This is a genomic window from Methylopila sp. Yamaguchi, assembly GCF_002897035.1.
Lineage (GTDB): Bacteria > Pseudomonadota > Alphaproteobacteria > Rhizobiales > Methylopilaceae > Methylopila.
In genome coordinates this window covers 1-94,176 of record NZ_BAUX01000017.1, presented here as the reverse complement: position 1 = coordinate 94,176, position 94,176 = coordinate 1, and the positions used below count along the sequence as shown (strand labels likewise).

91 protein-coding genes, 2 tRNA genes, 3 pseudogenes and 2 riboswitches are annotated in these 94,176 nt (G+C 67.9%); of the genes and pseudogenes, 37 read left to right on the top strand and 59 right to left on the bottom strand.

Annotated features, from left to right (window positions below; genetic code table 11):
• From METY_RS21315 to METY_RS17590, 6 genes and pseudogenes are all read left to right on the top strand, one after another.
• A pseudogene (locus METY_RS21315) lies at positions 1–768 on the top strand (hypothetical protein); the annotation flags it as partial.
• Positions 769–865: 97 nt separating this feature from the next.
• Positions 866–1,564 carry a flagellar type III secretion system pore protein FliP gene (fliP, locus tag METY_RS17610; protein ID WP_444849101.1) on the top strand — a complete coding sequence of 233 codons (699 nt, stop codon included), beginning with the start codon at positions 866–868 and terminating at the stop codon, positions 1,562–1,564.
• 283 nt (positions 1,565–1,847) lie between these two features.
• On the top strand, positions 1,848–2,279 hold the full coding sequence (locus METY_RS17605; protein WP_103122690.1) for a hypothetical protein: 432 nt from the start codon (positions 1,848–1,850) through the stop codon (positions 2,277–2,279).
• Positions 2,276–3,217, top strand: coding sequence for a tonB-system energizer ExbB (exbB, locus tag METY_RS17600; protein ID WP_103122689.1), 942 nt, complete (start codon positions 2,276–2,278; stop codon positions 3,215–3,217). The genes METY_RS17605 and exbB overlap by 4 nt, the downstream gene beginning before the upstream one ends.
• A gap of 6 nt (positions 3,218–3,223) precedes the next feature.
• Positions 3,224–3,661, top strand: coding sequence for a TonB system transport protein ExbD (gene exbD, locus METY_RS17595; protein WP_103122688.1), 438 nt, complete (start codon positions 3,224–3,226; stop codon positions 3,659–3,661).
• Positions 3,648–4,550, top strand: a complete 903-nt coding sequence (locus tag METY_RS17590; protein WP_103122687.1) for a TonB family protein — start codon at positions 3,648–3,650, stop codon at positions 4,548–4,550. The genes exbD and METY_RS17590 overlap by 14 nt, the downstream gene beginning before the upstream one ends.
• Before the next feature lie 4 nt (positions 4,551–4,554).
• On the opposite strand, the gene hisE is transcribed toward METY_RS17590, so the two are convergent.
• The gene (gene hisE, locus METY_RS17585; RefSeq protein WP_103122686.1) at positions 4,555–4,905 is read right to left on the bottom strand and encodes a phosphoribosyl-ATP diphosphatase; all 351 of its coding nucleotides are present in this window, start codon (positions 4,903–4,905) and stop codon (positions 4,555–4,557) included.
• A gap of 166 nt (positions 4,906–5,071) precedes the next feature.
• On the opposite strand from hisE, the gene METY_RS17580 reads away from it, so the two are divergent.
• The gene (locus METY_RS17580; protein WP_103122685.1) at positions 5,072–6,403 is read left to right on the top strand and encodes a hemolysin family protein; all 1,332 of its coding nucleotides are present in this window, start codon (positions 5,072–5,074) and stop codon (positions 6,401–6,403) included.
• A 37-nt stretch (positions 6,404–6,440) separates the two neighbouring features.
• The gene (locus METY_RS17575) at positions 6,441–7,865 is read left to right on the top strand and encodes a pyridoxal phosphate-dependent decarboxylase family protein (RefSeq protein WP_103122684.1); all 1,425 of its coding nucleotides are present in this window, start codon (positions 6,441–6,443) and stop codon (positions 7,863–7,865) included.
• Between the two features lie 255 nt (positions 7,866–8,120).
• Here the strand turns inward: METY_RS17575 and METY_RS17570 are convergent, their stop codons facing one another.
• The 7 genes from METY_RS17570 to METY_RS17540 form a co-directional block, all read right to left on the bottom strand.
• A complete protein-coding gene (locus METY_RS17570; RefSeq protein ID WP_103122683.1) occupies positions 8,121–8,522 on the bottom strand; it encodes a F0F1 ATP synthase subunit epsilon in 402 nt (133 codons plus the stop codon).
• Positions 8,523–8,543: 21 nt separating this feature from the next.
• Positions 8,544–8,792: a hypothetical protein gene (locus METY_RS17565; RefSeq protein WP_103122682.1), complete on the bottom strand. Its 249-nt coding sequence runs from the start codon at positions 8,790–8,792 to the stop codon at positions 8,544–8,546.
• Positions 8,793–8,890: 98 nt separating this feature from the next.
• A complete protein-coding gene (gene atpD / locus METY_RS17560) occupies positions 8,891–10,309 on the bottom strand; it encodes a F0F1 ATP synthase subunit beta (protein WP_103122681.1) in 1,419 nt (472 codons plus the stop codon).
• Between the two features lie 25 nt (positions 10,310–10,334).
• Entirely contained in the window at positions 10,335–11,219 is an 885-nt protein-coding gene (locus METY_RS17555; RefSeq protein ID WP_103122680.1) for a F0F1 ATP synthase subunit gamma, read from the bottom strand.
• Between the two features lie 30 nt (positions 11,220–11,249).
• Positions 11,250–12,779, bottom strand: a complete 1,530-nt coding sequence (gene atpA, locus METY_RS17550; RefSeq protein WP_103122679.1) for a F0F1 ATP synthase subunit alpha — start codon at positions 12,777–12,779, stop codon at positions 11,250–11,252.
• Complete coding sequence (locus METY_RS17545) at positions 12,779–13,339, bottom strand: F0F1 ATP synthase subunit delta (protein WP_103122678.1); 561 nt, start codon at positions 13,337–13,339, stop codon at positions 12,779–12,781. The genes atpA and METY_RS17545 overlap by 1 nt, the downstream gene beginning before the upstream one ends.
• 291 nt (positions 13,340–13,630) lie before the next feature.
• Entirely contained in the window at positions 13,631–15,802 is a 2,172-nt protein-coding gene (locus METY_RS17540) for a primosomal protein N' (protein WP_103122677.1), read from the bottom strand.
• A 191-nt stretch (positions 15,803–15,993) separates the two neighbouring features.
• Here METY_RS17540 and fsa point away from each other — a divergent pair, with 191 nt between their 5' ends.
• The 6 genes from fsa (at position 15,994) to METY_RS17510 (ending at position 22,946) form a co-directional block, all read left to right on the top strand.
• Positions 15,994–16,650, top strand: a complete 657-nt coding sequence (gene fsa, locus METY_RS17535) for a fructose-6-phosphate aldolase (RefSeq protein ID WP_103122676.1) — start codon at positions 15,994–15,996, stop codon at positions 16,648–16,650.
• Positions 16,651–17,052: 402 nt separating this feature from the next.
• A complete protein-coding gene (locus METY_RS17530) occupies positions 17,053–18,543 on the top strand; it encodes a flagellin N-terminal helical domain-containing protein (RefSeq protein WP_103122675.1) in 1,491 nt (496 codons plus the stop codon).
• Positions 18,544–18,756: 213 nt separating this feature from the next.
• Entirely contained in the window at positions 18,757–20,247 is a 1,491-nt protein-coding gene (locus METY_RS17525) for a flagellin N-terminal helical domain-containing protein (RefSeq protein WP_103122674.1), read from the top strand.
• Positions 20,248–20,570: 323 nt separating this feature from the next.
• Positions 20,571–22,106 carry a flagellin N-terminal helical domain-containing protein gene (locus METY_RS17520; protein WP_103122673.1) on the top strand — a complete coding sequence of 512 codons (1,536 nt, stop codon included), beginning with the start codon at positions 20,571–20,573 and terminating at the stop codon, positions 22,104–22,106.
• A gap of 104 nt (positions 22,107–22,210) precedes the next feature.
• Positions 22,211–22,645: a flagellar biosynthesis repressor FlbT gene (locus METY_RS17515; protein ID WP_020187674.1), complete on the top strand. Its 435-nt coding sequence runs from the start codon at positions 22,211–22,213 to the stop codon at positions 22,643–22,645.
• Positions 22,617–22,946 (top strand): flagellar biosynthesis regulator FlaF, encoded by a 330-nt coding sequence (locus METY_RS17510; protein ID WP_244593720.1) that lies wholly within the window; start codon positions 22,617–22,619, stop codon positions 22,944–22,946. The genes METY_RS17515 and METY_RS17510 overlap by 29 nt, the downstream gene beginning before the upstream one ends.
• 140 nt (positions 22,947–23,086) lie before the next feature.
• Here the strand turns inward: METY_RS17510 and METY_RS17505 are convergent, their stop codons facing one another.
• From METY_RS17505 to METY_RS17490, 4 genes are all read right to left on the bottom strand, one after another.
• The gene (locus METY_RS17505; RefSeq protein ID WP_103122671.1) at positions 23,087–23,392 is read right to left on the bottom strand and encodes a hypothetical protein; all 306 of its coding nucleotides are present in this window, start codon (positions 23,390–23,392) and stop codon (positions 23,087–23,089) included.
• A 134-nt stretch (positions 23,393–23,526) separates the two neighbouring features.
• A complete protein-coding gene (locus METY_RS17500) occupies positions 23,527–24,009 on the bottom strand; it encodes a hypothetical protein (RefSeq protein WP_103122670.1) in 483 nt (160 codons plus the stop codon).
• A gap of 5 nt (positions 24,010–24,014) precedes the next feature.
• Entirely contained in the window at positions 24,015–24,329 is a 315-nt protein-coding gene (locus METY_RS17495) for a rod-binding protein (RefSeq protein ID WP_103122669.1), read from the bottom strand.
• On the bottom strand, positions 24,329–25,576 hold the full coding sequence (locus METY_RS17490) for a flagellar basal body P-ring protein FlgI (RefSeq protein ID WP_244593719.1): 1,248 nt from the start codon (positions 25,574–25,576) through the stop codon (positions 24,329–24,331). The genes METY_RS17495 and METY_RS17490 overlap by 1 nt, the downstream gene beginning before the upstream one ends.
• A 45-nt stretch (positions 25,577–25,621) precedes the next feature.
• On the opposite strand from METY_RS17490, the gene METY_RS21140 reads away from it, so the two are divergent.
• The 4 genes from METY_RS21140 to METY_RS17470 all read left to right on the top strand — a co-directional run bounded on the left by METY_RS21140 (position 25,622) and on the right by METY_RS17470 (position 28,990).
• On the top strand, positions 25,622–26,230 hold the full coding sequence (locus tag METY_RS21140) for a flagellar assembly protein FliX (protein ID WP_103122668.1): 609 nt from the start codon (positions 25,622–25,624) through the stop codon (positions 26,228–26,230).
• Positions 26,231–26,395: 165 nt separating this feature from the next.
• On the top strand, positions 26,396–26,812 hold the full coding sequence (gene dksA, locus METY_RS17480; RefSeq protein WP_020187667.1) for an RNA polymerase-binding protein DksA: 417 nt from the start codon (positions 26,396–26,398) through the stop codon (positions 26,810–26,812).
• A 182-nt stretch (positions 26,813–26,994) separates the two neighbouring features.
• Positions 26,995–27,255 carry a hypothetical protein gene (locus METY_RS17475; protein ID WP_103122667.1) on the top strand — a complete coding sequence of 87 codons (261 nt, stop codon included), beginning with the start codon at positions 26,995–26,997 and terminating at the stop codon, positions 27,253–27,255.
• Between the two features lie 52 nt (positions 27,256–27,307).
• Positions 27,308–28,990: a thiamine pyrophosphate-binding protein gene (locus tag METY_RS17470; protein WP_103122666.1), complete on the top strand. Its 1,683-nt coding sequence runs from the start codon at positions 27,308–27,310 to the stop codon at positions 28,988–28,990.
• 9 nt (positions 28,991–28,999) lie between these two features.
• On the opposite strand, the gene METY_RS17465 is transcribed toward METY_RS17470, so the two are convergent.
• The 5 genes from METY_RS17465 to METY_RS17445 form a co-directional block, all read right to left on the bottom strand.
• Positions 29,000–29,998: a sugar-binding transcriptional regulator gene (locus METY_RS17465; RefSeq protein WP_103122665.1), complete on the bottom strand. Its 999-nt coding sequence runs from the start codon at positions 29,996–29,998 to the stop codon at positions 29,000–29,002.
• Between the two features lie 118 nt (positions 29,999–30,116).
• On the bottom strand, positions 30,117–30,878 hold the full coding sequence (locus METY_RS17460) for a pyrimidine 5'-nucleotidase (protein ID WP_103122664.1): 762 nt from the start codon (positions 30,876–30,878) through the stop codon (positions 30,117–30,119).
• 124 nt (positions 30,879–31,002) lie between these two features.
• The gene (locus METY_RS17455) at positions 31,003–31,335 is read right to left on the bottom strand and encodes a hypothetical protein (protein ID WP_103122663.1); all 333 of its coding nucleotides are present in this window, start codon (positions 31,333–31,335) and stop codon (positions 31,003–31,005) included.
• Positions 31,332–32,225 (bottom strand): acetylglutamate kinase, encoded by an 894-nt coding sequence (gene argB, locus METY_RS17450; protein WP_103122662.1) that lies wholly within the window; start codon positions 32,223–32,225, stop codon positions 31,332–31,334. Before argB ends, METY_RS17455 begins: the two co-directional genes overlap by 4 nt.
• A gap of 133 nt (positions 32,226–32,358) precedes the next feature.
• Positions 32,359–34,476: a putative bifunctional diguanylate cyclase/phosphodiesterase gene (locus tag METY_RS17445; RefSeq protein WP_244593718.1), complete on the bottom strand. Its 2,118-nt coding sequence runs from the start codon at positions 34,474–34,476 to the stop codon at positions 32,359–32,361.
• Between the two features lie 212 nt (positions 34,477–34,688).
• On the opposite strand from METY_RS17445, the gene galE reads away from it, so the two are divergent.
• Positions 34,689–35,708: a UDP-glucose 4-epimerase GalE gene (gene galE, locus METY_RS17440; RefSeq protein WP_103122660.1), complete on the top strand. Its 1,020-nt coding sequence runs from the start codon at positions 34,689–34,691 to the stop codon at positions 35,706–35,708.
• Positions 35,709–35,789: 81 nt separating this feature from the next.
• Here the strand turns inward: galE and METY_RS21270 are convergent, their stop codons facing one another.
• The 4 genes from METY_RS21270 to METY_RS17430 all read right to left on the bottom strand — a co-directional run bounded on the left by METY_RS21270 (position 35,790) and on the right by METY_RS17430 (position 38,089).
• Positions 35,790–35,951 (bottom strand): Thivi_2564 family membrane protein, encoded by a 162-nt coding sequence (locus tag METY_RS21270; protein ID WP_020187658.1) that lies wholly within the window; start codon positions 35,949–35,951, stop codon positions 35,790–35,792.
• A gap of 193 nt (positions 35,952–36,144) precedes the next feature.
• On the bottom strand, positions 36,145–36,306 hold the full coding sequence (locus METY_RS21135) for a hypothetical protein (RefSeq protein WP_160147384.1): 162 nt from the start codon (positions 36,304–36,306) through the stop codon (positions 36,145–36,147).
• Between the two features lie 140 nt (positions 36,307–36,446).
• Complete coding sequence (locus METY_RS17435) at positions 36,447–37,712, bottom strand: RNA polymerase sigma factor (protein ID WP_103122659.1); 1,266 nt, start codon at positions 37,710–37,712, stop codon at positions 36,447–36,449.
• Positions 37,709–38,089, bottom strand: a complete 381-nt coding sequence (locus tag METY_RS17430; protein WP_103122658.1) for a YciI family protein — start codon at positions 38,087–38,089, stop codon at positions 37,709–37,711. The genes METY_RS17435 and METY_RS17430 overlap by 4 nt, the downstream gene beginning before the upstream one ends.
• A 76-nt stretch (positions 38,090–38,165) precedes the next feature.
• Between METY_RS17430 and METY_RS17425 the strand changes: the two are divergent.
• From METY_RS17425 to METY_RS17415, 3 genes and pseudogenes are all read left to right on the top strand, one after another.
• Positions 38,166–38,498: pseudogene (locus tag METY_RS17425) on the top strand (EamA family transporter); the annotation flags it as partial.
• Between the two features lie 137 nt (positions 38,499–38,635).
• Positions 38,636–41,731, top strand: coding sequence for a S8 family serine peptidase (locus METY_RS17420; RefSeq protein ID WP_103122657.1), 3,096 nt, complete (start codon positions 38,636–38,638; stop codon positions 41,729–41,731).
• A gap of 100 nt (positions 41,732–41,831) precedes the next feature.
• A tRNA-Ser gene (locus METY_RS17415) sits at positions 41,832–41,921 on the top strand.
• Positions 41,922–42,169: 248 nt separating this feature from the next.
• Here the strand turns inward: METY_RS17415 and kdpA are convergent.
• From kdpA to METY_RS17390, 5 genes are all read right to left on the bottom strand, one after another.
• The gene (gene kdpA, locus METY_RS17410; RefSeq protein WP_103122656.1) at positions 42,170–43,879 is read right to left on the bottom strand and encodes a potassium-transporting ATPase subunit KdpA; all 1,710 of its coding nucleotides are present in this window, start codon (positions 43,877–43,879) and stop codon (positions 42,170–42,172) included.
• 401 nt (positions 43,880–44,280) lie between these two features.
• Positions 44,281–45,711 (bottom strand): sensor histidine kinase, encoded by a 1,431-nt coding sequence (locus METY_RS17405; RefSeq protein ID WP_103122655.1) that lies wholly within the window; start codon positions 45,709–45,711, stop codon positions 44,281–44,283.
• Positions 45,708–46,448, bottom strand: coding sequence for a response regulator (locus METY_RS17400; RefSeq protein ID WP_103122654.1), 741 nt, complete (start codon positions 46,446–46,448; stop codon positions 45,708–45,710). Before METY_RS17400 ends, METY_RS17405 begins: the two co-directional genes overlap by 4 nt.
• An 88-nt stretch (positions 46,449–46,536) precedes the next feature.
• Positions 46,537–47,451, bottom strand: a complete 915-nt coding sequence (locus tag METY_RS17395) for an SDR family oxidoreductase (RefSeq protein ID WP_103122653.1) — start codon at positions 47,449–47,451, stop codon at positions 46,537–46,539.
• 1,219 nt (positions 47,452–48,670) lie between these two features.
• Entirely contained in the window at positions 48,671–48,853 is a 183-nt protein-coding gene (locus METY_RS17390) for a hypothetical protein (RefSeq protein WP_103122652.1), read from the bottom strand.
• A 284-nt stretch (positions 48,854–49,137) separates the two neighbouring features.
• Here METY_RS17390 and METY_RS17385 point away from each other — a divergent pair, with 284 nt between their 5' ends.
• Both METY_RS17385 and METY_RS17380 read left to right on the top strand, forming a co-directional pair.
• Positions 49,138–50,151 carry a DMT family transporter gene (locus tag METY_RS17385; RefSeq protein ID WP_103122651.1) on the top strand — a complete coding sequence of 338 codons (1,014 nt, stop codon included), beginning with the start codon at positions 49,138–49,140 and terminating at the stop codon, positions 50,149–50,151.
• 66 nt (positions 50,152–50,217) lie between these two features.
• Complete coding sequence (locus METY_RS17380; protein ID WP_103122650.1) at positions 50,218–51,063, top strand: MOSC domain-containing protein; 846 nt, start codon at positions 50,218–50,220, stop codon at positions 51,061–51,063.
• A 36-nt stretch (positions 51,064–51,099) separates the two neighbouring features.
• Here the strand turns inward: METY_RS17380 and METY_RS17375 are convergent, their stop codons facing one another.
• The 4 genes from METY_RS17375 to METY_RS17360 are packed head-to-tail and all read right to left on the bottom strand — an operon-like array spanning position 51,100 to position 54,587.
• Positions 51,100–52,377: a TRAP transporter large permease gene (locus tag METY_RS17375; protein WP_103122649.1), complete on the bottom strand. Its 1,278-nt coding sequence runs from the start codon at positions 52,375–52,377 to the stop codon at positions 51,100–51,102.
• A complete protein-coding gene (locus METY_RS17370) occupies positions 52,374–52,916 on the bottom strand; it encodes a TRAP transporter small permease (RefSeq protein ID WP_103122648.1) in 543 nt (180 codons plus the stop codon). Before METY_RS17370 ends, METY_RS17375 begins: the two co-directional genes overlap by 4 nt.
• Positions 52,909–53,580 (bottom strand): cyclase family protein, encoded by a 672-nt coding sequence (locus METY_RS17365; RefSeq protein WP_103122647.1) that lies wholly within the window; start codon positions 53,578–53,580, stop codon positions 52,909–52,911. The genes METY_RS17370 and METY_RS17365 overlap by 8 nt, the downstream gene beginning before the upstream one ends.
• A 5-nt stretch (positions 53,581–53,585) precedes the next feature.
• The gene (locus METY_RS17360; protein WP_103122646.1) at positions 53,586–54,587 is read right to left on the bottom strand and encodes a TRAP transporter substrate-binding protein; all 1,002 of its coding nucleotides are present in this window, start codon (positions 54,585–54,587) and stop codon (positions 53,586–53,588) included.
• A 581-nt stretch (positions 54,588–55,168) separates the two neighbouring features.
• Between METY_RS17360 and METY_RS17355 the strand changes: the two genes are divergently transcribed.
• A tRNA-Arg gene (locus METY_RS17355) sits at positions 55,169–55,245 on the top strand.
• Between the two features lie 947 nt (positions 55,246–56,192).
• Positions 56,193–56,828, top strand: a complete 636-nt coding sequence (locus tag METY_RS21310) for a DUF6161 domain-containing protein (RefSeq protein ID WP_146035754.1) — start codon at positions 56,193–56,195, stop codon at positions 56,826–56,828.
• A 65-nt stretch (positions 56,829–56,893) separates the two neighbouring features.
• Here METY_RS21310 and METY_RS17350 read toward each other — a convergent pair whose 3' ends face one another.
• The 11 genes from METY_RS17350 to METY_RS17300 form a co-directional block, all read right to left on the bottom strand.
• Positions 56,894–57,436, bottom strand: coding sequence for a helix-turn-helix domain-containing protein (locus METY_RS17350; protein WP_103122645.1), 543 nt, complete (start codon positions 57,434–57,436; stop codon positions 56,894–56,896).
• Entirely contained in the window at positions 57,433–57,765 is a 333-nt protein-coding gene (locus tag METY_RS17345) for a hypothetical protein (RefSeq protein WP_146035752.1), read from the bottom strand. The genes METY_RS17350 and METY_RS17345 overlap by 4 nt, the downstream gene beginning before the upstream one ends.
• Positions 57,766–58,003: 238 nt before the next feature.
• Entirely contained in the window at positions 58,004–58,417 is a 414-nt protein-coding gene (locus tag METY_RS17340; protein ID WP_103122643.1) for a hypothetical protein, read from the bottom strand.
• A gap of 1 nt (position 58,418) precedes the next feature.
• Complete coding sequence (locus METY_RS17335) at positions 58,419–60,263, bottom strand: tape measure protein (protein WP_146035751.1); 1,845 nt, start codon at positions 60,261–60,263, stop codon at positions 58,419–58,421.
• Positions 60,260–60,820, bottom strand: coding sequence for a hypothetical protein (locus tag METY_RS17330; protein WP_146035750.1), 561 nt, complete (start codon positions 60,818–60,820; stop codon positions 60,260–60,262). The genes METY_RS17335 and METY_RS17330 overlap by 4 nt, the downstream gene beginning before the upstream one ends.
• A 52-nt stretch (positions 60,821–60,872) precedes the next feature.
• The gene (locus METY_RS20915; RefSeq protein WP_146035749.1) at positions 60,873–61,421 is read right to left on the bottom strand and encodes a hypothetical protein; all 549 of its coding nucleotides are present in this window, start codon (positions 61,419–61,421) and stop codon (positions 60,873–60,875) included.
• Between the two features lie 521 nt (positions 61,422–61,942).
• On the bottom strand, positions 61,943–62,488 hold the full coding sequence (locus METY_RS17320) for a hypothetical protein (protein WP_103122639.1): 546 nt from the start codon (positions 62,486–62,488) through the stop codon (positions 61,943–61,945).
• Positions 62,488–62,862: a hypothetical protein gene (locus METY_RS17315; protein ID WP_103122638.1), complete on the bottom strand. Its 375-nt coding sequence runs from the start codon at positions 62,860–62,862 to the stop codon at positions 62,488–62,490. The genes METY_RS17320 and METY_RS17315 overlap by 1 nt, the downstream gene beginning before the upstream one ends.
• 841 nt (positions 62,863–63,703) lie before the next feature.
• Positions 63,704–65,194: a hypothetical protein gene (locus METY_RS17310; protein WP_103122637.1), complete on the bottom strand. Its 1,491-nt coding sequence runs from the start codon at positions 65,192–65,194 to the stop codon at positions 63,704–63,706.
• 324 nt (positions 65,195–65,518) lie between these two features.
• Positions 65,519–65,737, bottom strand: a complete 219-nt coding sequence (locus METY_RS21790) for an excisionase family DNA-binding protein (RefSeq protein ID WP_444849100.1) — start codon at positions 65,735–65,737, stop codon at positions 65,519–65,521.
• 186 nt (positions 65,738–65,923) lie between these two features.
• On the bottom strand, positions 65,924–66,598 hold the full coding sequence (locus METY_RS17300; RefSeq protein ID WP_103122635.1) for a hypothetical protein: 675 nt from the start codon (positions 66,596–66,598) through the stop codon (positions 65,924–65,926).
• Between the two features lie 878 nt (positions 66,599–67,476).
• Between METY_RS17300 and METY_RS17295 the strand changes: the two genes are divergently transcribed.
• Complete coding sequence (locus tag METY_RS17295; protein ID WP_103122634.1) at positions 67,477–68,490, top strand: pentapeptide repeat-containing protein; 1,014 nt, start codon at positions 67,477–67,479, stop codon at positions 68,488–68,490.
• A 163-nt stretch (positions 68,491–68,653) separates the two neighbouring features.
• On the opposite strand, the gene METY_RS17290 is transcribed toward METY_RS17295, so the two are convergent.
• From METY_RS17290 to METY_RS17270, 4 genes are all read right to left on the bottom strand, one after another.
• Positions 68,654–69,889, bottom strand: coding sequence for a tyrosine-type recombinase/integrase (locus tag METY_RS17290; RefSeq protein WP_103122633.1), 1,236 nt, complete (start codon positions 69,887–69,889; stop codon positions 68,654–68,656).
• A 734-nt stretch (positions 69,890–70,623) separates the two neighbouring features.
• Positions 70,624–71,628, bottom strand: coding sequence for an Hsp33 family molecular chaperone (locus METY_RS17280; RefSeq protein WP_103122632.1), 1,005 nt, complete (start codon positions 71,626–71,628; stop codon positions 70,624–70,626).
• A 74-nt stretch (positions 71,629–71,702) separates the two neighbouring features.
• Positions 71,703–72,632 (bottom strand): ornithine carbamoyltransferase, encoded by a 930-nt coding sequence (argF, locus tag METY_RS17275; protein WP_103122631.1) that lies wholly within the window; start codon positions 72,630–72,632, stop codon positions 71,703–71,705.
• Positions 72,629–73,852, bottom strand: coding sequence for an aspartate aminotransferase family protein (locus METY_RS17270; protein ID WP_103122630.1), 1,224 nt, complete (start codon positions 73,850–73,852; stop codon positions 72,629–72,631). Before METY_RS17270 ends, argF begins: the two co-directional genes overlap by 4 nt.
• A gap of 428 nt (positions 73,853–74,280) precedes the next feature.
• Here METY_RS17270 and METY_RS17265 point away from each other — a divergent pair, with 428 nt between their 5' ends.
• The gene (locus METY_RS17265; RefSeq protein ID WP_103122629.1) at positions 74,281–74,853 is read left to right on the top strand and encodes a GcrA family cell cycle regulator; all 573 of its coding nucleotides are present in this window, start codon (positions 74,281–74,283) and stop codon (positions 74,851–74,853) included.
• 75 nt (positions 74,854–74,928) lie between these two features.
• Here the strand turns inward: METY_RS17265 and METY_RS17260 are convergent, their stop codons facing one another.
• On the bottom strand, positions 74,929–76,128 hold the full coding sequence (locus METY_RS17260) for an O-succinylhomoserine sulfhydrylase (protein ID WP_103122628.1): 1,200 nt from the start codon (positions 76,126–76,128) through the stop codon (positions 74,929–74,931).
• A gap of 56 nt (positions 76,129–76,184) precedes the next feature.
• Positions 76,185–76,264, bottom strand: a riboswitch (SAM riboswitch).
• A 92-nt stretch (positions 76,265–76,356) separates the two neighbouring features.
• Between METY_RS17260 and METY_RS17255 the strand changes: the two genes are divergently transcribed.
• Positions 76,357–77,457: a 2'-deoxycytidine 5'-triphosphate deaminase gene (locus tag METY_RS17255; protein WP_103122627.1), complete on the top strand. Its 1,101-nt coding sequence runs from the start codon at positions 76,357–76,359 to the stop codon at positions 77,455–77,457.
• 26 nt (positions 77,458–77,483) lie between these two features.
• Here the strand turns inward: METY_RS17255 and METY_RS17250 are convergent, their stop codons facing one another.
• A complete protein-coding gene (locus METY_RS17250; RefSeq protein ID WP_103122626.1) occupies positions 77,484–78,122 on the bottom strand; it encodes a thioredoxin domain-containing protein in 639 nt (212 codons plus the stop codon).
• A 233-nt stretch (positions 78,123–78,355) separates the two neighbouring features.
• On the opposite strand from METY_RS17250, the gene METY_RS17245 reads away from it, so the two are divergent.
• Complete coding sequence (locus METY_RS17245) at positions 78,356–78,898, top strand: TIGR00645 family protein (RefSeq protein ID WP_103122625.1); 543 nt, start codon at positions 78,356–78,358, stop codon at positions 78,896–78,898.
• Positions 78,899–79,001: 103 nt separating this feature from the next.
• The gene (locus METY_RS17240; protein ID WP_103122624.1) at positions 79,002–79,502 is read left to right on the top strand and encodes a hypothetical protein; all 501 of its coding nucleotides are present in this window, start codon (positions 79,002–79,004) and stop codon (positions 79,500–79,502) included.
• 12 nt (positions 79,503–79,514) lie between these two features.
• On the opposite strand, the gene bluB is transcribed toward METY_RS17240, so the two are convergent.
• The 8 genes from bluB to METY_RS17200 all read right to left on the bottom strand — a co-directional run bounded on the left by bluB (position 79,515) and on the right by METY_RS17200 (position 87,383).
• Positions 79,515–80,246, bottom strand: coding sequence for a 5,6-dimethylbenzimidazole synthase (bluB, locus tag METY_RS17235; RefSeq protein WP_103122623.1), 732 nt, complete (start codon positions 80,244–80,246; stop codon positions 79,515–79,517).
• A gap of 51 nt (positions 80,247–80,297) precedes the next feature.
• Positions 80,298–80,481: riboswitch (cobalamin riboswitch) on the bottom strand.
• A 135-nt stretch (positions 80,482–80,616) separates the two neighbouring features.
• Entirely contained in the window at positions 80,617–81,429 is an 813-nt protein-coding gene (locus tag METY_RS17230) for a heme-binding protein (RefSeq protein ID WP_244593721.1), read from the bottom strand.
• 338 nt (positions 81,430–81,767) lie between these two features.
• A complete protein-coding gene (gene denD, locus METY_RS17225; RefSeq protein WP_103122622.1) occupies positions 81,768–82,745 on the bottom strand; it encodes a D-erythronate dehydrogenase in 978 nt (325 codons plus the stop codon).
• 30 nt (positions 82,746–82,775) lie between these two features.
• Complete coding sequence (locus METY_RS17220) at positions 82,776–83,522, bottom strand: SDR family oxidoreductase (protein WP_103122621.1); 747 nt, start codon at positions 83,520–83,522, stop codon at positions 82,776–82,778.
• Positions 83,523–83,535: 13 nt separating this feature from the next.
• The gene (locus METY_RS17215) at positions 83,536–84,237 is read right to left on the bottom strand and encodes a GNAT family N-acetyltransferase (protein ID WP_103122620.1); all 702 of its coding nucleotides are present in this window, start codon (positions 84,235–84,237) and stop codon (positions 83,536–83,538) included.
• A 48-nt stretch (positions 84,238–84,285) separates the two neighbouring features.
• Entirely contained in the window at positions 84,286–86,160 is a 1,875-nt protein-coding gene (locus METY_RS17210; RefSeq protein WP_244593716.1) for an IlvD/Edd family dehydratase, read from the bottom strand.
• A gap of 249 nt (positions 86,161–86,409) precedes the next feature.
• Positions 86,410–86,757 carry a hypothetical protein gene (locus METY_RS17205; RefSeq protein WP_103122619.1) on the bottom strand — a complete coding sequence of 116 codons (348 nt, stop codon included), beginning with the start codon at positions 86,755–86,757 and terminating at the stop codon, positions 86,410–86,412.
• A 53-nt stretch (positions 86,758–86,810) separates the two neighbouring features.
• A complete protein-coding gene (locus METY_RS17200) occupies positions 86,811–87,383 on the bottom strand; it encodes a type 1 glutamine amidotransferase domain-containing protein (protein WP_103122618.1) in 573 nt (190 codons plus the stop codon).
• Between the two features lie 134 nt (positions 87,384–87,517).
• On the opposite strand from METY_RS17200, the gene METY_RS17195 reads away from it, so the two are divergent.
• Together METY_RS17195 and METY_RS17190 are read left to right on the top strand one after the other, a co-directional pair.
• The gene (locus METY_RS17195; RefSeq protein WP_103122617.1) at positions 87,518–88,708 is read left to right on the top strand and encodes a pyridoxal phosphate-dependent aminotransferase; all 1,191 of its coding nucleotides are present in this window, start codon (positions 87,518–87,520) and stop codon (positions 88,706–88,708) included.
• An 84-nt stretch (positions 88,709–88,792) separates the two neighbouring features.
• A complete protein-coding gene (locus METY_RS17190) occupies positions 88,793–89,416 on the top strand; it encodes a hypothetical protein (protein WP_146035748.1) in 624 nt (207 codons plus the stop codon).
• Positions 89,417–89,490: 74 nt separating this feature from the next.
• Here METY_RS17190 and METY_RS17185 read toward each other — a convergent pair whose 3' ends face one another.
• The 3 genes from METY_RS17185 to eda all read right to left on the bottom strand — a co-directional run bounded on the left by METY_RS17185 (position 89,491) and on the right by eda (position 91,724).
• Positions 89,491–89,787, bottom strand: a complete 297-nt coding sequence (locus METY_RS17185; protein ID WP_103122615.1) for a DUF2934 domain-containing protein — start codon at positions 89,785–89,787, stop codon at positions 89,491–89,493.
• A 358-nt stretch (positions 89,788–90,145) separates the two neighbouring features.
• Complete coding sequence (locus METY_RS17180) at positions 90,146–90,994, bottom strand: tellurite resistance TerB family protein (protein WP_103122614.1); 849 nt, start codon at positions 90,992–90,994, stop codon at positions 90,146–90,148.
• A 79-nt stretch (positions 90,995–91,073) separates the two neighbouring features.
• Complete coding sequence (gene eda, locus METY_RS17175) at positions 91,074–91,724, bottom strand: bifunctional 4-hydroxy-2-oxoglutarate aldolase/2-dehydro-3-deoxy-phosphogluconate aldolase (protein WP_200819724.1); 651 nt, start codon at positions 91,722–91,724, stop codon at positions 91,074–91,076.
• Between the two features lie 160 nt (positions 91,725–91,884).
• Here eda and METY_RS17170 point away from each other — a divergent pair, with 160 nt between their 5' ends.
• The 3 genes from METY_RS17170 to METY_RS21630 are packed head-to-tail and all read left to right on the top strand — an operon-like array spanning position 91,885 to position 93,777.
• The gene (locus tag METY_RS17170) at positions 91,885–92,751 is read left to right on the top strand and encodes a LysR substrate-binding domain-containing protein (RefSeq protein WP_244593715.1); all 867 of its coding nucleotides are present in this window, start codon (positions 91,885–91,887) and stop codon (positions 92,749–92,751) included.
• Between the two features lie 7 nt (positions 92,752–92,758).
• Positions 92,759–93,658, top strand: coding sequence for an ROK family protein (locus METY_RS17165; protein WP_103122611.1), 900 nt, complete (start codon positions 92,759–92,761; stop codon positions 93,656–93,658).
• Positions 93,655–93,777 carry a hypothetical protein gene (locus METY_RS21630; RefSeq protein WP_255401000.1) on the top strand — a complete coding sequence of 41 codons (123 nt, stop codon included), beginning with the start codon at positions 93,655–93,657 and terminating at the stop codon, positions 93,775–93,777. The genes METY_RS17165 and METY_RS21630 overlap by 4 nt, the downstream gene beginning before the upstream one ends.
• A gap of 1 nt (position 93,778) precedes the next feature.
• Here the strand turns inward: METY_RS21630 and METY_RS21125 are convergent, their stop codons facing one another.
• Positions 93,779–93,922 (bottom strand): hypothetical protein, encoded by a 144-nt coding sequence (locus tag METY_RS21125; protein ID WP_160147381.1) that lies wholly within the window; start codon positions 93,920–93,922, stop codon positions 93,779–93,781.
• A 111-nt stretch (positions 93,923–94,033) separates the two neighbouring features.
• Between METY_RS21125 and METY_RS21485 the strand changes: the two are divergent.
• Positions 94,034–94,176 (top strand): annotated as a pseudogene (locus tag METY_RS21485) (N-acetylglucosamine kinase); the annotation flags it as partial.

Genomic DNA, 94,176 nt, shown 5'->3' with positions numbered 1-94,176 from the left:
GCTCGTCCAGCCGATGCCCCGAAGGGCGACGCTCCGAAGTCCGAGCCGGTCGCCCCGACCAAGCCCGTCGCCCCCGAGCCGGCCAGGCCGCAGGCGGTTCCGACCCCGGTAGCCGTCAAGTCCGCGGCGCCCCAACCCGCCGCGCCCCAGCCGGCCGCGCCCGCGCCCGCGGGCCCCCAGCCTGTGGCCCCCGCCCCGGTTCGCCCAGCGCCGCAGCCGATCGCATCGGGACCTGCGTCGCGCGAAGCCCGGTCCAGCGAGCTCGCGGATCGGCTCGCCGCGGCGCTCAAGCGTCCCGTGACTCCTGTCGCCGCTCCGGTGGCGCCCGCGCCGGCCGTCGCCGCGGCGCCCGCGCCTGCGAGCGCGCCAGCTCCTGCCGCAGCGACGCCGAACGGCGGCGAAGAACTCTCCGGCCGGGAAGCGCGGATCGCCGCCCGGCTCGCGGCCCGCGCCTCCAAGGAGGAGGCCGCCGGCGGCGAGGCGCCGGAGCCCAAGATCGACCAGCCCCGCGCCGGCGCCGCGCCGGAGGTCACCCTGACCCCCGCGCCGAAGCCCGCGGCGGCCGCCGTGGTCGAGGCCCCGACGCCCGAGCCGGCGAAGCCGTTCCCGGGCGCCATGGGCCAGGCCCCGACGCTGACCGTGAAGCCGGACGCGCGGCCCGCCCCGGCCGCGTCGAAGCCCGCCAAGGACGAAGACCCGCTTGCGGCGCTCGAGGCGGAGATGGCGAGCCTGCTCGGCCGCGACCTCGGCGCGAAGCCCAAGTCCTGACGCCGGCGGCGACGCCCGTGCCGCTCCACGGCCGACGCCGATGATCCCGCCCGCCGCGGCGCGGCGCCTTGGCCGCGCGGGGGCGATCGCCGCTGCGCTGACGATCCTCGCCGCGGGGCCCGCGGCGGCGCAGGCGATCACGCTCGATCTCGGCCAGGGCGGCGGCGTCAGCGAGCGCGCGCTTCAGCTCGTCGCCCTCATCACGGTCCTCAGCCTCGCGCCGTCGATCCTGGTGATGGTGACCTGCTTCACCCGCATCGTCGTCGTGCTGTCGCTGCTGCGCACGGCGATCGGCACGCAGACCGCGCCCCCCAACACGGTGGTGACGGCGCTCGCGCTGTTCCTCACCGCTTTCGTCATGGCCCCCACGTTCCAGACCGCCTACGATCAGGCGGTCGTGCCGCGCCTCGCCGGCCAGATCGACGACGCCACGGCCTTCCAGCGCGGGGTCGCGCCGTTCCGCACCTTCATGCTGGCGCACGTCCGCGAGAAGGACCTGAGGCTGTTCCAGGACCTGTCGCGCGAGCCCGCGCCGGAGGGGCCCGAGGCGGTTTCCCTGCGGGTGCTGATCCCGGCCTTCATGATCTCGGAATTGCGGCGCGCCTTCGAGATCGGCTTCCTGCTGTTCGTTCCCTTCCTTGTGATCGACCTCGTGGTCGCCTCGGTGCTCATGTCGATGGGCATGATGATGCTGCCGCCAGCGATCGTCTCGCTGCCGTTCAAGTTGATCTTCTTCGTGCTGGTCGACGGCTGGAGCCTGGTCGCGGGCAGTCTGGTCCAGAGCTACGGCGGCTAGCGTCAGTCCGGCGGCCAAGAGGGACGTCCAACGCGATGTCCCCGAAGACGCGGCCAGTTTAACAGGGCGCTTCGTCGCCAAGGCGTGTACCGGCCGGCCGAGTGCACGGTATCCCGATGAGTCCGCCCTCAGGAGCGCGATCGTCGACGACATAAGTCGAATGGCCGGCCTTTCCCTGAAATTGGAACAGTTATCAATTGATGCGGCCTGTCTTGAAGTGGCCGCGCGCTCGGCTTATTCCGCCAGACGTCGCAGTCATTAAGCATCTTGGGGAGGTCAGACGTTGTCGCTGATCGATTTTGGGCGCGCCGCGTCCCTTCGGACGGTCGTGGGCGTCGCGGCGACCCTCGGCGTCGCGCTCCCCGCCGCCGCCGCGCCCACAGTGTCGGTCGAGCTCAACCGGCTCGAGCCGCGCGAGACGGCCTGTCGCGTCTCCCTGGTGATCAAGAACGAGGCCGAGAAGGCGCTGGACAGCCTCAAGCTCGATCTCGTGTTCTTTGACAAGCAGGGCGTGATCGCCCGCCGCCTCGCGGTGGAGGCCGGTCCGCTGCGCGCGACGAAGACCAGCGTAAAGCTGTTCGAGGCGACCGATCTGGGCTGCGACGCCGTCGGGCGCGTGCTGCTGAACGACGTCACCGCCTGCAGCGGAGAGGCGGACTGCCTCGGCCTGATCGCGACCTCCTCCAAGGTCAAGGACGTGGAGTTCGGCAAGTGAGAGGCCTGACCGCGCTCGTCGCGGCGCTCGCCCTGACGGCGGCGCTCGCTCCGGCCGCAGCCTTCGCGCAGCAGGCGCAGCCGACCCAGACCCAGACCCAGACGCTGCCCCCCGCCGACGAGGTTCAGGCCGTCGATCCCGGCCAGCCCACGCCCGCGCCGCGCCCAGCCGCGCCCGCGACCGAGGCCGCGGCCCCCGGACAGGGCGTTCCCCCCGGGACGTCGGCGGTGAACCCTTCGACCATCCCGCATGATCTGTCGCCGATCGGCATGTTCCTCGCCGCCGACTGGGTGGTGAAGGGCGTCATGATCGGCCTCGCCTTCGCCTCGGTGGTCACTTGGACGGTGTGGCTCGCGAAGTCGCTCGAGGTCTTCGCGGCCGGACGGCGCGTGAAGAGCGGCCTCGAGGCGCTGGCGAACGCCCGCTCGCTGGAGGACGCGCGCCGCGCGCTCGACAACCGGCGCGGCTCGGTCGCCTCGTTCGTGGCGGCCGCCGACGCGGAGCTCGCCCATTCCGCCGACGCCCTCACGCCCGACGGCGTCAAGGAGCGCGTCGCGTCGCATCTCTCCCGGCTCGAGGCCCAGGCCGGCCGGAGGCTCGCGATCGGCACCGGCGTGCTCGCGACCATCGGCTCCACCGCGCCCTTCGTCGGCCTGTTCGGCACGGTGTGGGGCATCATGAACTCGTTCATCGGCATCTCGAACGCGCAGACCACGAACCTCGCGGTCGTCGCGCCCGGCATCGCCGAGGCGCTGCTCGCGACCGCGATCGGCCTCGTGGCGGCGATCCCGGCGGTGATGATCTACAACGTCTTCGCCCGCGCGATCTCCGCCCACCGCGCGCTGCTCGCGGACGCCTCCGCCGCCGTGATGCGGCTCTTGAGCCGCGATCTCGACCGCGCGGCGATCCACTCCCGCCTGCGGGCGGCGGCGGAGTAGCGCCTCATGGCCGCGAAGCTCGACCACGGCTCCGGCGACGATCTCGCCGAAAACAGCGAGATCAACGTCACGCCGTTCATCGACGTGATGCTGGTGCTGCTGATCATCTTCATGGTGGCCGCGCCGCTCGCGACCGTCGACGTCGGCGTCGACCTCCCGGCCTCGACGGCCAAGCCGCAGCCCCGACCGGACAAGCCGGTCTATCTCACCGTGAAGTCGGACCTTTCGCTCGCGATCGGCAACGAGACCGTGCCGCCGGGCGCGCTCGGCGACGCTCTGGCGCGCGCGACCAACGGCGACCATGAGCAGCGCGTGTTCCTCCGCGCCGACAAGACCGTCCCCTATGGCGAATTGACCAACGTCATGAACGACATGCGCAAGGCGGGCTACCTCAAGATCGCCCTGGTCGCGCTGGAAAGCGTCGGGGGCGATGGCGGGCGCTGAGGCGCTGACGCTCACGGCCGCGTACGACCGGCCGGGCGTCGCGCGCTGGGCTCTCGCGGGCGTCGCCGTGCTCGCGGTCCACGCCGCCGCGGGCCTGCTTCTGCGCGACGCGGAGCCGCCCGCGGGCTTCCAGGCCCCGCCCGCGATCGAGATGGATCTGGTTCCGCCGCCCGCCGGCGCGACCAATCCTGAGGTCGCCGCCCAGATGACCGACTCCGAGACGCCGGAGACGGTCAACGAGGCGCAGGAGACCGAAGAGCTTCCGGAGATGACCGCGGAGGAGACGACCACGCCTCCCGATCCCGAGGCCGTCACCGCCGAGGACGAGCCCGAACCTGTTCAGGAGCTGACCGAGCCGCAGGAGCTCGCGGAGACCCGGCCGGACGTGACGCCGGCGGTCGCGCTGCCGCCGGAGGAGACGGTGACCGCGCGGGAGGAGAGGCCCGAGCCGAAGGTGGTCCGCAAGCCCGCCCCGGCGAAGAAGAAGCCGGAGCCCGTCGAACGGCCGGTGCGGGAGGCCCGCAAACCGCCGGCCGCGCCGCCGCCGCAGACCGCGGGCGGCGCGCGCGGCGTGGCGAGCACCAGCGGCGCCGCTGCGAGCGCCGCAGCCTCGAGCTACGCGCGTCAGGTGGCCGCGCTGCTCGCGGCCTCGAAGCGCTACCCGCCGAGCCTGATCGCGCAGAAAGTCGCGGGTCGCGGGCAGGTGACGTTCACGCTGAACCGCAGCGGCTCGGTCGTGAGCGCTTCCGTCACCTCGAGCGCCGGCCACCAGCTGCTGGACGCGGAGCTTCAGGCGATGGTGCGGCGCGCCAACTTCCCGCCGATGCCGGCCGACATGCCCGGCGCGTCAAAGCGCTTCACGATCCCAGTCTCGTTCTCGGTCCGCTGACCGATCAGCCGCGGGAGGCGCGTTTCGGCCGGGGGCGGAGCGCGTCCTTCGGCACCTTCTGGGCGATGCCGTAGAGCCGCTCGCGGCGGTCCATCTCGGCGTAGACGTCCTCGGGGTCCACGCCGACCGCGGTCCAGAGCACCACGAGGTTGTAGAGCAGGTCGGCGCTCTCGCGCACCACCGCCTCCCGCTGCCCGGCGGCGGCCTCGATCGCGACCTCGGCCGCCTCCTCGACGACCTTCTTCGCCATCTTCGGGACGCCTTCGCGGTAGAGCTTTCCCGTGCGCGTGCCGGCGTCGCGGCCGTCGCGGACGGCGCAGACTGCGGCGTGAAGGCGGGCGATCGAATCAGGCATGCCAGAATCATCGCCGGAACCCGCACGGGTGTGAAGCGGTCACGATCGCGTCGGCGGCCCCGGCGCGATCACGCCGCGGCCTCCCTGCTCATGACGGCGGGGCCCCGACGCTCTATACTCCGCGCCGACAGACGGACGCCTCGTCCGCCAAGCGCCCGGACCCTTCATGCCAATCCTTGAAATCGTCGTTCTCGTGGGCCTCGTCCTCCTGAACGGCTTCTTCGCAATGTCGGAACTCGCGGTTGTGTCCGCCCGGCGTCCCCGCCTGAAGATGATGGCCGACCAGGGAAGCGCCGGCGCGGCGCGGGCGCTGATCCTCTCCGAGGATCCCGGCAGTTTCCTCTCCTCCGTCCAGATCGGCATCACGCTGATCGCGATCCTCACCGGCGTGGTCGGCGAGGCCGCGCTCGCAGACCCGCTCGCCGTCTTCCTGGAGGCCGCGACCCCGCTCGACACCTACGCGCGGCCCATCGCGACCGGCCTCGTGGTGTTCGGCATCGGCTACGCCTCTCTGATCTTCGGCGAGCTGGTGCCCAAGCGCATCGCGCTCGCAGACCCGGAATCCATCGCCGCGATCTGCTCCGGGCCGCTCCGCATCCTGGCGCTCGTCGGCAAGCCCTTCGTCATAGCGCTCGGCGCGAGCTCGAGCCTCGTGCTCAGGTTGCTCGGCGTGAAGGAGCAGGACGGCAGCAACGTGACCGAGGAGGAGGTCCGCAGCGTGATCGCCGAGGGCGTCGCCGCGGGTTCGATCGAGCCGGTGGAGAAGCGCATGATCGAAGGCGTGCTCGGCCTCGCCGACCGCCCCGTGCGCTCGATCATGACGCCCCGCCGCGACGTGTTCTGGGTGGACCTGTCGGACGATCTCGAAACCATCAAGAAAGAGCTGTCCGAGAGCCCGTTCTCCCGCCTCGTGGTGGGCAAGGACGGCTCGATCGACGACCCCGTCGGCATCCTGCACAAGAAGGACGTGCTGTCGAAGCTGCTCGCGGGCGGCGCGTTCGAGGTCGCCTCCGAGGTGCGCAACCCGCTCTACGTGCCCGAGGGCGCCTCCGCGCTCAGCCTGCTCGAGCTGTTCAAGACGCAGCCTTCGTCGACCGCCTTCGTGGTGGACGAGTTCGGCGGCTTCGAGGGCATCGTCACGTCGCACGACGTGCTCGGGGCGATCGCGGGCGTGCTGCCCGAGGAGCACGAGACCGCCGAGGACAAGGACATCCGCCGCCGCGAGGACGGCACCTACATGGTCGACGGTCGCGCCTCGCTCGACTCGGTGATGGACACCTTCGCCTTCAACATCCCCGCGGACAGCCAGGGCGAGTTCCACACGGCCGCCGGCCTCGTGATCGCCGAGCTCGGCCGCATTCCGGTCGAGGGCGACACCATCGACATCGGCGCCTGGACGATCGAAGTGGTCGACATGGACGGACCCCGCGTCGACAAGCTGATGTTCCGCGCCCGCCAGACCGAAGCCGGAGCCGCGCCCGCCGGCGCCGGGATCTGATCCCGCGCGCCCGTGAGGCCTTGAAGGGGCCGGTGTGATGTTCGACCGCCCTTCCCCATTCCGCCTGGACCCCCGCACGCTGTCGGCGGCCTTCAACGGCGTCGTCGCCGACGTTCTCGCCCGCGCGGCCGGCCGCGCGTCGGAGCCGGTCGCAAGCGCCGGCTCCCTCGAGGCGCTGGAGCGGCTCGTCACGGGCGGGGTCCCGGCCGCCGGCCGCCCGCTCGGGGAGGTCGCCGACGAGCTGCGGAACGTCGTGCTCGCGGCCCGCGCCCGCACCGACCACCCCCGCTTCTTCGCCTTCGTGCCGAGCCCGGTCTCGCCCGTCGCCTGGCTCGCCGACGCGCTGACCTCGGCGCACAACCCCCATCTCGGCGCGAGCCGGCAGGCCGAAGGCCCCGCCGCGGTGGAACGCGCGCTGATCCGATGGCTCGCCCAGGCTCTGGGCCTTCCCGAAGGCGCCGGCGGGTTGTTCGTCTCCGGCGGCTCCATGGCGAACCTCGCCGCCGTCGTCGCGGCCCGCGACGCCAAGCTTGCGCCTCAGGCGCGCGGCGACGGCGTGGCCTATGTCTCGACGGAATCCCACGTCTCGGTCGCGCGCGCGCTCCGCATCGCCGGCCTGCTCGATCGCCAGATCCGCGTGACGCCGGTCGACGCGGCGCTCCGGATGGACCCGCACGCGCTCGCGGCACAGATCGCCGCCGATCGCGCGGCGGGGCTCAGGCCCTTCCTGCTGGTCGCGACCGCGGGCTCCACCAACGTCGGCGCGGTCGATCCCCTGTCCGCCCTCGCCGAGATCGCCGCGTGCGACGACCTCTGGCTCCATGTCGACGGCGCCTACGGCGCGTCGATCGCGCTGAGCCCCGCCAAGCGCGGGCTGCTGGCGGGCATCGAGCGCGCCGACAGCGTGGCCTGGGACGCGCACAAGTGGCTGTTCCAGACGTATGGGACGGGGATGCTGCTGGCGCGCGATCCCTCCCGGCTCGCCGCGAGCTTCGGCGTGGAGGCGGCCTATCTCGACGACGCCGGATCCGACGGACCCGACTTCTGGGACCTCGGGCCGGAGCTGACGCGGCCGGCGCGAGCGCTCAAGCTCTGGCTGACGCTGCAGGTCATGGGACTCGAGGCGGTCGGCGCCGCGATCGAGCATGGGTTCCGGCTGGCCGAGGCGGCCGAACGGGCGGCGCGCGCTACGCCTGGCTGGGAGATCGCGACCCCGGCGCAGCTCGGCGTCGTCACCTTTCGCTACGCTCCCGAGGGGCTGCCGCCCGCCGCCGCAGAGAAGGCCATGAGAGGGGCGGCCGACCTTCTGCTCGCCGAGGGCTTCGCTGCGGTGGGCGCCACCCGCGTCAATGGACGGCCCGCGCTCCGGATCTGCGCGCTTCATCCAGAGGCGACCGAAGCCGACATCGTTGAAACCATCGCCAGGCTGGACGCCCACGCGCGAATGATAGCGGGGATGTGAGGCGCGCCCTCCAACGCGGCAGTTTCGTGCAGGCGGATCGAGCGCGTGTCGCGGCCTTGAGCCAGGACCAGACGCCCTCTCCGGCTCGTGAGGGGTTGCCCATCGCGCGGCGCCTCATGTCGAGGCTCGGCGCTTCTGGGTCGCGGCTCAAGGCCCGGACACGGCCGACCTCGTGATGGACGCCGGCGTCGCCCCGCGAAACGAAAACGGCCGGGACTAAGCCCGGCCGTCCGATCTCAGGTCAATGCGACGCTCTCAGAAGTAGACCGCCTTGGTCTCCCGCAGGCGCACGAGCCGCAGCTCCGCCTTTAGCTTGTCGTCGTCGGTGGAGGCGTCCTCGAGGTCTTCCTCGGCGTCCCTGATCAGTTCGTCGATGCGGTCGACGCCCATCTCGGCCAGCGGGGTCGCCTCGTCCGCGAGGATCGTCAGACCCTTGGCGTTGACGTCGGCGAAGCCGCCCTTGACGAACAGCTTCTCCGGCTCGCCGCCTTCGGTCTTGTAGACCTTCACGACGCCCGGCTTCAGCGTGGTCATGAACGGCGCGTGGTGCGCCATCACGCCGAACTCGCCTTCGGAGCCCGGCACGACCACATGCTGGACCTCTTCCGAGACCAGCAGCTTCTCAGGCGACACGAGCTCGAAGGGGAAGCTGTCCATTGTTACGTTCTCTCTCGTCCGTCACCCTCGGCGACGGTCGGCCATGAAGCCGACGCCGAACCCGAGAAGCGCGCCGATCAGGGCGCACACGCCCACATGCTGCGCCTGGCCGGTGGTGAGCGTCTTGTCGCCCGGCGCGGCGGCCTGATCGCCCTGCACCTCGACCTTGAGGCCGAGGAAGCTGACCTCGGCCGCCTGGGGCCGGGTCAACCAGCCGGCGAGACCGCCGACTGCGAGACCGATCAGGAGAAATAGTACCTTGCTGTTCATCGAACTCTACCCCGGAGCGCTGCGCCACGCGCGCGTCGCCGTCGTTATAGGGTCCGATCCGGCGCCGGGCAGAGACCGGCGCCGTCGACGTCAGACGATTACGCGCCTTCGGCCAGCTTCTTGGCCTTCTCGATCGCCTCCTCGATGGTGCCGACCATGTAGAAGGCGGCCTCGGGGAGGTTGTCGTGCTTGCCTTCGACGAGCTCCTTGAAGCCCTTGATGGTGTCCTTCAGGTCCACGAACTTGCCAGGGAAGCCGGTGAACACCTCGGCGACGTGGAACGGCTGGGACAGGAAGCGCTCGATCTTGCGGGCGCGCGAGACCGTCAGCTTGTCCTCTTCCGACAGCTCGTCCATGCCCAGGATCGCGATGATGTCCTGGAGCGACTTGTAGCGCTGCAGCGTCTCCTGGACGCGGCGGGCGGTGGAGTAGTGCTCCTCGCCGATGACCTGCGCAGAGAGAATGCGCGAGGTCGAGTCGAGCGGGTCGACCGCCGGGTAGATGCCCTTCTCGGCGATCGAGCGGTTCAGAACCGTCGTCGCGTCGAGGTGGGCGAAGGAGGCGGCGGGCGCCGGGTCGGTCAGGTCGTCGGCGGGCACGTAGATCGCCTGCACCGAGGTGATCGAGCCCTTGGTCGTGGTCGTGATGCGCTCCTGCAGCGCGCCCATATCGGTCGCGAGCGTCGGCTGGTAGCCCACGGCCGAGGGAATGCGGCCGAGCAGCGCCGACACTTCCGAACCCGCCTGCGTGAAGCGGAAGATGTTGTCGACGAAGAACAGCACGTCCTGGCCCTGGTCGCGGAAGTGCTCAGCGATGGTCAGGCCCGAAAGCGCGACGCGGGCGCGGGCGCCGGGCGGCTCGTTCATCTGGCCGAACACCAGGGCGCACTTCGAGCCCTCGCCGCCGCCGTGCTTGTTCACGCCGGACTCGATGAACTCGTGGTAGAGGTCGTTGCCCTCGCGGGTGCGCTCGCCGACGCCGGCGAACACGGAGTAGCCGCCGTGCGCCTTCGCGACGTTGTTGATCAGCTCCTGGATCAGCACGGTCTTGCCGACGCCCGCGCCGCCGAACAGGCCGACCTTGCCGCCCTTGGCGTAAGGCGCGAGCAGGTCGACGACCTTGATGCCGGTGACGAGCACTTCCGTCTCCGTCGCCTGCTCGGCGTAGGAGGGGGCCGGCGCGTGGATCGGGCGGGTGCCTTCGGACGCGACCGGGCCGGCCTCGTCGATCGGCTCGCCGATGACGTTCAGGATGCGGCCGAGCGTGCCGGCGCCGACCGGCACCGCGATCGGCTGGCCGGTGTCGGAGACGTCCTGCCCGCGAACCAGACCTTCGGTCGAGTCCATCGCGATCGTGCGGACCGTGGACTCGCCGAGGTGCTGAGCGACCTCAAGCACGAGGCGGGCGCCGTTGTTGCTCGTCTCCAGAGAGTTCAGGATCTCCGGCAGGTGTCCGTCGAACTTGACGTCGACGACGGCGCCGATGACCTGGGTGATGCGGCCGACATGTGCGGTCATAGGGATGGTCCTCGTCGGATAATCGTCAAAGCGCTTCGGCGCCGGAGATGATCTCGATCAGCTCCTTGGTGATCTGCGCCTGGCGGGTCCGGTTGTAGGTCAGCGTCAGCTTCTTGATCATCTCGCCCGCGTTGCGGGTCGCGTTGTCCATCGCGGACATGCGCGCGCCCTGCTCCGAGGCGGCGTTCTCCAGAAGCCCCTTGAAGATCTGGATCGCCACGTTCTTCGGCAGAAGCTCGTCGAGGATCTCCTCCTCGGACGGCTCGTACTCGTAGAGCGCGCCGCCGGAGGCGTCCTCGCCCGCGACCGGTTCCGGGATTTCCACCGGAATCAGCTGCTGAGCGGTCGGGATCTGCGAGATCACCGAGCGGAAGCGCGAGAAGAACAACGTGGCGACGTCGAACTCGCCGGCCTGGTAGAGATCCAGCACCTTCGCGGCGACGCCTTCGGCGGACCCGAAGGACGGCGCCTTGTTGGCCGGAAACTCAATCTTTTCGCGGATCAGGCCGCCGTAGTTCCGGCGCAGCAGCTCCGCGCCCTTCTTGCCGACGCAGAGGAACTGAACCTCCTTGCCCTCGGCGATCAGCTTCTCGGCGTGGAGGCGCGCGAGGCGCACGATCGAACCGTTGAAGCCGCCGCAGAGGCCGCGTTCGGCGGTCGCCACGATCAGCAGGTGGCGCTTGTCCGACCCCGTGCCGGACAGCAGCAGCGGCGCGTCCGGCGCGTTGGTCAGGCTGGCGCCGAGATTGGCGAGCACGCGCTCCATCCGCTCCGCATAGGGACGCGCCGCCTCGGCCGCCATCTGGGCGCGACGGAGCTTCGCCGCCGCGACCATCTGCATGGCCTTGGTGATCTTCTGCGTCGCCTTAACGGAGGCGATGCGGTTTCTTAGATCCTTGAGGCTCGCCATGACGTGGCCCGGACTCCCCTGACCGAGCGCTTACGAGAACGAGGCCGTGAACGCGTCGAGCGCGCTCTTGACCTTCTCGGTCGTCTCCTTGGACATCTCCTTGGAGGTGCGGATCGTCTCGAGGATGTCCTTGTGCTTGCCCTCGAACAGCTCGAGCAGCTTGGTCTCGTAGCTGCGCACCTTGTCGAGCGGCAGCTTGTCCAGGTAGCCGTTGGTGCCGGCGTAGATCACCACCACCTGCTGCTCCACGCGCAGCGGCGAGAACTGCGGCTGCTTGAGGAGCTCGGTGAGGCGGGCGCCGCGGTTCAGCAGGCGCTGGGTCGAGGCGTCGAGGTCGGAGCCGAACTGCGCGAAGGCGGCCATCTCGCGGTACTGCGCGAGCTCGCCCTTAATCTTGCCGGCCACCTGCTTCATGGCCTTGATCTGGGCCGAGGAGCCGACGCGCGACACCGAGATGCCGACGTTCACCGCCGGGCGGATGCCCTGGTAGAACAGGTCGGACTCCAGGAAGATCTGGCCGTCGGTGATCGAGATCACGTTGGTCGGGATGTAGGCCGACACGTCGTTCGCCTGCGTCTCGATGACGGGCAGCGCGGTCAGCGAACCGGCGCCGTTGTCGTCGTTGAGCTTCGCGGCGCGCTCGAGCAGGCGCGAGTGGAGATAGAACACGTCGCCCGGATAGGCTTCGCGGCCGGGCGGACGGCGCAGCAGCAGCGACATCTGGCGGTAGGCCACCGCCTGCTTCGACAGATCGTCATAGACGATCAGCGCATGCATGCCGTTGTCGCGGAAATACTCGCCCATGGCGCAGCCGGCGAAGGGCGCCAGGAACTGCATCGGGGCCGGGTCGGAGGCGGTCGCGGCGATGATGATCGAGTACTCGAGGGCGCCCTGCTCCTCGAGCACCTTCACGAACTGCGCGACGGTGGAGCGCTTCTGGCCGACCGCGACGTAGACGCAGTAGAGCTTCTGCTTCTCGTCGCCCGAGGCGTTGATCGGCTTCTGGTTCAGGATGGCGTCGAGCGCGACGGCGGTCTTGCCGGTCTGGCGGTCGCCGATGATCAGCTCGCGCTGGCCGCGGCCGACGGGGATCAGCGCGTCGATCGACTTGATGCCGGTCTGCATCGGCTCGTGCACGGACTTGCGCGGGATGATGCCCGGCGCCTTCACGTCCACGCGGGAGCGCTTCTCGGCGACGATCGGGCCCTTGCCGTCGATCGGGTTGCCCAGCGCGTCGACGACGCGGCCGAGCAGGCCCTTGCCGACGGGAACGTCCACGATCGCGCCGGTGCGCTTGACGGTGTCGCCCTCGGAGATGCCGCGGTCGGTGCCGAACACGACGACGCCGACGTTGTCCTCTTCGAGGTTGAGCGCCATGCCGCGCACGCCGCCCGGGAACTCGACCATCTCGCCGTACTGGACGTTGTCGAGGCCGTAGACGCGGGCGATGCCGTCTCCGATCGAGAGAACCTGTCCGACTTCCGAGACCTCGGCCTCCTGGCCGAAGTTCTTGATCTGATCCTTCAGGATCGCGGAAATCTCGGCGGCGCGAATGTCCATCAGCCGACCTCTTTCATCGCAAGTTTAATGGCGTTGAGCTTGGTTCTAAGCGACGCGTCGACCATGCGGCTGCCGAGCCGCACGATGATGCCGCCGAGGATCTTGGGATCGATCTTGACGTCGTAATCGACCGTCTTGCCGGTCACGTCGGCCAGCGCCTGGGTGAGCGCGGCGCGGTGGCCGTCCGACAGCGGCTCCGCGACCGTGACCTCGGCGCTGATCGCGCCCTTCGAGGTCGCGACGAGCGCCTTGTACCCGTGGATCATGCTTTCGATCGCGAACAGGCGGCGGTTGCGGGCCACGAGCTTCACGAAATTGTAGGTGAGGCTGGCGACGCCGACCTTGTCGAGCACCGCCGCGATCGCCTTCTCCTGCTCGTCGGCCGAGAAGGCCGGGCTCTTGATCAGGCGACGCAGATCGTCGCTCTCCGCGATCAGAGCCGACAAAGTCTCGAGGTCCGCCGCGATGGCGTCGACCTGTCCCGCCTCGACGGCGAGATCGAACAGGGCGGACGCGTAGCGTCCCGCCATTCCGGACACGATGGTGTCTTTACCTGCCACCGAGCGCACTCTCGCTGGTTGGAGCCTAGGGCTGAAACCGGAGCGAGCGCTCCGCAACCTCCCGGAAATGCCGACCTTGACGGTCAGACTTGAACCATGTCGCGGGACCGAGGGCCTCGCGAGACGGCGGTTGACTAACATGCCTCCTCCAAGCGCGCAACATCATGGCGCACTTGTGGCGGAGCTCACAAAAACCCCATCGCGCCAAGAACATAGCAATGGGCCTCCGGCCCCTTCGCCTTGGCGAGGACCGTCGACACGATGTCACACCGTCGCAGCGGTCGCGGGGCGTCAGACGAAGCTCTGGGGATCGACGTCGACCGCGACCCGAACGCCGCCCCGGGGCGGGCCTGCGGCGGCGAGCCAGGCGCGGAGATAGGCTGGGACGTCGACCTCCCGGCCGGCCTGCACCAGGAGGCGCATGCGATGCCGGCCGCGGACCATCGCAAGCGGCGCCTCGGCTGGCCCAAGCACCCGGACTCCCTCGGCTTTGGGGGCCGCGCGGGCGAGGACGCGGGCGTGCGCCTCGGCGGTCTCGCGGGTCGTCCCTGAGACGATGAGGGCGGCGAGCCGGCCGAAGGGCGGCATGGCGGCCGCCTGGCGCGCCGCCGTCTCCGCGCGGTAGAACCCCTCGCGGTCGGCGGCGACGAGCGCCTTGATCACGGGGTGCCCGGGCTCGTGAGTCTGCAGCAGCGCGCGGCCGGGGCGATCGCCGCGGCCCGCCCGGCCGGCGACCTGCTCAAGGATCTGGAACGTGCGTTCGCCCGCTCGCGGGTCGGCCGCGCCCAGCGCGAAATCGGCGTCGACCGCGCCCACAAGGGTGAGATTCGGAAAATTGTGGCCCTTGGTCACCATCTGCGTGCCCACCACGATGTCCACGTCGCCCCGGGCGATGGCCTCGAGTTCGGCGCGCAGCGCCTCGCCCCCCGCGATCAGGTCGCTCGACAGGATCGCGATCCGGGCCTCGGGAAACCGCGCCTGGGCCTCGTCGCGGATGCGCTCGACCCCTGGGCCGCAGGCGACCAGCGCGTCGGCGGTTCCGCAGGAGGGGCAGGATCGGGGCGTCGGGCCGGTGTGGCCGCAATGGTGGCAGACGAGCCGCGCCTGGAACCGATGCTCGACGAGCCAGGCCGAGCAGTTCGGGCACTTCATGCGGTGGCCGCAGGCGCGGCAGAGCGTCAGCGGCGCATAGCCCCGCCGATTGAGAAACAGCAGCGTCTGTTCGCCGGCCGCGAGCGTCTGGGTCATCGCGGAGACCAGCTTCGGCGCGAGCCACTGGCCGCGCGGCGGGCCGGCCGTCCGCATGTCGATCGCCTCGATCCGCGGCAGGGCGCGCCCGCCGAAGCGGTCGGGCAGCGCCAGCCTGGCGTAGCGGCCGCGTTCGGCGTTGACGCGGCTCTCAAGCGACGGAGTCGCTGAGGCGAGCACCACGGCCGCCTGTTCGAAGCGCCCGCGCAGCACCGCCATGTCGCGCGCGTTGTAGAAGACGCCCTCCTCCTGCTTGTAGGAGGCGTCGTGCTCTTCATCCACCACGATGAGGCCGAGGTCGCCGAAGGGAAGGAAGAGCCCCGAGCGCGCCGCCACCACCACCCGGATGTCGCCGGAGGCGACGCCGCGCCGCACGGCGGCCCGCCGCTTGTCGCCTACGCTCGCGTGCCAGACGGCGGGGCGCGCGCCGAAGCGGGCCGCGAAGCGGTCGAGCAGCGCCCCGGTCAGCGCGATCTCCGGCGCCATCACCAGCGCCTGCCGGCCGGCCTTGAGCGCGGCCGCGACCGCCTCGAGATAGACCTCCGTCTTCCCCGACCCGGTCACCCCATCGATGAGCGCCACGTGGAACCGACGGGCCCCGGCGAGCGCCGCAAGGGCGTTGGCGGCGGCCGCCTGCGCCTCGGAGAGCGGCGGTCCCGGCTGGTGGGGGTCGGGCTGGGGCGGACGCGGGGGCGGCGGCAGCGGCGCCGCCTCCAGCGCGCCGTCGGCGATGAGCCCGTCGACGACCGAGACCGAGACGCCCGCGGCCTCCGCGAGTTCGGCCTTCGCGCGGACGCAGCCGTCCGCGGCGACGGCGAGCGCCTTGTCGCGGGCGGGCGTGCGACGGGACGCAGCCTGACCCGTGGCGCGGACGCCGATCTTCGGCTTCGGCTCGGCCGCGCCGAGATCCAGTCCGCGGAGCGCCATGCGCAGCACCTGGCCACGCGGCGCGAGCGTGTACTCCGCGATCCAGTCGACGAAGCGCCGCATCGCCTCCGGCACCGGCGGGGCGTCGACGACGCCCTCCAGCGTCTTCAGCCGCGCGGAGTCGACCTGCGGCGGCGCGCCGTCCCAGACGACGCCGAGCTCCAGCCGGCGACCGAGGGGCGCGATCACCAGAGCGCCCGGACCGACCGTCACGCCGTCCGGCACGGCGTAGGTCAGCGCCCGGTCGAGCCCGACCGGCAGCAGAACCTCGACGGTGGCGGGGACGATGTCGGAAATGAGCGGGGCCTCGGGCGATGGGGACGCCCTCTTCTCCCCCTGGCGCGCACGCCGTCAAGCGCCGGGACCCCCGCCGGGCGGGCGGGAGGGTCCCGCAGCTTCGCCTTGCAACGGCGCCGGGGGAGCCCACTTCCCATTCAGGGGCGCGTCGGCGCCCAACGCACTCGAAGAGGCCATTCTCTATGAAATTTTTCGTCGACACCGCGGACGTGAATGAGATCCGCGAGCTCGCCGCGACCGGTCTTCTGGACGGCGTGACGACGAACCCGTCTCTGATGCTCAAGGCGAACCGCCCGATGAAGGAGGTGATCGCCGAGATTTGCGAGATCGTCGAAGGGCCGGTTTCGGCCGAGGTCGCCGCCCTCGACTACGACGGCATGCTGCGCGAAGGGCGCATTCTCGCGAAGATCGCCGACAACGTCACGGTCAAGGTCCCGCTGACTTTGGACGGCTTGAAGGTCTGCCGCACGCTCGCGGACGAGGGCACGATGGTCAACGTCACGCTCTGCTTCAGCGCCGTGCAGGCCCTGCTCGCGGCGAAGGCGGGCGCGACCTTCATTTCGCCCTTCGTCGGCCGTCTCGACGACACCGGGATCGACGGCATGGAGCTGATCCAGGACATCCGGACGATCTTCGACAACTATCCGGAGTTCGGCACGGAGATCCTCGCGGCCTCGCTCCGCAACAGCAACCACGTGAAGTTCGCCGCGCTGGCGGGGGCCGACGTGGCCACGATCCCGCCGGCGGTCATCAAGGGGCTGGTGAAGCACCCGCTGACCGACAAGGGGCTCGACCAGTTCGTCGCGGACTGGTCCCAGACCGGCCAGACCATCGAGTAACGGCGTCCGCTCTCTCCGTAACGCGCAAGACCTCGCAAGGCCCGCCTCCCCGGCGGGCCTTTTTGCGTGGCCGACCTGTCCACGCGGCGTCGACCCTTCAAACTCAGGGCGGCCCCCCCAACCGGCGGCTTCGTTCGCACCCCGTTAAGGCTACCTCCACGTTAACCATAGGTCTTGCAACGCGCCGTGGTTAACGCTCGTAAATCATGAATCTCCGGAAACCATCCGAGGTAATCGTCTTCAGGCGGATTCACATATTCTCGTAACCATCCAATTTGATTCATGGCGTTGCTTCGCAAGGTCTCCGGTCGAATTAACTTCCGATTAGGCGGCCGAGCCCGAGGGTCCCGATGCGCTTCAGGACGAGGCGTATCCCGCAGTCTCCTAGGACAGGAGCCTTACATGTCTGACGTCACGCTCAATTCGGCCGTCCGGTCGAACCTCCGCACCCTTCAGTCCACCACGGACCTGATGGCCCAGACGGAGGAGCGCCTCTCGACCGGCAAGAAGGTCAACTCGGCCCTCGACAACCCGACGAGCTTCTTCACCGCCCAGTCGCTCGACCGCCGCGCCGGCGATCTCGGCACCCTGCTCGACAACGTGTCGTCGTCGGTCCAGACCATCGAAGCCGCGGACAACGGCATTTCGGCGATCTCCGACCTCGTCAACCAGATGAAGTCCACCGCCCGTTCGGCCCAGCAGTCGGACTCGGCGATCGCCTCCAAGGCGAGCTTCACCTCGACCGCCATCTCCGGCGCGACCTCCGCCAACCTGCTCGGCGACGGCGCTGAAGTCACCGGCACCGCCGACCTCTCCGCCTACACCGCCGTGGCCGGCGACGCCGGCAACCTGGTGCTGAACGGCGAGACCATCGCCGTGGCGACCGGCGACGAAGGCACGGACGTGGTCGACGCCATCAACGCCAAGACCGCCGACACCGGCGTCACCGCCAAGCTCGGCGACGACGGCAAGCTGCAGCTCTCGGCCAAGCCCGGCGAGACGATCGAAGTCGGCGCCAGCTCGACCGCTGCGACCCTGACCGCGCTCGGCCTCTCCACCGGCACGACCAACTCCGAGTCCGGCCTGACCGGCAAGACGCTGGAAGTCACCGTCGGCGACGGCACGAAGAAGACGGTCACCTTCGGCAACGGCGACGGCGAAGTCAGCTCGCTCGACGAACTGAACAAGTCGCTCGCCGACGCGAACGCCAAGGCGTCGCTCACCAGCGACGGCAAGCTGACGATCGAGACCACCAACGCCTACGCGTCGGCGGACCTCGAGATCGGCGGCACGGCGGTCAGCACCGACGGCTCGGCCGCGACCGGCGAAGTGTTCGACCTCGCCTCCACCGCCGCCGCCACCGCCTCGGCGGTGATCGACGACGACGGCAAGTCGGTTCGCCAGGACTACGTCAACGACTACAACGACCTGAAGTCGCAGATCGCGGAGCTCGCCAAGGACGCCAGCTACAACGGCGTCAACCTGCTCAGCGGCGACGACCTGTCGGTGACCTTCAACGAGGACGGCTCGTCCAAGCTGGAGATCGGCGGCGTCGACATCATGGAGAAGATCGGCCTGAGCGACATCTCGATCGACGACTTCCTGGACTCGTCCAAGATCGACGACGTGATCGACACTCTGGGTTCGGCTCTCGACAACCTCGACAGCCTGTCCTCGCGCCTGGGCTCGCAGCTCTCGGTGGTCGAGACCCGCGAGTCCTTCACCAAGGACATGATCGGCACCCTCGAGGACGGCTCCTACGCCCTCACCGGCGCCGACACCAACGAGGAGGCGGCGAACCTGGCGACCCTGCAGACCCGCCAGTCGCTCATCACCTCCTCGCTCTCGATCTCCACCAGCCAGGAACAGAACGTCCTCCAGCTGCTGCGCTGATCGACCCTTCCTGACCGACCGACCAGCGGCGGGAGCTCCGGCTCCCGCCGCGTTCGGCGTTGGCGAAACCATTCCGTAACCATGACTTTTGAAATCCGGCGGGGGCCGGAGGAGGCCAGTTAACTTTAACCCCCGCTTAAGCGCCGACGGCCGATTTTCCGGGTGCGCCTCAGGACGAGGCCAATCGAAGTCTCCCAGAACAGGAGCCCTGAAATGTCCGACGTCACGCTCAATTCGGCCGTCCGGTCGAACCTCCGCACCCTCCAGTCCACCACCGACCTGATGGCTCGGACCGAGGAGCGCCTCTCGACCGGCAAGAAGGTCAACTCGGCCCTCGACAACCCCTCGAGCTTCTTCACCGCCCAGTCGCTCGACCGCCGCGCGGGCGACCTTTCCAATCTGCTCGACAGCGTCGCGTCGTCGGTCCAGACCATCGAAGCCGCGGACAACGGCATCTCGGCGATCTCCGATCTCGTCACGCAGATGAAGTCGACCGCCCGTTCGGCCCAGCAGTCGGACTCGGCGATCGCCTCCAAGGCGAGCTTCACCTCGACCGCCATCTCCGGCGCGACCTCCGCCAACCTGCTCGGCGACGGCGCCGAAGTCACCGGCACCGCCGACCTCTCGGCCTACACCGCCGTCGCCGGCGACGCCGGCAACCTGGTGCTCAACGGCGAGACCATCGCGGTCGCCACCGGCGACACCGGCGCGGACATCGTCGACGCCATCAACGCCAAGACCGCCGACACCGGCGTCACCGCCAAGCTCGGCGACGACGGCAAGCTGCAGCTCTCGGCCAAGGCCGGCGAGACGATCGAAGTCGGCGCGGGCTCGACCGCCGCGACCCTGACCGCGCTCGGCCTCTCCACCGGCACGACCAACTCCGAGTCCGGCCTCACCGGCAAGACGCTGGAGGTCACCGTCGGCGACGGCACGAAGGCGACGATCACCTTCGGCAACGGCGACGGCGAGGTCAGCTCGCTCGAGGAGCTCAACAAGGCGCTCGCGGACTCCAACGCCAAGGCCTCGCTCACCAGCGACGGCAAGCTGACGATCGAGACGACCAACGCCTACGGCTCGGCCGACCTCAAGATCGGCGGCACGGCGGTCAGCACCGACGGCTCGGCCGCGACCGGCGAAGTGTTCGACCTCGCCTCCTCGACCGCGACCACCGCCGAGGCCGTCCTCGACGACGACGGCAAGTCCACCCGCCAGGACTACGTCAACGACTACAACGACCTGAAGACCCAGATCGCTGAGCTCGCCAAGGACGCCAGCTACAACGGCGTCAACCTGCTGAACGGCGACGACCTGTCGGTGACCTTCAACGAGGACGGCTCGTCCAAGCTGGAGATCGGCGGCGTGGACATCATGGACGTGCTCTCGCTCGACGACATCGACATCGAGAACTTCCTCGACTCCTCGAAGATCGAAAAGGTCGTCGGCAAACTGAACGACGCGCTCAACTCGCTCGACAGCCTGTCCTCGCGGCTCGGTTCGCAGCTGTCGGTGGTCGAGACCCGCGAGTCCTTCACCAAGGACATGATCGGCACCCTCGAGGACGGCTCCTACGCCCTCACCGGCGCCGACACCAACGAGGAGGCGGCGAACCTGGCGACCCTGCAGACGCGCCAGTCGCTCATCACCTCCTCGCTCTCGATCTCCACCAGCCAGGAACAGAACGTCCTCCAGCTGATCCAGTAATCGCGACTGGTCTTCACGGAAGGCCCGGCGGCGGGAGCTTCGGCTCCCGCCGTTTTCGGCGTTTCCAGCGGCTGATTCGGGAGAGGTCCCCGCCGACGCGAAGCGGTCGCAATTCTTTAACGACGTGAACCGCCGCGGAGCGACGCTCGAACCGTGGCGGTCCGCAAGCCATTGATTCAGCTACATTTCGGAGCCTGGCGCGGCAGAGCGCGGGATCGACGCGACGTGTTTAGCAGGCCGTTAACCTTAACTCCTGATTAAGGTTAACGGACTATGTTCACCGTCAAACGCCTTGTGCGACGCGTCGTTCCTGGAGCCTCCCGATGGCCGACATCGCTCTTAACTCCGCAGTCCGGTCCAATCTGCGCACGATGCAGTCGACGACCGAACTGCTCAATCGCACCGAAGAACGCCTCTCGACGGGCAAGAAGGTCAATTCGGCCCTCGACAACCCTTCGAGCTTCTTCACCGCGAAGTCGCTGGAGAGACGCTCCGGCGATCTCGGCACCCTGCTCGACAACGTGTCGAACTCGGTCCAGACGCTGGAAGCGGCGGACAACGGCATCAAGGGCATCAGCGACATCCTGGAGTCACTGAAGTCCACGGCGCGCTCCGCCCAGCAGTCGGAACTCGCGGTCGACACCAAGGCCCAGCTGAAGTCGGTGGTGATGAGCGGGCTGCAGGGCGACAACCTGCTCTCGAACGACACGACGACGGCGGCGGTCGCGACGACCCTCGCCGGCGTCGAGGCGACGGACGCCACCCACTCCGGCGGCGCGCTCACGGTCAACGGGGCCACGGTCAACATCTCGGCCAACGACACGGCGGCGCAGGTCAAGACCAAGATCGACTCGCTCAACATCACCGGCCTCAGCGTCACCGACAACGCCGGCGTGCTGGAGTTCGAACTCGAGAGCGGCGACGACATCAACATCGGCGGCAGCTCGACGCTGCTCGACTCGCTCGGCCTCATCGCCGACGGCGACACCGATACGACCGTCTCGTCCACCAACGGCACGCTCGCCACCACGACCTCCGGCGCGAGCGCGCTGAAGGACACCACCCTCACCTTCTCCGACAAGTACGGGGCGCTGAAGACGGTCACCTTCGCCTCGTCGAAGGGCCCGAACAACGTCGACACCATCGACGAGCTCAACAGCTGGCTGAAGACCAACGACGTCCAGCTTCAGGCTTCGGTCGACAACGAGGGCGACGCGAACGCCCAGCTGGTGTTCGAGACCACCAACGCGATCGCGAACGACGTGCCGAAGGTCGCGACCGGCTCCGCCGTCGGCGCCGCCGCGGCCTTCGCCTCGGGCGCCTTCTCGGCTCCCGTGCTCGATCAGAGCGCCGCGGAAGTGCGCTCCAACTACGCCGACGACTACAACGCCGCGCTGGAGGAAATCCTCAAGCTCGCCCAGGATTCGGACTACAACGGCGTCAACCTGCTCAACGGCGACGACCTCGACATCGTCTTCAACGAGAACGGAACCTCGACGCTCGAGGTCAAGGGCGTGGAATTCAGCGCAGCTGGGCTCGGCCTCGACAGCATCAGCGCCGAGGACTTCTACGACTCGGATTCGATCAACAAGGTGATCGACCGGATCGAGGCCGCGATGCAGACGGTCGAGGACCAGTCCGCCAAGTTCGGCTCGCAGCTGCAGATCGTGCAGACCCGCGAAGATTTCACCAAGAGCATGATCGGCACCCTCGAAGACGGCGCGCTGGCGCTGACGGGCGCCGACACGAACGAGGAAGCGGCGAACCTGGCGACCCTGCAGACCCGCCAGTCGCTCATCGTCTCCTCGCTGTCGATTTCGACCCAGCAGGAATCCGCGGTTCTCCAGCTGCTGCAGTAAGCGCGGCGCGGGCTCGGAGACGAAGCGGCGGGACCTCTGGTTCCGCCGCTCGTCGTTTAGGGCCCCGTCGTTTGACGAGAGCTTCGCTTGGACGAGAGGTTGCCATGACGCTGAAAGTCGAACTGAAGCCCGGCGAGCGGATCGTTATCGGCCGCTCGGTCGTCACCAACGGCGCGGCGCGCACCCAGCTCCTGATCGATGGCTCCGATCCCGTGTTGAGGGAGCGCGACATCCTGAAGGAAAAGGACGCCGATACGCCGGCGAAGCGCATCTACTACGCGGTCCAGATGATGTATCTGTCCGGGTCAATCGACAAAGTCGCCAAGATCTACACGACACTTACGCGGGACGCCGTGCGCGCGGCGCCGAGCATGCTTCCGATCGTCGACCGCATCAATAACCACGTTTTAACGGGATCGCTTTACAAAGCTTTCCGTGAGGCGCGGAACTTGGTCGCGCATGAAAAGGGAATCTTCGAGCATGCAGAACGGCGCGCAGGCGTACGCTCGGATGGCGCAGAGGACGGCGAACCCGCGTGAGCGCGACGCGCAGCTTCTTCTGAGGGCCGCCGCCCGTTTTACCGCCGTTCAGAACACCGAGCCGTTCGACCGCAAGGCGGCGCGTGAGGCGGCGACGTTCAACCGGAAACTCTGGACGATCTTCCTGAGCAGCGTGATGCGGGCGGAAAACCCGCTCGACGCCGAGACCAAGGCCAACCTGCGGCGGATCGCGCTGTTCTCGCTGAATCGGTCGTCGCGGATCGAGATCAATCCGGAGGCCGCGGGCATGACCGCCCTCATCTCGATCAACCGCAACGTCGCCGAAGGCCTCAAGAACTGAGGTCGCCATCGGAGGAAACCGACGCACGATTCCCCGCGACCGCGGCGCCGCACGGCGCGGCGAAGCGTGGGCGTCGTTCCACGACAAGCCTGAGGAACTGCGCGACCGTCAGCGTGAAGGAATCGTCGGCCGGCCCTGCGTCAGGCCAGGCGCTGGACGCTCGGATCGGACCGCGGGGCGTCGATCCCGTCGATGTAGGCGCGCAGCTTGAGGCGCGCCTCGTCCGGGGTCTGGCGCACGGTGACGCCGCTCGTCACGTCGATCATGCGGTAGATCAGGCTGCCGGTCTCGTAGTCGAGCTCGATGCGTCGTTCGCTCGCGAGCTCCGGAGAGGCCGCCGACGGCGTCGGAGAGGGATTGGGCTGAGATTCCCGTTCCGCCGTCTCCATGACGGGCGCCGCGCGGGTCACGGCGGACGGGTTCAGCGTACCGATTGCGGCATCCATCGCGTCCTCCCTGCTCCGAATGCGCGGACGAACTGACCGCGTGTTCAGAGTCATAGCGGACGGCGCGTTAAGGCCGCGTTAGGAGGTTGGGTTAACGCGGGAGCCCGCGAGCCGTTAAAACTTCGCTTAAAAACTCAGCTTCGCCGCGACAAAGTCATTGGGGCGGCGGCCGCCGGACGGCCATAGGCGCCACCGCGCGCGTCGTAGGTCGTGGGCGCGTTTCGAGCCGCGAGTTCCTGCGCGACTCCGCGCATCAGGTTCTCGGCGACCGACCGCGCGACGCCGAGAACCGCGAGGTTCTCGTCCAGCGCCTGGCGGAAGGCGAGGTGAAGCGCCTCGGCCTCCTCCAGAACCTCCGCGGGCTGCGCCGCGACCGAATCCGCGCTCGCCCTCACGGCGCCCACGTCCATGACGTAGCGGCTCGACAGCTCGCCCTTCCGCGCCTCGAGGGCGCTCGCGGCGACATACTTGCCGGCCTTCAGCAGAGAGGTCTCCTCGACGATCACCGCCGTAAGGCGCGCCACCGTCTGCGACATCCGGGCGAGCCGATCCGCGGCCTCCTCGATGGTGAGCTGCGGCTTGGCGACGGCTGGTACGGAGCGGCGGCGAGACAGCATCGGCGTCAGGACCCTTGCTGGAGGGACAGGAGTTCGGAGCGGACCTGGGCGGCGATGCCCACCCCGCCGGACGCGGCGATGTTCCGGCCGTATTGGTCCGCGAGCATGGAGCGGTAGGCGTCCGTTCCCGCGCCGCCGCCGAGCGGCCCCTCGTCACCGACGTCGGTGAACATGGCCTGCATCATCTGGGTGAGGAACACGGCCTCGAAATCCTGGGCCGCGGCGTCCAGCTTCGAGACCGCCTTGGCCTGCGGATGCGCGGCGTAGACGGTATGCGCGGCAGAGGCCGAAGCTCCGGCGGCGGGCGCGGCGGCGGTCATCACATCACCTCGATTTCGGCCTGCAGGGCGCCCGCGGCCTTGATGGCCTGAAGGATCGCGATCAGGTCGCGGGGGCCGACGCCGATGGCGTTGAGCCCGTCGACCAGCTGCCTGAGGTTCACGCCTTCGCGCAGCACCGCGAGCCGGCGGTTGGCGTCGGTGTCGACGGACACCGTCGTCCGGGGCGTCACCACGGTCTCGCCGTTCGAGAACGGCTCCGGCTGGCTCGCGACCGGATCCTCGGTGATGGTCACGGTGAGGTTGCCCTGCGCCACCGCGACGGTGGAGACGCGAACGTCCTGGCCCATCACGATGATCCCCGAGCGTTCGTCGATGACGATCTTGGCGAGCTGGTCCGGCTCGACCCGGAGCTGCTCCACTTCGGTCAGCAGCTGGATAATCTTGCCGTGATAGGCCTTGGGGACGTTCAAGGCGACGGTGGCGGGATCGATCGGCTCGGCGACGTTGGGGCCGATGAAGGAGTTGATCGCCGAGGCGATGCGCCGGCCGGTGGTGAGGTCGGGATTGCGCAGGGCGAGCCGGATCGTCGTCTGGTTCGCCAGCGTGAAGGGGATCTCGCGCTCGATCAGGCCGCCGTTCGAGATGCGGCCCGTCGTGGGCACCCCGCGCACCACCTGCGCCGCCTCGCCCTGCGCGTTGAAGCCGATGACCGCGACCGACCCCTGCGCGACCGAGTAGACCTCGCCGTCGGCGCCCATCAGCGGCGTGACGATGAGCGTGCCGCCCTGGAGGCTGGTGGCGTCGCCGAGCGCGGAGACCGTGACGTCGATGCGGGTGCCCTGCGTGCCGAAGGCCGGCAGGTTGGCGGTGACCATGACGGCCGCGACATTCTTGGTGCGCAGCGTGGCGCCCCGGGTGTTGACGCCGAGCCGCTCCAGCATCGACTGCAGGCTCTGCTTGGTGAAGGGCGCAGCGTTGAGACTGTCGCCGGTCCCGTTCAGGCCGACCACGAGCCCGTAGCCCACGAGCTGGTTCTCGCGCACGCCTTCGACGTCGGTCAGGTCCTTGATGCGGGAGGTTGCGCCCCCGCGCCCGCCGATGTCGACCGAGGGATTGACGCGGGGCTCGGCGCCCTTGGCCGTCTCGGCGCGCGCGATCCGCTCCGCCCGCACGCCGCGGACCGCCACGCCCTCGGCCGGGTCCGCGGCCAGCGCCGGCGCGAGCGGCGTCAGCCCCATGGCAAGTGCGGCGAGGAGAGCGGTGAACGAACGGGCGGAACGGGGCATCGCGGCGGTGGACCCTGACGGGGGACGGTCTTCCTGCCGCTTGCCATGCGAGGACCATGCCGCCGTTGGAACGTCCTGAAGATCTTGGAGATCGCGGGGCGGCGGGGCCGGTGTCCTCCGGTTCGACCCGGCAAGAAGCAGCCTCCGCCCGGCAGTTTTTGCCGCCCGGTTAACCCCTGGTTAAGCATAATTCGTCACGGTCGCTCAGGGCCGGGCGAGATCCGGACGCTGAGGCGGGCGACGATGCGGGTCGATGGTCTGGGGCGGGCGACGGCGTCGCCGATGAGCGGTCAGCGGGCGCCGGCTGCGGGCGGCGCGTTCCGCCTGCCCGACGCCCAGGGCGGCGAAGCCGCGCGGGCGGCCGCGCCCCTTCGCGCCGCGCCCTCGCTCGACGCCCTCATCGCGCTCCAAGAGTTGATCGAGACGCCGACCGAGCGGCGCAGGAAGGCCGTGAAGCGCGGCCGAAGTCTGCTCGACTCGCTGGACGAGCTGAAGCTCGCCCTCCTCGACGGCCGCCTCGACGACCGGACGCTCGCCATGATGGCCACGCGGCTGGACGGCGGGCGAGAGCGCACCGGCGACCCGGACCTCGACGAGACGCTCGCCGCCATCGACCTGCGCGCGCAGGTCGAACTCGCCAAACGGCGGAGCTGAACGGCGCAGTTTGTGCATGATCCAATGTCAGGGTTTTTCCGTACTTTGGAAAACCTGTTTGATATCAGGTACTTCCCGGAAAATTCCGTGATTGTGGTCGGGTTGTCGGATGGCTATATTCCGCGCCATCGGGACCCTGCGAGCGGCAACGCCAGAGGCTGATCAATGAGCGTCGATTTGGCAACCGACTACCGGCCGTCCGAGGACGAGCCGTTCATGAACGACCGGCAGCGCGTTTACTTCCGGAACAAGCTGCTGGACTGGAAAGAAGAGATCCTGCGCGAGAGCCGCGAGACCCTCGAGCACCTGCAGGACGAGAACCAGAACCACCCCGACATCGTCGACCGCGCGTCGTCGGAGACCGATCGCGCGATCGAGCTTCGCGCGCGCGACCGCCAGCGCAAGCTGATCGCCAAGATCGACGCCGCGCTCGAGCGGATCGACGACCGTTCCTATGGCTATTGCGAGGAGACCGGCGAGCCGATCTCTCTCCGCCGTCTCGAAGCGCGCCCGATCGCGACGCTGTCGATCGAGGCCCAGGAGCGGCACGAGCGCCGGGAGAAGGTCTACCGCGACGACTGACCGGCAGCCGCCGGGGGGAACGTCAGAAAGGCTCCGGCGTCGCGCCGGAGCCTTTTTTCATGGGCGTCCGCAGCCGGCATGTCGCCAGGAGTTAACTCGGCGTTCACCATCCCGCACGGTTTTGCGCAACCGATATGCGGCGTCCGCGTTCGGATTACGGAAACATCCGAGATGGGGGTCGCATGAACGCCGAGCTGCCGCCACACGTCGTCGAAGAGCTCGCGGAACGGCTTTTCGCGCGCGATCATCCGATCCGCAGCTGGCGCCCGCGGGACGCCCTCGCCGCCTCCGCTGCGGTGCCGGATTGCGCGGCGTCGCCGATCGAACTCGATCTCTACCGTGCGTTCGCCGCGCATCGATCCATGATGCCGCAAGGAGACGGCGCGCCCGGCTCGGTGGCGCCCCGTCGTTCCCGGACGACGTCGTCCAGCGAAAACGGCTAAAACAACCTCCGATGAGTCGCGTCCTTCGACGCGGCGGTTCAGGGGCCAGCCGATGCTTGCGTCCGCACAGCCGCGCACCGGCGCGCAAATCCTCGTCGACGCGCTGCGCGCGAACGGGCTGACCACCGCCTTCGGGGTCCCTGGCGAAAGCTATCTCGCCGTGCTTGAGGCCATGCGGGCCACCGGCGCCTTCGACTTCATCACCTGCCGGCAGGAAGGCGGCGCCGCCATGATGGCGGACGCGGCCGGACGGCTCACGGGCAAACCCGGCGTCTGCTTCGTGACGCGGGGACCCGGAGCGACCAACGCCGCCAGCGGCCTACATGTCGCCATGCAGGACTCGACGCCGCTGTTGCTGTTCGTGGGCCAAGTCGAGCGCGGATTCCGCGGCCGCGAGGCGTTTCAGGAGCTCGACTACCGCGAGACCTTCGCCGGCCTCGCAAAATGGACGGTGGAGATCGACGACCCCGCCCGGATCCCCGAGCTGGTCGCCCGCGCGATCCGCGTCGCGACCCAAGGGCGTCCCGGGCCCGTTGTGATCGCGCTGCCGGAGGACATGCTGACGGAGACCGCCACGGTTACCGACGCGGCCGCCGTCGCGCCCGCCGAGACGTGGCCCGGCCTCGCGGACATGGCGCAACTCCAGAAGCTGCTTTGGGCGGCGAAGCGCCCGATCGCGCTGGTGGGCGGAGGGCGCTGGTCGGCCAAGGCGGTGCAGAGCCTTGCCCGCTTCGCGGAGCGCTTCAAGCTGCCGGTGTCCGTCACCTTCCGGCGACAGATGCTGTTTCCGGCCGATCACTCCTCCTATGCGGGCGAATTGGGGATTGGGCCGAATCCGGCCCTGCTCGCGCGGGTGATGGAGGCGGACCTTGTGCTGCTCATCGGCGGGCGCCTCGGCGAGATGCCGAGCCAGGGGTACACCGCGCTTGAGGTCCCCTCGCCTCGGCAAACGCTCGTGCATGTGCACGCTGACCCGCTGGAGCTCGGCCGCGTCTACCAGCCCGCCCTTGCGATCAACGCCTCGCCCAACGCCTTCGCCGCGGCGCTCGAAGGCGTCCAGCCGCCGAACCGCATCGCCTGGGAGGACGACACGCCGCGGGCCCACGCCGACTACCTCGCGTGGTCGGAGGCGGCCGCCGCACATCCCGGCGCCGTCCAGATGAACGAGGTGGTGCAGGCGCTGCGATCCCTGCCGGCGGACGCGGTGATCTGCAACGGCGCAGGCAACTACGCCACCTGGGTGCACCGCTTCCACCGGTTCCGCGCCTTCGGCTCCCAGGCGGCGCCGACGTCCGGTTCGATGGGCTACGGCGTACCGGGGGCCATCGCGGCGAAGCGTCTCTTCCCCGAGCGGGAAGTCGTCGCCTTCGCAGGCGACGGCTGTTTTCTGATGACAGGCCAGGAGCTTGCGACCGCGGCCCAATACGGGCTGGCGATCGTCGTGGTGGTCGTCGACAACGGCCAGTACGGCACGATCCGCATGCATCAGGAGCGCGAGTACCCCGGCATGCCGTTCGGCACGGCGCTGGAGAATCCCGACTTCGCGGCCCTCGCCCGGGCTTACGGGGCGGCCGGCTTCACCGTCTCCGAGCGCGGCGCCTTCGCCGCGGCCTTCGCCGCGGCGCGGACCGCCGGCCGGCCGGCCTTGATCCACGTGAAGCTCGACCCCGAGGCGATCTCGCCGACCACCACGCTCAGCGCCATCCGGGCGAAGGCGCTGGCGGCGCGGGGATGACCCGAGCGGTCATCCCGCCTCGGCGAGCAGACCCCGTGCGACCGTCTCGTCCGTGACGAGGTGGCGGAACACGCCGCCCCGGAGGGCGGCCAGCACGGACTCGATCTTTGAGCGGCCGGCGGCGATCCCCACGGTGTTCAGCCCGCGGAAGGTCTCGCCGGACACGCCCACCCGGCGGCGGTTGACGTCGCAGTCCACGAAGCGCCCGTCCCGGTCGAAGAACAGGCCGGCGAAGGAGCCGACCGCGCCGTTCGCCCGGCAGTCCTCCAGCTCGTCGATCGTCACGAGCTTCTGCGCCACAAGGAAGGAGCTCGGCGTCGCTTCGGTGACGCCGCTCATGGCGAGGTCGGCGGAGCGGGCGAGGTCGAGCGACGTCCGCACCGTGCGCTGCGCCATCAGCACCTCGCGGTCCGCCATGGTGTCGGCGAGATAGGGAGCCGGAATGAAGTAGCCTTCCCCGCCGGTGCGCTCGGCGATGCGGTGGACGACCTCGTAGGGGTTGGACGCCGCCTTGCGGGTCAGGGATCCCATCACCGACACGAAGCGCGCGCGCGGCGCCCGGGCGCCGCGGTAGGCATGGGCGACGGCGGCCATGGTCGTGCCCCAGGACAGCGCGAACACGCCGTCCGGCTTCTGCGCCACGCCCCGCGCCAGCGTCTCGGCGGCGGCGATGGCGACGAAGCGCTTGTCGATCTCGGACTCCCCGCCCTCCCCCGCGGCCGGAACGACCCGGCACGAATCGAGCTTGTAGGCGTGGCACATCCGGTTCTCGAGCTCGATGAGCTCGATCGAGGGATGGACGATGCGCACGTCCACCACACCCTCGCTGCGGGCGGCGGCGATCAGCCGGTTGACCTTCACGCGCGAAAGCCCCAGCCGGTCGGCGATCTCGCTCTGGTTCATCTCCCCGACGAAGTACAGCCAAGCCGCACGGACCATCGCTTCGGTCTCGGCCGCACGCGCGCTCGGCGCGTCGTCCACGACCTCGAAGTCGGTAGGCGTTTCCATCGTCGCGAGGGGCTCCCCAGGGCGGCGGCGCTTCTGTCGGCGCCGGAGCGTCAAGATGACGAGACGCGCCCCTCCCCGCAAGCTGCGGCGTGATCGACCAAAGCCTGACGCGCGCGAACTATTCGGCGGCTACGAGAGCGAGCGCGGACAGGAAGCCGGTCAGATCGTCCGTCACGTGGTCCACGTGCGGGCCGCCGCGGTCGTCGTCCGCCGCCGTCAGCCGCTCCCCGAGGTCCGGCTCTCCCGCCTTGGGGGTGACCAGCACCGTCCGCATGCCGAGCGCATGCGGCGCGACGAGGTTCTTGGACAGGTCCTCGAACATCGCCGCCCGGGTGGGCTCCACGCCGTGCAGGTCCAGGAACGTCTGATAGGCGGACTGGTCCGGCTTCGGCACGAAGCTCGCTGCGGCGATGTCGAACACGTCGTCGAACAGCTCGAGCAGGCCGAGTTTGGCCGCGACGTTCTCGGCGTGGCGCCGCGAGCCGTTGGTCAGGACGAAGCGCCGGCCGGGAAGCCGCGCGATCGCGGCCGCAAGGTCGGGCGCCGGCGTCAGCACCGAATGGTCGATGTCGTGCACGAAGGCCAGGAAGGCGTGCGGATCGAGCGCGTCCTCCGTCATCAGGCCGCGCAGCGTCGTGCCGTAGGTGCGGTAGTAGTATTTCTGAAGCGCGCGCGCCGACAGGCCATCGATGCCGTAGCGGCCGGCGATGAAGGCGGTCATCTTAGCGTCGATCAGCGAAAACAGCCCTGCGGAGGCGGGGTAGAGCGTGTTGTCGAGATCGAACACCCAGGTGTCGACGTGGTCGAAGCCCTTGGCTTCGGCGACGACCGCATGCGCCGCGAGGCGGCCTAAAGCGGCGGGATCGGGCAGGTCGTTCATGCGAGCGAGCGCGTCATTCAGGGGACGTCCATGATGAGATCGAGCGCGCAGCATGGCGCTCGTTTATGAACGATTTTACGTGGGCCCGGCTCGCGGCTTTTCCAAGGCTGCGCCGCGCCGGCGCTCAACCGAAGGTCGCGAACGCCACGCCAAGCGCGTAGGCCACGGGCGAGGCCTCGCTGAAGACTGCAAGAACGGCGAACGACAGCGCGATCCAAAGGATCGCGAGCAGCCGGGGGCCCTGCTGCACATAGACCGCGGCGACAAGAAGGTTGACCACCGCCAAGAGATGCACCGGGACGCCGGTCCAGAGCGTCGGCGCCAGGAAGATCGCCACTCCGGTGAGGCCCACGGCCATGGCGAACTCGGCCGCGGAGCGTCGCTTGGGGGCGCCCGGCGCGGGCTTCGGCTCCGCCTTCTTCTTCTGCGCCTTGCGGAAATCGACGACGTTGCTCACCGCGTGATCAGCGTGCCGGCGCCGCCTGGCGTCAGAAGCTCCATGAGCACGGCGTGCGGGGTCTTGCCGTCGAGGATGACGACGCCCTCGACGCCACGCTCGACGGCGTAGATGCAGGTCTCGACCTTAGGGATCATGCCGCCTGACACGGTGCCGTCGGCGATCAGCCGGCGGGCTTCCTCGACCGACAGCTGCTGGATCAGATTCTTATCGCGGTCGAGCACTCCCGGAACGTCGGTCAGCATCAGGAGGCGCTTGGCGCCGACGGCCCCCGCGATCGCGCCGGCGAAGGTGTCGGCGTTGACGTTGTAGGTCTCACGGCCGTCGGCCGAGCCCGCAACCGGGGCGACGACCGGGATGAAGTCCGAGGTGATCGCCCAGTCGAGCACGGTGCGGTCGACCTCGGCCGGCTCGCCGACGAAGCCGAAGTCGACGACCTCCTCCTGGCCGGTCTCCGGGTTGATCAGGCTGCGGCTGACCTTGCGGGCGAACACCATTCCCCCGTCCTTGCCCGACAGCCCGATGGCGCGCCCGCCTTCGGCGTTGATCGAGGCCACGATGTTCTTGTTGATTGCGCCGGCGAGGATCATCTCCACGATCTCGACCGTCGCCTGGTCGGTGACGCGCAGCCCGGCCTTAAACTCGCTCTTGATGCCGAGCCGGTCGAGCATGCGCCCGATCTGCGGTCCGCCGCCGTGCACCACCACAGGATTGATGCCGACCTCTTTCAGGATCGCGACGTCCTGCGCGAACCAGCGAGCGGCGTCGGAGTCGCCCATCGCGTTGCCCCCGTACTTCACGACCACCGTCGCCGCGTCGTAGCGCTGCATATAGGGGAGCGCCTCGACCAGGATCCGGGCGGTGTCGTGGGGAGCGTTCGGGGCGGTCATGATGCGTTGCGTCCTCGCGGTCCGAAGATGGCGTTCGGCCCGCGCCTTCTAGACGCTTCGGCGTGTCGGCTCAATGACGCATGCGCGCGGACGCATGCGCGCGCGGCGACGGGACGACCGCCCCCTTGCGCGCCTACGACGCGGCGGGCTGCGCGAAGCCGGGTGACGGCGGAATGACGGCGCGGGCGGCCGCGTGCCTCCCCCAAGGCTGAGCCTGCGCCTCGGCCACGACAGCGCGGAGCTGCGCTCCCAGGCGGTTCGCGTACCAAGCTTCGAACGCATCGCCGGGCATCGGCCGGCCGAACAGGTAGCCCTGCCCGAACGTGCACCCGCCCGCGGTCACGAACGCGCGTTGCTCCTCGGTCTCCACGCCTTCCGCCACCGTCTCGACGTCCAGGTTCCGGGCGAGGCCCAGCACCGCCTCCACCACGACCCGGGCGCCCGGCGTCACCAGGGCGTCGCGGACGAAGCTGCGGTCGATCTTCAGCACGTCGAACGGCAGTTGGGTCAGCGCGGCGAAGTTCGAATAGCCGGTGCCGAAGTCGTCGATCGCGATCCGCACCCCTGCGCTCCTGAGCGGCGCCAGCTCCCGGGCGGCGTGGGACGGATCGGCCATGGCTGCGCTTTCGGTGATCTCGAGCTCGATACGGCTGGGATCGGCGCCCGCCTCCCGGATGATCTGGAGAGCCGCCTCCGAAAACCTCGGATTGCGGAACTGCAGCGGCGACACATTGACCGCGACGCGGATCGGGATCCCCATGCTCGCCCACGCCGCCGCCTGCCGGCTGGCCTGGGCCAGCACGAAGCGGCCGAGCGGCTCGACCAGACCGGTCTCCTCCGCCACGGGCACGAACTCGCCGGGCGCGATCAGGCCGCGCAGAGGATGGCGCCACCGCACCAAGGCCTCGGCCCCGATCACGCGGCCGCCGCCAAGCGCGAGCTGCGGCTGGTAATGCACTTCGAGCTCGTCCTCCGCCAGCGCCCGCCGCAGCTCCTGCTCGATCCGGAGGCGTGAGTACGCGCGGTCGTTCAGCTCCGCGCCCGCGATCCGGACGGCGGGGCCGCGCGCGAGCCGGGCCGCGGCGAGCGCCGCGCCGGCCGAACGCATCAAGGCTTCGGCGCGGTCGCCGTGCTGGGGCGCGAAGGCGACGCCGATCGCGGGCGACAGCCCGATCCGATGCTCGTCGAGCCGCAGCGGCCCCTCGAACGCCGCGAGCGTCAGCCTGGCGAGCTCCTCCGCGGCGGCTTCGCCGGCGCCATGGGCGAGCAGGGCGAACTGCGCTTCCCCGATGCGGGCGACGGAGACTGCAAGATCGTCGCCGAGCGCATGGATTGCGCGGGCGCGGCGGGTCCACTCGGCTGCGGCCTCCCGCACGCGGTCGGCGGCGCCATGGACGGCCGCATCGGCGCCGGCCGGTCCGAGGCCGGTCGTGACCCGCTCGAGGCCGCCCACTTCGATCTTAAGCAGCGCGACGCCCTGCCCCACCTGCAGCGCCTCGGACAGCCGACGGTTGAGCCCGTCGCGGTTCATCAGGCGCGTGAGCGGATCGTCGAACGCGGCGCGCCGGAGCGCGGCCGCATTGCGGAACATCTCGCGCGTCATGGTCGAATGCGCTCGGGCGAGATCGCCGATCTCGTCGCGGCGGAGCGCCGCGCGGTCGACCTCGAGGCTTGCGCCGTCGACGCGGCTGATCGCCTGGGCCAGACCGCGCAGCGGGCTGAGCGTGCGTCGAACGACGAGCGCGAAGGCGGGAAGGCCGACGAGGAGCACGGCAAGCGCCGCGATCAGTCCGCGGGACGCGGCGGACGCGGCCGAGGCGTCGGCGGCCGCCAGCGACACGCCGACGCGGAGGGTCGCCTCTCCCCCGCCGCTGAGCGCCACAGTCTTGGCGGCGTGGGCCGCGCCATCGGCCAGGGTGATCGCCGCAGGCCCGTCGCCGCTGGTTTCGGCCAAGACGTCGCGAGCCACCGCGGGCGGCTGCGCGGCAGGCGCCAGGGCGACGACGACGTCGCCTCCGCGCGCGTCGAGCGTGACGTAGAGGGCCTGCGGCCGGGCGGAGAGCGCTTTCAGGACGTCGTGGACCTCATCCCCGCGGCCGAGCGCCTCGGCGGCGGCCTGCACGTCGCCGGCGAGCTCCGCGACCATCCGATCTGCGGCGTCGCGACGGCTTTCGAACGCTGTGAAGGCCACCACGGCTCCGGCGAGCGCGACGAGGAGCAGCCCCGTCAGCGCCGTGAGCCGCGCAGCCAAGCCGTTTCGCCATCCGCCGCGTTGCGCGTCGCCCGTCTTGACCACCGGATTTCCTCATGCGGCTGCGCCGAAGACATGGCCTAGCGCAAACAGAGTGAATCCTTGGTTAGCCAGATGTCCCGGAACGAGACTGTTTGCGCTTCACCTCGCGGTAAGGCGCAGGCGCCTAGGATCATGAGCGCGGGACGAGCCTCGCGCCTGAAGGACAGGGCATGACCGTTCTTGTGACCGGAGGAGCCGGGTACATCGGCTCCCACATGGTGCTGGCGCTGCGCGATCGGGGCGAGCCCGTGGTGGTGCTGGACGACCTTTCCACGGGGGCCCGGCACGCCGTGCCGGCCGAGGTGCCGCTGGTCGTCGGCGACGTCGGCGACGAGGCGCTGGTGCTTCGGACGCTCGCCAAGCACCGGATCGACGCCGTCGCGCATTTCGCGGCGAAGATCGTCGTGCCGGACTCGGTCCGCGATCCCCTCGGGACCTACGGCGCGAACACCGAAAAGACGCGCCGGCTGCTGAGCGCGATGGTCGTCGGCGGCGTCAGCCGCTTCATCTTCTCATCGACCGCGGCGGTCTACGGCCTCCTGCCCCCGACGCCGACGCGGGAGGACGCTCCGCTCGTTCCCGCGTCGCCCTATGGCGCGTCGAAGATGATGTCGGAAAGAATTCTCCAGGACGCCGCGGCGGCGCATGGGCTGCGCTACGTCGTCCTGCGATACTTCAACGTAGCCGGGGCCGACCCGCAGATGCGCACGGGGCAGCGCGCGCCGGGAGCCACCAACCTGATCACCCTCGCCGTCCGCGCGGCCCTCGGCGTGACGGACGGCCTCGACATCCTCGGCGTCGACCTTCCGACGCCCGACGGAACCGGCGTGCGCGACTACATCCACGTCTCGGATCTCGCCGACGCGCATGTGGCGGCTTTGGACCACCTTCGGAACGACGGCGGCAGCCTGACGCTGAACTGCGGCTACGGCGGCGGTTTTTCGGTCCGCGAGGTGATCGCGGCCGTGAAACGCGTGAGCGGACGAGACTTCCCGGTACGCGAAAAGGCCCGCCGAGAGGGCGACCCCTTCGTCTCGGTCGCGGACGCCCGGCGCATTCGCCAGACGCTCCACTGGACGCCGCGGCATGACGACCTGGACACGATCGTCGCGCATGCTTTCGGCTGGGAGCGTCTGCATGGCCCCTTTAGCGCCGACGCCGCGGCGAGAGGACGCCGCCGGGCATCGTAGCGCCGCGTTCCAGGTCGAACGCCAAAACGAAAACGGCCGGGTCAAACCCGGCCGTTCGTCATTCCGATCGTCGTTCAGCTCTCAGAAGACCGCCAGGTACTTCAGCAGCGAAATGATGCCGATGATGATCACGATGATCCGGATGATCTGCTTCGCCCGACCGTCGATCGGCAGCATTCCGACGAGATAAAGCACCAGGAAGATCACCAGGACGGTGATCAGAATGCCGATCAAGGGAGTCATGTTTCGCAGTCCTTTCCGGGTAAGCCACGCAGGCGACGCGGCGAAGCGTCGGCCCGCTTCGGGTTTTCGCGCCGTCGTGCTGTGAAAACGCACGATGGTGTGACTGGTTCCGGAATCATGTCCTCAAGACGGCGAAAAAAAGCGCCGGGCGTGGAGCCCGGCGCTTCGGCAGTCCCAGCGTGAGCGATCCGGCTCAGAGGCCGAAGGGCTCCTGCGTGTTGGTGCGGACCTGCGCCGCATGCAGCTCGTCGAAGAAGGCGGAGATCTCCAGACGGATGCGAGCGAAGATCCGGCCGAAGAACGAGCCGGCGTCGATCGAGGCGGACGAGGCGGATGCGAGGGTGGACGTGGACATGGTGAGGTCCTTTCGGAGATGGGCGTGAAGCGCGGCGCTTCGTTGACGCTGATTTGGCATGTGGCATGCCAGACTTCTACGCCTTTCGTCGCACACCAGTCCTGCGTCCAATGCATCCCGAGTTAAGAGTTTCTACGAAGCTATGCGCCCGCCGCTTCGGTGAGCCGGTCGAGATGCGCGCGGATGTGGGCCGCCTCCGCGGCGGTGCCCGCGAGGGCGATGGCGCGGCCGAAGGCCTCGCGCGCGTCCGCCGTCCGTCCCAGGCGCATCAGCAGCCCGCCCCTCAACCCATGGAAATGGAAGTAGCCGTCGAGCCTCGCGGCGAGCGGCTCGATCATCGCAAGCGCCTGCTCGGCGCCGGCGACCTTCCAGGTCGCCACAGCCCGGTTCAACGTGACGACCGGCGAGGGCTGCATGATCTCGAGCGTCGCGTACAGCGCGTCGATGCCGCTCCAGTCCGTCTGCTCAGGCCGAGCGGCGCGGGCGTGCAGACCGGCGATCGCCGCCTGCACCTGATAAGGGCCCGGCCGGCGATGGCGGATCGCCTTGTCGATCAGCGCTAGCCCCTCGGCGATCATCGGGCGGTTCCAGCGGCTGCGGTCCTGGTCCTCGAGCAGCACCACCGCGCCGTCCGCATCGAACCGGCTCGCCGCGCGGGCGTGCTGCAGCAGCATGAGCGCCGTAAGCCCCATGATCTCGGGCTCGGTCGGAAACAGCCGGAGCAGGATCCGCGTCAGCCGGATCGCTTCGTCGGCGAGCTTCGCGCGCTCGTCCGCCTCCGTTCCCTGGGCCGAGTAGCCTTCGTTGAAGACGAGGTAGAGCATGGCGGCGACCGCCGCGAGGCGCTCCGCCCGCTCCACCGCGCCGGGGACTTCAAACGGCACGCCGGCGCGGGCGATCTTCGCCTTGGCGCGGGTGATCCGCTGCTCCATCGCGCTCTCGCCCACGAGGAAGGCGCGGGCGATCTGCCGGACCGAGAGCCCGGAGACGATCCGCAGCGCGAGCGCGATCTGCTGCGTCGACGGCAGGTCGGGATGGCAGCAGACGAACAGCAGCCGCAGGACGTCGTCGCGGTAGTTCGCGCCGTCGATCCGCTCCGCCGCAGCCGCTTCGGCGTCCTCGCGGTCCGACAGCGCGTCCTCGTCCGAAAGCTCCTGCTCCCGGGAGCGCTTGCGCACGGCGTCGACCGCGACGTTTCGGCCGACGAAGATCAGCCACGCCGCGGGATCGCGCGGCGGCCCGTTGTCCGGCCAATGCTTCAAGGCCTTGAGGCAGGCCTCCTGGAAGGCCTCTTCCGCGAGGTCGAGATCGCGAAACCGTCGGAGCAGCGCCGCGACCGCCTGCGGACGGGCGGCGGCGAGCGCCGCGCCGATCCAGTCGCCGGAGGCCATGGCGCCGCCGCTCATCCGCCCGCGGGCTCCGCGCGTCCCGGCAGGAACAGGCCGATCGGCCTGAGCTCGTAGGCGCCGCCGGGGTTGGCCTTAGCCAGCGCCTTCGCGGTGTCGAGCGCTTCGTCGAGATCGGCGCAGTCGACGACATAGAAGCCGAGCAATTGCTCCTTTGTCTCCGCGAAGGGGCCGTCGATCACCAACGGCGGATCCTGGTCCTTGCGCAGAGTGGTCGCCGCGGTCGTCGGCAGCAGCCGCGCCGCGGGCCCCAGCCGGCCTTTCGCCTTCAGGTCGTCGTGCACGACCGCAAGCCTCGCCATGACGGCGTCGTCTTCTTCCTGCGACCAGGCGCACACCACGTCTTCGCGGTGGTAGCAAAGGATGGCGTACAGCATCGGCGTCCTCCGTCGTCTGCAAGGACGGACGACTATGCCTCGGCCCGACACGCGTGGCGACCAACCGCCGATCAATCCCGGCGCGTCGCCCCTCAGCCTCGCAGCGAAGCCGCGGTGGGACACATCGGCTCTGGCCTGGGCGGCGCTCGCCTATGTCTCGCTGTTCAGCACGCGGATCGGCTTCGTGTTCGTGCACCGCGGACTGGTCCAAGGCGGGATCGCGGCGCTGGGCCAGCTTCAGCTGCTGCAACCCTTCGTGGAGCTTGCGCTCGCCGGCGGCTTGCTGGGCGAGCCGGTGAGCCCCGCGATGGTCGCGGTCACGCTCGGCGTGGTCGGCTGCGTCGCCGGAGCGCGACGCTTCGCCGGCAAAACCGGGAGCGCCCTGGCTTCCGCGCCGCGATCGTCCTGATCCGTCCGGGAGCGTGGCCCTCCGGCCACGCCGCGCCGTCAACCTCCGTCTGATGCGTACTTTCCTGTATTTCGCAAAGCGCGCGCACACGACAATCGTTCGACAACTTACCTCCGTCTCGAAGGACGCGCCGCGCCTTGGCCGAAACCCAGTTTCCCCTCCCCACCGACGATCTCTTCGACGATCAGTGGCATCTTCATGCGCCGAATGAAGGCTACGATCTGAACGTCCTCGGCGCGTGGAGCGACTACACCGGCGCCGGCGTCGCCGTTTGGGTGTTCGACGATGGTTTCGACACACAGCACTGCGATCTCAAGCCGAACTATGATCGGACGCTGGACTACGATTATCTTCAGCGCGACGGAGACGCCTCGCCCGGCTACGCCGAGGATGCGCACGGCACCGCCGTGATGGGATTGATCGGCGCTGCGCGCAACGGATCGGGCGCAGTCGGCGTCGCCTACGACGCGACCCTCGTCGGGCTCCGAGGCTATTCGGATTCGCCGTCGAGTTCCGACACCATCTACGACTACGTCGCCAATCTCTCCAAAGGGCTCGCCGACGCCGCTTCGAAGGGCGCGGACGTGCTGAACATCAGCAACGGTTACGCCGCGTACTTCGACATCAAGGACGCGGCCGGCAACCGCTTTGGCGACGCGATCGTCGCAGCGGCCGCCCGTGCCGTGGAAACCGGCCGCGACGGCCTCGGCCTGAACATCGTCAAGGCCGCCGGGAATTACGGCGACCTTCTATTCAACACCGGCATGACCGCGGTCGAAAACGATCCCCACATGATCGTCGTGGGGGCGGTCGAGCGGAGCGGCGACGTGTCGTCCTACACGACCCGGGGCGCGAATCTGCTCGTGTCGGCCTTCGGAACCTGGGGCGAGGTCGTCACCACCGACCGAACGGGGGCCGCCGGGTACGGCAGCTCCGACTCCTTTTCCGCCTTCGCCGGCACCTCCGCCGCCGCGCCGATGGTCAGCGGCGTCGTCGCGCTGATGCTGGAGGCGAACCCGCTGCTCGGCTGGCGGGACGTGCAGGACATCCTGGCCTACTCCGCGCGACATGTCGGCGGCGCGGTGGGCGGCGCGATGATGGGAGCCGAAACCTCCCGTTGGACGCAGAACGGAGGCTCCCACTGGAACGGCGGCGGGCTGCACCATTCGAACGATTATGGCTTCGGCCTCGTGGACGCGACGGCCGCCGCGCGTCTGGCCGAGCACTGGACGACGGCCGCCGCTGCGGAGACGTCGGCGAACGACACGGTCCTGGATCAGGCGGTGCGCTCGAACGCTTGGATCAACCTGACCGGCGGCGCCAACACGACGGTTTCGACCAGCATCAACGCGGACCTAACGATCGACTACTCCCAGGTGACGCTTTCCTTCGATCGCTACGCCTTGGCGAACGCCCAGAACCTGCGCGTCACGCTGGTCTCGCCCGACGGCGTCCGCAGCGTTCTGCATTCCGGCGCCCTCGATCCCGCCTACCTCCCGCCCGAATGGACGTTCACGACCCAGGCGTTCCGTGGGGACGAGGTTCAGGGCTCCTGGAAAGTCGTGATCCAGAACGCGGGCTCCGCCACCACCTATTTCGCGGTGACGGACGTCGACATCCGTCACGTCGGCGCGACCGGCGCGACGGAGAGTTTCCGTGACACCTATGTCTTCACCGACGAACTCAGCGACTTCGTGACCACCGCGGGTCGCTCGCTGGTCGACAAGGACGGCGGGATCGACACCCTGAACGCCGCTGCGGTGACCTCGAACTCGACGCTTGACCTCACCTTCGGCGGCCGCTCGACGATCGATGGGGTGGTGGTCGTCACGAAAGCGGACATCGAGAACGCCATCGGCGGCGACGGCGACGACACGCTGATCGGCAACGCGCTCGACAATGTGCTGATCGGCGGCCGGGGCGACGACGTCTATGTGGTCGACAGCGCGCGGGATCAGGTGCGGGAAAAGGCCGGTGAGGGCGTCGATCTCGTGCGCGCTTCGGTGAGCCTGCGCCTCGGCGAGCACGTCGAGGATCTGACGCTCACCGGCGCCGGCGCGCTCGTGGGCTACGGCAACGACGCGGCGAATGCTCTGACGGGCAACGAGGGGGCGAACCGTCTCGAGGGCCTAGGCGGGAACGACACGCTGGACGGGGGCGGCGGAAAGGACCTGCTGATCGGCGGTGCCGGGGACGACGTCTATCTCCTTGCCGAGGCGGGCGACGTCGTTCGGGAAGCGGTCGGCGGCGGAACGGATTTGGTTGTGGCCTCGGTGTCCGCGACGCTCGGGGCGAACGTCGAAAACCTGACGCTTGTCGGATCCGGCGCCCTCGCCGGCGTCGGCAACGAGGTCGCGAACGTCCTGACCGGCGGCGACGGCGCGAACCGTCTCGACGGGCGGGGCGGCGCGGACGTCATGGCCGGCGGGCGGGGCGATGACGTCTACGTCGTCGATAGCGCGCTCGACCAGGTGCGGGAGACCGCCGGCGCAGGCGTCGACACGATCCAGACCTCGGTGTCGCTGACGCTCGCCGCCAACGTCGAGAACCTTGTGATCACCGGAACGGAGGGCCTGGCCGGGACCGGCAACGCCCTCGCGAACACGCTCATCGGCAACGCCGCGGCGAACCGGCTCGACGGCGGCGCGGGCGCTGACATCATATCGGGAGGCTTAGGCGACGACGTCTATGTCGTCGACAACACCCTGGATCAGGTGAGGGAGTCCGCCGGCGCCGGCTTCGACACGGTCGAGACGTCGCGCTCGATCACGCTCGCCGCCAACGTCGAGATGCTGGTCTTCACGGGCTCGGCGAACCTGTCGGGCGTCGGGAATGCGGTGGGCAACGTCATCGTGGGCAACGCCGGCGCGAATCTGATCGAGGGCCGCGGCGGGTCGGACACGCTGACCGGCGGAAGCGGCGCGGACATCTTCCTGTTCTCCGACCGACCGAACGGCGTATCGATCGACCTCGTGACCGACTTCGACGTCATTGCGGACACCCTGCGCCTCGACGATGCGGCGTTCGCCGGTCTCGCGCTGGGGCGGCTCGCGACCGCGGCCTTCGCGCTCGGGACCGAGGCCGCCGACGCCGTGGACCGCATCCTGTACGATCCGACTGCAGGCGGGCTGTACTTCGACCGCGACGGCAGCGCCGCGACCTACGCGGCCGTCCAGTTCGCCACGCTCAGCTCCGGCCTCGACCTAACTTGGCGGGACATCGTGGTGGTGTGAACCGTCGCGCCGCCGCCTTCCGCACGATCAGACGCGAAGCGCATCTTGTGCCGGTGCGCCGCCCCGTGTAAGGAGCGCGGATCGACGCTCGCCGATACGCGGAGAGGTGCCAGAGTGGTCGATTGGGACGGTCTCGAAAACCGTTGTGCGGGCAACCGTACCGTGGGTTCGAATCCCACCCTCTCCGCCACGTACCCGCAGCGCTGAAGTAAGACGTCATCGGGCGGGCGCGCATGGCGCGGATGGCGCCCGCGAGGGGGTCTTGCCGGGCGGTTCTCGGGTTCTGACGCGAATGGCGTCGATCTGTTGCCCCGAGGCGCTTGGCGAAGGTTGGCTCGGCGAGAGCTCTCAGCTTGACGGAGAGCCGCCGCGGTTCTCAGGCCGAACCATGGACAAGCGGGCCTTTAGCCCCAGGCTCAAGGCCCGGGGCGGCAACGGTCAGAAAGTCGTCCCAGCCGCCGTCGCGAAGGCGTCGGCGATCGGGCCGAGCGTCAGGGCCGGGAAGTAGGTGAGCCCGCCCACGATCACGATCACGCCCACCAGCAGCCCGACGAACAGGGGCCCATGGGTCGGGAAGGTGCCCGCCGAGACCGGGACGACCGGCTTGCGGGCGAGCGAGCCTGCGACTGCGAGCATCGGCACGATCAGCGCGAAACGCCCGATCATCATCCCCGCGGCGAGCAGGATGTTCCAGAACGGCGCGTTGGCGGTGAGGCCCGAGAAGGCCGAGCCGTTGTTGGCCGCGGCGGAGGTCGTCGCGTAGAGCATCTCCGAGAAGCCGTGCGGGCCGCTCTCCTGCAGCCCCGCGAGGCCGAGCGGGCTGACGGCCGCGACCGCGAGCCCGATCAGCGTCGCCGCCGGCGAGCAGAGCAGCGCCAGCATGGTGAGCTTCACCTCCCGGGATTCGATCTTCTTGCCGACGTACTCCGGCGTCCGCCCAACCATGAGCCCGGCGACGAACACCGCAACCACGGCGAAAAGCAGAACGCCGTAGAGCCCGGCGCCGACGCCGCCGACGATCACCTCGCCCAGCTGCATGTTGATCATCGGGATCAGCCCGCCGATCGCCGAGAAACTGTCGTGCATGGCGTTGACCGCGCCGCAGGAGGCCGCCGTCGTCACCACCGCGAACAGCGCCGAGAGCGCGAGCCCGAAGCGGACCTCCTTGCCCTCCATGTTGCCGCCGGCGGCGTCGAGACCCAACGCCGCGTGGATCGGATTGGCGCCCGCTTCCGCCCAATAGACGAGCGCGACGCCGACGAGGAACAGCGCGCCCATCGCGCCGAAGATCGCCCAGCCCTGGCGCTCGTCCCCCACCATGCGGCCGAAGACGTTGGTCAGGGCGGCCCCGATCGCGAAGATCGAGATCATCTGGATGAGGTTGGCGAGCGCCGAGGGGTTTTCGAAGGGATGGGCGGAGTTGGCGTTGAAGAAGCCGCCGCCGTTGGTGCCGAGCATCTTGATCGCGAGTTGGCTTGCGACCGGTCCGAGCGCGATCGTCTGGTCGGCGCCCTCGAGCGTCTTGGCGTTGACGTAAGGCTCGAGCGTCTGAGGGACGCCGAGCGTGACATAGACCAGCGCGAGCAGAACGCAGGCCGGCAGCAGGACGTAGAGAACCGACCGCGTGAGGTCGGCCCAGAAGTTGCCGAGGCCAGCGGCGGACCGACGCGCGAAGCCCCGCACGAGCGCAACGGCGACCGCCATGCCGGTCGCCGCCGAAACGAAGTTCTGCACGGTCAGCGCCCACATCTGGGAGCCGTAGGACAGCGTCGCCTCGCCGCCATAAGACTGCCAGTTCGTGTTGGTCACGAACGAGATCGCTGTGTTCAACGCGAGGTCGGGGGCTGCGCCGGGAAACCCTTGCGGGTTGAGCGGCAAGACGCCCTGAAGCCGCAGGAGCCCATAGACCGCGACAAAGCCGGCGAGGTTGAAGGCGAGCATCGCGAGCGCATAGGACGTCCAGCCTTGTTCGGCCTCGGGCCGGACGCCCGCAAGGCGGTAGAGGGCGCGCTCCACCGGCGCGAGGACCGGGTGGAGAAACGTGCGTTCATCGGAGTAGAGCCGGGTCAAAAAGCCGCCGAGGGGGCGCGTAAGCGCAAGCACGAGCGCGCAGAACACCGCGATCTGCAGCCATCCGTTGAGGGTCATGAATGTCGTCCGGAAAAGAAGAGCGCTCAGAACCGCTCGGGCCGCAACAGCGCTGCGACGAAAACGGCGGCCGAGGCGAGCGCGGCGGCGCCGCCGAGAGCGGCGTCCAGGAGGGGGAGACCGAGCAGGGTCATGCGCGCGCCATCCGCTCACACGCGACGGCACAGGCCGCAAGGGCTCGGACGGGGCCGGAGCCGGCCGCCAGCATCAGGATGTTCGCCATGTTCCAAAGCTCCGCGGCGACTGTCGCCGCGTGACGACCATGAAGCCGGAGCGCGTTGGGAGTTGAGAGGGCGCGCCGCCGCTGCGCGTTAAAGCGGCGTTGGGACGCCAGGCTTCGGCATGAGACCGCCTCGCAAAGCGCCGCGAGCGGGCGCCTCGGCCGCTGCCGCGAAAGCCGGCTACCCCGCGGTCTGATCGGCGCTTTCGAACGAAGGCCGCAGACCGGCGTGATCCGTGGCCGACCTCGGCTCTCGAACGGCCGCGACCGCGCGCTTGGCGGCCGGCGCGGGCAGATCGAGGCGAACGAGCAGTCCGCGCGGCTTTCCGTCCAGCAGCGTCATCGCTCCCCCGTGGCCGCTGACGACCTCCTGGACGATCGACAGTCCGAGGCCGAACCCGCTCTGCGCGTTCGACGCGCGACTGGCGTCGCCCTTGAAGAACGGCTCGACGACCTTCGCCCGCAACTCAGCCGGGATGCCCGGGCCGTCGTCCGCCACCTCGATGCGGACGCCGCCCTCGGCCATGGGCTCGAGGCGCACCGTGACGACCTCGCCGAACTTGACGCCGTTGTCGACGAGGTTGGTCACGGCGCGTATCAGGACTTGCGGCTTGCAGTCGAAAGCCAGTTTGTTTGGCCCGGCGTAAGTCACCGGCAGATCGGCGTTCGCGAAATCATGGCAGACCGTCTGGAGCAGGCTCGGCAAGTCGACGCGCTGCGTCGTCTCCGTGGCCACATCCCTGTGCAGGTAGGTCAGCGTCTCCTGGATCATCGCGTCGATCCGGCTGATGTCGGTCAGCATCGCGTCCCGCAGGCTCGCATCGGTCGATCGTTCGGCGCGCATGCGAAGGCGGGTCAGCGGCGTCCTGAGATCATGGCTGATCGCCCGCACCATGCGTGTGCGGCCGTCGATCATCTCCCGGATGCGGGCGCGCATGTCGTTGAGCGAACGCGCCAGCGCCCTGATTTCGCGCGGGCCTCCCTCCTCGAACGGCCGCTCGGGGCCCTCGTCGGGTTTGAGGGCCAGCGCTTCACGGGCGAAGTTCGTAAGCGGCGCGATGATCACGGCTCCCGCGTAAAGGGACACGAGCAGCATCGGCAGGACGACCACAAGCACTTTCGGAAGGAACAGCAGGCGCTCGGGGTGAAGCCACGGGAGCGACGGCCGGACCGCCGGCGCGAACGCCAGGACGTCGCCGTGCGCGAGAGGCACGACGATGACGTCCGCCGTCCCCCCCGCCGTGGTCCGCCGCCGAACTTCGGCGCCGAGGGACGAGGCGAGTTCGCCCCGGATTTCGCCGATGTCGCAGTCCGAGGTGTGGATCGGCGTAAGCTCCGCCTGCGCCGTTCTGGACGACAACCTCTCAACCCCGAGGCCCGTCCGGCTCGTCGCGGCCATGACCGCGTCCGCGGCCTGCGGCGAGCCTGCCGCCTCGAGCTGGGAGATGACGACCTGGATCTTGATCGCCATACGGCTCTTGTAAGGCGTCTTGTTCTCGCTGCTGTAGATGAGGCTCGCCGCAACCACTACGGCGAGGATCGGCAACGCCGTTAGGACGATGATCTGCCGACGGATCGACCCGCAGAGAAACAGTGATCGCCAAGAGCTCATGACGCGTCGACCATTGGCGTGAAGAGGTAACCGCCGAGCCGCACGGTCTTGATGTAGCTTGGATCCTTCGGGTTCGGCTCGATCTTCTGGCGGATGCGGCTGACGTGGACGTCGACGCTGCGCTCGACGGGGCCGGCGACGCCTGCGTGAGTGAGCGCCAGAAGCTGCTCGCGGGTCAGCACCTGCCCGGCGTTGAGGCAGAGCGCGACGAGCAGGTCGAACTCCGCGGTCGTCATGAACACGTGCGATCCCTCGGGGTCCACCAGCGTGCGGGCGACCGGATCGATCCGCCATCCCGCGAACGTCATGACGTCGGCCCGTCCCGGGCGTTCCGACCCATAGGAGGCGCGCCGCAGCAGGCCTTTGATACGGGCGAGCAGCTCGCGGGTGTTGAACGGCTTGGTGACGTAGTCGTCAGCGCCGAATTCGAGTCCCACGATGCGATCGACGTCGGACGCCACCGCCGTCAGCATGATGATGGGGGTGCGCCCGTCGGCCCGCAGCCGCCGGCAGATGCTGAAGCCATCCTCGCCCGGCAGCATGACGTCCAGCACGACAAGGTCGAAGGACTGACGCCGGAGCAGACGGTCCATCTCCGCCCCGGACTTCGCGGCCACCGCGGCGTAGCCGTTCTGGGACAGGGTCTCGGCCAGCATGTCCGCGATGTCGCGATCGTCCTCGACCAGAAGGATCGAGGCCGGAAGGTCCTGGGCGCAGGTCTGCGTCTGCGTGTTCATCGCGCGCCTTTGCGAGGGGGCAATTCCGAAGCGTCTCACGCTCGCCGCGGAGCTGTCACGCCGGGAGATGTTTTGTTTTGTGAACCGGCTACCCGAAGGTCGCGCCGGTCATCGCCTCGGAGTATCGCCACAGGCGGGCGGCGGCGGTCTCGTCCAGCGCTTGCGGCGGGGCTTTGGCCTCCGCCGGAGGCCCCCGCGTCTCGCCCAACCGGCTTGGTCCGTAGTAGCCGCCCGGTTTGGCCTCCGGCGAGGTCGCCGCGAACAAGGTCGGCAGCGCCCCTTGGGCCGCGGGTTGGAACAGGAACCAGAGCGCGGACCGAAGGGCGCCAACGCCGCTCCACCGGCCGGGCGCGTTGTGCAGGAGAGCCGTGCGCGAGATTCCCGGATGCGCCGCGATGCTGGCGACGCCCCATCCCCCGGCCGCGCTGCGCCGTTGCAGCTCGAATGCGAACATCAGACACGCGAGCTTCGACTGGCTGTAGGCGGGCATGGGCCTATAGCCCTTCTCGGCGTTCAGGTCGTCGAAGTCGATGGCGCCGCGACGCGCGGCCACGCTCGACAGCGTCACGACGCGCGCCTCGTTCCCCTCCCGCAGGAGCGGCATGAGACTGCGCGTCAGCGCGAAGTGCGCGAGATAGTTCGTGCCTAGCTGCAGCTCGAAACCATCCTTGGTGGTCGCACGGCGCGGAGGCGTCATCACGCCGGCGTTGTTGACCAGAAGATCGAGGCTTCTCTTTTGGGCGCGCAGACGCTCGCCGAGCGCCCGAACGGAGTTCAGCTCGGCGAGATCCACCTGCTCGAACCGCACGTCCGTCGACCCCAGCTCACGTTGAATGCTTCCGACCGCCGCGGCGCCCTTCTGACGATCCCGGCCCGCGATGATGACCTCCCCGCCCGCGCGGGCCAAAGCGAGCGCGGTCTGGTAACCGAGCCCGCCTGTCCCGGTCACGATCGCCGAACGGCCTTTCTGCGAGGGAATGTCCGAGGCCGACCAGCTCTTCATCGTTCATCTCGATCCGCGGGGATCCCGGCAGGAGCACGCTGCGGACAGGCGAACCATGAGGCGGTCACGGTCTGTGTCGTCGCCATGCGCCTGGGGCTGACGTAGAAGGAGCGACAAGCAGACGCCGTCGCTCAGGAAGAACAAACCTTAAGGCCTCACAGCATTGCGTTTGATGTCGTGATGTTAAGATTTGTTTCGGCGCGTGGCGCGAGCGGAAGCAATCACGCTGAGCGTCGCAGTCCGGCGTCGAAGCTCGGGGCTCCGGCCATGGTGCGAAGCCCGAGCAAGCCTTCGCGCGCACGGGAGCCCCGGCGGCGATCGTTGCGGGCTTAACATCTCTTCACAACTCTTAATCCAACCCCGCCGACGGATGCTTCATTCTTCGGATTGAAGAAGGACGACGCTGCGTCTTGCGGCTCCCGGGCCGCCGATTTGGAGAAACAGGAACGCACATGCGCCTCGCTCGAGCCACCCCGCCCTGCGCCGACGCGTTGGTTCGAACCCTTCTGTTCGGGGCGTCGCTGTCGGCGGCGTCGGGGATGACCGGGGATCGCACCTCCGCGATTGGCCGCACACATCAGCCGCGGGCGGAGCGGGTCGGCCAGGAGCGTCGGGCGTGAAGTCCCCCATGACCGGCAGGGCGAAGCCAAAACGGCTCCGGTGGCTGTGGCTGCTCATGCTGCCCCTGCCGTCGGCCGTAGGTTACGCCGAGAGCGGCGACCCCTTGAGGACGATGAGCCACATCTCAAACCGCATCGCAAAAGGCGATCGTCTCTTGGTCGCCCCTCCCCCGGACGCGGCGCTCTGCGCGCATGGTCAGCGCATGGCAGGGCCCGTTCGGTGTGCGGCTCTCCACGAAGCTTACTGAAATCGGATCAGGGAGGAGCCCCCCGTCCCGCCGATCCGAGAGGCGGTCGCCAGACGTCCCCCTAGGCGACCACCACAGCCACCGAACGCGCGTCGTGAAAGCGACCGCTTCGGTGGCTGCATACTTACATCTCCTGCCCACGGCGCGGCGGCGCCCGGATTCTGCCGAGGGATTGGGACCAAGCGCTCCCGCAGCGGCGGATGCTGGCTCAACTGACCCCGAACCAAACAAAAAGCCGCCCAAAGGCGGCTGTTGACATCCATAGCTCCGGAACTGGCTCAAGCCGATCGCGGCGCCGCGGCAGGAGACGACCGCGATCGGCGGCCTTCTCCATGCCGAACGATGCGGCGATCAGGCGGCCGAGGCGGCCGAGGCGGCCTTGGCCTTATCGCGCTCTTCGCGCTTGGCCGCAACGCGGGTCGCGCGGGCGGCTTCGCGGTCCGCGGCCTTCTTCTCCGTGTTCAGCTTCACGCGCTCGGCGCGCTTGGCGTCGCGTTTCGCGGCCTTTTCGTCGATCTTCGCAGCTTCAGTCATGCTCGACTCCTGTTGAGCGTGGGGGGACCCACGCAATATGGATCCGCGCTTCATTTTGTCAAATTATTTTACATTTTCTGCTTTTTGCGAATACCCGCATACCATGGACCGCGATCCGCCGGCCGCAGGAGAGTGAAGAAATCCTGAAAGCCGGTCTGCGCTTTGCGCACGTCTGACGCGCGTGGGCGCTCGATCATCTTTCCCCCGCGGCGCCGGCTCCTCTGGTAAATCTTGGCGTCCGTCGTTCCTGCGCAAGTCCGCCCACCGCACGCACTCCGAGTCCCATGAGCCCCCCGCCGTCCATCGCCTCGGCCGAAGCCGCCGAGCCGACGCCTGTCGCCGCGCCCCGCATCGCGCTTCCGCTTCCCTCCACCGACAACGCGTCGCTCGCGATCGGGCTGGTCGTGGCGGCAACGGCGTGCTTCTCGGCGGGCGACGTGGCGGCCAAGATGCTGGCCGCCACGCTTCCGGCGGTCCAGGTCACGTGGATGCGCTACACGGTGTTCGCGACCATGGTGGTGGTCGCCGCGCTGATGATCAGCGGGCCCGGGACGCTTCGGCCGAAGAGCGTCAAGCTGCAGCTCCTGCGCGGGGTCGCCACTTCGAGCTCGGCGCTGTTCTTCATTCTCGGACTGAAGAGCCTCGACGTCGCCCAGGCGACGGCGATCCACTACATGTCGCCGATCTTCATCACCGCGCTGTCGATCCCGCTTCTGGGCGAACGCGTCGGAGCGCATCGCTGGGCCGCGGCGGGCCTCGGCTTCGCGGGCGTGCTGATCGTGATGCGCCCGTTCGGGGCGGCGTTCACGCTCGCGGCGCTGCTGCCGGCCGCTGGCGCGATGGCCTGGGCTCTGGGCGCCGTCGTCACGCGCAAGATGGCGTCGGACCGGCCGGAGACCACGCTCGCCTGGTCGGCGCTCGTCGGCCTCGCGATTCTGAGCATCCTGGTCCCCTTCGCCTGGCGCATGCCGACGGCGCACGAGGCGGGCATCGCCGTCGCCATGGGCGTCTGCTCCACCGCGGGCCACGGTTTGCTGGTGGTCGCGTTGCGCCGCGCCGCAGCCTCCGCGCTGGCGCCGTTCTCCTACGTGCAGATCCTGTTCGCCGTCGCGATGAGCTTCGCCGTGTTCGGGCGCATGCCCGACCTTTGGACGATCGCGGGCGGCGCCGTCATCGCGGCGAGCGGCGTCTACGTCGCCCACCGCGAGCGGGTGTCCGCCCGGGCGCCCCGCGTGTCGTCGCGCTTCGCCGACGATCCGCATGTGGTCGCGGAGGCCGTCGCCGCCCCGCCGCGCTGACGGCGAACTGGGCGTCAGCAGGGCACGGATCTTGCGTGCGGCCAAGGCCTTACAGGAGATCGGCTGATGCTCGCAGGTCAGGTTTCGGCGCTTTGGCGCTATCCCGTGAAATCCCTCCTCGGGATCAGCGTCGCCGAGGCGCCGCTCACGGCGGCGGGCCTGCTCAACGATAGGGCCTACGCCGTGATCGACGTCGAGACCGGCAAGATCGCGAGCGCCAAGCGGCCGCAGCTCTGGCGCAAGATGCTTGAGCTTTCCGCCGCCGCGGACGCGGACGGTGGCTATGGCGTTCGCTTTCCCGAGGGCGGCGTGGTTGCGCTGGACGATCCGGCGTTGGACGCCCGGCTGAGCGCCTTCCTTGGCCGCGAGGTGCGGCTCACCGCTCAGGCCGCAGCGACCGACGCCCTCGACCGCGCCGTGCCGGAGGAGGTCCTGGACGCCGGCGAAGGCGCCGAGGTGCAGTCGACCCACCTCGTCCTGGCGCAGGCTTCGCCTGAAGGCGGGTTCTTCGACTACGCGCCGTTCCACGTGGTCACGCGCGCGAGCCTCGACGCGGTGAGCCGCGCGCTCGGCGACGACACCATCCTCGCCCAACGCTACAGGGCGAACATCGTGCTCGACATGCCCGGCGCCGAGCCCTTCGCGGAGAACGGCTGGATCGGCCGCGAGCTGAGGATCGGGCCGGACGTGACGTTGACGATCATCGGCGCGACCCCGCGCTGCGCCGTTCCAATGCTTGCCCACGGCGACCTGCCGCGCGCGCCCGGCGCCCTGACCAAGCTGGTGGAGATGAACCGCATCGAGCTGCCGGAGTTCGGGCCGGGCCTCTACCCCTGCCTCGGCGCCTTCGCGACCCTGACGTCCGCGGGCGTCGCCGCCGTGAACGACGCCGTCGAGCTCTCCGACGCCTGACGCGACGCGGAAGGGCTCAAGGCCCTCCGCGCGACGTCAGTACAGCATCCGCGCGGGAACGATCACGAGCGCCGGGAACAGCGTGAGGACGACCAGCACGATCAGCTGCGCGATCAGGAACGGCCACACGCCCTTGATCGCCAGCGCGAGCGGCACCTTGCCGACCGCCGACACCACGTTGAGCACCGTGCCGACCGGCGGGGTGATGAGGCCGATCGCGTTGTTCATCACGAACAGGACGCCGAAGTAGACCGGATCGATGCCCGCCTGCTTGACGATCGGCATCAGCACCGGCGTCAGGATCAGGATTGTCGGAATGAAGTCGAGCGCGGTGCCGACGATCACGACCAGCAGCATGATCACGGCCATCAGAATGACCTTGTCGTGCTTGAACGGGTCGAGCATCGCGGAGACTTCGGCCGGGATGTTGGCGATCGCGATCAGGTAAGCCGAGACCGAGGCCGCTGCGACGAGGAACATGACCGCGGCCGAGGTGCGGACCGCCATCAGCATGGCCTCGTAGAGCTTCGGCAGGGTCAGCTCGCGGTAGACGAAGGCGCCCACGAGCACGGCGTAGACCGCTGCGACGACCGCGGCTTCGGTCGGCGTGAACACGCCGCCCTTGAGGCCTCCGATGATGATGATCGGCAGCCCGAGCGCCAGCGCCGCGTCGAGGAGGGCGCGCCCTGCCTCGCCCCAGCTCTTGCGCTCCATCGGCTGAACCTTGTCGCGCTGCGAAACAACCCACCAGGCGACAGCGAGAGACAGGCCCAACAGGAGGCCCGGCACGATGCCGGTGAGGAACAGCCGGGTGATGGACACGCCGCCGATGACGCCGAACACGATGTAGCCGATCGAGGGCGACAGCACCGGCGCGATGATGCCGCCCGAGGCGATCAGTCCGGAGGAGCGGCCGACGTCGTAGCCCGCCTGCCGCATCACCGGCAGCAGCATCGAGGCGAGGGCCGCGGTGTCCGCGACCGCGGAGCCCGACATGCTGGCGAGCAGGATTGCGGTGAAGATCGCGACATAGCCGAGGCCGCCGCGCAGATGGCCGACGAGCGTGAGGCCGAGCGTGACCAGCCGCTTCGACAGGCCGCCGGCGTTCATGGCCTCGCCCGCGAGGAGGAAGAACGGGACGGCGAGCAGCGGGAAGCTGTCCGCACCATTGACCATCTGCAGCGCGATCAACTGCCAGTCGAGCGCGCCCAGGTGCCACATCAGGGCGCCGGCCGTGACGATCAGCGCGAAGGCGATCGGCATGCCCATGAAGATCGCGCCGAGCAGCACAAGCGAGAAGATGGCGACGGTCACGAGACGCCCTCAGCGACGTTGGGCTCGATCGCCTCGCCATGCGGACCCGAGCGGATCAGGTCGACGAGGTCGGCGAGGATGAGCAGCGACAGGCCGACGCCCGCGACCAGCGCGCTGGCGTAGACCCAGCCGGTGGGGAGCTCGGAGACGGGAAGCAGGTTCTCGGCGTTCAGCAGCGCTTGGTCGTAGGCGCCCACCGCGAGCACCACGCAGCAGCCGAGCGACAGCACGTCGGCGACGATGCGGCAGAGCCAACGGCCGACCTTCGGCAGCGGCGCGAGGAACATGTCGACGCCCAGATGGCCCTTCTGGCGCATCACCACGACGGAGCCAAGGAAGATCAGCCACACGAACAGGACGCGCGAGACCTCTTCGGCGACCGTGATGCCGCTGTCGAAGCCGTAGCGCAGCACCACGTTGCCGAAGACGAGGACGATCATCACGCCGAGGATGGCGACGAGCAGCGCCTCGAGGCCGCGGAAGCCGAGGTCGACCAAACGCCCGAGCCCGCTCCGCGCCGGCGAGGAAGGTTCAGACATCGAGGCCCTCGATGGCGTAGGCGCGGGCCGGCGCGCCGTCCGCGTTGGGGATCAGCAGCGGGGCGGCGCTGAGCAGCACGCGCGGCGCGCGGATCTCGGCGGTGTTAACGAGGTATTCGATCAGGGTGACGCCGCTCCGAAGCAGCACGTCGTGGGTGACGTGCTGGTCGTTCGGCACGGCTTCGCCCTTCAGCAGCAGGCGGATCGGGTAGTCCTGCGGAAAGTCGAACGCGACCGCGCTGGGCCGCCGCTCCCAGAGCCAGTCCGCGGCCTCGCGGGTGAGCCAGGGCGCCTCGGTCCAGAACGCGGGCGTCGTATAGTCCCGCCGCGCGGCCCACTGCGTCGCCAGCAGCAGGATCTCGCCCTCCGGCCCGCCGGGGTCGGCGGCGGCCAGCGCGTCCGGCCCGATCGGTTCGTTCGCCGGCGCCGACGACAGGTCGAACACCCGGCAGGGCCCGACGACGCGCTCGAGCGGCGTGGCCTCGATGGTCGGGCCGCCCGCCACGAAATGCGCCTGCGCGTCCACATGGGTGAAGCCGTGGCAGGTGGTGGCGATGCGGGTGACGCGGAACTGGTCGCCCGCGGCGAGGTCTCCTTTCACGGAGACCTCGGGAGACCAGCGGAAATGGGTCTCCATGGGCATGCTGAGATCGACGAGGCGCATCGGGCTCAGCTCGCGGCCGAGGTGATCTTGTCGACGAGCTCGGGCCCGAACTTCGCGACGTATTCCGCCTTCACCGCATCCGCCACCAGCGCCCGGAACGCGCCCACGTCGATGTCTTCGACCACCTTCATGCCGTCGTTCTTCAGCTCGGCCACCGCGACCTTCTCGCCCTCGACATTCATCTGGCGCTGAACGACGGCGGCCTCCCTGGCGGCGGAGACGAGCGCCGCGCGCAGATCTTCGGAGAGACCGTCGAACTTCGTCTTGTTCATCACCAACGGGGCGGTGGTGAAGGCGTGGCGGGTGAGCGACAGGTGCTTCTGCACCTCGAAGAACTTGGCGTTCAGGATCAGCGTGACCGGGTTCTCCTGCCCGTCGATCGAGCCCATCTCGAGCGCGGTGAACAGCTCGGTGAAGGCCATCGGCGTCGGCACGGCGCCCAGCAACCGGAAGGCCTGGATGTGCGCCGGGTTCGGCGTCGTGCGGATTTTCAGGCCCTTCACGTCGGCGGGCGTCTTCACGGCCCGGCGGTTGTTGGTGAGGTTGCGCCAGCCGACCTCCCAGGTGGAGAGCGCCTTCAGGTTCGAGCCCGAGAGGCCCTCGCGCAGGTCGTCGCCGATCGGTCCGTCCAGCACCGCGGCCACATGGGCGCGGTCGTTGAAGAGGTACGGCAGGTCGAGCACGTTCAGCTTGGGCGCGAGGCCGGTGAAGAACGGGTTGCCGGTGAGGCAGATGTCGAGCGTGCCGCCCCGAACGCTCGCGATCATCGTCGGATCGTTGCCGAGCGCGCCGTTGGCGTAGACCTCGACAACGATGCGGCCGCCGGTCTTCTCCTTCACCAGCTCCGCGAAGCGCAGCCCGCCTTTGTGGAAGGCGTCGACCTCCGGGTGCGGATGGCCGAAGCGCAGCTTGAGCGGCGCCTGCGCGCGGGCCCGTGAGCCGGCCGCGACGAAGGCGGTCGCGGCGACGCCGCCGGCGATGACGGCGCGGCGGGAGAGAGCGGTCATGAGCAGTCCTCCTGATGGCCGCCCGGCTGCAGGTGGGACGCGCCAGCGCGCGCCAGGGGAGCGGCTGCGTTCCGCGCCCGGCGGCGTCGGCGGCGATTGTCGCGATGAGGAGGCGTCCGCCTGTTCTGGCGGGGCGCCCGTCCTGATGTTGCGTTTCCCAGCCGCGAGCGATCTTCGTGTCGTCGTCAGCCGCCATATACTGCATGCAGCATGCGGCGTAATGCAACAGGGATCTTACGCGTTCGTGTGGGCCGCAGAAGCGCTCGGCTGAGCGATTTTCGGCTCCCCACCTTCCAGCAGCCTCGGCCCACGGCGTTTCAACGTCAGTCTGAGCGCGTGGTCTTCCGCGCCGAGCTCTGAACGAAGGCGACGCTCCGCTGCCGCGCCGTCTGGGCCCCGCGGCCCTTCCCCGGCTGACCTCCAGTCTTGAAGGGCCGCATGCATCTGTCGGCGAGCTAGCGGACTCAACCCAGGCCATCGAACACCGTCCCGCGGCGCTCGCGCGCGGCGACGTCGAACGGCAATGCGCTCACCCCGATTGCCCCGCGCGTCGCGATCGGCTAGTTTCCGCGCCGGCTCAGGCACCCGTAGCTCAGCTGGATAGAGCGCTGCCCTCCGAAGGCAGAGGTCAGAGGTTCGAATCCTCTCGGGTGCGCCAGCATTTTCAAGCACTTAGCCCTAGAAGTTGGCAGCCTGAGACGCCGCGCGGAAGCGCTACGGAAGCGATGCGCGTCAACCCATGCTCATCGAAATCAATGATCCGCGCGCGATAGGGCGACCTTGGGTGAGACATCAGCGCCGCGCCTTCGATGGACGCGGCAAAGTCGGTCTCTACCGAAGCTCGCTGCCCGAGTTGAGAGAATCAAGAGTGCCCGCCGCCGGGAATTGCGTAGGCGACATGGAAGGCAACTCCGCGGTCCCGCTAACGCGCCTCCGGTTCCCGGCGGGGGCAGCCCAAAGCGCTACTAAATTTCAGGGCTCCCCATAAGGCCTTTCGACGGGCTGCTCGCAGTTGCATGATCTGCACCGAACGAGGTGCACCTAGCAGAATCACGCCCACCCCCTTCAATGAGAAAATGGTTAGCAGCAATGACTCCAAATCTTAATGGGAGACCGAGCATTGAAGCAATTCAACGAGTCATGTCATTAATCTCTTTAGATTTTCCATCAGGTGTAAGGCGCTCCGACTCAACGGAGCTTTTCGCGCTCTGTAAACAACAATCAGATCGCTGGTCTATTCTACTTGATTTCATAAAACATGGAGAGTTTAGAGATTATATTGAATCTTTGCTTCCACTAAAGTGGCAGGATTACTCAACTAATGGAATAATGCCGCTTCCATTTGTAACGAGGGAGTTAACATCGGAAGATAGCCCATCCCTGAATCCGCTATCTTATTGGATCTCGGCAATTATCGCGTATAAGATTAGACTCTTTCGAAATGACGACAGAATACTATCTTCTGAGCTCAATTCATCTCAGGAAGCTTTTATTTCGTCTGTGGACGTCATATCTACATTTCACGAATTCCAAACTTCGTATAATAAATCACATGCCGATCTAATAGATAGACTCGACCTAGCAGTCGGGCGACTGAGTGACGAAGTGGAACAATCGAGAGAAGCCGCGGGCCGCTATCGCTCTGACGTTACCCATCAAATCAAGTCTACTGAACATCTAATTGATTCGAAATTGGATGCTTTGAATAAGAAGGTTGATGTCACAATTTCCGAGTCAAATGCGTTAATTGATCAGAAATTAACTGCGATGGCCGAAGCGTATAACGAGCGCGCGCGACTGCTACCTACATTATCGCACTGGGAATCCAAGATCGTTCAACATCGGAATCGCGCCCGCGGAAGCTTTATCGCATTCCTTGCAATCACTTTAATCCTTTCAGTTGCCATTATACTTATACTACAATCTCCGCCGCCTTCGTTATTGGAACTATCTAAAAGCTCAAACTTTTCTTCATCCATCCTAATCGTTAGCCCAATTTTATTAGCTGCATGGGTCCTCCGGCTCATCAGCCGTTCATACATAAGCAATCAGAATCTTGAAGAAGACGCCCAATATCGGAAGTCTGTCGCAGACACCTATCTTGGACTGATCGCAGAAGGCGCAATTGATGGAAATGAACGCGTTGTGGCGCTTCACGCGATCTTTCGCCCGGCGCCGGGGCAGCCAGCCGACGTCGAACTCGCACCTCCGTCTGTAGTTGAGTTACTGAAGCGGCCGTAGAGAGAGACACGGTTAAGGCTGCTCCGAGCTATGTTGGCGCAGCCTGGGGCATTTCTCGCCAGAGATCAGCCTGACGGTTTGATCCGTAGCTGGAGGCCGAGTGTCTTTAGGGTGCTGGCTAGCGCCCTTAGATCGACACCGCCGCAGTTCACTCGCAACCGGGGAATCGTCCTGATGCCCGCGGGGTCCGAGGCTTGCGACACGTCGCAGATAGCTTGGACGAGCAGCCCGGCGTCGCCCTCTTCAAACACTGCCTCGAGGTAAGCGGCACGCTGCGCGGGGGTTCGGAGGTGCTCGGCGACATTCCACGGGCGCGTCTTCGCCAGCAACCGAGGCGAGACGCTCTGCGTCGAGGCCGGCACAAAAGGCCGCCGGGATGCCGCGGGGGCCGCCTTGTGTTGCGAGGCCGGCTCCGGCTCGCCTCGGGTCTTGCGTCGGCGGCCCTCGTCGACGAACGCCTCGATGTCAGTGGGGTCGTAGAGGACGGTTCCGCCCATTTTGATGTAGCGCGGGCCGGTGCCCTTCGTCCGCCAGCGCTCAAGGGTGGTCGTCGAACGCCGAAGGACCCGCGCCACCTCATAGGTCGTGAGGTACTGGATCGAGCTCATAGGTGCATGCCGCGGCTTGCTGCCACAGCGTCGACCACCTCGACGCATGGAAGGGAAGACGGGACTTCGCGCGCCCCTACTGCGGGCGCCAGCAGGGCGCGCATCGTCGCACTATGCGGCCGACCGCCATGCTCTTCAGCGAGCACCCGCTCTTCGTGAGCGAACGCCCGTGCCATCGTCTCACCTGCTGACGTCGTCGCGCGGGTCAGCGCAATCCGATTGTAGAGCGTGGAAAACCGCTCAAGCGCGATTTCCACCGTTTCGTCGCTCGTAGCGGGGTCGTCCGCGACTTCGCGCCATAGAACGAGCTCCATGAGAAGCATGGCCATAGGGTCCGCCGGGTGTCCGCCGGCAGATTTGGCGGCAAACTCGTCTTGCATATCTGTTGGTCTCCGATATCGGAGATCAATTCAGCGCATGGAATTATGCATTGGTCAAACGTTGACAAACCAACAATGCGTATTTGCATTTTGTAAACGCTGTGACTACTACACTACGTCGCCGATATTCATAGATTATCGATTACGATGAGGAATAAATACTTATAGTGACGACACCATAGAGCGCTTAGTTCATGATCTCAGCGTAGAGCCCGGCTCCATAGCGGGCCGAGGTGAGGCGCTCAAGCTCCTGCAGCTTCCGTTCGTCGGCGTCGTCGGTGAAGTTCGCAAACCCAAGAATGACCTGTCCGACACGCGACTCGAAAACGCTTCCCGTGGCGATGAGGATGAAGGGCCTGCCCGCGTCCAACCCGGTGAGCACGTCGTCGCGCGTGGCGTTCAGCGCCACCCGTCCGCGAAACCGGCGACCACCGGCGCGGATCGCCGCCCGTATCTGAAGCGCGACGCTTTCCGTCAGGCCGGGCAGGTCGACGCGGGTCACCCCGATCACGACGGGGTCGACCAACAAAAGGACCGGAGCGCCACTGAAGGCGAGCGCTCGCTCGACGGCCGTCGCGAGGCAGTCGCTGTCATCTTCCACGTCAGTCCCCGAGCTTCGATTGCACTTCGGCGCGCTGGCGCGCCTCGATCGCCGCGAGGTACCCGCGGACCTGGCCCATGACGGCCTCAAGCTGCGACCAATTCACCACGACTGTGGTGGTCGCCTGCGCGTCCACGGTGACGTTGTTCGATTGGTTCACCACCGGGGGCACGTCGACAGCCTGCACGCTCGGCGGCGGCGGCGTGTAGGTCGGGGCGACGGAGGGCGGCGCCCACCCCGCACTCTCCTGCGGCTGGCGCCTGTCCCGCATGGCGTCGCTCGGCGAGTAGTGCGGGACGTCCGCCCGCGCGCCCCACGGCCTCGCCACAGCCTCGGCGCGGCTCCACGCGCCCTCTTCGGGCGTGGCCGGCTTCTCGGCCGACCCCGTGCCGGCCCACGAGAAAAGCGACGTGATGCCAGTCGCGACGGCCCCGATGCCGCCGGCGAGCTTGTCCGTGAGCCCGTCGATGAGGCCGGCGACCTTGTCGATACCGAGCGCGAGCTTGTCCGTGAGCCAATCGATAAAGTCGGCGATCTTCCCGAGCGGCGCGAGCGCGCCTTGCACCTTCGGCGGGAGCATCTCCCAGATTTTGGCGAGCGCCTCAGACTTACGCGCCATGAGCCCGATGACGCCGCCGGCGATGATGAGCGTCGCCAGGCCCGCCGGAGTGAATAGGACAGCGCCGGCGACGCTTCCGATCGCGCCCGCAAGCGACGTGAGCGACGCGATGAGGGGGCCGAAGGTGATGGCGCCGAGCGTCGTGAGCCCTGCGACGACCGAGCCTGTGGGACCGAGGAGTTCGGCGAGCCAGGCCGCGAAGCTGATGACCTGGCCGAGCACATGCAGCCCGCTCGCAAGACCCTCCCAAGCCGCGGACCAGTCAACCGCGCGTACCCATTCCTCGGCAGTCTTCATGCCTGCGACGAGGCTGTCTGAAATCCGGGCGCCAACGGCGGCGATCTGGCCAGACGCAGCGAGGCCGTTGACGTAGTCGAGGAGAGCGCCGAGGCGGCTTTTGACGTGATCGAACGAACCCGCTTCGCCAATGGTGAGCATGAAGCGCGCCCATTGATCCTTCAGATTACCGATCATGCCACCGAACGTCTTGGACCGTTTGTCCATCGCACCAGCGAACTGACGGTTCCAAATGCCGGAGATCACGGCTTCGATCTGCGCACGCGAATTTTTCTTCGCGTAGGCGGTCATTTGCTTGCCGTTCTCGTTCCAGTTGTACGTGATCTTATTGCCCACGGTCGACGCCGTGATGCCGAACCCCTTCAGACGTTCATTCTCGCCGGTGACGGCGTCCGCGAGCGCCTCGACGGCCTGTTCGAGCGGTTTGCCCATCGCCGCGGCGGCCTCGCCGGCGGACCTGAGCGCCCCGCTCATCGGCTGAAAACCGTAGGACGTGAGCTTGACGAACCCGTCCGTCACCTCGCCGGTTTCGTACGGGGTCTTGGCCGCGAAGTCGGAGACCCACGCCATCGCGTCCTTCGCCTTCGTGGACGACTTGAGGATGGTCTCGAGGATCGCGCCGTACTTCTCAAACTCCATGTTTGTGGTGAGGAGCGACCGCGCGCCGAACCCCGCCGCGAGGCCCCCGACAGCGGCGAGCGGCGCGATGATGCCGCGCGCCACCGATCCGACGTCGCCGAGCCTTCGACCAAGGTTGACGACCGAGCCCGTCAGGCGGTCGACGCCGGCGGCGCGGCCGAGGTCGCCGATGGCCTGGCCGATGCGGCGCACGGGCGCCGTAAGCCGGTCGATGCGGCGCTGGATGGCGGCGATCGGGGCCGTGATGCGGTCGACGACCGAAAGAACGACTTTGGCTTCGGTCGAGCTCATCGCGAGCCGCCGAGAGCCGCGCGCCATCTGTCACGATTGACTGCCGACTGGGCGGCCCCGGAAGACGTCGTTCGAATTTCGCCAACGGCTTCGTCTCGCGCCGCGAGTTCGCTCATGACCTCCCGGCCCAGATCATGAGCCGAAACTCGTCTGGCCAACTGATCGTTGAGGTCGAGCTTTACCCCTTGCTTAGCCGCAAGTTTGACGATGCCCGCAACCTTCATGATGCGCTCAATTGAGGCAAGCGCAGCGGGGAGAGAGATACCGCTGGTCATGAGGCCCGCGGCATCAACCGTAACGCCAAGCGCTTCGGCCTCCTTAGCGGCTGTGCTGATGGCGAGGCATCGCTCCGTCTCGGCGCGTTTCTCACGTGCGGTTTCGACCGCTAGGCGTTCCTGCTCCGCCCGCGCCTGGCGCCGGCGCTTCAATGCGGCCTTCTCTGCATCTCGCTGCATATGAACCGGAAGGTGCGCAACCTCCGCGCTGGAAGCGGCGATATCCCCGCGTTCGATCCCAAAGAGGTCGCGTCCCGCCTGGCGCATTTTTGCACGGCTCATGTCGGCGTCCTTTTCGGAAGTGTGCGCCCACGACGCAGGAGAGCAACGCCGGTCACCGCACCGGCTCGCCGGCATCCATCGGGAGCGGCTCGTCGGCCATCTCCGTCATGTGCTCGCGCATCGCGACCTCAAGCGCCACGACGAGCGCGACCTCGTTAACGCCAAGTTCGGCGGCGAGCCCTGGCCCCCGACGGCTGGCGAAATTGAGGAGTCCTATTTTGATCTTTGTGTTCCACTCGCGAACGAAGCGCTTGGCATCTTCCTTTGAGATGGCCGAGCCGCGCTCAAGCTCCAGAGCCACTTCGGCCCGCTCGGCCTCCGCCGCGGTTCGCGCCGTTTGCGCGAGGATGAGATTGAGCTTCGCGTCGGCGAGGTCGCCAACTGGAGCCGCCGGCATTGGGTTGCGACCGGCGCCGGATGTGCTCGCCCGCCGAACGTCGAAGCGATGGCGCACGTTCGCTCGTATCCAGCTGTTGGCGGCTTCTACGTCGATGCGACCGTCCGGCGTTACCGGCATGCCCCGCTTGATGAGTTGCGAAACACGAGCGCGACCGACATCGAGATGTTTCGCGAAATCGGACTTTGTCAGAACCGCAGACATAACATCGCCTTAAGGTTGCATTTTTTCGTACTGGGATTGCTCATTTCTGAACGTTCTAGAGTATTCGCTTCTGACGCCCGCCGAGGACTATGAGTTTCGCTGACTTTTGCCGTGCTACGGCTAGAAAAGCCATGCGCGGCCGCGTTCCCCGCAGTACCCCACCCCGACCGGAGGACCCATATCGTTCATTTTCTCGGGATTCATCCGGCTGAGATGCATCTCGCGCCCCCCCCGATTTACTTGAGATACTTTGACACCCGCCGCCAAACCCGCGGGGCGCAGGCTGGCAGCGGGTGTCGCGTCGGGATCGGCTAGCCGTCCCGCCGTTCATGCGAGCCCGCCGCGTGGGCTCCATTCGTGTGCCGGCCACGGCCAGGCTCAGCGCTCGTTCGGCTGAGCGCAGAGCGCCAAACGGAGACCTTCGCAGGGTTGGGGGTCTGGGCAGGTTGTTGCACCCCCGTCCAGCGACGCAGCACGCATCCGTGCAGCCACGACGGCCGCCTTGATCTCCGACCCCGCTTTCACGAGACGGCCTCCTCGAGGTCCTCATCAAAGGCGAGAAGCCACCGGGGATCAGCGTAGGCACGGCGTTCCACATGCCCGCCCTGGCGCTCAAGCTCACGGGCAAGCGCTTCCTCCTGGCGACTAAGTTCGTTCATGCGGGCCACAGTCGCCGCTAGCGCGGCCTCGCGCTCGTCGAGGCTCATCGGCTTACCCCGGCTCTCGTATTCAGCGTTCGCCAGCGCAAGCAGCCGGGAGCGGACCGAGGGCCGCCCGAGCCAGATGACGGCAGTCGCAAGCGGGTTTTGCTTGCCGGCGAACGCAAGGCCAAGATCGTCCATCGGATTGCCGACCGGCCCGACGAGGCTTTCGAAGCGCGCGAACTCCGAAATGGCCCTCTCGGCTGCGTCGAGCCGCCTATCAACGCGGACCTCGACCTCGTTTGGGGAAACCGGCGCCGACTCGATCTGCGCGACCTTCGCCTGCTCGGTTTCGATCTCGCTTCGGATTGTCACGAGGTCGGCGCGGAGGTCTCGGGCCTCGATATGAGTAGGTCGGCGGGCCATCAGATCGATTCCTCCTGGAGGTCGGCGGGTAATTCGACTCGCAGGCTGCGGGCGTATTCCAGCGCGCGGTTAGCGATGGAACTCACGTGAGCTCGCCGCTCGCTCAGCCGATTGACGTCGTCGGCCGCGCGCGCGGCGCGCTGGACCGCAGCACGGACGGCATTCTCCACTCGGTCCTCGGTGCGCTCGATGACATCATCGCGGGGTCGCGATCTCATCGCGTGTCGCGCCGCGTTGTGGCGCTCAAGCTCAAGCCGGGCATCGGCCAGCTCGTTACGGCGCTGCCGAAGCGTTTCGGACGCCTGGCGGGCCGCAGCGTTCATGTCGTTGCGATCAGAGATCAGCTTTCGAAGGCGTTCGATATCGATGTTCATGGCCTCTCCTCACTACGAGGACCATGACAGAGACAAATTCGCGGAACAATGCCCGATAATTCTACGCGAACAATTTCCGTAGAAGATCAGTCGTGTTGAGAGGCGCAAGTTATGATCTTTGCAAGCTCTCTCGCCTTGGGAATTTTGTGTCCTTCTTGGAGCAGGCACCACATTCCGTGCACGGGCGTTCCTGGCATCGGTTCGCGCTTGGCGCGGCGAGCTCGATCAGCGACGGCAGCTAGTTCCAAGCCACGCGCGTGAGGGCTCTTGAGGTGCGAACAGTACGCGCCCGCGATGCGGCGCAGCGCCTCGTCGCGCGCGGCGATCTTGTGAGATTGCCCAGGAGGCCGGCCGCGTCGTGGCGGCATTGGCAGGTCCGCCGGAGGAGCCGCAAATGCGCCGGAGGCGAGCGCCTCGACCACACGACCGGCGATTATGGCCGCGCCAGGCGCGAGGTGCTCGGCGGCGCGTCTGAGGAAAGCGCTTAGTTCGTCGGCGGGTGGCAGAGTGCCCGACGTCGGCAGGGTACGATGCTCCAACTTCACCTTCCGTCCTTCGTCCGTGACAAGCGGCAGCCCCGAAGGGACATCCGCCTGTTCCGCTTGTTCCGATCCTGTTCCGCTTTCTGTTCCGCCTAACTCTTTATCTCCGTTATGTTTTTTAGAAAGAATAGTGAGTGGAACGGTTGGAACGTGATTGATAGCCCCATGACGCGAGCAAGGATCTTCGTCGTTAGACATCGGGGCAGGTTTGAAATGGGTTCTATGATTCACGTTCCGCCCGTTCCAGATGCGGATTTATGAGCGGAATTAGTGAGATAAGCGGCACAATCGCGGAACGGCTACGGCACAAGCGGAACGGAGATGAAGCGACTCTTGTGATTGGCGAACCGGACGGTGCGGTCAGGTTTTTGAGCGTTCGGCACACTGAGAAGAACGCTTTGCCAGGTCGAGGCCCATGCCGAGCCCCTGAAATGCTCGGCCACTCCACTCATGGAGGTCGAGACGAGCAGACACCGGCCCCCGTGCTCGTCGACAATCTTGAAGCCACGAAGCGCAAGAGCGCGTTCTGCGCCGGACGGAAGCCCCTCCATGCCCGCGGCGACCTCCGAAATGGTGGTCTCGGCGGAGCTACTAATCGGAACGCGCCGCGTCAGGAGGTATTGCAGAGCAAGTTCGGCGTCGGTCGGCGGTTGGGCTCCGTGCGCGATCGCGCCAAGCCAAGCCTTCACCACCTGTCGGGCCTCCCTGGCCGTCACCCGCTGTTCGGAGCCGAGGCTCCACCATCCCGCTGCGAGCGTGCCCAGAGTGTCGCCAACGCGCGGCTCGTGGCCCGCCTCGCCGAGAGCATCTGCGAAGGTGCGAGCAGAAAAGCTCATGACCCGCGCAAGTCGGATTGAGCGCCACAACAAAGCTTGTCCAAACCCGCTATCGATCAGCCGCTCGCAGGCTTCGCGTGAATCGGCAGCGGCCTTGCCGCGCGGAGCCTCACGCAACGGCAGCACGACGAAACGCGACCGGTCCGCAGGCTCGGTAAGGGCGGGCGAGATGCTGGCAAAGGCGAAGGCGGATTTCACTGACGTCGTGCGCGCGCGGCCGTGTACCGAACCCTTCGCGACCTGACCGGACGATGAATAAGCTGACCTGGTTTGCTCCACGATCCGCCCGACACGTTCAGCGGAACGCTCGTCGCGCACTTCGCTTTCATCAACGAGAACCGGAAATGAGTCGCCATCGAGAAGCTGCCGGATGCCCGCCTCGGTGCTTGCCCCCTCAACGAAAATGGCACATGGACCGAGCAATTTCGCCATGAGCTTCAAGACTGCCGTCTTGCCCGAGCCGCGTTCTCCTATGATCCAAACGTGAGGACGCCGGTCCAAGGCGCCGGCGATCATCGCCATAGCTATCCATCCAGCGAGCAGCTTCGCGGCATGCTCGTTACGCCACCGCCAACCGCCGAGAACGGCGACCAGGTCTTCGAAGTTGTGACGGTCCTTAGGGCATTCGACCAGCGCAACGCGCGGTCGAGGCACGTACAATTGCGCGCTACCGGGAAGATCGAGCCCCCGCTTTTCGACGCCGTCGACAATCAGCCGGTCGCCGGCATGGAAGACGATGTGTTGACCGTCCGTCGTCGCGCCCCGGCCGAGGGCGCGCGCAGGATCAAATATACCGGCACGGAGACACGCCCTGGTGAAAGCGTTCGTCGCAGCCGCCCAGTCGACGCCGCCCTCCTTCCCCGACTTCGCCGGAAACTCCATTTGCCACCATTGCAGAGGCGCGAGCCGCACAAAGTAGGCCAGGCGCAACGCGGCCGGGGACAGGGATACCATATCCGGCACCTCCCGCGGCTGCGCGAAGTAGGTCGGACCGTCGACTCCAAGGCACCGGAAGTGTGGCGCGCCGAAGTCTGCAAGATGGTTCTCAGAGGGACGATCAAACGCAGTGAGCTTTCCGACCTTATCACCCCTGGAATCTTGATCACCGCGAGCATTCGCGCTAATTATCGTCGCATCGGACATTTGGGTTGGCACCAAAGTGTTCGGACCGATGCCGCAGCCCGAAGGGGTTGTTGTCGAACGGAAGTCGTGAGCCGCTCGATATGACAAGAGATCAACCGCCCGGTTCGCCGCCGGGCGGTTTTTCTTTAGCGAAGTTCACCGGCCCCGCTCGGCGCGACGCGCGGCGGCAGCGCTCACCGCCTCGCCAGCTTTGCGCCGAGCGAAGGCGTCCACCGCGCTTTCGGGGACTGACCGCGTCCGCCCGATCTGCACGACCGGGAGGTCTCCGTTCGCAAAGAGGCGCGCGACGGTTCGCGCGGAGGTGCCCAGACGAAGAGCAATTTCTTCGCGGCGCAGAAAACGATCAACATTCATTTGATACCTCACCGTTTCGCGAGTATCTGCATGGATGCCAGCACGTGCCAACGCCGGAAGCCGAACCATCTTTATTCTGATCTGCGTAAATATACATGAAGCGCATACTGAATAATCGGATGACCAGCCGTAGAGCCGCATTCTAAGATGGAGTTCACTCCGGAGCTCTGTGGGACGGCGATCCCGTCACCACAGCGAGCCATATTGGGCCGCGTGGTGCAGGGCATCCGCGGCGGTCTCCAGACGGCGCGCCCACCCGGTGCGGCCAGGTCCACGCTTCCGCGCGTGGCGGCGCATGACCTCGCCGACTAGATCGCGCAGCGCCCCCTTACGCTCGCCCGCCGATGGAAAGTCGTTGAGCCGCTCGCACAACGCCATCTGGAACACCGGAGAGCGTACGTAGCGGTCGAGGATGCCGCGAAGGACGCGCACCTCTCGGCTCGTGAGAGCCGAGAGCGCCTTTTGCCGAAGCCATGCGGCTTGGTGCCGACACCAAAAGCCGTCTTCGATCAGCGAGTCGTGTGGAAGCTGGAGCTCTTGCTCGATACTGGAGGGGATTTCACCCGGTGCGTGCCAGCGGATTTGATACTCTTGCCGCGGCACAAGGCGGCAGTCGGAAAGACGGCTGAACGTGGCGCGATCGAACCCGTGCTGATGCAGCCGCCCGCAATACGGGCAGCGCAATACGCCTATGACGACACCGCTCTCGAACCATCGCAAATAGCCATCTGCGATCTTGATATTCGTCGACCGCGTCGCTTGAAAAGAGCGGGCAATGCCGTCGAGCTCATAAGGAGTGAGGCTACGATCATAAACCCGCTCGCGGGGATGCTCAGGCGGCAGGCGCCAAATCCCGGTCATTGGGGCCGTTCGCGACGGGCGCTGCGGTCCGCTTCATTTGGGCGCGCGGGAGTGCTACCCGCGAGTGAATTCGCGTGCATGGTGTCCTACAAATTGTGCTGGGATGCGACTCAGCGGAGTCATGTCACCAAGACAGAACCGGCCCCTTCTCCAGTCTTTTGCGATCAGACTGAGGTCGAGCTTGCGATGTAAGCGCGGAGTGATCCAGCCCGATACAATATACGATGACCGTACTTTTCATATTTTGGACCCTTACTCGACACACATCTAATTTTGGCGAGGGTGCTTACAGCGAGGGGAACACCCATCGCCTCGCAGAATTGAGAAGCTTGCGAAGGTGACAGGGGCGTTTCATCTGGAAGCGTCGATGCCCGCTGATAACGGCTTGCCGCTTCCACAAAATCGCCGACGCTCGTTGCCGGGGTTGAATTTGGCGCTTCGCCCATGACCGTTCCGCACCTCAGATTTGAAAACGTTGGAGCGAAATTACCGGTCGGCAAAAATGCCGGCAACGCCGGTTTCAGGACAACTACGGATGTATTGCGTGTTTTGTGCAGCACTGAACGCCGTTCGGGCCTGAGGTCATCTCGAAGGCTTCAGGCCTATATGCGTTGCTGAGCGGTGTCAGCGCCGGGTTGTCGACAGCCGGTCGGAAGTCCGGGCGAGGAGCGTACACGGCTCTATGGAGCGCGCATCGACGCGGGCTGACAAAGTCCGTGCCGCTTTGGAAGCTGCGAGATCAGTCTCTACGCGGAAAATCGCGGCGGGGCAGAGGTGAGGCTTTGCGCAGATGGAACTCCCGCGTGCTTTACCGCTTGCACGCGGACCGGCAAATCGTAAAATACGTCTATGCCAAATAGCCCATTGGAACGCTAATAATGCGCGAATTCATTAGCGAATTTATTCGATTCGACTGGATTGAATACAAAAGATGGAGCCCTAATACCAAATCCATTATCGGATCATCAATTTTCTTATTTATACTATTAATTGCATTTTTGTGTATCGTAACGATATTGGTGATGGGATTTTCCTCGATATTCGGAGCCACCACTTTCAATGGAGAGGCAAATAGGAATTTTATTCTTGCTGTTGCTGCGTTATTTGGAGCGCCTTTTCTTGTTTGGCGCACAATAGTTGCACAAACTCAAGCAAATGCCGCCCTCAAGCAGGCCGAAGCATCCCTCAATCAAGCGATTGCTGCATCGGACCAAGCCAAAACCGCTGCTGAGCAGGCAAGAATTGCTTTCAACGTCTCAAGCGCAACCGCGTTTACCAAGGCTGTCGAGTTACTTGGATCATATCGCCAAGTTTCAGAATATAACGAAAACGACTCGCTGGTAGTATTACATGAGCCAAATCTAGAGGCGCGTATTGGTGGAGTATTTGCTTTAGAGAAAATAATTAGAGATAACGAAGCAGATGCGCGAGCAGCAACCGAGACACTCGCAGCATTTTGCAGACAACATATGAAGAAAAGACCTGTATTACAAATTCCTCGACCGTCATCACAAGATTGTGACACGGCATTGCAGGTTCTAGGCCGCCGCCGTATTCCCAACCCTGGGGAAAGTGATTCATTTGTCGTCGAGCTTTCCGGAATAGACTTACGATCATACGAAATTAGCGATCTGACATTTGACCGTATTATTTTTAGTGACTCTATCTTTGGAGGGCGCGACCAAGCCGACGACTGCCGTTTTCTTAATTGCATCTTCTCGGGATGCACATTTAGAGATGCGCAGTTCGAAGATTGTGACTTCAGGGGTTCGACGGTGGTTTCATGCAAATTTGAAAATACCCGGTTCATCAATTGCTTAGGACCAAAAGGCGAAACACTCGTCGATGATCCGGAAATACCAGAAAACGAGTATCAATCGACGCTCGTATAAATCTTTTATTATATAACGCCAGAGATGAACTATTCTCATCATGGTAAGATTCATGGATCGGGTGTTTCGCTAAAGCCATGGCGTACACATGCGCAATCTCGAAGGCGCGGTGGACACGCGCGGGAAGTTCCGTGACCGCCTCGCATGCTTGGCTTTAGCTTGCCTATACGCCCGCCATCTGCCGCTGTACTTCGCCGGCCACCTTGTCAGCGGCCGCAAGAAGAACGGCGTCTAGGTGGTGGATGTATTTATCGGTGACCGTACCGCCAGCTTGGCCAAGCAACGCGGCGATCGTCGGCCGTGAGAACTGAAGGTCGCCAGCGATCGACGCCAGCGTATGGCGCATCACGTGGGACGTAACGCCAGATAAGCCAGCGCGCTCCGTAAGCCGCTTCACGCCGCCTGGTAGCCCGCCATAAGGACCTTCGCCCCCTCGGGCGGCTGGCAGCACGAAGATCGCACCAGACTCACGCCTGACGCCCTCTAGGACGCGAATGGCCGGTCGGCCGAGCGGGCGGACCGACGCGCCCTCCTTACTGTCGTGGAGCCGCAGGCATTGGCCTGCTATGTCCACCTCCGACCACTTCAGCCGTTCGATTTCCTGCAGCCGGCAACCCGTGAAGGCAAATAGCCGGGTGCCGGCGATAGCCTGCCAGCCCTCGCCTTCCGCCTCAGCGGCGTCGAGCGCCTTGCCCAATGCCCGCAGCTCTTCCGGCGTCAGCCTTCGGCTGCGCTTGCCGTCAGCCGGACGACGCACGCCCGTCGCAGGGTTGATCTCGATAACGCCAACCGACACGGCGTAGCTGAGGATACCGCCCAAAAGGCCGGCCGTCCTCGTAGCTGCCCCCCTCCCTCCTTCAACGACGGCTTTACCCCGGAGGCCGGTTTTCTCGACGGTCGCCGTCTTGCCGGCGATCACGTCGTGAATGAAGCGCGCGACGTCGGCGCGGGTGATCTCTTTCACAAGCTTGCGACCGAGCAGGGGCTTAATGTGCCGCTCAATCCGTCCTCGATCCGTGTCGAGCGTGCTCGCCTTCTTCGGAAGCCCGCGCTTGCCGAGGATCATGCCCTTCCCGCATGCCCTGGTGTAGTCGTCGCACAACTCAGCCATTGTTATTGAGCTGCGGCGCGTGGCCCGCTCCTCGGCTGGATCGCCGCCCTTGGCGACGTCGCCTAGGTGCCCACGGGCGAGCTTCCGGGCTTCCTCCGCCGTAATGACGCCGTGCGCCCCGAGCGCAATCCGCCTTGTACGTCCGGCGGCGCGGTACTGCACGACATAGCCCTTCCGCCCCGACGCGAAGACGCGGACGCCGAAACCGGGAAGCTCATCGCACCATATGAAGAAATCCGACGCGCGCGGCTCGGCGTTGTCGACCACTCGTTTCGTCAGCTTCGCCATCGATCCAACCTTCTTCCGCGGAAGCGCTACGGAAGCAGATGGCGGTAATCCGCGTCAATGTCGTGGACGCCTTAGAAACCAAAGGGAAAGCGATATCCGTTGATCGATGAGGGATTTCATAGGACTCAGAAACTGAGCCGAACATGGAGTAATGTGCCAAGCGCTGCCCTCCGAAGGCAGAGGTCAGAGGTTCGAATCCTCTCGGGTGCGCCAAAAACTCCCCAAGGACTGCAGAAAACTTATGCACGCGGCACGGTTGCGGCGCCGGCCGGGGCTACACAGCCCTTTCACATCGGCGCGAGCCGCGCGAAGCCTGGGACTCGCCGTCGCGCCGCCGGTTGCGCCGCGGCCGGTTGTCCGAAGACGCTTAGGTCAAGTACGAGCCTTGCAGCAGCTCGCGGCCTGCCAGGCCAGCGAAGCTGGCGCTGCTCATGGGCGACGGGTGAACGCCTCCAGACGTCGACTGGATCACCCATGAGTGTTCGACGGGCCCATCGTCCTGTCGAGGCGAGTGCTCCGCGATGGACGCTCGCCCGTCTTCCGCTCGGCGGCCAAAGCGCCGCCTGAGTTTGCTTCCAGACCCCGGCCCGCCGGAGGTCGATCCCAGCGTCGCCGCGCAACCCGCCATCGGGCGGGATCGGTCCGCGCAGCAAGACCCAACGCGGCGGAGTGGAGGCTGAGAAAGGGGCGAACTTCGGCGCGATCGATAAAACGCGCGGATCGCCGGGCGACGTTCAGTCCGCCGCGGCCTCGTCGGCCGCTTCCCGGTCGATGGACGCCACCTCGGCGGCGTCAAAGCCGTATCTGGTGGAGCAGAAGTCGCAGGTGACCTCGATCGCTCCGGCGTCGGTGAGCATGTCGCGGCGCTCCTCGGGCGAGAAGCTCTTCAGCATCCCGCGCACCCGCTCGTGGGAGCAGCGGCAGGCCTCCCGCACCGCGCGGCTGTCGAAAACGCGGATCTCGCGCTCGTTGAACAGGCGGATCAGCAGGCGCTCGGGCGCAAGCGTCGGGTCGATCAGTTCGTGGTCCTCGACGGTCGCGACGAGCGTCTCCGCCTCGACCCACGCGTCGTCGACCGGTGTCTCGTCGACCGCCGCGCCCTCCGGCGCGTCGCCGGGGGCGAGGTCGGGCGTGCGCATGCGCTCGGGCGCTTCCGGCAGGAACTGCACCAGCAGCCCGCCGGCGCGCCAGGAGTGCCGGGCGCCGGTCTCGAAGCTCTCGGCGACCGCGAGCCGCACCTTGGTCGGGATCTGCTCGGACTGCGCGAAGTAGGTGTGGGCGGCGTCCTCGAGCGAGCCGCCCTCCAGCGCCACGACGCCCTGGTAGCGCGACGCTTCAGAGCCCGTGTCGATGGTCAGGGCCATATGGCCGTGGCCGAGCAGCGCGCCGGCCGACGCCCCGTTCGTCGCCGCGAGGCGATCGGCGTCGAAGCGGGCGCAGGCGCGCACCTTGTCGGGCGCCTCGAAGTCGACCACGAGCATGCCGACCGGTCCATCGGACCGGGTCTGCAGCTGAAATCGGCCTTCGAGCTTGAGCGATGAGCCGAGCAGGACCGTCAGGGCGACGGCCTCGCCGACGAGCTTCGACACCGGCGGCGGATAGGCGTGGCGCTCCAGCACACGATCGATCGCGGGGCCCAGACGCACCACGCGGCCGCGCACGTCGAGTTCCTCGATCTGAAACGGCAGGATGCGGTCGTCGCCGTCCTCGCGGAGGGCGGAGGGAGATATGTCGTTCATGGCCGCCTACTTAGGGAGAGAGAGCGCCGGGCGGAAGAGCGCCCGCCGCATGGCCGCCGGACGAACCCGCCGCCTCAGGCGCCGACCGCGCCGAAGCACCAGGCGAGAACGCCCTTCTGCGCATGGAGACGGTTCTCCGCCTCGTCGAACACCACCGACTGCGGGCCGTCGATCACGGCGTCGGTGACCTCCTCGCCACGGTGCGCCGGCAGGCAGTGCATGAAGATCGCGTCCGGCGCCGCGAGGCCCATCAGCCGCTCGTTCACCTGATAAGGCCGAAGCAGGTTGTGGCGACGCTCACCGTCCCCATCGCCCATGGAGACCCAGCTGTCGGTGATCACCGCGTCGGCGTCGGCGACAGCTTCCTCCGGATCCGCGCCGAGCCGCAGGTCCGCGCCCTCGCGATTGGCCCAGGCGACCATGTCCGCGCACGGGGCAAGCTCCGGCGGGGTGGCGACGTTGATGCGGAAGTCGAAACGCGCGGCGGCGTGAATCCAGGAGGCGAGCACGTTGTTGCTGTCGCCTGTCCAGGCCACGGTCCGTCCCCGGATCGGCCCCTTGCGCTCCTCGAAGGTGAGGAGGTCCGCCATCACCTGGCAGGGGTGCGAGACCTTGGTCAGGCCGTTGATCACCGGCACCGTGGCGTATTTCGCGAGCTCCAGCAGCGCGTCGTGCTTGAGCATGCGGATCATGATCGCGTCGACGAAGCGGGACAGCACCCGGGCGGTGTCGGCGATCGCTTCGCGCTCGCCGAGCTCGATCTCCTTGCCGGAGACCATGATGCTTTCGCCGCCGAGATCGCGGATGCCCACGTCGAACGACATCCGGGTGCGCAGGGAGGGCTGCTCGAACACCATGGCGACGACCTTGCCGGCGAGCGGCTTGTCGGCGTCGGCCGCGGGCGTGCGGCGCCGGCCCTTCATCGCGCGTCCGGCGTCGAGAATGGCCCGCAGCTCGGGCCCCGAAAGGTCGGCCAGGTCGAGGAAGTGGTTGGGCGTCGTCATTCGGCGGCTCCCCGCGCAAGCGCGAGTCCCATCTCCCGTTCGATGCGGCTGAGGGCGCGGTCGACCATCCCGATCGCCTCGCCGATTTCGGCCTCGGTGACGATCAGCGGCGGCAGCAGGCGCACGACGTTGTCGCCCGCGCCGACGCTCAGCAGCCGCTCGCTGCGGAAGGCGGCTGCGACCTCGCCGTTCGGAATCGCGCAGCGCAGACCCGTGAGCAGCCCCTCGCCACGCACTTCGGTGACGAGCGACCGGTGGGCGTCGACGACGCCCGCGAGGCGCTGCCGCAGCAGAAGGCCCATCTGGCGTACGTGTTCCAGGAAGTCCGGCGCCAGCACCACGTCGAGCACGGCGTTGCCGACCGCCATGGCGAGCGGGTTGCCGCCGAAGGTCGAGCCGTGCACGCCCGCCGTCATGCCGTCCGCCGCCGCCCACGTGGCGAGGCAGGCGCCGAGCGGGAACCCGCCGCCGATGCCCTTGGCGATGGCCATCACGTCGGGCGTCACGCCCGCCATTTCGTGCGCGAACAAGCGGCCGGTGCGGCCGACGCCGGTCTGGACCTCGTCGAACACCAGCAGCAGCCCGGTCCGGTCGCAGATCTCGCGCAGGGCGCGCAGGAAGGACGGCGGCACGAGACGGACGCCGCCCTCGCCCTGCAGGGGCTCGATCAGGATGCCCGCGGTCTCGGGCGTGATCGCAGCCTCGACGGCCGCCAGGTCGCCAAACGGGACTTGGTCAAAGCCTTCGACCTTGGGGCCGAAGCCCTCGATGTACTTGGCCTGTCCGCCGGCCGCGATCGTGGCGAGCGTGCGGCCATGGAAGGCGCCCTCGAAGGTGATCAGCCGATAGCGCTCGGGTTGGCCGTTGGCGTGGAAGTGCTTGCGCGCGAGCTTGATCGACGCCTCGAGCGCCTCGGCGCCCGAGTTGGCGAAGAACACGACGTCGGCGAAGCTTGCGTCGACCAGCCGCTGGGCGAGCCGCTCGCCCTCCGGGATCCGGTAGAGGTTGGAGACGTGCCAGAGCTTCCGGGCCTGCGTCGTCAGCGCCTCCACAAGATGCGGATGCGCATGGCCGAGCGAATTGACCGCGACGCCTGCGGCGAAGTCGAGGTAACGCGTTCCGTCGGCGGTCTCCAGCCAGCAGCCTTCGCCTCGCTCGAAGGCGAGGTCCGCGCGCGCGAAAACGGGCAGGAGCGGAGAGGGAGACGGGGCGGGGGACACGGGATCGGCCGTCCTTGGGCGGTTCGGCGGCCGCTGAAATCGTCGCGGACCGCGCTCCGGGCGTCGGAAAAAAGAAAAGAGCCGCCCAGCCGAGCGGCCCTTCTCCACGATGGGCCGCATGATAGGCGCCGAGGGCCCGCTGTCAATCCGCGCGCGTATGACGCTCTCGGCCCCGCGGCGCCAGAGGCGCCTGTGCGCAAGCAGTGGATAAACGAAAATACGGGAGTTGGGGAAAACCCCAGTGTTGCAGATCGGACTCTTTACGCTGAGTCGCCGGCTATCGTAGTTTAGATTTCATTAACGCGACGACATTTCGTGGCGACGAGATCCCAGGCGAGTAGGACGGCGGCGACGCCCGAGCGCGCGATAAGCGCGTAACGGCGAAGGCTTCCGGATTCCGCCTGAGACGAAGAGCTTTGGAGGATCCAATGCAGTGGACCGACGAGCGGGTCGAGCTTCTGAAGAAGCTTTGGGCCGACGGCCTCAGCGCAAGCCAGATCGCGGCGGAACTTGGCGGCGTGACCCGTAACGCGGTCATCGGCAAAGTCCACCGCCTCGGCCTCTCGGGCCGCGCCAAGGCGGCCCCGACCGCCGTCGCCCGCATCCGCAAGCCCGTCGCCGCGCCGACGCGCCCGGCGGCGGCCTCGGGCGCCGGCGGCGTCTCCCGCCCGCAGCAGCAGCCGGTCTACGCCTCCCGCGGAAACGCCGCCCTGGCGGCGGCCCCCGTGATGGAGGCGCGCCACGTCCCGGCTCCGGCGCCCCGGCCGGTCGCGATGCAACTCGTCGAGACGACGCCGTTCGCCTGCGAGAGCGTGACGATCATGGAGCTCAAGGAAAACATGTGCCGCTGGCCGCTCGGCGATCCGAGCCAGGCGGAATTCCGGTTCTGCGGCGGCCGTTCGACCCCCGGACACGCCTACTGCCCGCACCACGCGACCATCGCCTACCAGCCGGCCAACGATCGCCGGCGCGATCGTCGGCCGATGATGCCCTCGCACTAAACCGGGCGCGCTTCAGAAAAAGGCCGCCGGGGTTACGCCCCGGCGGCCTTTTTCGTTCGATTGGCCTTCCCCGCGTCACACGGCCTTAAGGGCGACGTCGATGTCCTCGAGCAGGTCGGAAACGTCCTCAAGCCCGACCGACAGCCGAAGCATCGCGTCGGAGATCCCGAGTTCCGCGCGGGCCGGGGGCGCGAGGCGCTGATGCGTCGTGGTCGCCGGATGGGTGAGGATCGACTTGGCGTCGCCGAGGTTGTTCGAGATCTTCACGACCTGAAGCGCGTTGCCGAAGCGGAAGGCGCCCGCCTTGCCGGCGTCGATCTCGAACGCGACCAGCGTGCCGCCCCCGGCCATCTGGGCCCTCACCAGATCGGCCTGCGGGTGGTCCGCCCGGCCGCAATAGGTCAGCTTCGACACCTTGGGATGGTCCGCGAGAAAGTCCGCGAGGGCGCCTGCGCTCGCCTGCGCCCGCTCCACCCGAAGCGCCAGCGTCTCCAGCCCTTTGGCCAGCGTCCAGGCGTTGAACGGCGACATGGCGGGGCCGGTCTGCCGCAGGAAGTTGTGGAGGTGGTCCATGACGAACTTCTCGGAGCCGAGCACGACCCCGCCGAGCACGCGGCCCTGGCCGTCGATGTGCTTGGTCGCGGAGTAGACCACCACGTCCGCGCCGAGCTTCAGCGGCTGCTGCAGGACCGGCGTCGCGAACACGTTGTCGACCACCAGCCGCGCGCCGGCCTCGTGGGCGATCGTGGCGATCGCCGCGATGTCGTAGACCTGCAGCGTCGGGTTGGTTGGGCTTTCGAGGAACAGCACCTTGGTCTGCGGCCGGACGGCGGCGCGCCACAGCGCGAGGTCCGCCCCGTCGACCAGCGTCGCCGAGATGCCGAAGCGCGGGCAAAGGTCCTCAACGACGTAACGGCAGGAGCCGAACAGAGCCTTCGCCGCCACCACATGGTCGCCGGCGTTGAGCTGGCACAGCATGGCGGCGGTCACCGCGGCCATGCCGCTGGCGGTGGCACGGCCGGCTTCGGCGCCTTCGAGCGCGATCATGCGCTTCTCGAAGGTGGCGACGGTCGGGTTGGAGAAGCGCGAGTAGATGAAGCCCGGGTCCCGCCCGTCGAACCGCGCCTCGGCCGCTTCCATCGTGTCGTAGGCGAAGCCGGAGGTGAGGTAGAGCGCCTCGGACATCTCGCCGTAGCCCGAACGAGCCTCGCCTTCGTGGATCAGGCGCGTGGCCGGCTTGACGGCGCGGTCGAGGGGAAGCGGCGGACGGCTCATGGCGGTGCGACCTTCAGCGAACGGCCGGGTCGCGACGTGACGCCCCGCACGGGACTCGAGCGCGCAATCCGGCCTTTTAGCGGGTTGTTTTAACGTGGCGGCAAGCCGGCCGGCCCAAGGAGCCACGGAGATCGGCGTCGGTCGTACTGCGGAGGTGCGCCAGCGTCAACGTTCGCGTAAACGGGTCAGATATGCCGGCCGCCGGCGAGACAGCGAAGGGTCCGCGACGTGGAATTGAGGGATGAGCGCCGCGGGGGAATTCTGCCGAGCCAGGCGATCGAGCGACTGATCGCCGATGGCGGTCTCGTTCTGGACGCGCGGGCCGCGGACGACCAGATCCAGCCCGCGAGCCTTGACCTCCGGCTCGGGCCCGTCGTTCACCGGGTGCGCGCGAGCTTCCTCCCCGGCGCCGGCCGCACGGTGGCCGAGCGGCTCGACGAGTTCCGGCTTCACACCATCGACCTCCGCCAGGGCGCCGTGCTCGAGACCGGCTGCGTCTACATCGCCCCGCTGATGGAGAGCCTCGCGCTGCCCGCGGACGTCGCCGGGGCGACGAACCCGAAGAGTTCGACTGGCCGCCTCGACGTCTTCACGCGCGTGATCGCCGACGGGGCGCGCGCCTTCGACGTCGTGCCCGCCGGCTATCGCGGACCTCTTTTCGCGGAGATCAGCCCGCGCACATTCCCCGTGTTGGTGAGGACCGGCTCGCGCCTGTCGCAGCTTCGGCTCCGCCAGGGCGAGGCCCGGCTCGACGACGCCGCGCTGGCTGCGCTGCAGGCGACGAGCCGGCTGATCGACACCGACGCCCCCGACGTGCGCGGCGGGGTCGCGGTCACCGTCGACCTGCTCGGCGCGGACGACGCAATCATCGGCTGGCGCGGCAAGCGCCACACCGGCGTCATCGACGTCGACGCCCGCGCCATGCAGGACGTCTTGGAGTTCTGGGAGCCGATCCGCGCCGGGCGGTCCGGCCTCGTGCTCGATCCAGGCCAATTCTACATCCTGGCCTCGCGCGAGGCGGTGCAAGTGCCGCCGGACCATGCCGCGGAGATGACGCCGTTCGATCCGCTCGTCGGCGAGTTCCGCGTGCACTACGCCGGCTTCTTCGACCCCGGCTTCGGCCACGTCGAGGGCCGCGGCGCCGGCGCGCGCGCCGTGCTGGAGGTGCGGAGCCACGAGGTGCCGTTCATCCTCGAGCACGGTCAGAACGTCGGCCGCCTCGTCTACGAGCGCATGCTGGAGCGACCCCGCACGCTCTACGGCGAACTCGCGACGTCGAACTACCAGGGCCAGGGCCTGAAGCTGTCGAAGCACTTCCGCGCGCCCTGAGTGGGGAGACGCCGACGCGCCAGGCGTCAGGACAGCATCGGGTCGACGATCGCGCTGAAGCGCTCGAGGGTCAGCGCGCCCTGCTCCTTTCGCCCACCGCTGAAGAAGAAGGTCGGCGTGCCCGTCACGCCCGCTGCGGCGCCGCCGCGCGCCACCGTGTTGACGTCGTCGAGCAGCTTCTGGTTGGAGAGGCAGGCCTCGAAAGCCTCGTTGGTCATGCCGACCTGCCTCATGACCCGCTTGAGCTCCGCGACCGGATCGGGCGCATGGGCCCAGGTTTCGGAGCTGCGGTAGAGCAGGTCGATCGTCGAGTACCAGCGATCCTGCGGGGCGCAGCGCGCCAGCATGAAGCCGCCGGCCGCGAGCGCGTTCGTCGGGAACTCCCGCATGACGAAGCGGATCTTGCCGGGATCGACGTACTTGGCCTTGATCTGCGGCCAAGTGGTGAGGTGGAAGTTCAGGCAGTGATGGCAGGTGATCGACGCGTATTCGATCACCTTCACCTTCGCGTCGGCCGGTCCGAACGCTTGTTCCGGCAGCGGTCCCGGATTGGCGAGCGCGGCCTCCCCGACGGTCTGCGCCCGCAGCGGCGCCGCGCCCAGAGCCAGGCTCAGCGGGGCCGCGCCCATCGCGGCGAGCAGCGTCCGGCGGCTTTGGCTGATCATATTCGTCCTCCCCAATTCCTTCACGCCGCACGGTGGGGCCATCACCCGGCGCAGGTTCAAGGGCATGGGGATCACGAAAAGGCGAGCGACTTGGCGAGATTGCGCGGCCGCGGTCGCTACGGCGGCGAACCGCCGCGCTTCACGTCTTCGAGCGGTCATCCGGCGCCGCGACGCGGCGTGCTATCCGAGGCGGTCGGCGCATCGCCGATCGTCATCAACTCCGGAACCCGACCTTGTCCGCTGAAAAGCCTCTGTCCGCAGGCCGCCTGCGTCCTCTGCCGCTCGTCATCTTCAGCTCGCGCTGGCTCCAGCTGCCGCTCTATCTCGGCCTTATCCTCGCCCAGTGCGTCTACGTGTTCCAGTTCCTGAAGGAGCTGTGGCACCTCGTGAGCCACGCCACCTCCTTCACCGAGCAGCAGATCATGCTGACCGTGCTCGGTCTGATCGACGTCGTGATGATCTCGAACCTGCTCGTGATGGTGATCGTCGGCGGCTACGAGACCTTCGTGTCGCGCCTCGGCCTGGCCGGCCACCCGGACCAGCCGGAATGGCTCAGCCACGTCAACGCCGGCGTGCTGAAGGTGAAGCTCGCCATGGCGATCATTGGCATTTCTTCGATCCATCTGCTGCGCACCTTCATCGAGGCCGGCAAGATCGGCGTGCCGGGCGGGCTGACCTCCGAAGGCGTGATGTGGCAGACCATCATCCATTCGATCTTCATCCTCTCGGCCATCGGCATCGTCTTCGTCGACAAAATGACCCAGCAGGAGCATTGAGCGGCGCGCAGGCGCCCCGCGCGCCGCGGCGCCGGGTTGATCCCGCCCAGGCGATCAGGCGATCACTCCTGCGGTTCACCCGCGCCGCAGGAGACCCGGAGCCATGACCTCAGCCCGCCTCTCGTCCGCGGCCATCCTCGCCGTGCTCGCCTTCGGCCCGATCGCCGCGAAGGCGCAGGACGCGCCCGACGTCTGGAGCTCCGGCTACCAGATGGGCGCGCACTGGGCGGCGGTCTCCACCAAGAGCGGCGACGTGCTCTCGTTCTCCTGCGGCGAGGGCGGCGGACCCCACGTCCAAAAGGGCGCCTCGGCGCGCGTGGTGCTGGCCGCGATCAAGGGACGGGCCGCGTCGCGCCGGAACGTCGAGGCGCAGTTCGTCGCCGAAGGGCTGACGCTCGCCTTCCCAATGACTGCGGCGGAGAGCGAACTGACGCTTGGCCCAGGCGCCGATCCCCGCGCCCTGGCCAAGCTCCTGGGCGCGCTTCGGACCGCCAAAACGGCGTCCGTCGCAGTCGAGGGCGTGGCCACGTCCTTCGCGTCCAAGGGAGCGAGCGAGGCGCTCGAAGGCGTCGCCGACTGCGCCAAGACGCAGGCGAAACCGTAACAGGCGGCGCCCTTACTCGGGCTGGGCCGACCTTTCGCCCCAGCGCTCTTCGAACACTACGTCTTCAAGCGGCGACCGCCGCGCCCAGCGCCGCGCCTCAAGCTCGGGCCGGACGAAGAGTTCGTCCACGTAGCCCACGCAGAGATAGGCGACGACCACCGCGCGCTCCGGTACGCCGAGGAGGGGCTTCAGGTCCTCGGGGTCGAAGATGCTGACCCACCCGACCCCAATCCCCTCCGCCCGCGCCGCGAGCCACAGGTTTTGCACGGCGCAGACCGCGCTGTAGAGGTCGGTGTCGCGCTGGTGCGTGCGGCCGAGGACCTGCGGCCCGCCGCGGTCCCGGTCGCAGGTGACGCAGATGTTGAGGGGCGCGGTGAGGATGCCTTCAAGCTTCAGGCTGCGGTAATGATCGCCCCGCGCGCCCTCGAACCGTTGGGCGGCCTCCGCGTTGCGGCGCGTGAACGCGTCGTGGACGCGGGCGCGCGTCTGCGGGTCCCGGATGAGGATGAAGTTCCACGGCTGCATGAGCCCGACCGAGGGCGCGGCGTGCGCGGCGGCCAGGATGCGCCGCAGGACGTCGTCCGGCACGGGGCGGGCCGCAAACTCGTTCCGGACGTCGCGGCGGGTTTCGATGGCGCGGTAGACGGCGGCCCGCTCGGCTTCGGAGAACGCCCCCGCCGGCGCAAGGTCTGAGGTCTTATCGCCTTGCGGCAAGGGCCTCGAAGACGTCATGGCGAACGACATCGCTTTCGCTCCTCTTCAGCGAATGCAACGCCCCTCCCGCCGTCCGCGCGGTCATGGCTCTGGCGTCCGGCCGGTCTTCTGGCTCGGGATCGTCCCGGGAGCGGCGCCTTCCCGGCCCTGTCGGCCAGTGGCGTCATGCCGTCCCGGTCCCCCTCACAGCGTCGGGCACGCCGCGGGTTCGCACCGCGTTTCCGATTCTCCCACTCGCGCGGGCACCGAACGAGGCGGATGCTAGCTGGACATGCCGCAGCGGCCAACCCGCCGATGGTCGCGGACCCGGCGCGCCGCACGTCGAGCGGCGCGCTTCACAGGGGCCGTCGTGCGGCGGGAAGGAATAACCACCCGCAGCACGAAACGTTCGCTGGCGGCTTCAGGACGCCGGGACGGTTACGCCCGCCGTGCCCCTGTCGTTCGGGCAATGCGGATGCCCGTTCGTGTTGTCGAAGATCAGCTTGTCGGCGACGTTGGTCGGCGTCCTCGCCAGCCTGTTCCGCGTGCGAAACGCCGTTGAATGATCGGCGCAGGCCGTGTCTCCCGACAGGCCGAGACCGCCGACCGCCGTGTTGCCGCTGTAGAGACCGAGGCCGCCGCCGAAGGTAATCGTGCCGCCGACGCGCTTGCCGATCAGCGGGTCCTCCGGCGTGCCGAATTTGGCGTAGTCGCCGTCGTAGACGGCGTCCCCGTCCAGCGGGTTGCCCGCCGCCAGACCGAAGAGGGGATTGCCGCCGCTCGGGCTCCCCTGCACCCAGGGGTAGAGCATCGCCGTCGAGATCGGCGCCCCGTCGAGGCTGAGGCCGTTCGCCGTGAAGGCTTTGGCGGCCGCGATCTGACGGCTGAGCAGCCATTGGGAGCTGACGGTCGGGCCCGAATAGGCGACGGCGCACACCGTTCCGCTGCGGTTCACGACGACGGCCCAGTAATGGTTGTTCAGGCCGGTGGTGTCGACTTCATCGGCCTGAAGGAGCGCTGATTTCAGCGCCGCGTGAGTGACCGGGCAGTCTTCGGCTTGAGCCGCGCCTGCACCTGCGAGGGCGGCGAAGCCAGCCACAGCTATCGCGCACGCGAACGTGCGTCCGATCTTCTGAAAGTTCATGACGTTTCCCCAGAAGAACTGTTGTTGGTTTAAGACCTGATGTCGAGGCGAGGCGCAGTTAGAAGCACACCGACGCACAGAGCCGACCATGAACAATCATGTCGACTCCGCATCTCAACAATTCACGCAACAATTCGGGGGATATTCATCAGCCGGAAGGATATCCAAACAACGGCCAATTTAGGGAGGGAAGCTCTGCACGCTGCTTTTGTCAATCGAAATTGGTAGCGAGCGACCCTCGACCGGATCTGTCGGGGAGACCGAGTTTCTCCGCCTACGAAACGTCGTTTGCGTCTGGCTTACCGCCGCCGGCGCGCTTCCAGATCTGCGTGGCGGATCCGAAAGCGTCGCCAAGCGCAAGATTGCCGCTGGGGAGCGCGGTCGCGCTTTCGCGGAGTCGAAACCCGCGCCCCCCTGGCCGGAGCGGCTTACGCTACGAAGGATCCCCCGAGTTCGTCCTCGATGTGGGCCCGGACGATCGCCTCGAAGCTGTCGTCGGCCTTGAAGCCAAGCACGGCGGCGCGCTTCGCCTCGAAAGCTTCCGGCCAGCCGGAGACGATCTTCAACACGGTCGGGTCGGGCTCGCGCTTGATGCGCGAGGCGACCGCGTCGCCGGCGACGGCCTTCAGCCCCTCGATCATCTGGCCGACCGTGACTTCGACGCCCGGCAGCGTGATGTTGCGACGCGGGCCGACCGCCGCGCCGTCGATCTCCGCGGCGTGGATCAGGAACTGCACCGCGGCGCGGGGGCTCGCAAGCCAGTGGCGCACGTCGTCGCCCACCGGCAGCACCGCCTCGATGCCCGACAACGGCTCACGGATGATGCCAGAGAAGAAGCCCGAGGCCGCCTTGTTGGGCGCGCCCGGCCGCACGACGATGGTGGGGAAGCGCAGCCCGATCCCGTCCACGAAGCCCTTGCGGGTGTAGTCCGCGAGCATGAGCTCGCAGCAGGCCTTCTGCGCGCCGTAGGACGTCAGCGGGGTCAGGTGGAAATCGTCCGGGATGTAGTCGGGGAACGGCGCGCCGAACACGGCGATCGACGAGGTGAAAACCAGGCGGGGGACGTAGTTGGCGTGGCGGATGGCCTCCAGCAGGTAGCGGGTGCCGTCCATGTTGATGCGCCACCCCTTGTCGAAGTCGGCCTCGGCCTCGCCAGAGACGATCGCCGCAAGATGGAAGATCACGTCGGGCTTGTCCGCGACGAGGAGCGCCCCCGTCGTCGGCTCGGAAAGATCGGCCGCCGAAACGTTGACGGGGAAAGCCGCTCCCTCGGGGGCCTTGGGCGCGATCACGTCGACCAGGTCGAGCCGCTCGATGGTCCGGCCGGCCAGAGCGCCGTTGGCGACGAGCTTTTCGGTGAGCTTGCGGCCGACCATGCCGGCCGCGCCGATGACGAGGATATGCATCGTGTCTTTCCTGACTCTTGCGCGGGCCGCCTAGATGGCGAACCCGCCGTCGACGAAATGGAGATGGCCGGTGACGAAGCTGGACTCGTCGCTGGCGAGATAGACCGCGAGCGCGGCGACTTCGCGGCCCTCGCCAAGCCGGCCCATGGGCTGACGGTCCACGAAGGCCTGCCGCACCTCGGCCAGCGGCTTGCCTGACGCCGCCGCCTGTTCGGTCATGCGCTGCTCGAGCGATGGCGACTGGACCGTCCCCGGGCAGATCGCGTTGGCGCGCACGCCGGAGCGCACGAAGTCGGCGGCGACCCCTTTGGTGAGGCCGACCACCGCGGCTTTGCTGGCGTTGTAGACGTAACGGTTCGGCACCGCCTTCGCCACGCCAGCGACCGAAGCCACGTTCACGATCGAACCCCGCCCGCGCTCCAGCATGCCGGGCAGCACGGCGCGGATCGTCCGATGCATCGAGCGCACGTTGACGTCGAAGGCGAGATCCCAGTCGGCGTCTGAGCAGTCGAGGATCGAGCCGGCGTGAACCACGCCCGCCGCGTTCGCCAGCACGTCGAAGGGGCCATGCGCGGCGACCAGCGCCTCCACGGCCGCGCCGTCGCGCACGTCGAGCGCGGAGGTCGCGACGCCTGCGAGATCCGCAAGCTTGGCGGCGTCGAGATCGGTCGCCACCACCTCCGCGCCTTCGGCGAGGAACGCCTCGGCGATGGCGCGTCCGATGCCCTGCCCCGCCGCCGTCACCAGCGCGCGTTTGCCCTTCAGCCTGTCGGCCACCGTCGCCTCCCTCTCAAAGCTTCGCGCGGATCTCTTCGAGCCGGCGCGTCTGCCGACCCTCCGCATCGAAATTGGCCGGCTCCAGCCAGCGTTCGAAAGCCGCCTTCACGCGCGGCCACTCATCGTCGGTCATCGCGAACCAAGCGGTGTCGCGGCTCCGGCTCTTGACGATCATGTGCTTGCGGAAAACACCCTCGAAGCGGAACCCGAAACGGACAGCGGCCGCGCGCGAGGGCGCGTTCAGCGCGTCGCATTTCCATTCGTAGCGCCGGTAGCCGAGATCCTCGAAGACGTGCCGGGCCATGAGGTACATGGCTTCCGTGGCCGCGGGCGTGCGCTGCAGGAGCGGCGAGAACAGGATCGAGCCGACCTCGATCACGCGGTGGTTCGGCTCGATCCGCATGTAGGAGGCGCGGCCGAGCGCCCTGCCCGTCGCCGCGTCCCGGATGGCGAAAAAGACGGGGTCGACGAGGCCGGCGGTCTTGGCGAATTCCGCGGAAAGCGCCTCCTCCGAGGCGAAGGGGCCGTTGAACAGGTAGGTCCAGAGCGCCGCGTTCTCAGGGCCGGAGACCACTGGGAACAGATCGGCTGCGTCCTCGCCCGGGTTCGGCGGGGTGAGGCGGACGAATCGTCCCTCGAGCGTGGTCGCCGCCGGACGCGTCGCCGGCTCCGCATAGGAAACGGCGGGCCCGACGGGCTGTTCGGCTGACGGCATGACGGCGACCTTGGCGCGAAGAGGGCGTTGTCCGCGCCCCCACACGCTTCAGTGGTTGTCGCGCGGCACGCCCATGGACTGGGCGACGCGTTGGTACTTCACCGCCGGCTTCAGCACCATGCCATTGTCGAACTGGTCGACCATGCTGCGCTGGATCTCCTGCCACGGCGTCTGGTGCCGCGGGATCGGAAAGCCGCCCTTGGCTGCGAGCTCCGCGCGTCGGCGGTTCAGCTCCTCGGCGGGCAGGAGGATGTTCGCCTCCCCCTTTTCGAGGTCGATCCGCACTCGGTCGCCGGTCTGCAGGATCGACAGCCCGCCGCCGGCCGCGGCTTCCGGCGAGGCGTTCAGGATCGAGGGCGACCCGGAGGTGCCGGACTGGCGGCCGTCGCCGATGCAGGGCAGCGCGTGGACTCCCCGTTTGATGAGCTCGGCCGGCGGCTGCATGTTCACCACCTCAGCCCCGCCGGGATAGCCGATCGGCCCCGTGCCGCGGATGAACAGCATGCAGTGCTCGTCGATCTCGAGCGACGGGTCCTCGATGCGGTGGTGGTAATCCTCGGGCCCCTCGAACACGATCGCCCGGCCCTCGAAGGCGTTAGGGCTCTCAGGGTTCGACAGGTAGCGCTCGCGGAACTCGTCCGAGATCACCGACGTCTTCATGATCGCGTTGTCGAAAAGGTTGCCTCGCAGCACCAGGAAGCCGGCTTCGCGCTTCAGGGGCGCGTCGAACGGCATGATCACGTCGGCGTCGAGGGTGAGCTTGCCGCGGCAGTTGTCGCCGATCGACCGGCCGTTGACCGTCAACGCGCCCTCGTGGATCAGCCCCTGCTCCATCAGGGCCGCGACCACCGCCGGCACGCCGCCGGCGCGGTGGAACTCCTCACCGAGGTATTTGCCGGCGGGCTGGCAGTTCACCAGCAGCGGCACCTTGTGGCCGTAGGTCTCCCAGTCCTGCACGTCGAGCTCGACGCCGATGTGGCGCGCGATGGCGTTGACGTGGATCGGGGCGTTGGTGGAGCCGCCGATCGCGGAGTTCACCACGATCGTGTTCTCGAACGCCTCGCGGGTGAGGATGTCGGAGGGCTTCAGGTCCTCCCACACCATGTCGACGATGCGCTTGCCGGTCTCGTAGGCGATCTGCCCGCGCTCGCGATAGGGCGCGGGGATGGCGGCGCAGCCCGGCAGCGTCATGCCAAGCGACTCGGCCAACGCGTTCATGGTCGAGGCGGTGCCCATCGTGTTGCAGTGGCCGACCGAGGGCGCCGAGGAGGCGACGAGCTCGATGAAGCCGTCGTAGTCGAGCTTGCCCTCCGCCATCAGCTGGCGGGCGTGCCAGACGATGGTGCCCGAGCCGGTGCGCTCGCCGTTGAACCAGCCGTTGAGCATGGGTCCGCCCGAGAGCACGATCGCGGGGATGTTCACTGTCGCCGCCGCCATGATGCAGGCCGGCGTGGTCTTGTCGCAGCCGGTGGTCAGCACCACGCCGTCGAGGAAATAGCCGTAGAGCGTCTCGACCAGACCGAGGTAGGCGAGGTTGCGGTCGAGAGCCGCTGTGGGGCGCTTTCCCGTCTCCTGGATCGGGTGCACCGGAAACTCGAAGGCGACGCCGCCGGCAGCGTTGATGCCCTCCCGGGTGCGCTTGGCGAGTTCGATGTGGTGGCGGTTGCAGGGGCTGAGATCCGAGCCGGTCTGGGCGATGCCGATGATCGGCTTGCCGGATTGCAGCTCCTCGCGCGTCAGCCCGAAGTTGAGGTAGCGCTCAAGGTAAAGCGCTGTCATGCCAGGGTTTTCGGGATTGTCGAACCACAGCTGCGAGCGGAGCTTGCGCTTCTGGCCGGGCTTCAGCAGATGGACGTCGTCGCCAGTTTCGGCATGGCCGTCGATGCTGCCGTGCCCGTTTCCGCCCTTGCCGTTGCTGGCCATGTCGCCGCGCTCCCTCAAACTACGCGCGCGGCGTCTTGCGCGCCGCATCACGTTTCGAATGGCTTCAAAGTGGGCGGAGAATGCTCCGGCCACGGCGACGGATCAAGGGCAATCGAACAAAAGTTCGGTTTCTGAAAACAAGTCTCGTGCAGCGGTGCTGGAACGAAAACGCCCGCTCCCTTGCGGGAACGGGCGTCAACTTCAGGCGACACGCAGGTTAACGTGTCCGGCCCATTGGTGAACCAGAGGTCAACCGCGGGTGTTCGTCGGCCCGAGCGGCTTGCCGTCCTTCGATCGGGCCTGATCGCTCGGGGCGCCCCGGTCGAGACGAGTCTCGTCGGCCGCCTTCTGGTCCTGCAGGAAGGTCCGCCCATTGGTGGACTGGGCGCCGGTGATGTTGCCGCCGGGAGCGGCTTCCGCGGCGCCGGTCGGCGCGCCCGGGTCCATACGAGTCTGGTCCGCCTGGCTCTGATCGTTCAGATAGGTCTGACCGTTGGTGGACTGGGCGCTGTTCGGGCTCTGCGCCATGGCGGCGGGAGCCACCGCGAAGGAAGCGGCGATGAGGCCCGCGAACAGGCCGTGAGCGATCTTGGTCATGTCAAAGCTCCTTAAGAGAGTGAGTGGTCGCGTCGGCAGGTCGCACTTGCAGATCAAGCCGCAGAACGGCGCTGTCCGTCGTGCCGACCTTCAGCGAATTCTTCGATGATCTTGGCGTTGAACGCCGGAATGTCGTTCGGGTTCCGCGAGGTCACGAGGCCCTGATCCGTCACGACTTCCTCGTCCGATACGATCGCGCCGGCGTTCTTCAGATCCTGCTGGATCGACTTGAAGCCGGTCATCTTGCGGCCCTTCACCAGCCCCGCGCTGATCAGCACCTGCGGGCCGTGGCAGATCGAGGCGACCGGCTTGCCGGCTTCGAAGAAGCCGCGCGCGAAATTCAACGCCGTGTCGTCCACGCGAAGCGCGTCGGGATTGAACAGGCCGCCGGGGATGAGAAGACCGTCGAACGATCCGGCGTCGGCGGAGCCAAGCTCCTGATCGACTTTCACTTTCTGGCCCGGCTTGTCGTGCTCAAAGCCCTGGATCTCGCCGGACTTCGGGCTGACCACCGTGACCACGGCGCCGGCCTCCTTAAGGGCCTTCACCGGCTCAGTCAGTTCAACCTGTTCGAAACCGTCCGTCGCGAGCACGGCGATGCGACGCCCGTCGAGGCGATTGGCCATGATGAAACTCCTTGAATTATCTGCGTAAGAACGCTTTGAAGCGCGTCCGCGGCGCGTTACGCGCTTGTTGCGAACACAACCCAGAGGGGCGGGCGATCGTTCCCGCTCTCGCCATGCAAGCGAGCATTTCAGTGATGCGTACGAACGCCCTCACCACGGTCGCGGCCTTCGACCGCATCGGCGAGGAGAACGCCTTCGCCGTGCTGGCGCGCGCGACGGCGCTGAGCGCGCAAGGCCGCGACATCGTGAATCTCGGGATCGGCCAGCCGGACTTCCCGACGCCGCCGCATGTGGTGGAGGCGGCGGTCAAGGCGCTGCGCGACGGACATCACGGCTATACGCCGTCGGTCGGCATCCTGCCGTTGCGCGAGGCTGTGGCCCGCGACCTCGACCGCCGCTTCGGCGTCGCCGTCGATCCGGACCTCGTGATGATCGTGCCGGGCGGCAAGGTGACGATGTACGCCGCCATCCGCCTGTTCGGCGAGCCGGGGGCGGAGATCCTCTATCCCGACCCCGGCTTCCCGATCTACCGCTCCATGATCGAGCACACCGGCGCGACGCCGATCCCGGTCCCGGCGCGCGAGGAGAACGGCTTCGCCTTCTCGGCGGACGAACTGCTGGCGCTGATCACGCCGCGGACCCGGCTGGTCGTCATCAACTCGCCGGCGAACCCGACCGGCGGCGTGACGCCGGCCGAGGAGATCGACAAGCTGGTGAAGGGCCTCGAGGCCCATCCGCATGTGGCGATCCTCTCGGACGAGATCTACGACCAACTGGTCTTCGACGGGCTCGAACACCGCACCCTGCTCAGCTACCCCGAGATCCGCGACAGGCTGATCGTGCTGAACGGTTGGTCCAAGACCTACGCCATGACCGGCTGGCGGCTGGGCTGGTCGATCTGGCCGAAGACGCTTTACGAGGACGTCCGCAAGCTCGCCGTCAACGCCTGGTCCTGCGTGAACGCCGCGACCCAATATGCCGGGATCGCGGCGCTGGACGGCCCGCAGGACGCCGTCCGGCACATGCGCGCGGAGTTCGACAAGCGTCGCGCTGTGGTGACCGAGGGCCTGAACGCCCTTCCCGGGGTCAGCGCCGTCACGCCCAAGGGCGCGTTCTACGCGTTCCCCAACATCTCCGCGACCGGCTGGAAGGCGAAGCCGCTCGCCTCCGCCCTGCTGGAGCAAGCCGGCGTCGCCGTCATCGGCGGACCCGATTTCGGGGTGTACGGCGAGGGGTACATCCGGCTGTCCTACGCCAACTCCGCGGAGAACATCGCGCGCGCGCTGGAGCGGATGCGGGCCTTTCTGAGCGAGCGCACGATCTGAAGCGAAATTCTAAAACGACGGCCGCCGCTTTGGACTTTTTATGGTACGGTCCAGACCTCAGACATCCGAGGGGGTACCGGATCCGTGAAAACAACCATCATAGCCGTCGCCGCAACGCTGGCGGCGGCGACGGCATCGCCTGTCGTCGCCGCCGAAGACGGAGTCGTGACGCTCAGCGCGAAGGCCGCCGCGGCGGCCCCTAAGCCGACGCTCAATCAAAGCCGTCCCTGCGGCACGGAAGCGGACCAATCTCTCTGTGTGAGGATCCTCGCCGGCGACTTCGAGCCCAAGACCCTGCCGGATTACCGCGTGCGCTTCGCGGCGCCCGGACGCGCAATGGTCACCTGGCAGGGCAACGTCGGGTGCTCCTACAAATCCAGAACGTTCTACGGCAACGGATTTTCGCAGTCAGTCTACGAATACTACGTGCACCTTGCATTGAAGAATGACGCCTCCGCCTTCGTTGGCGGCGCTCCGGGCTCCACCACCGTCGGCGCCAAGGAGGATCTGCTGAACGGGCAGTCAAACGTGCCGCCGCCCAGCGTGCGGCAGATCGTTTATCTGCCAGTGACGCTGTCCCGCGTGTTCAACGTGGCGGCCGGCGTTCAGACGTACCGTGTCCTCGTCGTGCCGGACTTGCGGCAGTACGAGGACATCTCGTGCAGCATCACGGGCGGGACGACGATCGTGCAGTACACGCCGAACTGACGCGGCCGCCGGGGTCGGTCTTCAGCGATCCGGCCCCGCGCCGCCAAGGTGTCGGAAGCCCCTCCGCAGGCAGGTTACTCGCGGGGGCGCGGCGTCTGGGCCTCGTCGCCCTGATCCGTAAGAGGTCCCGGAAATTCGCCCAGGTTTTCCTGGAGCGACGCTTCCTCGATCGGCTCGCCACGCTCGGCCGGCGTCACGACGCCGTCGGCAAGCGGGTTTGGCTCCAACCCGGCCTGCGGGTTGGACTCAAGGGCCGCAAGCTCCTTCGCCCGCTCCAGATAGTCGTCCTCGCGGCCCTCGGGGGAACCAGCGTCGATCCAAAGCTTGCGGGCGCGTTCGCGCAGCTTCGGCGTCACGGGGGTCTCGGACATGGTCTTCCTCGCAGGCTTGTGAATGTGGGAGGCAACTCTGCGCGCCGCCGCTTAGTTCCCCATTGATCGAACGCACAGCCGCAACGAAAAAGGGCCCGAAGCAGCGCTTCAGGCCCAAATCCTCGATCGCGAAGCGATCGATCAGTAGCGGTAATCCGGGCGACGGCGCGCGCCGCGCTGCGCGATCTTCTTGGTGATCCAACCCATGAACAGCGCTTTCAGAATGTTCTTCAGCATCGGTGCCTCCGTGTAACTCTTGAAGGCACAACCGACGACACAGGCTCTTGGTTCCTTTGCGTCAGCTCTGTCGCCGATCGACCGTTCAACACGCCGTTACCGTCAGCCAAGCGGCGGCAGGTCAGCCTGCGGTGACGCCGCTCGCCTTGGCCTGCGCCGCCGTCGCCTCCAGATGCGCGACATGGGCCTCGTCCAGCTTCAACTTGGCGGCGAGCGCCTGCAGGAAGTATTGCTCCGCCGGCGTGTCGGGATCGATCGCGAGCCGCGCCGCCAGCCAGACCTCGGAACCCAGCTCCGGCCCTCTGGCTTCCGCCGCGATGGCGTCGAGATCGTCGGCCTGGCCGAGGTGCTCCAGCAGAAACTCCTCCTCGTTCGCCTCCGCGCCCGCGGCCTTCAGCGCTTCCTTGATCTTCCCGATCTCCTCGCGGTCGATCCTGCCGTCGGCGCGGGCCGCCGCGATCATCGCGCGGATGAGAAGCAGCCCGAGCTTCTGCTCGTCCGCCGAGGTGGAGGGGCTGAACGGGGTCTCGGTGGGCGGAGGCAGCACCTCGATCGGCGCCGACTGCGGCTGGGTCTGGTGGCCGGGCGCCTGGGGATAGGGGTACGGCGCGCCCGGCGCGGGGGCCTGATTGGCCTGGTAGTTCTGCCACGCCTTGTAGGCGAGGCCGCCAAGGATCGCGAGGCCGCCGAGCTTCATGGCGCTGCCGCCGAGCGCGGGCCCCTTCTTGGAGCCCTTGCCGCCGAGCAGCACCGAGGCCAGCGTGCCGGCGATCGCGCCGCCGGCGACGCCGCCGAGGTTGCCCTTGGCGAGGCCTTCGACCTGCTTCATCAGATCGCCGGATCCGCCGGCCGACCCCTTCCCGCCCGGAGCGGCCGGGCCGCCCATGCGCTTGAGGATGTCGCCCATGCCGCGGTTCGAACCGCCGCCGGAGCCGAGAAACTGGTCGAGAATGGATTTGGCGTCGAGCACGGCAGGTCTCCGATCGGCGTCATGATGCCGTTCGGAGGTAGGGTCGCGGCCCGCGGGCCGCAAGCGGCGGCCGCGGCCGTCAGCGCGCCTTGAGCTTCGAGGCTTCCTGCGCCAGCGCCTGGATGCCGGCCCAGTCGCCGCGCGCGATCAGGTCCGCCGGCGCGACCCAGGAGCCGCCGACGCTGACGACGTTCTTGAGGGCGAGGTAGCTCGGCGCGTTGCCGAGGTCGACGCCGCCGGTCGGCACGAAGTGCAGGTTCGGCAGCGGGGCGAGCAGCGCCTTGAGATAGGCCGGGCCGCCGGCCGGGCCGGCAGGGAAGAACTTGGCGAAGTTCGCGCCGCGCTCGGCGAGCTGCATCGCCTCGGAGGCGGTGGCGACGCCCGGCAGGAACGGCACGGGCGCCTCGCTGCCGGCGGCGATCAGCCGGGAGCTGACGCCGGGGCTGACGAGGAACTCCGCGCCGGCCTGGATCGCGGTCTGGACGTGCTCGGGCTCGAGCACGGTGCCGGCGCCGACGGTGACGCCCTCGACTTCGGAGACGATCGCCTGCAGCGCCTCCAGCGATTTCGGGGTGCGCAGCGTCACCTCGAGAACCGGCAGGCCGCCGTCCCGGAGCGCCTTGGCGGTCGCGACGCCGCTCGCCGCGTCCTCGAACGTGAGCACCGGAATGACGGGAGCCTGGGCCAGGATCGCCGCGAGGCGTTCGGTCTTGGCGAGCGTGAAAGACATGAGCATCTCCTCGCGGGGGGCGTAGGTGACTTTCGGCGCATGCTGCATCGCGCCCAAGCGTCGCCACGTCAAGTTTGGCGCAGGGATGCGCCGCTCGCATGACGGAGGATCCGCCGCTATGGTCGCTCTCGGCCCCACGTTCGCCGCACGAGAGACCCGCATGACCCGCCACCTCGACCTCGACGCTCTGGCGACCTTGGCGGCGGTCGTGGACATGGGCGGCTTCACGGCCGCGGCGGGGCGGCTCGGCCGCACCCAGTCCGCCGTCAGCGCCAAGATCGCGGCGCTGGAGGCCGAGCTCGGCCATCGGCTGATCGAGCGCGGGCGGGCCGGCGCCATCGCGACGCCGGCCGGAACGGAGCTGCTCGGCTACGCGCGGCAGCTTCTCCAGATCGAGGACGAGGCGCGGCTGGCGCTGGGCGGCGAAAGTCTGGGCGGGCGGGTGCGGCTCGGCATCCCCGACGACTACGTCGAGCCGTTCGGCTCGCTGCTGCTGCGGCGGTTCATGACGACCCACCCCAAGGTGCAGCTCGACGTGCGCTGCGAGATCAGCCAGCGGCTGGAGCGCGACCTCGCGCAGGGCGCGATCGACGTCGCGGTCATCACCCGCGACCCCGAACGCCCGACCGGCGAGTTGCTGCGCTACGAGCCGCTGGTTTGGTGCGCGCCGCCGGACCACCGCCCGGAACTGGTCGATCCGCTGCCGCTCGCGGTGTTCAGCGAGGGCTGCCGCTTCCGGAACGTGGTGCTGGGGGCGCTCGAGACCTCCGGCCGCCCGTGGCGCATCGCCTATGTCTCGTCGAGCCTGCAGGGCGTGCTGTCGGCGGTCTCGACCGGCTTCGCCCTCACCTGCGTCGCCGAAAGCTCCGTGCCCGGGGGCTGGCGGCGGCTGGGGGCGGCGGAAGGCCTGCCGGATATGCCCGCGGCGGAAATCGGGCTCGTGGTGCGGCCGGACGCGGGGGTGGCGTCGCGCACGCTCGCCAGCGCGATCCGCGCCACGCTCGCGCGCCTCGACCGGGCGGCCTGACCCGCGCATGCTGATCGGAATCGACTGGGGCGGGACCAAGATCGAGGCGATCGCGCTCGACGAAGGCGGCGCGACGCTGCTCCGGGAGCGCGCGCCAACGCCCCAGAACGACTACGAGGGCTGCGTCTACGCCGTGGCCGCCCTCGTCGCCCGCTTCGAGAGCGCCCTCGGCGCGACGGGCTCCGTCGGGGTCGGCATGCCGGGCTCCCTGTCGCCTGCCACCGGGCTGCTGCGCAACGCCAACTCCACCTGGCTGAACGGCCGCCCGCTGAAGCAGGACCTCGAGACCGCGCTCGGCCGCCCGGTGCGGCTGCAGAACGACGCCAACTGCCTTGCGGTGTCGGAGGCGACCGACGGCGCCGCTGCGGGCGCGGCGGTGGCTTTCGCCGTGATCGTCGGCACAGGCTGCGGCGCCGGCGTCGCGATCGGCGGGCGGCCCTGGACCGGCCGCCAAGCGATCGCCGGCGAGTTCGGCCACAACCCGCTGCCCTGGGCGAGCGGGAGCGCCGAGGCGCCCGGCCCGCTGTGCTGGTGCGGCCAGCGCGGCTGCGTCGAGACCTTCGTGTCCGGCCCCGGTTTCGCCCGCGCCCACGCGCTGACGACGGGCGTCGCCATGAGCGCGGAAGCGGTGGTGGCTGCCGCGCGCGGGGGCGACGCGGACGCGGCCGGATCGCTCGCGGTCTACGTCGACCGGCTCGGCCGCGCGCTCGCGACGGTGGTGAACCTGCTCGATCCCGACGTCATCGTGCTGGGCGGCGGCATGTCGAACGTCCCGGAGCTCTACGAGGCGCTCCCCGCCGTGATCGCCTCCCGGGTGTTCTCGGACGGCTTCTCCACCCCGATCCGGCCCGCCCTGCACGGCGATTCCTCCGGCGTCCGCGGCGCGGCCTGGCTGTGGAAGCCATGAGCGCCGCGCCCAGCCCTGAGGAGGGACGCTGCGAGCGCCGCCTCTGGATCGCGGCCTACGCCGTGATCATGGTCGTGCTCGCCGCCGGCGCGGCGCGACGGATCTGGGCGCTGTGGTGACTCAGCGGGTCAGCAGCGTGGCGATGTCGACGAGGTTGACCACGAGCCACATCCCGACGCCCCATGAGGCGAGCATCGCGATGGAGCCGCCGTATTCGGCGAAGCGGCGGCGGCGCTCGAAGCGTGCGATGGCCGGGTCGATCATGGCTCTAAATCCCCCGGAGCGCGCGTCCCCTCAGGCGCCGCCCCATGTGTGTCGGAAACGCGGCGGCGGGCGTCTGGTTCCCGGCCGATTCACCATAGGAGCTGCGGCGGCATGAGCGGCTATGAGAGCGGGCCCCTGTTTCTCGGCGTCGACGGCGGCGGCACCCGCTGCCGCGCCCGGGTGCGGGACGCCGCCGGCCGCCTCGTCGGCGAGGGCCTTTCCGGGCCCGCAAACGTGCGGCGCGGGGCGCGGGC

Coding starts and splice junctions, on each gene's coding strand:
- exbD (WP_103122688.1), top strand. CDS start 3,224: ATGGCCGCGAAGCTCGACCACGGCTCCGGCGACGATCTCGCCGAAAAC.
- METY_RS17590 (WP_103122687.1), top strand. CDS start 3,648: ATGGCGGGCGCTGAGGCGCTGACGCTCACGGCCGCGTACGACCGGCCG.
- hisE (WP_103122686.1), bottom strand. CDS start 4,905: ATGCCTGATTCGATCGCCCGCCTTCACGCCGCAGTCTGCGCCGTCCGC.
- METY_RS17580 (WP_103122685.1), top strand. CDS start 5,072: ATGCCAATCCTTGAAATCGTCGTTCTCGTGGGCCTCGTCCTCCTGAAC.
- METY_RS17575 (WP_103122684.1), top strand. CDS start 6,441: ATGTTCGACCGCCCTTCCCCATTCCGCCTGGACCCCCGCACGCTGTCG.
- METY_RS17570 (WP_103122683.1), bottom strand. CDS start 8,522: ATGGACAGCTTCCCCTTCGAGCTCGTGTCGCCTGAGAAGCTGCTGGTC.
- METY_RS17565 (WP_103122682.1), bottom strand. CDS start 8,792: ATGAACAGCAAGGTACTATTTCTCCTGATCGGTCTCGCAGTCGGCGGT.
- atpD (WP_103122681.1), bottom strand. CDS start 10,309: ATGACCGCACATGTCGGCCGCATCACCCAGGTCATCGGCGCCGTCGTC.
- METY_RS17555 (WP_103122680.1), bottom strand. CDS start 11,219: ATGGCGAGCCTCAAGGATCTAAGAAACCGCATCGCCTCCGTTAAGGCG.
- atpA (WP_103122679.1), bottom strand. CDS start 12,779: ATGGACATTCGCGCCGCCGAGATTTCCGCGATCCTGAAGGATCAGATC.
- fsa (WP_103122676.1), top strand. CDS start 15,994: ATGAAATTTTTCGTCGACACCGCGGACGTGAATGAGATCCGCGAGCTC.
- METY_RS17530 (WP_103122675.1), top strand. CDS start 17,053: ATGTCTGACGTCACGCTCAATTCGGCCGTCCGGTCGAACCTCCGCACC.
- METY_RS17525 (WP_103122674.1), top strand. CDS start 18,757: ATGTCCGACGTCACGCTCAATTCGGCCGTCCGGTCGAACCTCCGCACC.
- METY_RS17520 (WP_103122673.1), top strand. CDS start 20,571: ATGGCCGACATCGCTCTTAACTCCGCAGTCCGGTCCAATCTGCGCACG.
- METY_RS17515 (WP_020187674.1), top strand. CDS start 22,211: ATGACGCTGAAAGTCGAACTGAAGCCCGGCGAGCGGATCGTTATCGGC.
- METY_RS17510 (WP_244593720.1), top strand. CDS start 22,617: ATGGCGCAGAGGACGGCGAACCCGCGTGAGCGCGACGCGCAGCTTCTT.
- METY_RS17505 (WP_103122671.1), bottom strand. CDS start 23,392: ATGGATGCCGCAATCGGTACGCTGAACCCGTCCGCCGTGACCCGCGCG.
- METY_RS17500 (WP_103122670.1), bottom strand. CDS start 24,009: ATGCTGTCTCGCCGCCGCTCCGTACCAGCCGTCGCCAAGCCGCAGCTC.
- METY_RS17495 (WP_103122669.1), bottom strand. CDS start 24,329: ATGACCGCCGCCGCGCCCGCCGCCGGAGCTTCGGCCTCTGCCGCGCAT.
- METY_RS17490 (WP_244593719.1), bottom strand. CDS start 25,576: ATGCCCCGTTCCGCCCGTTCGTTCACCGCTCTCCTCGCCGCACTTGCC.
- METY_RS21140 (WP_103122668.1), top strand. CDS start 25,622: ATGCGAGGACCATGCCGCCGTTGGAACGTCCTGAAGATCTTGGAGATC.
- dksA (WP_020187667.1), top strand. CDS start 26,396: ATGAGCGTCGATTTGGCAACCGACTACCGGCCGTCCGAGGACGAGCCG.
- METY_RS17475 (WP_103122667.1), top strand. CDS start 26,995: ATGAACGCCGAGCTGCCGCCACACGTCGTCGAAGAGCTCGCGGAACGG.
- METY_RS17470 (WP_103122666.1), top strand. CDS start 27,308: ATGCTTGCGTCCGCACAGCCGCGCACCGGCGCGCAAATCCTCGTCGAC.
- METY_RS17465 (WP_103122665.1), bottom strand. CDS start 29,998: ATGGAAACGCCTACCGACTTCGAGGTCGTGGACGACGCGCCGAGCGCG.
- METY_RS17460 (WP_103122664.1), bottom strand. CDS start 30,878: ATGAACGACCTGCCCGATCCCGCCGCTTTAGGCCGCCTCGCGGCGCAT.
- argB (WP_103122662.1), bottom strand. CDS start 32,225: ATGACCGCCCCGAACGCTCCCCACGACACCGCCCGGATCCTGGTCGAG.
- galE (WP_103122660.1), top strand. CDS start 34,689: ATGACCGTTCTTGTGACCGGAGGAGCCGGGTACATCGGCTCCCACATG.
- METY_RS21270 (WP_020187658.1), bottom strand. CDS start 35,951: ATGACTCCCTTGATCGGCATTCTGATCACCGTCCTGGTGATCTTCCTG.
- METY_RS21135 (WP_160147384.1), bottom strand. CDS start 36,306: ATGTCCACGTCCACCCTCGCATCCGCCTCGTCCGCCTCGATCGACGCC.
- METY_RS17435 (WP_103122659.1), bottom strand. CDS start 37,712: ATGAGCGGCGGCGCCATGGCCTCCGGCGACTGGATCGGCGCGGCGCTC.
- METY_RS17430 (WP_103122658.1), bottom strand. CDS start 38,089: ATGCTGTACGCCATCCTTTGCTACCACCGCGAAGACGTGGTGTGCGCC.
- kdpA (WP_103122656.1), bottom strand. CDS start 43,879: ATGACCCTCAACGGATGGCTGCAGATCGCGGTGTTCTGCGCGCTCGTG.
- METY_RS17405 (WP_103122655.1), bottom strand. CDS start 45,711: ATGAGCTCTTGGCGATCACTGTTTCTCTGCGGGTCGATCCGTCGGCAG.
- METY_RS17400 (WP_103122654.1), bottom strand. CDS start 46,448: ATGAACACGCAGACGCAGACCTGCGCCCAGGACCTTCCGGCCTCGATC.
- METY_RS17395 (WP_103122653.1), bottom strand. CDS start 47,451: ATGAAGAGCTGGTCGGCCTCGGACATTCCCTCGCAGAAAGGCCGTTCG.
- METY_RS17390 (WP_103122652.1), bottom strand. CDS start 48,853: ATGACTGAAGCTGCGAAGATCGACGAAAAGGCCGCGAAACGCGACGCC.
- METY_RS17385 (WP_103122651.1), top strand. CDS start 49,138: ATGAGCCCCCCGCCGTCCATCGCCTCGGCCGAAGCCGCCGAGCCGACG.
- METY_RS17380 (WP_103122650.1), top strand. CDS start 50,218: ATGCTCGCAGGTCAGGTTTCGGCGCTTTGGCGCTATCCCGTGAAATCC.
- METY_RS17370 (WP_103122648.1), bottom strand. CDS start 52,916: ATGTCTGAACCTTCCTCGCCGGCGCGGAGCGGGCTCGGGCGTTTGGTC.
- METY_RS17365 (WP_103122647.1), bottom strand. CDS start 53,580: ATGCGCCTCGTCGATCTCAGCATGCCCATGGAGACCCATTTCCGCTGG.
- METY_RS17360 (WP_103122646.1), bottom strand. CDS start 54,587: ATGACCGCTCTCTCCCGCCGCGCCGTCATCGCCGGCGGCGTCGCCGCG.
- METY_RS17350 (WP_103122645.1), bottom strand. CDS start 57,436: ATGAGCTCGATCCAGTACCTCACGACCTATGAGGTGGCGCGGGTCCTT.
- METY_RS17345 (WP_146035752.1), bottom strand. CDS start 57,765: ATGGCCATGCTTCTCATGGAGCTCGTTCTATGGCGCGAAGTCGCGGAC.
- METY_RS17335 (WP_146035751.1), bottom strand. CDS start 60,263: ATGAGCTCGACCGAAGCCAAAGTCGTTCTTTCGGTCGTCGACCGCATC.
- METY_RS17330 (WP_146035750.1), bottom strand. CDS start 60,820: ATGAGCCGTGCAAAAATGCGCCAGGCGGGACGCGACCTCTTTGGGATC.
- METY_RS20915 (WP_146035749.1), bottom strand. CDS start 61,421: ATGTCTGCGGTTCTGACAAAGTCCGATTTCGCGAAACATCTCGATGTC.
- METY_RS17320 (WP_103122639.1), bottom strand. CDS start 62,488: ATGGCCCGCCGACCTACTCATATCGAGGCCCGAGACCTCCGCGCCGAC.
- METY_RS17315 (WP_103122638.1), bottom strand. CDS start 62,862: ATGAACATCGATATCGAACGCCTTCGAAAGCTGATCTCTGATCGCAAC.
- METY_RS17310 (WP_103122637.1), bottom strand. CDS start 65,194: ATGGTATCCCTGTCCCCGGCCGCGTTGCGCCTGGCCTACTTTGTGCGG.
- METY_RS21790 (WP_444849100.1), bottom strand. CDS start 65,737: ATGAATGTTGATCGTTTTCTGCGCCGCGAAGAAATTGCTCTTCGTCTG.
- METY_RS17300 (WP_103122635.1), bottom strand. CDS start 66,598: ATGACCGGGATTTGGCGCCTGCCGCCTGAGCATCCCCGCGAGCGGGTT.
- METY_RS17295 (WP_103122634.1), top strand. CDS start 67,477: ATGCGCGAATTCATTAGCGAATTTATTCGATTCGACTGGATTGAATAC.
- METY_RS17290 (WP_103122633.1), bottom strand. CDS start 69,889: ATGGCGAAGCTGACGAAACGAGTGGTCGACAACGCCGAGCCGCGCGCG.
- METY_RS17280 (WP_103122632.1), bottom strand. CDS start 71,628: ATGAACGACATATCTCCCTCCGCCCTCCGCGAGGACGGCGACGACCGC.
- argF (WP_103122631.1), bottom strand. CDS start 72,632: ATGACGACGCCCAACCACTTCCTCGACCTGGCCGACCTTTCGGGGCCC.
- METY_RS17265 (WP_103122629.1), top strand. CDS start 74,281: ATGCAGTGGACCGACGAGCGGGTCGAGCTTCTGAAGAAGCTTTGGGCC.
- METY_RS17260 (WP_103122628.1), bottom strand. CDS start 76,128: ATGAGCCGTCCGCCGCTTCCCCTCGACCGCGCCGTCAAGCCGGCCACG.
- METY_RS17250 (WP_103122626.1), bottom strand. CDS start 78,122: ATGATCAGCCAAAGCCGCCGGACGCTGCTCGCCGCGATGGGCGCGGCC.
- METY_RS17240 (WP_103122624.1), top strand. CDS start 79,002: ATGACCTCAGCCCGCCTCTCGTCCGCGGCCATCCTCGCCGTGCTCGCC.
- bluB (WP_103122623.1), bottom strand. CDS start 80,246: ATGTCGTTCGCCATGACGTCTTCGAGGCCCTTGCCGCAAGGCGATAAG.
- METY_RS17230 (WP_244593721.1), bottom strand. CDS start 81,429: ATGGTCGGCTCTGTGCGTCGGTGTGCTTCTAACTGCGCCTCGCCTCGA.
- denD (WP_103122622.1), bottom strand. CDS start 82,745: ATGCATATCCTCGTCATCGGCGCGGCCGGCATGGTCGGCCGCAAGCTC.
- METY_RS17215 (WP_103122620.1), bottom strand. CDS start 84,237: ATGCCGTCAGCCGAACAGCCCGTCGGGCCCGCCGTTTCCTATGCGGAG.
- METY_RS17210 (WP_244593716.1), bottom strand. CDS start 86,160: ATGGCCAGCAACGGCAAGGGCGGAAACGGGCACGGCAGCATCGACGGC.
- METY_RS17205 (WP_103122619.1), bottom strand. CDS start 86,757: ATGACCAAGATCGCTCACGGCCTGTTCGCGGGCCTCATCGCCGCTTCC.
- METY_RS17200 (WP_103122618.1), bottom strand. CDS start 87,383: ATGGCCAATCGCCTCGACGGGCGTCGCATCGCCGTGCTCGCGACGGAC.
- METY_RS17195 (WP_103122617.1), top strand. CDS start 87,518: ATGCGTACGAACGCCCTCACCACGGTCGCGGCCTTCGACCGCATCGGC.
- METY_RS17185 (WP_103122615.1), bottom strand. CDS start 89,787: ATGTCCGAGACCCCCGTGACGCCGAAGCTGCGCGAACGCGCCCGCAAG.
- eda (WP_200819724.1), bottom strand. CDS start 91,724: ATGTCTTTCACGCTCGCCAAGACCGAACGCCTCGCGGCGATCCTGGCC.
- METY_RS17170 (WP_244593715.1), top strand. CDS start 91,885: ATGACCCGCCACCTCGACCTCGACGCTCTGGCGACCTTGGCGGCGGTC.
- METY_RS17165 (WP_103122611.1), top strand. CDS start 92,759: ATGCTGATCGGAATCGACTGGGGCGGGACCAAGATCGAGGCGATCGCG.
- METY_RS21630 (WP_255401000.1), top strand. CDS start 93,655: ATGAGCGCCGCGCCCAGCCCTGAGGAGGGACGCTGCGAGCGCCGCCTC.
- METY_RS21125 (WP_160147381.1), bottom strand. CDS start 93,922: ATGATCGACCCGGCCATCGCACGCTTCGAGCGCCGCCGCCGCTTCGCC.